Here is an 87,773-nt window from a genome sequence, read left to right on the forward strand (position 1 = left end):
GGCGCAGGGGCGGCTGCTGTACCAGCGGGCCCGGCAGCAGGGGAAGCCACAGGAGCCGTAGCTGCGGCAGTAGCTGCCCCCGGTGAACTGGTAACAGGCGTGTGGGCTGCAGGTGCCGCAGCCGCAGCAGGCGTATGGGCCACTCCGGTATTTCCGTTGGGAGAAGGCGTTGAAGATGGTGGCGGTGGGGTTTGGGCAACCGGCGTGGTCTGCACCGGCGCGGTCTGCACCGGTGCTGCCTGAACCGGCATTGTTTGTACCGGTGCCGTTTGAATTGACGGAGACTGCACTGTCTGCACCGGTGTTTTTGGTACCGGCGCTGCCACCGGTATATCTACAGTCAAACGGGGGCCCGCTGCAATACTTTCTGTAGTGGCAGGGGTACCAGTAATAGTTTTGGCGGTTACCGGCTGGGCGGCAGGCGCCCGCAGCTTTTGCGGCGGAGAACCATCAGCTACCAGCTTTTTTTTTGACACCTCCCCGTTACTGTCGTCACTCACCAGCGTTACTGCCTGTTGCAGGAAGCACAGCCTGATCAGTGCCATCTCTACATGCAAACGCTTGTTACGCGCCATGCGGTAATTGATCTCGGTTTCGTTCAGCAGGTGCAGGGCGGTGATCAGGTAAGCAGGACTTACCTGGCCCGACAGCTGTTTATAACGCTCTTTCAGGTTACCGGAAACCTCTACGAGATGAAGGGCCTTATCTTCTTTACATAACAACAGGTTACGCAAAAACTCCGCCCATCCGTTCAGGAAATTATCTCCTTCAAAACCCTTCTGTAGAATTTCATCAAATATAAGCAGGGCATTGGCTACATCCTGTTGCAGCACAGAAGCCATTACCCGGAAAAAATAATCGTAATCAAGGATGTTAAGGTGCTCCAGCGTATTCTGGTAGGTAAGATGACCGCTGGTAAAGCTTACGATCTTATCCAGCGTGCTTAAGGAGTCGCGCATACACCCATCGGTTTTTTGCGCTACCAGGTGGAGGGCATCGGTTTCTGCCTGGATATGTTCTTTGTTGCATATCTCCTGCAAATGATCTACTGTATCCTGTATGGTAATACGTTTGAAGTCGAAGATCTGGCAACGGCTCAGGATGGTCGGCAATATTTTGTGCTTTTCCGTAGTGGCCAGGATGAAGATCGCATAGGAAGGCGGTTCCTCCAGGGTTTTAAGAAAGGCATTGAAGGCCGAGGAACTGAGCATGTGTACCTCATCTATGATATAGATCTTGTATTTTCCTGCCTGCGGTGCAAAGCGCACCTGTTCCACCAGGGTGCGGATATCATCTACGGAGTTGTTGGAGGCAGCATCCAGTTCATGAATGTTGAATGAGCTGCCCTCGTTAAACGATTTGCAGGAATGACACTCATTACAGGCTTCCCCATCCGGCTGCAGGTTTTCGCAGTTAATGGTTTTAGCCAGGATGCGGGCACAAGTGGTTTTTCCTACCCCACGCGGCCCGCAAAAAAGGAAGGCATGCGCCAGCTGTTTATTGCGGATGGCATTTTTGAGCGTGGTGGTAATATGTGCTTGTCCAACTACTGTTGAAAAGTTTTGTGGACGGTATTTACGGGCTGAAACGATAAAATTCTCCATATGAGTGCTACGCTTTCGCGAGCGCCGAAAATACGCACAAATTCAGTAAGAGAAAAATGCGCAGCAGTAATGGCGCTTTAACGGGTGTTATTCCCCGGTTCCAATGATAAAATGAATTCCAGATATGCCTTTTTTAGTAATATGATGCTGTTGCTAAAATGTTCCATTGTAGCGGAACTGATTTCATGTAATTCCTGGATGGCTACATAGTCCGGCACCATATCCTGTACAAAAGAGCAATCGTGCTCATTGAATCGCTTTAATCTTTCTTCCATATCTTCCGGGAAATTCAGAAACAGCTTCTCCTGTTGCAGGGTTTCCATAATCATCCGGAAGCCCCGGCACCCGGCCGACAATTCATCAAACAGTGCCTGCAACGATTCCATTCCTTCCGCGCCGGAATTAAACAACAGGCTGATACAATGAATGATCCGGATCACCTGTTCATTCAACTGGTGGCCGGTTTGCTGGTACTGCAGGATCTGTGTGTATTTTTCCATCAGCAGAACGGCCGTAGCGGGACTGCGTTGCATGGCTATGCTGTAATGATATTGAAAGGCCCGCTGGTCGTGTTGTTGAAGCCATATTTCTTCGGCGGCAACATGTGCTGATAACATCCGGGCCAGCTGCCTGGCACGGGCTGCACTGTATTTTTGCCCGTCAAATTCAAAATAACTCGTCTGGAACTGGCCACTGCTGATGGCCTGCAGGGTTTCCGCATCCTGGCGATCGCGGTAAAAAGCCCGCATCCTTGCAATATTTTCAGGATGATAGAGGTCCTGTAAGCTGCCTGCCTTTATTTCCTCCTGGGTAAGCAGCCGGGTAAACTCCCCGTTAATGCCGGCAAATGGCCGGTTGTCGTAGTAGTCATTAAATGCTTTAGGATATTCGTATAACCGGTGGCGATGGGAAAGCTCCTCAATATAAGCCCCGGGCGTCATTTCGGTAAATGGCGCTTCGCCGGCATGCGTCGTAAAATTGTATACCAGCGAAGTCATATGCTCCTGTATACTTTCCGGCTCGTTAAACAGGTTCCAGGCGCTAATGCTAACAGGTTTGCACTGCACGGCTGCTGCCAGATAATGGGCTTCCCGCGCTTCCCGGGAAATATGCGAGGTCCATTGTTCCCGCAGCTGTACCCGGCTTTTAAGAAATGTCTGGAAATAATTGTCGGTAATAACCGGCAGCCCGGCGGTATCCAATGCCAGGTGGTTCTGGGTGGCGTGATACCGGATCATGGCACGCTGTGTCATAAAAATATTCGAAAAACGGAGGGCCCTTTCTGCAAGGTCCGGTAATTTATGAAAGCAATGATCCAGGCAATAACCGCCCATTTCCTGCCGTCGCAAACCGCTCACCGCCGTTTCTGTACTGGTAAGGCCTACCGCTACAGTATCTGCATAATGCTCCATTTCCCGGCTCAGCACCAGGTACTGCCGGTTAATAACAGCATATATTTTCCGCAACACATATTGCATTCCGTTCAGGATTCTTGTAGTGATATGCGCAAAAAAACTTAGCAGGCTGCTGCCCCTGCTCCAGCGTACTTCCATTTCATTCCAGCGGTCATTTTCATACAGCATGTTATACAGCATCTTGTTCAGCGCATAGATATAGCTGCCAAGTTTCATACTACGTTGAGAAAAATGCGCAAATTCATAAGCCAGCAGCATTTTGAACTCACTCACATTTACACTGTTGATCAATCCTAAACCAATTTCCAGGTTTTTCCCGGCAGGCCAGAATAAACTCAGGAAGCTCGGATGATAAAATACCGCGGTATTCATGTCAGGTACAATGAATATTTTTTTGGGAAAACTGATGCGCGTATCTTTTACCAGCTGCGTAATAAAATCAAATAAACGGGGATGATGATCCGGGAAGATCTGTGTACGGTAAGGATTAACTGCAGGCCGCTTATTAAACAGGAATTTTATAAGAAAAAACAAAACCATGCTACCCAGTAAAATAAAACTGAGCCCGGTGATGCCTGTACTCCAGGCCGGATAAGTGTGGAATAACATGATCCCTCCCCAGATACAGGCGATAGCCAGGGCAATGGCTGCAAATAATAGCACCACGTAAAGAATAAAGAACAACACAACGTAGCTGATGGCTTTCATTACTTGTTGCCTGAATAATAACGTAGGCTCAATAAGTGCCAGATCCGCATTATCAGGGCACTCAGGATATAAGTTGGTCATAACAAAATCATCAGGTTAGATACGATCGTAACGGCAAAAGGGATTTAAATGTAGATAATATCATAAAATTATTCATCTGCCAATAGCTATCATATACTAATATGGGGGATATTTAATCCCTGCTGTAACGGATCAACAGCAATTACTTTCAGTGTTATACATGGCTGATATATTATCCACACGGCCCGAAAAGTGCACTGGTTACCTGAAGCCAGCGCACTTTTTATTGTTAATAATACATTTATTTTTCCTGTCAGAGTATCGGGTGTCTTTTATAGGGAGCTGTACGGTCAAATAAATAGCGATAGGTGACCAGCCTGCGGGTAGGAACAGCGCCAAGGCTTTCCGCTACATTCTGCATTCTAGGGTTAAAATCACCCACCCATTGCATTTCATATTCTTCGTAATTCGACTTCCCTCCCTGTATTAATTTTGCACCTTCCACAATCATAAAGGCGTCTACACCTTTGCCCTGGAATTCAGGAACGATACCAAATATGATCCCCACCATTTTTTTGCAGTAGCCCGTTTGTTTCAACCACAGGAATTTCAGCTTTTGTAATAAGCCAAACTTGCCGTTCATATGCTTAATATACTGGTTCAGATCCGGCAGGTTCAGCCAGATGGCAATGGGATCTTCATTATGGTAAACAAACCAGGCAATTTTTTCATCCAGCAGGGGCTTCATCTGTTTAAACAATGCCAAAGCCTGCCCTTTTGCCATATCCTTACCTCCCATATGCTGTGCCCATGCCTTGTTGTACACAATACTAAAGGCTTCTGCAAAGCGCGCCAATTCATTTTTGCGGATATGCACAGCTTTGAACGCGGGATCAGCTGCAATGGCAGCATGCCGGCTGAAAAATTTCGGTTGCAGCTGGTCGCTTACCTTCATTCCGTAGCAGATCTGGTTGAAGAAAAGCCTGAAGCCGTACTCCTCAAATAAACGCACATAGTAAGGAGGATTGAAGTTCATACAATATAACGGCTCGTGAAAGCCTTCTGTGAGCAGCCCCCACCAGTTGTTCCGTTCCCCGAAATTAATAGGGCCATCCATGGCGCCCATTCCCCTTTCCTGCAGCCACTGCCTGGCGGTATCAAAAAGCAGGTTGGCGGCTTCCTGCTGATCTATACAATCAAAGAACCCCACGCCACCTACCGGGCATTCGTCTCCCTTCGTCTTATATTTCTTATTAACAAAAGCGGCGATCCTGCCGGCTAACCTGCCTTTGTCATCTTTTAAAATCCATCTGGTGCATTCGCCATGCCGGAATGCCTTGTTCTTTTCAGGATCAAAAACACTGTTAATATCCTTGTCCAGCGGCCTTATCCAACCAGGCACCTTCTTGTTTAATTCCACATGCACGTCGAGAAATTGCCGGGCCGTCTGTTCGTCATTTACAATAATCAATTGCATTGAAACCATTTGTACAAATGTAATAAAAATGCATTGGCATTATTTTTTCTCTTTTCCCCGGTATGAAAAGAAGCTATGTTTATCCCGCCATCCTGTTATTGCTTACCGTGGTGTTCAGCCTGGGGTACTGCCAGCAGCAACGTTATGTACGTAAGGTGCTGTCTGAAAACCAGCGCCTGTGGAACGAGAACCGGGATCTACGTAAAAGCCTTGACCAGTCGGGGGCCGTGTCCCGGCAAATTACCAACCACCAGGAGCTCCGGCAGCGGGTAGCCGGCCAGTTTATTGAGCGCCGGGCCTATTACCGCCGGAACTGGCAGCAATTTATTGCCGTTACCGCCGGCGATTACCGTACCGGGTTACTCGGAGGTATAAAAGATCTGGATATTATTGTAAGAAATCAAACGGAATATGCACTCGATAATGTGGTGGTGAGTGTAGCCTATATGCGCAACAACAATGAAGTTTTTAAAACAGAACGATATACTATCAGTAATATCCCTGAGAAGGGCACCCGTAGCATTGCAGCTTCCAACAGCCGCAAAGGCAGTAAGGTAGCTGTAAAGCTGGTGAGCATTACCAGCCAGGCTATGAACTTTTGCTGGGCAGCCGATAAGCCTGCTCCTGCCGGCAATCCTGATCCTTATGAATGTGTACCGTCTGTAAAGAATGACGCGGAATAAGCAGCTGCACCACACGGATAATCAGTAACTTCGCTGCATGATCCGGCTAATACCTACTACCATCGCCCATGAAGCGATAAAGGATTTATATGAAGAAGCTTTCCCCGAAGAGGAGAGAAGGCCCTGGGATCAGCAACTGATGCTGATGGTATCCGGAAAGTTACAGTTACTGCGTATTGAAAACGACGATACATTTGCCGGCTTTATATTTTTCTGGCGTCTTCCCGGGTTCAGTTTTATAGAACATTTTGCCATTCATCCCGGTGCAAGGGGCGGCGGAGCCGGTACACAGGTAATGCTGCAGATGGAAGATAAACTTGGAGGAATTGTACTGGAAGTGGAACCGCCTGTAACGGAGCAGGCTATACGTAGAATTGTTTTTTATGAGCGGCTCGGTTACCAGGCATTTGCAGAGCCCTATCACCAGCCTCCTTATTATCCCCAATATCCACCGCTGGAACTGCGCCTGATGCAGAAGGGATTGGCCACCGGCACAGCTACTTTTCAAACGGTAAGGGACAGATTATACAAATACGTTTATAACAAATAAAAAGTACGGATAACATACAAGGCATTAATGATGTAATCTCACAAACATCTTTGCCGTTGTAATCATCCGTACTTTCTTCTATATCCGCGGGTGGTTTATCCTACACGGGAAGGACGGTCACCCTGTTGTCTTTCCTGTGGTCTTTGCTGCTGCTGCTGCTGTATCCTCTGCTGTTGTTGTTGCTGTTGCTGCTCCCTTACCCTTTGTTGTTGTTGCTGCTGCTGTTGTTGCTGTTGTATCCTTTGCTGTTGCTGCTGCTGTTCTCTCTGTACCCTTTGCTGTTGCTGTTGCTGTTGCTGTTGTTGCTGCTGCTGTTGCTGTTGTATCCTTTGTTGTTGCTGTTGTTGTTCTCTTTGAACTCTTTGCTGTTGCTGTTGTTGTATCTGTTGTTGTTGCTGAACCCTCTGTTGTTGTTGCTGTTGTTCTCTCTGAACTCTTTGCTGTTGCTCCAGCTGCTGTTGCTGAATCCTCTGTTGCTGTTGCTGCTGTTGTATCTGTTGCTGTTCTGCAGTTCTGTCTGGCGTTATCCTCGACGGCCTGTTAAAGTTGCCCGGGTTATTGTTGTTATTGGCGGGGTTCACAGGTTGTGTGGTACCTGTTCTTACCCTTCCGCTATTATTGCCCGGGAAATTATTCCCGTTATTGTTATTAACCGGTTGGTTCACTTCACCAGGGCGTACCCTGTTACCACCGTTATTAATGTTGCCTGGCTGAGGAGCCGTATTTCCGGGTGTAACACGGCCGGGCCGGTCGTTGTTATTAATAACGGATTGCACTGGTCTTGTACGGTCCACTTCACGTCCTCTCTGGATGGCCGCGGCATCCGGGCGGTAAATCCGTAACTGGTTATTTTCAACCCTGCCACCGATTGGTCTGCTGGTGTTTTCCACTCTCACAGGGCGTATTGCCTGGCCTGAATAACGTTGTACCTCATTGGCGCTCGGACCTGCATATACCCTTCTTCCGCCGTAATTATTGGTGTTATTGATAACAGTGGTGTTGTTAATAATAGTCACGTTCCTGCTGTTGTTAACGTAGTAGTTGTTAATCCGCGGACTGTTAATGTACTGCCTTGGTACAAACGCCCAGTAACTGGCCGGTGCATTATAGGTATACTGTGGCCCCATTGGCGCCCATCCATAGTAGTCGCCGCCGGTTCTCCAGCTCACCCATGCCGGGCCCCAGTCGTATCCTGGTACCCACATCCATCCCTGGAAGTCGTCATATAACCAACGGCCATAGTGGAACGCTGCCCAACCCCATGCGAAATCAGATGCCCAGGTCCAGCCGTAATCGGTGTATACCCAGTGTCCGTTTGTATAATAAGGCCTGAAATCCGGGCCTGCATTAGGGATCCACACCCTGTCGTACCCGGGGTAGCTTACCCATCGGCCATAAGGACTCAGTTCGTCGTAAAAAGAAATAGATCCGCTCACCTGTACCTGCGGTCCGCTGGCATAGGAAGAGCCATATTGATCATCGTATGCAGGTGCATATGTAGATGCACAGCTGCTGACGAAAAAGCCCAAAAATAAAAGTGATATTCCTGTATGTTTTAATAAAATGTTCATAACTCCTGTTTTTTAGTCCTGTAGGTGTTGTTTTTGTAAGACCCTGGAGATGTAATGAATGCTTTGTAAAGATTGTCTTTATATCAACAAGCATTTTTAAATGGTTTGTCAAAAAGTATTAGAAGGCGGAATCATTTTAAATTGTTAAAGGATTATGTTAAAATTTTTATAACGCTTTGCTGCAGTTACAGCGCTATATATACAGTAAGACAAAAATGATTCCAAATTCGCAACCGCTGTAAGAGCTTGCATTCCAGCGGATAAGAGAAGCACGTACGGAATAATAAAATATTCCTGTAATATTCCATCGGTTGCATTGATGCATATCTGTTCTTTAACTGGAAATTCCGCTGTGCAGTCGTTGTATTTGGTATGTTTTTATAAGGACATTTCCGGTGCAGAATAGAAGGTGCATCTGTGAGAAAAGCAGAAGGGGAAAGGAATTGGGACGAAACGATTTTTGTTTGGGAAGATGTAGCGCAGAAGAATTAATAAGCGGGAGTAAATAAAATGCCGGGGTGAAAGCCCCGGCATTTTGTACTTACACGGTGTATTCACCCACTTTAGTGCCGTCGTCTTTCAGCATGGTGAGCACCAGTTTCTGCTGATCGGCTTTTATTTTTATCAGTGTACGATAACCATCTTTAGGGCCGCCGCCAATAATAAGCGGGTACTCATGTTCCCCTTTTACAGGCGCATACACGCCGTATTTGTGGGTATGCCCGCAAATAAGAATATCAATTTTATGTTTGTTAAACAGGCCGCCAAACAGCTCACGGCAATGCTTCACACCATGCCAGTCGCCGGAGTGGTAATGCGGAATATGCATCATCACAACTTTATGCTTTGCCTTTCTGAAAGCAGGGCTTTGCAGTTGCTGCTCCAGCCAGCGGGCCTGTTGCTCACGGTAGGCGTCAAAATCAACGATGCCGGCATATACAGGGTGTTCATCTTCTTTATCTTCTCCCGTATCCAGCACAATGGCTGATACAGGGCCTATGTTAAAGGTGAAATAATTATTATGGCCGGGATTGTCGAAGTACTGATGCCATTCCCTGGCGTATTTCCCGCGGGTTTCGTGGTTGCCGCGTACATACATGAACGGCGTTTGTGTGGAAAAGGTATCGCCGCAGGGGGTGAGCATATGGTCAATGATCTGTTGCTCATCCGACTGGTAATCGAATACATCCCCGTTAAAAAACACGAAATCATAAGGATCATCGCCATTCAGCTTCATCAGGTGGGGAATGGAAGCCGGGCGGTCATGGATATCGTTAATGATCACCCAGGACACTTCCTTTTTCTGTGGATCAGGCGCTGTAAAGGTATAGGTAGCGCTTTCTATGGTATCGCCATAGGTGAGTTTATAAGGCTCAAACGACACAATATCTTTTGAGCACACCTTGTAGCTGTATTTTTTACCTGGCTCCAGCTGGTCCAGTTCTATGCGGTGCAGGCGGTTATTGGCATCTACCAGCCCGTTCGTGACCCGGTGGGCTTTTTTATCGAGCTGCCCGCCTGTTCCGTATTCCACCCAGCTGTAGCAGGGGCGGCTGGTAAGCCACATCACTGAAATGGTATGCGGGCCTGGATATTGAAGGTAAGGTTTACACAGGAAGGCATGTTCAGGTGCTGCTGTGGGGGCAGTTTCCGGTACTATGCCAGCTTTGGCCGCGGCCGGTACAATGCCGGAAATGCCCAGTAATCCTGCTTTGGAAAGGTTGCCAAGGAATGATCTCCTGGATTGTTCACTGTTTGATTTTATCATATTTATTATATTGTATATATCAGGATAGCGATTAAAAATAGCAAAGGAATTAAGAAAAGGAAGCTATTTTTATATGAATGGCGCCCGTAGCTTCACGTTATTTATGAATAATGAAAAAATATAATTTGACAGACTCCGCTTTGCATTGCCGGGAGATAAAACTTTGCTAATGATAAAATAGGCGAAAAATGCGGTGGGAAAAGGTTTTTTTTCGTCGTTAGCGTTTTGATTTTCATCCATTAACTCTTACCTTTGCGGCAAATTTGGGAACTGTACGCTATAAATTGCTGCCGTTTTTAAACTATTACATTTTAGTATTTTTATAAACCTCTTTAAAAATATGCCTAACACAGGTAAGATCAAACAAATAATCGGTCCCGTGGTGGACGTGCACTTTGATGACAAATTGCCCGAAATCTACAGCGCATTGGAAATTACCCGCGAAAATGGTCAGAAAGTAGTATTGGAAGTACAGCAGCACCTGGGTGAAGACAGTGTTCGTACAGTGGCGATGGACTCCACAGACGGTATGGTTCGTGGCATGACCGTAGTTGATAAAGGCGCGCCTATTAAAATGCCAATTGGCGACCAGGTTAAAGGACGTTTGTTCAATGTGGTAGGTGAAGCAATTGACGGCTTGGGTGATATCGATGCTTCAAACGGTTATCCCATCCACCGTGAACCGCCTAAATTTGAGGATCTCGCTACTGAAACAGAAGTACTGTTCACTGGTATCAAGGTAATCGACCTCATCGAACCATATGCAAAAGGTGGTAAGATCGGTTTGTTCGGTGGTGCCGGTGTGGGTAAAACAGTATTGATCCAGGAACTGATCAACAATATCGCAAAAGGTTACGAAGGTTTGTCCGTATTCGCCGGTGTAGGTGAACGTACCCGTGAAGGGAATGATCTGATGCGCGAAATGATCGAAGCAAACATCGTTAAATACGGTGATAAGTTTAAAGAATCAATGGAACACGGCGACTGGGATGTTACCGCTGTTGATAAAGAATTACTGAAACAATCACAGGCTACGTTTGTGTTTGGCCAGATGAACGAACCACCGGGAGCCCGTGCGCGTGTTGCCCTGTCCGGTTTAACACTGGCAGAATATTTCCGTGATGGAGATGGTTCTGCAGGTGGTGGTAGAGATATCCTCTTCTTCGTAGATAACATCTTCCGTTTCACTCAGGCAGGTTCTGAAGTATCCGCACTGTTAGGCCGTATGCCTTCTGCGGTGGGTTACCAGCCAACCCTGGCTACTGAAATGGGTCTGATGCAGGAACGTATCACCTCCACTAAGAATGGTTCCATCACTTCCGTACAGGCCGTTTACGTACCTGCGGATGACTTAACGGATCCGGCTCCGGCAACTACCTTCTCCCACCTGGATGCTACCACCGTATTGGATCGTAAAATCTCCGATCTTGGTATCTACCCTGCTGTGAGCCCGCTGGACTCTACCTCCCGTATCCTCACACCTGCTATCGTAGGTGAAGCTCACTATAACTGCGCACAACGTGTGAAAATGATCCTGCAACGCTATAAAGAGCTCCAGGATATCATCGCCATCCTTGGTCTGGATGAACTGAGCGACGAAGATAAGCTGACAGTATCCCGTGCACGTCGTGTACAACGTTTCCTGTCACAGCCTTTCCACGTAGCAGAACAGTTTACCGGTCTGAAAGGTGTACTGGTGCCTATCGAAGAAACCATCCGTGGCTTTAACATGATCATGGACGGTGAAGTAGATGAGTATCCGGAAGCAGCCTTCAACCTGGTTGGTAACATCGAAGCAGCTATCGAAAAAGGTAAGAAATTACTGGAAGCAGCCAATAACTAATTAAGTCAATGATCCCGGTACTGCCGGGGTCATTACCCTTCACCATTTACGATCATAACATGCTATTAGAAGTATTAACACCTGAAAGAAAAATATATGCCGGAGAAGTGTACGGAGTACAGCTGCCGGGCATTGACGGTTCTTTTGAAATACTGGATAAACATGCGCCATTAATTGCAGCCCTCGGAAATGGTAAAATGAAAGTGCTGAAAGATAAAGCTCACTCCGAGTTTTTTACCATCAGCGGCGGATTCGTGGAAGTGTTGCGCAATAAGGCTACCGTACTCGTAGAAGGCGCTGTAGCAGTGGAAAAATAAAGCATACCAGCAAAAAATATAATAACCGGGCCGGGTAAGAATACCCGGCCTTCGTTTTGTCCTAACTATTCCAATCTTAGATGACCCGGTGATGGACAGGATTGCCCACCGGGATTTCCTCTCTATTCATTATGTACAATACATTACCGGTACGGCTATACGAGATATCCGCAGTAACTACATGTACATCAATAGACAACCCTATCAAGGCTGTATATATTACCTAATGAATATGCCTTTGACGATAATCAGTTAGTGATCAGGTAAAATTCTGGTATCGGTCTACAGAAGGAGCAAAAAATTTCATGGGTTTTGCCTTCATAGGTGTATCTTATCGGTTATTTTACTTACCTGAAAACGGGCTATGTAGCTGGTTTTACCTACCAATTACTTTAGCAAGATATTTAATTTGTTTTAAATAAACAGCATTCATCCTGTTCATTTTCCACTTTAAATAACAGGCCCGGCCGATGTTGTTCTTTTTCAGAATATTACCGCTAATTTAAGGAAGGATCAATTGGGTAGTTTGCCATCATGGCAAAGGTACTGCCAAGATTTTTAAGGGATTGCTGCCATATTTGCTGCTCCCTGCGCTCAAATATCAGTGAAGTATCGGTATCTGACAATATCCAGGATTTATCCTTCACCTCCTCATCCAGCTGCCCCTCAGTCCAGCCGGAATAACCAATAAAGAATTTCACCCTGTTAGGCTCCAGTAAGCCCTTATTGATGGCATCCACCACCTGGTCAAATTTACCTCCCCAGAACACACCAGGCAATATCTCCTGCCCGCCGCTGATCAGCTCCGGATGCCGGTGCACAAAATGAATGGTATCCATCTGTACAGGACCGCCATAGTAAACAGGAATATTATTGATCAATACCTCTGGCACAAGATCACTAAGCGTTTGATCAAACAACTTGTTGATCACAAAACCAAAACTGCCTTTTTCCTGGTATTCACAAAGAAGTACTACCGTGCGCGCAAAATTCGGATCTTTCAAAAATGGATCAGCTATCAGCAAAATGCCGGGCGACAAAGTTACCATAGACAAACAATTTTATAGCCTGTTCAAATTTAACTAAATGATTGAATAGTAAAGAAAAAAGAAAAAGTGGGGAAAATAAAAAAAGGAGGCTAGAAAACCTCCTTACCATTTTATCAACCAAAATCTAAATCGCTTATGGAACGAATCCACATCGATGTATGTAGAAAGTTTAATTACTTTGTTATGATCCTTAACTAATCAAATTTAGTACCAGATTCTGAAGCAAAGGTAAGGAAAGAAGCATTAATAAAATCAGCAACACCCAGTTAAAATTACGTTAAAGTGATATTGTATTGCGGAGATTACGCACAGAGGCAGGATCCGCTCTGGAATTTTGTATCATAGTTGCTATAGCAAACATCTTTTTTAACATATTTTAATATTTCTATGCGCTTATCTTTGAGATAATTAAAGCCTGATAAAACTTACATGATACCACTGAAGAAGATTTTCCCCGTTATCGTCGTCCTGATCACACTGTCGCTGCTCGGCATTATCTATATCCAGGTCAGTTGGATCAGGAGTGCCGTTCTTATCAAACAGGAACAGCTTTTTCAGCGCGCTATCAACATGACCAATGATGTGTACAACGATATGATGTACCGCCGTCAGGCTGCAGTGATGTTTAAGCTGGATGCCAAAGAGCCCCCCAGCACCAAAGGATTCAACCTGGATATTAACCGCGTGCCTTACCAGCCACCGGCAGTGAGCGACTTTTTCACCGTACAGGAAGTGAGGCGTTGCATCCAGTCCAATATGAGGAAAAATCACCTCGATTCTACCAACTTCGAGTTCGCCATCCTCGGGATCGTGCCCGGATCGGACCTGGCCAATATCAAGATGCAATCTGCCGGCTTTGTGCAGATGTATCATAAAAGCGAAGAAGACAGCCTGAAAAGGATCAACAACTATAAAGTACAGGTAATCAACCTTACGGAACAGAATGATTTCAGCCCCAGGGTGGAACGGCTTGTAATTGTAATGCCTGCCGACGACTCCGTGGCCAAACAGTTAGGGATCATGATCTCCGGCGGGGTGCTGTTTACCATGATCATTATCACCGCCTTTGCGCTTACCATCCGCACCCTGCTTAACCAGAAAAAGCTCTCGGAAATAAAATCCGACTTTATCAATAACATGACCCACGAACTGAAAACACCACTGGCTACTATTTCACTGGCCATTGATGCCATCAGGAATGAGAAAGTCATGTCAAAACCGGAAAAAATCCAGTATTTCTCCGGGATCATCAAGGAAGAAAACAAACGGATGAACAAACAGGTGGAAAGCATCCTGCAATCTGCCCTCCTGGAGAAAGATGAAATCGCCCTGAAACTGCAGGCAACAGATGTGCATCACGTGATTGAAAATACGGCTAACAACCTGCAGCTGCAGCTGGCTGCCAAAAACGGTTCGGTAAGCCTCCAGCTGGATGCTATCAACCCCGTTATCATGGCAGATGATGTTCACTTCTCCAACCTCATCTTCAACCTGATGGATAACGCGATCAAATATTCCAATGATCAGCTGGAGATAAGAATTCAGACCTATAACACCCGTAAGAGCCTGTTCATCGTAATCGCCGACAACGGTATCGGTATGAGCCGCGATACTATTTCACGTATCTTTGAGAAGTTTTACCGCGCACATACCGGCAATGTACATAACGTGAAAGGTTTCGGCCTAGGGCTCACTTATGTTAAAGCCATTGTGGACGCACATAAAGGAAAAATTAAAGTGGAAAGCGTGGTAGGCAAAGGCAGTAAATTTACCCTCGAATTTCCACAGGAATTAGATAAAGGCTAAAGCATATGATACTGAGCGAAAAAGAAATACAGCATTTTAAAAATCCTATTGCCGTTCCGGGCCTGGGCATCACCATGCAGGAAAAACTGAAAGAAGCCCGCGTACTGGTGGTGGGCGCCGGCGGACTGGGAAGCCCGGTGGTTCAATATCTCAGCGCCAGCGGGGTAGGAGTGATCGGTATTGCAGACTATGGGGTGATCAATGATGAAGACATGCACCGGCAACCCATCTACCAGATGCAGGATATCCGCAAGCACAAAGCGAAAATGGCTGCCAGCCGTTTGTGGGCTATCAACCCGTATACAAAACATTATCCCATTCTCATGCAGGTAAAACCAGAAAGCATCAACATGATGCTGGTGGGTTTTGACCTTGTGATCGACTGTACCCAGCATTTGCCCACCCACCTGGTGATCAACGATGCCTGCCTGGTGCACAACAAGCCTTTTATTACCGGGGAAGTACATAACTGGATGGCCTGGTTCGCCGGCTTTAATATGCCCATGCCGGATGGTACTACCTCCGCTTCTTACCGTTGTGCATTGCCACTCACGGAAGAATACCGCAATTTTGATGCAGGCGCGCTCGGCGTTACCCATGGCGCTCTCGGCACCCAGATCGTTTGCGAAGTGATCAAATACCTGATCGGCGTTCCGCTGGGGATTGCCGGTAAATTCTATGGCATCGACTACCTGCATAACCAAACCATTGTGCAGGACCTGCAACCTGATACCGCTTTGATTGACAGCACCCGTGCTGCCGGCGTCCTCTCCGCAGAAGAATATGGCCTGGAAATCGTTCCCGATGTGGAGGATTAACCTGTTGCCCGCCTTCGGCGGGGAAATTGTCTTGGAGCAGGATTACGCTGATTATACTGATTAGTTTGATTTTGTTTTTTATTGATTTTTTATAAAAGATTAAGGGAGATATAAGCTGATTCGCTTTTATCTCCCTTAATTTTTCTAAAAACTAAAATCAAACTAATCAGTATAATCAGCGTAATCAGCGTTCCAAGACAATTTAAATCGCCGGAGGCGATCACTTCGCTTCAGCCAACACCGTTTTGGCGCCTATCTTCAGCTCATGCTTCACGCCAAGTTTAAGCGAATAGTTAGCTGCCTGGTGCCCGCTGGGGAACCCAAAGCAAACGGGGAAATCGTACTCCTGGACCAGGTTACTGATAATCTCATACTCGGATTGCCCGAATGGCGTATCCGTTTCCTGCCCATCTGTGAAAGCGCCTACCACAAGCCCTGCGAGGTGATCAAGCCAGCCGGCGCGTTTGAGGTTATACATCATACGGTCTACATTATACCGGTATTCACCGATATCTTCCAGCAGCAGGATCTTTCCTTTCGTATTGATCTGCGATGGCGTACCTGAAAGGTTGGCGAGGATAGACAAATTACCGCCCACCAGTATGCCGGTGGCTTTTCCTTCCCTGTTCAGCGGATGAGCCGGTGCGGAATAGCGGTAAACCTTGCCCCGCAAGGCAGCCGCCAGGCTTTCAGTATATTCATTATCAACCGTGGCAGGAGTAATACCGCTGCACATCATGGAATGCAGGGTGGCAATACCAAAGCGCCGCTGTACATGCGCATGCAGCGTGGTAATATCGCTGTAGCCGCAAAGCCATTTGGGATGTTTCCGGAAACGGGTGAAATCCAGTTTATCTATGATGCACACCATGCCATAACCACCACGGCCAAATATTATCGCTTTTATTTCAGGGTCATTCAGCATATCCTGCAACTCTTCCAGCCGCAGCTCATCGGGCGCGGAGAAATTGTGAAAGCTGGTGCCCACCGTAATACCGAGATGTACCCGGTAGCCCCAGGAAGTGAGTACGCCACGCGCATACTCCGCCGCCTGCAGATCCATTTTGCTGCTGGAGCAGGTAATTCCGATCAGATCGCCTTTTTTCAAATATGGCGGAATTTTTACCATTGTTCCTTTTGTTTACCTTTGCAGATTAGTTAGCGTAAATTCATTCTTTTTTCGCCGACTAAGGTGATAAATTGTTATGGTGATTCCAAAAACAATCATCGATTTAAAGTTTATTTAAGCATTCGTTAAGAGAATATGGCAAAATTTAATAGATATTTAATAACTGCGGCGTTACCGTATGCCAATGGCCCGGTGCACATCGGACACCTTGCCGGCTGCTATCTGCCTGCAGATATTTACGTACGTTATTTACGCGCAAAGAAAGCAGATGTAAAATTTGTTTGCGGTACAGATGAGCACGGAGTTCCCATCACCATCAAAGCAATGAAGGAAGGTGTAAGCCCCCAGGATGTTGTAGATAAATACCATAAAGTGATAGGCGACAGCTTTGCTGCCATGGGCATTTCCTTCGACATTTTTGCCCGCACCAGCGCCCCTGTACACCATCAGACCTCACAGGACTTTTTCCTGAAGATGTATAATGATGGCCTTTTTGAAGAAAAAGAAAGCGAACAGTTTTTTGATCCGGAGAAAGAAATGTTCCTGGCCGACAGGTACATTATAGGCACCTGCCCCAACTGTGGTAACGATAAAGCCTATGGCGACCAGTGCGAGCGCTGTGGCAGAACATTGAGCCCCGATGAACTCATTAACCCGCACTCTGCACTGAGCAATGCACCACTGGTGAAAAAGAAAACCAAACACTGGTACATGCCGCTGCAGAATTATGAGCCATGGCTGAAGGAATATATCATCGACGGTCATAAAGAGTGGAAGAATAACGTATATGGTCAGTGCAAAAGCTGGCTGGACAGCGGGCTGCAAAGTCGCGCTATGACCCGCGACAGTAACTGGGGCATCAAGGTACCCCTGCCTGATGCAGAAGGAAAAGTATTGTATGTATGGTTTGATGCGCCCATCGGTTATATCTCCGCTACAAAGGAACTGACCGAGAACTGGGCGGATTACTGGTGTAAAGACGATACCAAACTGGTGCACTTCATTGGTAAAGACAATATCGTTTTCCACTGTATCATTTTCCCGGCCATGCTGAAAGCGCACGGCGGATTTGTATTGCCCGATAATGTACCGGCCAACGAGTTCCTGAATATTGAAGGGGAAAAAGTGTCCACCTCCCGTAACTGGGCAGTTTGGGTAAACGATTATATCCAGGACTTCCCCGATCAGCAGGATGTATTGCGCTACGTATTATGCGCTACCGCACCGGAAACAAAGGATAACGATTTCACCTGGAAAGATTTCCAGGATCGTAATAACAATGAGCTGGTGGCCGTATTTGGCAACTTCGTAAACCGCGCTATGGTGCTGATGCACAAATTGTGCGGTGGAAAAGTGCCGCCGCTGCACCCTGAGTTTATCAACGACGGTGATACGGAAATGCTGAAAGAATTTGCGCTGGCGAAAGAGAAGATAGAAACCAGTATCGAAACCTACCGCTTCCGGGAAGCATTGTCTGAAGTGATTGAATTTGCCCGTAAAGGCAACCAGTACCTTCAGAAGAATGAGCCCTGGATCCTGGCCAGCGTACTTGATAAGCTGAAGACAGGGGAACAGCATCCGAAATACCCGCAGTATGAAGAGAAAGATATCCCATTTTTACAGGGACGTATCGACATCTGCCTGCACATCGCATTGCAGATGACAGCTAACCTGGCCATCTTCTCTCATCCGTTCCTGCCGTTTACGGCCAAAAAGATCTGTCACATGCTGAAGGTGGTAGACCGTATGCTGGAATGGGATAATGCGGGCAGCGATAAACTGCTCAGCGTGGGCTACTCCCTGCGTCCGCCTGAATTGTTGTTCAAACAGGTGGAAAATGAACAGGTAACTGCACAGGTGGAAAAACTCCATGCCGGTTTAAAACAGGCGCTGGATGCAACTGCAGCAGCTGCTCCTGCTGTAGAGGAAACACCGCCTGCCCCTGCAAAACCCGAAATTCAATACGATGATTTCGCTAAACTCGACCTGCGTGTAGGCACCATCCTGCAAGCGGAGAAAGTGGCCAAAGCAGATAAATTACTGAAACTGCTGGTAGATATTGGTACCGAACAACGTACTGTTGTTTCCGGTATTGCTATGCACTTCAGCCCGGAAGATATTGTAGGTAAACAGGTAACACTGGTGGCCAACCTGGCCCCCCGCAAAATGCGCGGCATCGAAAGCCAGGGCATGATCCTCATGGCGGAAGATAACGGGAAGCTCATTTTCGTGAACCCTGCCGAAGCGGTAAAACCAGGCAGCGGAGTAAGCTGAAACCTTGCGGGGTACAGCGTTTCCGCTTCAAGTCCACCTCACCTCCGCATTAACACCATGTCCCGTGCAGGGATACTGCAGGTGTAAAGCAAGTGTACACCGGGTGCAAGGCATTATTAATAAGGGAGATATACGCAGATCTATTTGCATATATCTCCCTTCATCTTTATAAAAATCCAAAGAACAAAAATCAAGGTAATCAGTATAATCAGCGTAATCAGTGTTCCAAGACAAATTCCGCATCGCCGAAGGCGATCCTATATGTAGCTTCCCTCAATTGTTAAGCTCCCCCCAATTTTATCCGTCTTTACAAAAAAGTATTATAGAAATCGTGTGCGCCCTGATGGTGGAACTCCAAAAAATGCTAAATTCAGGGATCGGTAAATTTAAGTTACAAAATGCTGGGAGCTCCGCGTAAGCCGACAGCTAAAAGCCAAAGCAATGAGACACATCAACAAAGTAGCCGTTTTAGGTTCGGGAGTAATGGGATCAAGGATCGCCTGTCATTTTGCAGGTATAGGCGTACAGGTGTTACTGCTGGACATAGCGCCAAAGGAACTGAATGAGGCGGAAAAGAAAAAGAACCTGTCGCTGGATCATCCGGCCGTGAAAAACCGGATAGTGAACGATGCGCTGCAGGCAGCTGTTAAATCCAACCCTTCGCCCGTTTTTACCAAAGATGTGATCAAACGTATTAAAACAGGCAACTTTACTGATGATATGAAGCGCCTGGCGGATGTAGACTGGATCATTGAAGTAGTGGTAGAAAACCTGGATGTAAAGAAAAGCGTGTTTACCCAGGTGGAGCAATTCCGGAAACCCGGTACACTCATCACTTCCAACACTTCCGGTATCCCCATCCACCTGATGACAGAAGGCCGCAGCGAAGATTTTCAGAAGCATTTTTGCGGTACCCATTTCTTTAACCCGCCCCGTTATCTCCGTTTACTCGAAATAATTCCAACACCACATACAGATCCTGCCGTCATTGATTTCCTCATGCACTACGGCGATCTTTTCCTCGGAAAAACAACTGTACTATGTAAAGATACCCCGGCATTCATCGCCAACAGGGTAGGCGTGTTCTCTATCATGGCCATCTTTCACATCATGCAGGAAATGGGACTGGGCATCGATGAAATTGATGCGCTCACCGGCCCGGTAATAGGTCGCCCCAAATCCGCCACCTTCCGTACCGCCGATGTGGTAGGGATAGATACCCTGGTGAAAGTAGCCAAAGGCGTGATGGAAAACTGCCCGCAGGATGAAGCCATCGGGATCTTTAAAATACCACCTTTCCTCCAGAAAGTAGTGGAAAACAACTGGCTGGGAGATAAAACAGGCCAGGGATTTTATAAGAAAACCAAAGGTGAAGGCGGCAGCAAGGAAATCCTTACGCTGAACCTGCAAACGATGGAATACGGGCCAAAGCAACGGGCAAAGTTTTCCAGCATTGATGCAGCCAAACCCATTGAAGACCTGAAACAACGCATCAAAGCGCTGGCAGGAGCTTCGGACAAGGCCGGCGAATTCTATCAGCAATTCCACACCTTCCTTTTTTCTTACGTATCGCATCGCATTCCCGAAATAGCAGACGACCTCTATAAAGTAGACGACGCCATGAAAGCCGGTTTTGGTTGGGAAATTGGTCCGTTTGAAACCTGGGACCTGCTCGGTGTGGAAGCATCTGTAAAACTCATTGAAGCCAAAGGGCTCACCGTAGCCCAATGGGTAAAAGATATGCTGGCAAAAGGCATCACCAGCTTCTACAAAGTAGATAACGGCAAGAAATTATATTACGATGTAAGCACCCAGGCTTATAAGCCATTACCCGGAGAAGGACAGTTCATTATCCTGGAAAACTTCTCCAATAATGTGGTATGGAAAAACAGCGCCTGCAGCCTCATAGATATCGGCGATGGCGTGGTTTGTTTCGACTGGAAAACAAAAATGAATACCATCGGCGGAGAAGTGCTGGAAGGCTTGAATAAGGCGGTAGACCGCGCTGAGAAAGACTTCCGCGGATTGGTGGTAGGTAACGAAGGCACTAACTTTTCTGCCGGCGCCAACGTGGGTATGATTTTCATGCTGGCGGCAGAACAGGAATATGATGAGCTGGATATGGCTGTTCGCCTTTTCCAGCGCAGCACTATGCGTCTCCGTTATTCCTCTGTACCCGTAGTAGTGGCGCCACATGCGCTTACGTTGGGTGGTGGTTGTGAAATGTGCCTGCATGCCGATAAAGTACAGGCAGCAGCCGAAACCTATATAGGACTGGTAGAACTGGGCGTGGGCCTGATCCCTGGCGGCGGCGGCACCAAGGAAATGACGCTTCGCGCCAGCCTGGAATTCAAGGAAGGCCGCATTGAAGAAGAGCCACTGAAAGATTATTTCATGACCGTTGCCACCGCTAAAGTGGCCACCTCCGGTTTTGAAGGATTTGATATGGGCGTACTGAAAAAAGGACATGATGAAGTAACCATGAACCTCAGTCGCCTCATTGCCGACGCCAAACGCAGTGTGATAGCGCTGGCCGACGAAGGATACACCCGCCCCGTGGAAAGAACAGATATCAAAGTAATGGGCCGCGGTGCTTTAGGAGCCTTACTGGCAGGCGTATACGCCATGAAGTTCGGTAACTATATTTCAGAACATGATCAGAAAGTAGCCAATAAACTGGCTTATGTTATGTGCGGTGGGGATCTTACGGAAGCTTCTTTTGTAAGCGAACAATACCTGCTGGATCTCGAAAGGGAAGCCTTCCTGAGTTTGTGCGGCGAACGCAAAACGCTGGAACGCTTACAAAGCGTGATCAAAACCGGCAAACCGGTACGAAATTAAAAACTGTTATTTCAATGTATGGGAAATGTAGTGAAGATTAGCCATAAGATCATTCGCTGCATTTCCCTTTTTATTTTCATCTTTTTAGATTAATTCCCGTGCCAATTCTATCCTTACAGAACATTTCCAAAAAATATGGGCCCGTGCAGGCGTTGTCTGGTGTTTCCTTTGATGTACCGGCCGGCAGCGTGTTCGGTATACTGGGGCCTAACGGCAGCGGTAAAACCACCCTGCTCGGTATTGTTACCGATGTGCTCAAAGCCGATACAGGCAGCTTTACCCTTTTCGACAAGAGGCCTTCGGCAGCGGAACGCCGGCAAATAGGTACGTTGCTGGAAACCCCTAACTTTTATCACTATCTCAGTGCATATAAAAACCTGGAGATCTCTGCTGCCATTAAACAGCGTGGTAAAGACGATATCGCGAGGGTACTGGAAATCTGTGGCCTCACGCAACGTCAGCACTCCGCTTTTAAAACCTATTCGCTCGGGATGAAACAACGGCTGGCCATTGCCGCTGTACTGCTCGGTGATCCGGATGTATTGATCCTCGATGAACCTACCAATGGTCTCGATCCCTCCGGTATTGCTGAAGTGCGGGAACTGGTACGTAAACTGGCCGATAGCGGCAAAACCATTATCCTGGCCAGTCACCTGCTCGATGAAGTGGAAAAGGTATGCACGCATGTAGCTATTTTAAGAAGCGGTAAATTATTGTTGTCTGGCCCGGTGGATACAGTGATCAGCCGGAACGACTTTGTGGAAATGGCTGCCGCGAACCTTACGGCGCTTCACCAGGCGATGCAGAAGTATCCCGGGTGTACGGGCGCTGTTATACACGGCAGTATTGTGAAGGCTTCGTTCACGGAATTGCCCGACCCTGAAGCGATTAACTACTACTGCGCACAGCAGGGTATATGGCTCGGCTACCTGCAACTTCGTAAGAAAAGTCTTGAAACCGCATTCCTGGAAATCACTAACATCAGCGCATCATGAAACAGATCATCTATACCGAATGGCTTAAAGTAAGGAACTACCGCACGTTTTGGGTAATGCTGCTGCTGGCGCTGGTGATTATCCCTGCAGGCAATTTCATGGTGGCCGATAAGTTCAGCGAAAACCTGCAGCAGGTAGGTAAAATGTTTGGCAATCCCTTCAGCTTCCCGGAAGTTTGGCTCACAGCAGCTTCCATCAACAGTTATATCTCCGCCTTGTTTGGATTGCTGCTGATTATACTGGTTACGAATGAATATACTTACCGTACCAACCGCCAGAATGTAATTGACGGATGGGAGAGAAGCCAGTTCGTGTATGCAAAATTATTCTGGCTGGCCGCCATATCTGTGCTTACACTGGTAGTAGCTACCATCAGCGGGGCCCTGATAGGAATTATATACGGCAATAAGCCTTTCAGCCTGGAAGGATACCAGTATATGTTGTATTATTTCCTGCAGTTTAATGTGATGCTCACCATCGCCCTGCTGATAGGCGTGCTGGTGAAACGGGCCGGACTGGCTATTGTACTGTTTATTGCCTACAATATGATGCTGGACCAGCTGTTGTCGTTTATCATTAAAAGAAATGCCGGTCCTATTGGAGGCTTGCTGCCACTGCAAAGCGGCGATGAATTGCTGCCGTTTCCGCTGGTGGGTAAAATGGTGTCTGCCAGTGACCAGTACGAAGCTTATGTGTATGTAACGGCTATGATTGCTTACATCGCTTTAGGCATCTACCTGGTTTTCAGGAAAATATTAAAATCCGATCTGTAGAATTATCCATATATTTCACATTCTTTTAAAGCGAAATGTTTGGCAGAGAGCTTAAATTTGTTGAGCAAAGCTAAAAGGTGAATTATGGCAAAACAAGAGCGGGTTATACTGGTAACAAACGATGATGGTATCACGGCGCCGGGTATCCGTGCGCTGATAGAAGCAGTGAAGCCTTTGGGCAAAGTAGTGGTGGTAGCGCCTGACAGTCCTCAATCGGGCAAGGGGCACGCCATTACCATCGGCATTCCGCTGCGTCTGGAAAAGGTGGATATTTTTGACGGGATAGAAGCCTGGCAGTGCTCAGGCACACCGGTAGACTGTGTAAAGCTGGCCCGCGATAAGATCCTGCATGGTAAAAAAGCGGATATCTGCGTAAGCGGTATCAACCACGGCGCTAATCATTCTATCAACGTGATTTACTCCGGTACTATGTCGGCTGCCATGGAAGCAGCTATTGAAGGCATTCCTTCCGTAGGCTTCTCCTTCCTGGAATACAGCTATGATGCGGATTTCTCACTGCCCAAAAAAGTGGCGCATGAGGTTACTAAAAAAATGCTGGCATCCGACCTGCCGCCGGGTACTTTGTTTAACGTGAATATCCCGATAGTAAGTGAAAAAGAATTTAAAGGACTGAAGATAAGCCGTCAGGCAGATGCTAAATGGGTAGAGGAATTTGACGAACGCCGCGATCCGCATGGGAAAAAATACTACTGGCTCACAGGAGAATTTAAAAACCGCGATAACGGACAGGATACGGATGTATGGGCGCTGGATAATAACTTTGCCTCTGTGGTACCGGTGCAGTTTGACCTGACTAATTATGCGTTGAAAAAGAAGCTGGAAGAAGATTGGAAAGATTTGTGAACATTCGTTATATCGCCATTATAATTACAGTATGTTAAAAAAAGACAATCTTCCGTTAGGAATTTTACTGGGGTTTTTAACGCCCCTGTTCGCGTTTTTCCTGTACTATTTCTTTGTTATCAAACCGCATAATAATGTGGGCCTGGGTCAATTCCTCGGTATCCTGAAAGATAATAAACAGATGATCCCGAAGCTCACCAGCATCTGCCTGTTACTGAACGGGCTGGTGTTTTTCCTGTATACAAGAAAGCGGCTGGATATTACCGCCAAAGGTATATTCCTGATGACCATGCTGTATGCTATTGGCATTTTATTACTAAAACTGATCAGATAATTTTAATCACACAATATTGAAATATTACATTATTGCAGGAGAAGCGTCAGGTGATTTGCATGGCAGCAATCTTGTAAAACAATTAAGACAATTAGACACGTCTGCGGATATACGTAGCTGGGGTGGCGACCTGATGGAAGCCGCCGGCGCCCATGTGGTAAAGCATTACAAAGAACTGGCCTTTATGGGTTTCGTGGAAGTGGTGATGAACCTGCGCACTATCTTAAAAAATATAGAGCTCTGCAAAAAAGATATTACTGCCTTTAAACCTGATGTGCTGGTACTGGTAGATTACCCCGGGTTTAATATGCGCATTGCTGAATGGGGAAAACAGCAGGGTTTTAAAATTGTGTACTATATCTCTCCGCAGGTATGGGCCTGGAAAGAAAACCGGGTGAAAAAACTCCGGCAGTATGTAGACAAAATGCTGTGTATCCTTCCTTTTGAACCGGAGTTTTATCATAAATGGAATTATGAAACAGAGTACGTAGGGCATCCATTGGTAGAAGTGATTAAAGCCGCCAAAGAACAGCCCGCCGATGCCCCGTTATCAGATAAGCCCGTTATAGCCGTGCTGCCGGGCAGCCGCAAACAGGAAGTAAGCGTAAAGCTCCCTATCATGCTAACCATGGCAAAGCATTTTCCGCAGTACCAGTTTGTAGTGGCACAGGCGCCCAGCCTGGATGATCACTTCCTGGAAAGCCTCACAGGGCAGCATCCCAATGTATCCATGGTAAAAGGACAAACTTACAAATTGCTGCGCCAGGCGAAAGCGGCGCTGGTTACTTCAGGAACCGCCACGCTGGAAACAGCTTTGTTCGGTGTTCCGGAAGTAGTATGTTATAAAGGAAATCCTATTTCTTACTTCTTCGCCAAACGTCTCATCAAAGTAAAATATATCTCCCTGGTAAACCTGGTAATGGATAAACTGGTGGTGAAAGAATTGATTCAGCACGATCTCACGGAAGAAAACCTGTTGAAGGAACTGAATGCGTTACTGAACGATGAAGCCGCCAGGAGCCGCGTCATGAAAGACTATGCGGAACTGTGGCATAAACTGGGAGAGAAAGATGCTTCCCGCCGTGCTGCGGAAGTAATCTACGAATACGCTGTGGCCTAGTGTTTCCTGATCAGCCTGATCACCATAATGATAATGGCTATTATAAAAAGTAACAGGGAAATTCTGTTCATCCCATGCATCATAGCCACGTAACGCGTTTTGGGTGCATTAGGATCTTTCTTGCCTATATACAGGTACCTCAATATTTGTTTCCAGATACTTTTCATCTCCCAAAGATCGAAAAATCAATGCTATTTTTGGTCCTTCTGAAAAAATAGGACATGAAATATTTACTGTTAACAGCGGGACTGTTTTTAACCCTGTTTACCAATGGAATAGCACAAACCAACCCCATGCTCACCGGTTGGGAGTTTTCCCGTACCGATGAAGGCATCTGGAGGCCCGCTACCGTACCCGGTACCGTTCACACCGATTTGCTGGCACAGCATTTAATTCCTGATCCTTTTGCAGGTACCAACGAGAAAGCGGTACAGTGGGTGGATAAGAAAGACTGGCAATACCGTAAAAGATGGCATATTAAAAAACAGGAGCTGGCTGCGGAAGTAATAGAACTGGAGTTTAAAGGTTTGGATACTTATGCAGATGTATACCTGAATGAGCATTTAATTCTGCAATCCGCAAACATGTTTGTTTCGCATACGGTAAATGTGAAAGAATGGCTGGTAGCCGGCGACAACGAACTGCGCATCCTGTTTAAAAGTCCTGTCAAAACGGATATGCCCAAATTTCTGCAGGATAGCATTATCTATCCTGCAGGTAATGATGCCAGCGATATTCCTTTGAGCATCTATGCCCGTAAAGCGCCTTATCATTATGGTTGGGATTGGGGCCCGCGGTTGGTTACATCGGGCATCTGGCGGCCGGTAGTATTGCGTAGCTGGAGTAAAGCGGCTATCCGGGATGTGTACTGGCAGCAGCTGCAACTGGATTCCACCAATGCAGATATGCAGGCGGAAGTAACCATCGAAGCTACCGTTGCAGGCGATTATACGCTGCTGGTAACACAGGGGAAAACTGCTGCCGCACTGGCTAAACAGACTGTTAACCTGCAGGCGGGAACCAATGTGGTAAAAGTACCTTTCTCCATAAAAAAACCAATACGCTGGTGGCCGGCCGGTATGGGCGATCCTTACCGTTACGAACTGCAGGCAAGCCTGCTCAGTAATAAAAAAGTACTGGCAACACAAAGTAACATGTTAGGGCTGCGCACTATTGAAGTAGTGAACAAACCGGATAGCCTCGGCGAATCTTTTTATGTAAAAGTAAACGGTCGACCTGTGTTTATGAAAGGCGCCAACTATATTCCCCAGGATAATTTCCTGCCGCGTGTAACACCTGGAAAACAGGAAAAACTGTTTCACGATATGGTGGTTTCCAACTTTAACATGGTACGCGTGTGGGGTGGTGGAGTTTATGAAGATGATAATTTTTACAGGTTGGCAGATCAGCACGGGATACTGGTTTGGCAGGATTTCATGTTTGCCTGTACCCTTTATCCTTCCGACCCGGCCTTCCTGGAAAATGTGAAACTCGAAGCAGCAGATAACATTAAACGTTTGCGTAATCATCCTTCACTGGCGTTATGGTGCGGCAACAACGAAATTGCAGTAGCTATTAAAAACTGGGGCTGGCAAAGCGGTTACGCCTATACGAATACGCAATGGCAAAGTTTGCAGCAAGGGTACGATAAATTGTTTAAAGAAGTGCTGCCACAGCAGGTAGCCACGTACCAGCCGGGGGCTTTCTATTTTCATTCTTCGCCCATCAGCAACTGGGGCAAGCCGGAAGATTTTACCAAAGGAGATAATCATTACTGGGGCGTATGGCATGGTATGGAATGGTTTGAAGCATTCAATACACATATACCCCGCTTCATGAGCGAATATGGTTTCCAGTCCTTCCCATCCATGGAAAGCATCCGCACATTTGCCACGAAAGACGACTATGATATTTTTTCCAACGTGATGCAGGCACACCAGAAAAGTCCGGCTAAAGGCAACACTGCCATCAAAACATACATGCTGCACTACTACCGGGAGCCAAAGGATTTTCCCTCCTTTGTTTATCTCAGCCAGGTATTACAGGCCGAAGGAATGAAAGTGGCCATAGAAGCTCATCGCAGGGCTATGCCTTATTGTATGGGCACGCTCTACTGGCAGCTGAACGATTGCTGGCCTGGCGCCTCCTGGTCCGGCAGGGACTATGACGGCCGCTGGAAAGCCCTACAGTACTATGTGAAAGAAGCCTTTAAGCCACGGCTGCTATCCAACGTTATTGAGAACGGGCAGTTATCTACCTGGCTGGTAACAGATGCATACGAAGGTAAAGCCGATCTGCTCATGAAAGCTGTGGATATAAATGGAAAGCTGATCTGGCAGAAAGAATTAAAAGACATCTCCATAAAAGCAAATACCAGCGAAAAGCTGCATACAATCGATACCGCTGCTGTTTTGCAGGGAAATAACCCCGCAAGGGTAATATTCTATGCGCAACTGCGAATAGACAATAAGGATATGGAGCGGAATATCTTTTACTTTGCTCCGGCGAAGGATATGAACCTGGAAGTGCCTAACCTTGATATTGTAACCAGTAAGGTGGCCAAAGACAAAGGCATTGTTTATATCCGTTTGAAAACAGACAGGCTGGCAAGAAATGTTTACCTGTCGCTGGACAATGCCACCGCCGCAGATCATTTTGAAGAAAACTATTTTGATCTGCTGCCGGGTGAAACCCGGACTATTAGACTGCAAACAGCGCAGCTACCGGAAATCATCCACCAGGCTTTGAAAGTAACTACTTTAGTATCGTCTTATAAAAATTAACAATGAAAAAGAAATACCTTCTCTTACTGGGATTTGCACTGCTGGGTTTTAACAGCCTTCAGGCACAGCATGAAGAACTGCCCTATGTACCTGAAACAGACCAGGCGGTGGTAAAGAAACTGGATGAGTGGCAGGACTGGAAATTCGGGATGATCATGCACTGGGGCCCTTATTCTCAATGGGGCGTGGTGGAATCCTGGAGCATCTGCCCGGAAGACGAAGGCTGGACGCAGCGTCAGCCGGCCGGTATTCCCTATTACGACTACCTGAAAAAATATGAAGCGCTGGGGAAAACTTTTAACCCCGTTCATTTCAATCCTGAGAAATGGGCCAAAGCAGCCAAAGATGCCGGGATGAAATACCTGGTGTTCACCACCAAGCACCACGATGGCTTCTGCATGTTTGACACCAAACAAACCGATTATAAGATCACGGCGGCAGACGGGGCTTTCAGTAAGAATCCCCGGGCTAACCTTGCTAAAGAAGTGTTCCAGGCCTTCCGTGAAGAGGGGATCCATGCCGGCGCCTATTTTTCCAAGCCCGACTGGCACACGGAATACTACTGGTGGAGCTATTTCCCGCCGAAAGACCGTAACCCTAATTATGATTTGAAGAAGTACCCCGAAAGATGGAACCAGTTTAAACAGTACACCTATAACCAGATTGAAGAGCTGATGACCGGCTACGGTAAACTGGATATCCTCTGGCTGGATGGAGGCTGGGTACGCCCGTTGAAGCAGCAAACCAAAGAATCATTGTCCTGGAGCCAAACGGCTCCGCAGGACCAGGATATAGACATGGGTAAAATTGCCACTATGGCCCGTAGTCATCAGCCGGGGCTCATTGTGGTAGACCGCAGTGTGCATGGACCTTACGAGAACTACCGCACGCCTGAGCAACAGATCCCTGATAAGCCGCTCAGCTATCCCTGGGAAACCTGTATGACTATGGGCAGTTCCTGGTCATATGTACCCGGCGACAAGTATAAATCTGTAAATGTACTGATCCATAACCTGGTGGATATTGTGGCCAAAGGCGGTAATTACCTGCTGAACGTAGCGCCCGGCCCGGATGGAGAGCTGCATAATGATGCCTATACCACCATGAAGCATATCGGTGAATGGATCCATATAAACGGGGATGCTATTTATGGTACCCGTGCAGTAGCGCCTTATAAAGACGGTAAAGTATGCTTTACCCGTAAAAAAGATGGCAGCGTGTATGCTATTTACCTGCTGGATGAAAATGAGGCGTTGCCTGCCACAATTTCTTTCAAAGGATTAACGCCGGCCAAAGGCGCCCGTTTACAGCTGCTGGGAGCCAATAATAAGCTGGTGTGGAAAACTACAGCCGCCGGGGTGGAAGTACAGATCCCTGCATCTCTCCGTAGTAAAGGGTTCCAGCATGCGGTAGCTATTAAAATACCGGCTGTGGAAAAGATGTGATTGTAGTGTGGATTGATGTGAATTAGTGTTGATAAAACAAAAAAGAGATGGACGCATTACCCGCGCCCATCTCTTTTTTGTTTTATAGTCGAACTGATCACAAATGGTAGCTATATGAACAGAAACCCAAAAGTCTTGCTTGTTGAGGATGATAAGGCATTCGGCGGTATCGTCAAACAGCACCTGGAACAAGCCGGTTACACGGTAGAGCATTGTTTTGATGGCGTGGATGCCTGGAATCTTTATTCGAGGTCCAAATACGATATCTGCCTGATCGACATTGTGCTGCCTAAAATGAATGGATTTGAGCTGGCAAAGGAGATCCGGAATGTTACCATGCTCACGCCGATCTTTTTCCTGTCGGCCGAAAAAACCGGGGAGGAAGACCGGATCAGCGGTTTTCAGCTGGGAGGGGATGGCTACCTTGTAAAGCCATTCAATTTTGACGAGCTGGTAAAAAGAATGAAGGTGATCCTGAAATGGACCCGGCCCAACCGCACTGAGTTGCTGGTAGGGCATACGGTAGACAATATCACCTTCCATTACAGGAAACTCAAGATTTTTGAGACCAACAGCAAACTGGCCAGAGGAAGGATTTCTCCTATTGAGGCTAAAATGCTGCGGTATTTTCTCAGTCGCCCCAATATCATCGTACAAAAAGACGAGGTACTGCTCCGGGTATGGGGAAAAGAGGATTTTTATGCAAGTCGCAGTATGGACGTATTCATTGGCCGCGTCCGCAGGCTGCTCAAACTGGTACCCCGTCTTGAGCTTGAAACCGTTTACAACGTGGGGCTCCGGCTGAATGTACCGGAAGATATCCTGCCGGTGAAGATCACCGTGCCTCTTCATTGATTTATTTTTTTCCCTGCTGAATAATCAACCTGTCCACCCTTCCCGGTAACCGCCGGGCAAGGGTGGCTTTTTTGTCAGATACCGCTTTTTTCTTTCAGATTATATTAAATCGTAACTTTATAGCAATGGAAACAGTGGTTGTACAAAAATATAATTTAGACGAAGAGCAGGAAAAGAAGGAAATCGTTCGGCATTACCGTGCTTTATTGAGGGCGTTGAAACCGCGTTTGAAAAAAGGCGACAGGGAGCTGGTTCGTACTGCTTTTGAAATGGCAGCAGATGCACACAAGGAAATGCGGCGTAAATCCGGAGAGCCTTACATATTGCATCCGCTGGCCGTAGCGCAGATTTGCGTAGAGGAAATAGGCCTGGGCGTACGTTCCGCCATATGCGCCCTGCTCCACGATACCGTGGAAGATACCGAAGTAACACTGGAAGATGTATCCCGCGAGTTCGGGAATGAGATCGCACATATCGTTGACGGTCTCACAAAAATATCTACCGTAATAGACTCCAGTACCAGCACCGCACAGGCAGAAAACTTCAAGAAGATATTACTGACGCTGGCAGATGACCCGCGCGTAATCCTTATCAAGCTGGCAGACAGGCTGCACAATATGCGCACGCTCGATAGCATGAGCCGGGAAAAACAGCTGAAAATAGCTTCAGAAACCGTGTTCATCTATGCGCCGCTGGCCCACCGCCTCGGGTTATATAATATTAAATCCGAGCTGGAAGACCTGGCCATGAAGTATACCGAGCAGCAAACCTACCGTGAAATAGCCAAACGCCTCAAGGAAACCAAACGTGAGCGTACCCGCTATATCAACGAATTTATCAAACCTATCAAGGAAGTGCTGCAGGAGGAAGGGTTTGAATTCGAGATTTTCGGCCGGCCGAAATCTATTCATTCCATTCATAACAAGATCAAAACAAAAGGCGTTGCCTTTGAAGAAGTATATGACCTTTTTGCCATCCGTATCATCCTGGACTCTCCTATAGAAAAGGAAAAGGCGGATTGCTGGAAGGTATATTCCATCATTACCGACTTTTACCATCCCAGCCCGGAAAGGACACGCGACTGGCTCAGTAACCCGAAATCCAACGGGTATGAAGCGTTGCACGTAACGGTAATGGGCCCCAGCGGTAAATGGGTGGAAGTGCAGATCCGCTCCAAACGTATGAACGACTACGCGGAAAAAGGGGTAGCTGCTCACTGGCGGTACAAGGAAGGCAGCAATGCCTCCGCCCAGCAGGAATCCAAATTTGATCAGTGGTTCACCCAGATCAGGGAAATCCTGAACAATCCCGATTCCAATACACTCGACTTCCTGGCCGATTTCAAGAGCAATCTTTTTACAGAAGAAATTTATGTGTATACCCCTAAGGGGGACCTCAAAATATTGCCCGTAAATTCTACCGCACTGGATTTTGCCTACTCTATCCACAGTGCCGTGGGCAACAAATGTATTGGCGCCAAGGTGAACTACAAACTGGTGCCCCTGAGCCATAAACTGCGCAGCGGCGACCAGGTAGAGATCATTACCTCTAATAAGCAGAAGCCTTCGGAAGACTGGCTGAACTTTGTGCTTACTGCCAAAGCCAAATCCAAGATCAAGGATGCACTGAAGGAAGAAAAGCGCAAAGTGGCCATGGACGGGAAAGCCGCGCTGGAACGCAAGCTGTCGCACATGAATATTTCTGCCAGTCAGCATAATATCAACGAACTGGTGCAGTTCTACAAACAGCCGTCCCCGCTGGATCTGTACTACCAGGTAGCAGTGAGGAACATCGACCTGAAAGAACTGAAACAGTTTTCTGTACTGGGCGATAAACTGGAACCGCCAAAACCGGTAAAAGTGCCGGAGCATGTGCCGGAAGAACATGTGAAACATCAGCTGCCTTCCAAAAAAGATGCAGAACTGATCATTTTCGGGGAAAGCTCAGATAAGATCGCCTATAAGCTGGCTAACTGCTGCCGTCCTATTCCCGGCGACGATGTATTTGGCTTTATCACAGCCAGCGAAGGACTGAAAATACACCGGACCAATTGCCCCAATGCCGCGCAGTTACTGGCTAACTATGGGCATCGTGTGGTGAAGACCAAGTGGGTGAAAAACCGCGAAATTTCCTTCCTTACCGGCCTGCGTATCATTGGCATGGACGATGTGGGAGTAATCCATAAGATCACCAACATTATTTCCGGGGAACTGAAGATCAATATTTCCGCTCTCAGCATTGAGTCGAAAGAAGGCTTATTTGAAGGGCTGATCAAGGTATATGTGCACGACAAGGAGGAACTGGATGAGCTGGTAGAAAGGCTTAAAAAGCTCGATGGCATCCAATCCATCCAGCGCCTGGAGGAATCTTAAATAAAGCATTGTAAACAACGGATAAAGCATTATTGGTGATGGGGAGGTTTCTTGCTGAAATCTTCCCATTTCCCTGTAATTACGCCGGGTAATTAGTAATTTGTTTGTAATTCTTAATATTCGCCTTAATTTTGCGACTTCTTTTAAAGCAACAAACCTCCGATATTTAATTAAATCATTATGGTAGACGTTTTGTTAGGCCTGCAATGGGGCGACGAAGGCAAAGGTAAGATTGTGGACTATTTTGCCGGCAGGTACGACGTGATTGCCCGTTTCCAGGGTGGACCAAATGCTGGTCATACTTTGTATGTAAACGGTCAGAAAGTAGTATTGCGCACCATCCCATCCGGTGTATTTCATGATAAGACCATTAACCTGATCGGTAACGGCGTGGTACTGGATCCTGTGGCCTTCAAAAAGGAAAGCGAAGATATTTCCGCCCTGGGAGTAGATCTGACAAAAAACCTGTTTATTGCTGAAAAAACGCATATCATTGTTCCTACACACCGCGCACTGGACAAAGCGTCTGAAATAGCGAAAGGAAATGATAAAATAGGCTCTACGTTAAAAGGTATCGGTCCCGCTTATATGGATAAAACCGGCAGAAACGGTTTACGTGTAGGCGATGTATTATCCCCCGATTTTAAAGTAACGTACGAAAAACTGAAGCAGAAACACCTGCAGCTGTTATGCCAGTACGATATAAATGAATTTTCAGAAGATATTGCCAACTGGGAAGCTGAGTTCTTCGAAGCTATTCCGTTCCTGCAGAAAATGAACGTGGTAAGCGGTGAATATTTCCTGAACGAACAACTGAAAGCAGGTAAAAAAGTATTGGCCGAAGGCGCCCAGGGAAGTATGCTGGACGTGGATTTTGGTACTTATCCTTTTGTTACTTCTTCCAATACCATTTCTGCCGGCGTTTGTACTGGTTTAGGTATTGCCCCGCAATGGATCAAAGAGGTAATCGGCGTTACCAAAGCGTATTGCACCCGCGTTGGCAGCGGCCCTTTCCCTACCGAATTGCACGACGCTACCGGTGAGCAACTGCGTGCCGCAGGTCATGAATTTGGTGCAGTAACCGGCCGTCCCCGCCGCTGTGGCTGGATCGACCTGGTAGCACTGAACTATACCTGCATGCTGAGCGGCGTTACCCAACTGGTAATGACAAAAAGCGATGTACTCGACGAATTTGATGAAATACTGGCCTGCACTGCTTACGAAATTGACGGAAAACAAACGAAGCAATTGCCCTTCCAGCTTAACGGTCTGGACATTAAACCGGTATGGGAAACGTTTAAAGGATGGAGTGATAAAACTTCTACCTGCCAGCAGTTCAACGAGTTACCAGCGGAAATGAAAGCATTTGTTGCAGCCGTAGATACTTACCTGGGGGTTCCCGTGAAATACGTCTCCAACGGACCTGGACGCGATCAGATCCTTGAAAAGTAGAAGCAAAAAGTAAGGAAAAAAAACAGCAAAAAAAATTTGGCGAATAAAAAAAACTATTAAAACTTTACGGCAAAGAAATAAGGTAACCTATTATGAAATCAAAATCTGATAAAGAGAAAGAGACCAAAAAAACTACTTCTCCTAAGACTGCAAAAGACGCTCCCAAAGCTGCGGCCAAGCCTAAGAAAGAGGTGGATGACGATGATGATGAGGAAGATGATGAAGATGTGAAACCTTCCAAATCTGCCTCAAAGAAATCAGATAAGTCTGCATCAAAGTCCAAGCGTAAAGATGACGACGAGGATGATGATGACGATGCAGATGATGATGATGACATGGATGATGCTTGGGAAAAAGGAGAGGATGATGATTATGATCCTGATTTTGAAGAATTTGACATGCCTAAGTCAAAGGGTAAACGCGGCCGTCCTAGCTCCGGCAGCAAGAAAACCGATGACGACGATGATCTGGGTATCGATGATGAATTCAAAGACATGGATCTGTTCAACGATCGTTTTGATGACGACGATGATGATTTTTAGTGGTGGTTTGATTGGAAATTGCTCTCTTGCATATTCCAGCGGGATTTTTAAGTACTAAAAACACGATTGTTATCAGGATTTTCCACACTTTTCCGGTTGATAATCAGAGAATATTTAAACAACAAATGTTGGATTGGGGAAACCAGTTCAACATTTGTTGTTTTTTAGACAATAATAACTACAACTCTCCGTGGCACCGGTATGAAGCCGTACTCGCTGCAGATGCATTGCATACCCTCAAAATAAACGCCGGAAACGCTTTCCCCGCTTTACAACAATTTCATCAAACACATGGCGACTGGCTTTTCGGGCATCTTGCTTACGATCTCAAAAACGAAACAGCACCAGGTCTTCAATCCCGGCACTACGATGGTATTGGGTTCCCGGACATGCACTTTTTTGTGCCCCGTGTGATCATACAACTGCAAAATGACCAGGTGCATATTGGCGGTGAATCTTTCACCAGGGAGCAGGCAGCAGAAATACTCACCGCCGTTTTACATACATCTCCAGATACATTGCCTGTGGTTACTTCACTGGCACAACCTCTGCAAAGCCGCCTGGATCACCAACACTATATTGCCGCAGTGAAAAGCCTGCAGCAGCACATCCTGCAGGGCGATTGCTACGAGGTGAATTTCTGCCGCGAAAACTTCGTCGAAAATATAAGCGTACATCCCCCCGCCTTATTTTCCCGGCTGAATAATTTATCGCCATCACCTTTTGCTGCATATTACCGGCTGCATCAGTGTTACCTGGCCTGTTCCAGTCCTGAACGGTTTATCCGCAAAGAAGGGAATACCGTTATTTCCCAACCTATTAAAGGAACCAGCCGGAAGGATGCAGATCCCGTTAAGGACCGGCAGCTGCAGCAGGACCTGCTGAACAGTGCGAAAGAACGCGCAGAAAATGTAATGGTGGTAGATCTTGTACGCAATGATCTGTCCCGCACGGCCATGCAGGGAACCGTGGAAGTAACTGAGCTTTTTGGCATCTATTCCTTTGCGCATGTGCATCACATGATCTCTACCGTTTCTGCGCAATTATCGCCCGGAACGCCTTTCACAGAGGTATTGCGCAATGCTTTTCCAATGGGCTCCATGACAGGCGCGCCAAAAATCAGGGTGATGCAGTTGATCGAACAATACGAGCAAACCCGCCGGGGACTTTACTCAGGAGCCGTAGGATATATTACGCCGGCAGGTGATTTCGACTTCAACGTGGTGATCCGCAGTATGCTCTATAACGCAAATAACCGCTACCTCTCTTTCCAGACCGGCTCGGCTATCACTTTTTACAGCGATCCCGAAAAGGAATGGGAAGAGTGCTTATTGAAAGCGGCTGCTATGGAAAAAACCATTAACGGCTAAACAATTGCTCCATCGCCTCGTTGATGGTGGGGTAAGAATACTGGAAACCGGTCCGTTGTATTTTGTCGGCAGAAGCCTTTACGCTTTTCAACACTTCCACACTCATTTCCCCCAAGGCCAGTTTAAGGGCAAAAGAAGGCACATAAGTGGTCATAAAGCTCTTGCCTTTTGCCATCCGGGCCATGCTCAGAATCAGCTCACGGTTGGTAACGGGATGGGGGGCTACCGCATTGTAGATTCCTTCCAGCCGGTCGTTTACAATGGCGTTGAAGTACAGCCGTACAATATCGTGGATATGTATCCAGGGAACAAACTGTTCGCCGGACCCAAGTATGGTGGCAAATCCAAAGCGCAGCGGTTTGTAGAATTCCTTTAAGGCGCCGCCATCCTGGCTGAGCACAATGCCGGTCCTGAAAATCACCAGCTTTTTATCAAGCCCGGTTACTTTGGAAATACTTTGTTCCCAGGCCTGGGTAGTAGTGGCCAGGTAATCCGTAGCAGGAGGATCTGTTTCTGTGAAAATATGATCTGAGTACTCGCCATAGAACCCGGTTGCCGATGCGCTGATCACCTTTTTTACCTTGTTGGGGAAGTTTTTCAGTGCGGTAAAGATCAGTTCACTGCTTTTGGTACGGCTGTCAATAATTTCCTGTTTGCGTGCCGCCGTCCAGCGTTTTTCGCCCACATTGGCGCCTGCCAGGTGTACAATATAGTTTGCCTGTTGAATGGCTTCTTTATCTATTGTCTGCGTTTCTACATCCCAATGGGCATATGTTACGTTCCCGTTGCTGCGTTTATCAGGGCGCCGGGTAAGGATAATCACTTTATAGCCGCGCTCCAGCAGCAGCCGGGTTAATGCCGTCCCTATAAGTCCTGTTCCACCGGTTATAATAACGGTATCCATTCAATAATAGCTGCTTTTAAAAAATAATTTAATAAAAATACACAATAAATCGGGCCTTTTGGAATTTATGTAAAAGCAGGACTTACCGGCTTTAAATAGACAAGTTAATTTCTGAATTTTAATGTAAGTTTGAAAATGGCACCAACAAACGGGCCATCTGCATTATCACAAAAATAATCTGAAATCTATATTACCGCATGCATACGCTATACCGCCTACAATTATTATTGCTGCTGCTTTTCGCCGGCTCAGCAGCAATGGCACAGAAAATAACCTATTCTGAACCGGAGAAGGACGACTATAAAAGCACCGAATTTGAGATTATTGGTAAAGTAGCAGGCAATATACTGGTGTATAAAACAGACCGTGGCGACTATGTGGTGTCTGTTTATGATAATGCGATGCAGTTGAAAGAAAGGGTGAAACTGGACTTCCTGCCGCGTAAAGTGATCAGCATGGACTTTGTGGCCTATCCTGACAGGGTGCTGATGATTTACCAGTTCCAGCGCAAAGACGCCGTGTATAGTTTCTGCGCTACCATGTCGCCCGAAGCAAAATTTTCAGATGCGCCCCTCCTGATCGACTCCACACGCATTGGCATGTATTCCAAAGAGAACAAGGTATATTCTGTGGAAGTGTCGGAAGATAAAAGCCGCATCATGGTGTATAAGATCAACCAGGACAACGAAAACAACAATATATTTTATACCTTCCTGTACGACAGTGCCATGAGCCTGGTGAACAACAGCCGCCTGTCGATGCCCATGCAGAAAAAGCAGTTCCTCAGCAACTTTAACCTCACCAACACCGGTGACCTGATCTTTAATAAACTGGAACGTACCTCCAACCGCGACTACGTTATCAGTGGAAGCATGGTAGTGAAACGCCCGCTGGTAGACAGTTTCGAGGTATCTCCCATGGCGCTCAAGGCACAACTGCTGGATGAAGTGAAAATGAAGCTCGATAACAGTAAGCAAACGGCGCTCGTCACCGCTTTTTATTACAAACAGAAGAGAGGCAACGTGGAAGGGCTTTACCTGTATAAATACGACTATGCCAACTATAAAGCCATATACGAGAAATCGCAGGTATTCCCCGACGATCTGAAGGCAAATGCCCGTGGTGAATCCAGCACCAATGCCGCTTTTAATGATTACTTTATCCGTAAGATCATTAACACCAGCAACGGCGGATTCCTGCTCACGGCAGAATCGTTCTCCACTTCTTCCCGTTACCAGCCCTGGAACCGCTGGAACTATATGTATGGCAGTCCTTATGGCGGCATGTATGCCCCTTACTATTACTCGCCCTATTCTTCCATGTATTACAACCCGTACTACTGGAACAATTCACAGGGATTACGCTATCATTACGATAATGTAGCGGTGCTTTCCTTCGATGACGAAGGCAACATGCAGTGGAATAACTTTGTACATAAAAGCCAGTTTGATGATAACGCCGACCTGTACCTGTCTTACCTGATGGTAAACGTGGGCAGCGAATTACGTTTCCTGTACAATGAACTGGACAGAAGAAGTTATATGTTAACAGATGTTAGTCTGGCCCCGGGAGGTAAAGTGAATCGTATGCCTACGTTGCGTAACCTGGATAAGGGTTTCACCTGGATGCCCCGGTACGGTAAGCAAATCAGCGCCCGTACGGTGGTGATACCTTGCATTTACAGGAATTATATTTGCTTTGCTAAAATTGACTTTTAATCACACCTTTGCACTGTGATAAAATTTTTCCGTTCAGGCAATCCGTTAACGGTATTGCTGCTGTTGATATACACGCTGGTTGTTAAGTTTTACTATCTGATCCATCCGTCCACTTACATGGCAGATGGGTCAGAAGGGCTTTTGTATCACCTGCTGGTGAAATGGATGGCCACATTTACCGGCGGCAGCCCGCTGGTATTTACCTCGCTGGCTATATTGCTGCTGTTTTTACAGTCGTTGCTCTTTACCCGGATTATTAATCATCACCGCTTATTTCCCAAGCCTACCTACCTGCCGGCCATGTGTTACCTGCTGTTTACTTCCATGCTGCAGAGCTGGAATGTATTTTCGCCGGCACTGATCGTGAACCTGATCATGTTGTGGGTATTTACAAGCATAACGGAGTTGTATACACGTACCTCCGCCCGGGATGTGGTATTTAATATCGGGTTTGCCCTGGGAATAGCAGGGCTTTTTTATTTCCCGTCTGTCATATTCTGCTTCCTGTTACTGGCCAGTATGCTCATTATGCGTGCTTTCCGGCTGGCGGAATGGATCATTGCTGTGCTGGGGCTGATCTGCCCGCTGTACCTGATGGGCACCTACCTTTTTCTTACCGGCCAGATGACCCTGCTCCGGAAGATCCCGAATATGGGAGCCTCCCTGCCTATGATCAGCGATTATAAGGTATGGGGCGCCATGATCGCATGTTTGCTCTTTTTCGTGATCGGGTGGCTGCTGTTGCAGCGTCCGCTTAAAAAAATGCTGATACAAGGCCGTAAAATATGGGCCGCATTAATCATATATGTACTGGTAGCCATCACGGTACCCTTCTTTAATATTCACTTTTCGGCAGCGTACTGGGTCCTGGCGGTTTTGCCCATCTCCATGTTTGCCGGCAATGTATTCTGGTCGGTCACCAACGACACATTTGCCAACATTATACACTTCATTGCCCTGGCATATGTGATCGTAATGCAATATTTTAGCTGATTCCCTCATTTTAAGGGGCTGATTACCAGTATTTTGTTAAATCGGGACAAACGGCAATGGAAAATTGCGAACGGCGAAGTAATTTTGTCCTTTCCCATTAGTTTTGTCATTCGTAAAAAATGATGGCAAAAACGAAGGGAAACGTTTTTTAAAAGCATTATTTACATATAAACACAAAACATTTTCAGATGAAATTTGGCGTTGTCACCTTTCCCGGTTCTAATTGTGATCATGATATGATTGATTCCCTGCGTAACGACCTCGGGCAGGAAGTTATAGAACTGTGGCATAAGGATAAAGACCTGAGCGCATTCAGTACAGAAGATTGCATCGTATTACCGGGAGGTTTTTCCTTTGGCGATTACCTGCGTTGCGGCGCAATCGCGAAGTTCAGCCCGATGATGCAGAGTGTGATTGAATTTGCCAACAAAGGTGGCCGTGTAATTGGTGTTTGTAACGGTTTCCAGGTATTGTGCGAAGCAGGTTTGCTGCCAGGCGTATTATTACAGAACCAGCACCAGCAGTTCATCTGCAAAAATGTATACCTGAAAAGCGAAAATACCACCGCATCCCTTACCAAAGATGTGGCAGGCAGACCATTAATGATCCCGATCGCACACGGAGAAGGCCGTTACTATGCAGACGACGCCACCCTGGATGAGCTGTTTAAGAACAACCAGGTGTTATTCCGCTACTGTGATGAGTTTGGCAACATTATTGAAACTGCTAACCATAACGGCGCCATCCGTAACATAGCAGGCATCTGTAACAAAGCAAGAAATGTTTTTGGTATGATGCCCCACCCGGAAAGAGCTACCAGTCTCGCCCTGGGAAATACAGACGGACAGCTGATTTTACAAAGTCTTATTAATAATAACTAGATAGATCAAATCAACCAACCAATTAAAAAGAAAAGCATGAAAAAATTATTAACAGCACTGGCTTTATTTGCCCTGCCTATCCTGGCAAGCGCGCAGATAGAGAACCCGGTAAAATGGAGCTTTACAGCGAAGAAGGTGAATGCCACTACCTACGAAGTACACGCTACTGCCACTATCGATGCCGGCTGGCATTTGTACGCACAGGAAGCAGGAGAAGGCCCGGTACCAACCTCGTTTAAATTCGCCAAAAATCCACTGGCGGCTTCTGTTGGAAAAGTGGAAGAAGTAGGCAAATTGCATAAATCGTTCGACAAAAACTTTAACTCAGAACTGAAATTCTACGAAAACACTGTCGACTTCGTACAAAAAGTAACGGTAAAAGGTAAAGCCGCTACCAAAGTAAAAGGTACAGTAGAATTTATGGTGTGCGACGATCATCAGTGTCTGCCTCCGAAAGAAGTAGAATTTGCGGTAAGTGTTGGAGGAAAATAAATTGAATCCGGTAACCGATAACAATACTCGCAAAACGAGTTCCTCAAAAGGAACTCGTTTCTTGTTTTCTCAGATTTATATTATTTAAAGCCTATTGACTATATGAAGCATTTGCTTTCATTTCTAATACCTGTCTTTGCCCTGTTTGCATTCCGTGCAAACGCGCAGGACGCAGATCCTAAGCCTGTTAAATGGCAGTTTTCTGCGGAAAAGAAAAACGACCAGGAATATGCACTTCATCTGAAAGGCACCATAGAAAAAGGGTGGCTCCTGTTTTCCACCACCATGGGAAACGATGATCCCAATACCAGGGTAGCGCTGGATAGCAGCATTAAAGCCACTATTTCCGGCATCACGGAAAATGGTAAACTGGAGAACCGTAAAGAGCCATTATTCGATAATCTTGAGATCAAATATTTTGAGAACGAAGTGGAACTGGTAGCGGCAGTAAAAGCTACGGGTCCCGTTTCAAAACTTTCCGGCACCATTACTTACATGGTGCTGAAAGGAGAAGATGCGGTACCGGAAGAAACTACTTTCAGCGTACCCGTGGAAGCGCCAGCCACTGCCAAAGCAACTGCTGATACCACAGGCGCCACTGCTGCGGGCGACGATGTAGCGGATGATGATGCTTCCAATAAGTCTTTATGGTGGATTTTCCTGGCCAGCTTTGGCGGCGGATTCATTGCACTGATCACACCCTGTGTGTTCTCTATGATTCCTATTACTGTAAGCTTCTTCACCAAGCGCAGTGAAACCAGGGCACAGGGTATTAAGAATGCATTTACTTATTCCCTGTCCATTATCGTTATTTATACCCTGTTGGGCTTCCTGATCACCAAAATATTCGGGGCGAGCGCGCTGAACTCTCTGGCCAGCAATGGTATTGCCAATATGATCTTCTTTGTGATCTTCCTGCTGTTTGGATTCTCGTTCCTGGGGGCTTTTGAAATCAGCCTGCCCAGTTCCTGGGCTAACGTGTCGGATTCCAAAGCGGGAATGGGCAGTATGCTGGGTATTTTCTTTATGGCGCTTACGCTGGCCATTGTGTCTTTCTCCTGCACTGGTCCTATTTTAGGAAACCTGCTGGTACTGGCTGCAAAAGGAGGCAACTCCGGACCGCTGGTAGGCATGTTTGGGTTTTCACTGGCACTGGCTATACCATTTTCCTTATTTGCCCTGTTCCCGAGTTTGCTGAATAAGATCGGTAAATCCGGCGGATGGCTCAATGCAGTGAAGGTAACGCTGGGTTTCCTGGAACTGGCGCTGGCGCTGAAATTCCTGTCGAATGTAGACATGGCGTATCACTGGAACCTGCTTGACAGGGAAATATTCCTGGCCCTGTGGATTGCTATTTTCGCGCTGCTCACGTTGTACCTGGTGGGTAAGCTGAAGTTGAGCCACGATAGCGACGTGCCTTTCCTCACGGTTACCCGTCTCTGTTTTGCCATCGCTGCTTTCACCTTCACCATTTACATGGTACCTGGTATGTGGGGCGCGCCATTGAAAGGGATCAGCGGATTCCTGCCGCATGAAGGCTCACAGGACTTTAATCTCAATAAATCACTGGTTGATATACAGGCGTCCCTGGAAAGTGGCGGAGGAAGCGGCGCTGGTAGTAACAGCAATGTGAATGTGGTGAAGCCAAAGAAACTGGTAGATATCCTGCATTCAGAAATTCCGGGTGTGGAAAACCTGTTCTTCAACTATGAAGAAGCGCTGGAAGCCGCTAAGGTGGCTAATAAGCCGTTGATGCTCGACTTTACCGGTCATACCTGTGTAAACTGCCGCAAATTTGAAAAATCGGTATTGTCTGCCCCTGCGGTAATGAAGATCCTGCGCAACGATTTTGTGGTGGCTTCCCTGTATACCGATGAGAAAACCTCCCTGCCGGATGAAGAGAAATATGTGTCTAAAACAACCGGCGAAAAAGTGAATAACGTAGGTCAGCGGAACCAGGATATCGAGGTGACAAACTTCAACCGTAACTCACAGCCTTATTACATCCCGGTAGACCTGGAAGGTAAGCCGCTGGCGAAAAAGGGCTATGGTTATGATCCGAAAGAAGACGTGGATGCCTTCGTGAAATATCTCGAAGAAGCAAAAGCAGAGTTTGCAAAACGTCATGCGAAATAAATAATCGCTATAAAAAAGAAAGGCCGCTTGTATTACACAGGCGGCCTTTCTTTTTTATAGCTTACATCAAAATGGGTAACTGATTAGTTCTGCGCCGCTGATCTTCTCCTGCTGGCCGGTGGTAAGGTTTTTCACGCTCACCAGGTTTTCCTGCAGTTCAGATTCGCCGAGGATGATCACATAAGGAATAGCTCTTTTATCAGCATATTTCATCTGCTTATCCATCTTGGCCGGTTCATGAAACAGTTCGGCTGCAATGCCCTGCCGGCGCAGTTGCATCATGTAGCTGAATGCTGCACGGGCACTGGCTTCCCCGAGGTTCAGGAATAATACTTTGGTAGATTGCTGCGCGGTTTGCGGGAATAATTTCAGTTCTTCCAGTACATCGTAAATACGGTCAACACCAAAGGAGATACCTACGCCGGAAATACCAGGCAGGCCAAAGAGCCCCGTCAGATCGTCGTACCGGCCGCCACCGCCAATGCTGCCCATTTTCACCGCAGGAGGCGCTTTTACTTCCACGATCATACCAGTGTAGTAATTAAGTCCGCGTGCGAGTGTTACATCAATGACAGGAGAGGTATTGAAAGTGGCGTAACCGGAATTGAGCACAAACGACAGCTCTTCAATGCCTTTCAATGCGGTGGCGGAGGATTGCAGGAGCGTGGTCAGCTGCGCGAGCTTTTCTTCGCTGTTTCCGTCAATGGCCAGGAACTTTTCGATGGTATCAATATCAGCACCGGTTAACCCCCGTTCCTGTAATTCTTTTCTTACACCCTCAGCCCCTATTTTATCCAGTTTATCTATGGAGATGGTGATATCGGTGAGCAATTCGGTTTTGCCGATCACTTCTGCGAGGCCAAATAATATTTTACGGTTATTGATGCGGAGCTCATATCCCTGCATGCCTAATTTGGTAAGCACGGTATCATAGATCAGCAGTAATTCTACTTCATTCAGTAAGGAATTGCTGCCTACCACATCGGCATCGCACTGGTAGAACTCGCGATAGCGGCCTTTCTGAGGCCTGTCTGCCCGCCATACCGGTTGCATCTGGTAGCGTTTAAAGGGAAGGGCCAGTTCGTGCTGGTTCATGACCACGTAGCGTGCAAAGGGAATGGTGAGGTCGTAGCGCAGGGCTTTTTCGGTGATTGCGGCCACCAGTTCCCTGTTGTCTTTAGCCTGCCGGGCTTCGTCAAAAATTTCTCCGTTGTTCAGTACTTTGAACATCAGTTTATCTCCTTCCTCGCCATATTTCCCGGTGAGGGTAGATAGATTTTCCATCGCGGGTGTTTCCAGCGGCTGGAAGCCGAATACTTCGAACGTTTCGCGGATGGTCTGGAAAATATAGTTACGCTTTCTTACTACTACGGGGCCAAAATCACGGGTGCCTTTGGGAATACCGGGCTTTATCATCTCAAAAAATATTAAAAATTTTATAGTTGCTGGTCTGCGATGTTTTCGCAGGCCTCATAGATCATTTTATAAACGGGTGCAAACAGTGCATCATCAAACCAGGGATCAGGAACATCCTGCTGATCCGGCAGCAGGAAGGCTACCTTTGCTTTATCTGCGTCGTTACGGGCTTTCCGCAATACATCGGCATAATTATTCCTGTCCATAACATAGATGCGGTCAAAGGTATCAAAGTCGGCGGCCTGGAATTGCCTGCCTCTCAGCCCGGTGATGTCCACACCATTTCTTCTGGCTTCCTTTATGGAGCGGTGATCCGGCGGATCACCCACGTGCCAGTTACCGGTGCCGGCGGAGTCAATTTCCCATTCCAGCCCTCTTGCTGTTGCCAGATGTCTCATGATCCCCTCTGCCAGCGGGGAACGGCAAATATTGCCCAGGCAAACCATCAATATCTTCATGCGGATGAATATTTGAATATCAGGCCGCAAACCTACAAGATATTATGGAAATGTGTGTCTATTTGCATCTTTTAACAGGAATCGGGAGAAAAAGCAGGGATTTTCAGGTTATAGAGGGAGGTTTACTGCAAACTATAATATCCAGTAAATGATCATATTTTAAATCAAAAAATTACAACATGTTGAAAAAATGCCTCAAATTGCGGCTGGACAAGTAAAAGAGTGCGGTTTTAAGTCAGTTTTTTAACATTCTTCTAAAATTCTCTATACCCGATTAAAAAATTATTTTTTGTATAATTGTAATTCGCAACATGGAAACACACGAAGAACAAACAAGCAGACGGCAGGAAAACAGGTATCGGCCAATGGGTGAGCTGATCAGGGGAATATTCTTTATACTCTTTGGTTTGTTCGCAATTTTTGCGGAAAAACTGGGATTGGGTGAATTCAGGTTATCCCCGCAGATGATGAGTATTGTTGGTGCGGTTTTGATAGTCTACGGCCTCTTTAGGGTTTATAACGGAGTGAGAAAACTTTTTTTTAACAGGAACTAAAGAGGTGTGATATGTTTTTCAGTTTAGAAAGAATGAATGCTGTATATTTAGCAGCTATTATATTGATGATGGCCTCGTGCGGGCCAAATCCAAATGCGAAGAAATTAGATACAGCAACAGAAGGCACCATCCGAATCAGTGTGGATGAAACATACAAGCCGCTGATTGATTCTGAGATAAAGGTTTTTGAATCACTGTATCCGAAAGCACATATCATCCCTACCTATAAACCGGAGGCTGATTGCTTTAAAGATCTTTTAAATGATAGTGCCCGTTTGGTAATCGTTACCCGCGATTTCAACCAGCAGGAACGCGACTACTTCAAGCAGATTAAAATTACGCCTAACAGCCTTTTACTTGCCTGGGACGCACTTGCGCTGGTAGTAAATAAAGATAATCCTGATTCTGTGCTGAATATGGAACAGGTGAGAGGGATCATGGATGGCACCAACGATGAAAGGAAATGGCAGCTGGTGTTTGATAATGCCAACTCAAGCACTGTGCGGTATATTATGGATTCCATCAATAAGGGTAAGCCTTTGCCAACCAATACAATGGCTGCGAAAACAAACCCTGAAGTGGTGGATTATGTAACAAAAAATAAGAACGCGATTGGAGTAATAGGTGTTAGCTGGATCTCTGATCCTAACGATTCATTGTCAATGGCTTTTACACGTGAAGTATCTGTAGTTAGACTTAGGGCAGACAATGGTTCGGAATTTGTTAAGCCATACCAGGCCTATATTGGTATAGGCACCTATCCGTTAAAACGCGGCTTTTTCTATTGCCTGAAAGAACCATATCACGGTCTTGGCAGTGGATTTGCAACGTTTCTCGGCAGTTATGAAGGACAGCTTGTAATGAAGCAGTTCCGGTTATTCCCGGCGAGATTGAATGTAGTATTCAGGGAAGCCAACCTAAAGTAGAAGAAAAACACAACTAAAACTAAAAAACCAGATTGCATGAACAAACGGAAAAGTTTAATCGTAGCATTGCTTTGCGCTGCCTCAAGCAGTGTGATGGCCCAATCTGTGGAAGACGGACTGAAAGACCTGTATTATGGTAAGTACCTGTCTGCCAAGCAGAATTTAGAGAAAGTGATCGCAGCAAAGCCTACGGAAGACAAAGCGTATTATTACCTCGGTATAGCCCAACTTGGTATGGAGGATGTTGCAGGTGCAGCCGCTACTTTCCAGAAGGGTTTGCAGGCGGTTCCCACCTCTGCTTTACTGCAGGTTGGTATGGGGCGTATTGACCTGCTGAAGGGAGACGCTGCTGCTGCTAAAGCCAAGTTTGAAGGCGCCAGCACTGCCACACAGGGCCGCGATGGCGATGTTGCCCGTGCTATTGCTGATGCCAACAGCGAAATCAAAGGTGGCGACCGTGCATATGCCCTCACTGTGATGGAAAAACTCCTGAACAATGAAGGCCGTAAGAAAAAAGAACAATACACGCCAACTGCAGCCGACTATATTGAACTGGGAGATGCTTACCGCTTCCTGGGTGGTGAAAATGGTGGTAAAGCCATCACTACTTATGAGAAAGCACTGGAGCTTGATCCTAACAACGCTGAAGCAGTGATGAAACAGGGTTTGGTGAACTATAACGCCAGGCTGAAAGCAGAAGCTGTGGCTGATTATACCAAAGCTACCAACATGGATCCTAAATATGGCCCGGCTTTCTATGAACTGTTCCTGTTCTACACTACTCCTAAGAAAGATCAGCTTTCCTGGGAAAATGCAGCGCAATACCTGGAAAAATACATGGCGGTAGCAGATCCTGCTGATAAAACTAAAAACGAACTGCTGGCGGCTTCTATCTCTTTCTTCAAGAAAGATTATGATGCGGCTATCAGCAAAGGCCAGGCAGCATTGTCCGGTGCTACTGATGCCAATAAAAACCAGTTGGTTCTGCTGATCGGTGACTCTTATCTCCAGAAAGGCGATTCCCTGAACGCACAGAAAACAATGGATGCTTATGTGCAGGAGGTAGGCGAAAGCAAACTGGATTCAGCAGACTATAAACTGTTGTCAGCCATCTACATGAAGCTGAAATCCTCTGATTCCGCTACTCAGGAAGGTTACACTACCAAAGCCCTGGGTTACCTGGAAAAATATGCTAACTCAATCACTTCAAAGGATCCGGAAACATTCATCCAGATCGCTGATCAGCTGAAAGCAGCCAGGAAATATACCGCTGCAGCAGAATGGTATGATAAAGCGAATCAACTCAGCCTTGCCAATAAGATACAATTACAGGCGATCGATTACTTCAACGTAGGTATCAACTACTACTATGGTGCAGTAAATGTTAAGCCTTTCGATACTACCCTGCTGGCCAAAGCTGATTCTGCTTTCCAGAAGGTGATTGAAGCGAAACCTGAACTGGGTACAGGTTACTATTGGAGAGGTCAGAGCAATTTTGCGAAAGACCCACAGGCTCAGGCTGGTGTAGCAAAACCTTTCTACGACAAGTATATAGAAATTTCTGAAGTGGATCCTGCTAAAAACAGAAGTACACTGATCAATGCTTACACTTACGAGCTGTTATATTACTACTTTAAGGAAGATAAAGCCAACGTTAAGGTATATGCCGATAAACTGTCTGCCATAGATCCGAATAACAGTGCTGTTAAACAGATCAACGAAAACATGGCTGCCCGCGAAAAACCGGCCGCTAAGCCAGCTGCCAAACAGGGCCAGAACAAGAAATAAGCATTATTTGCATATAATTGCTAAAAAACCTCCTGTACTCACAGGAGGTTTTTTAGTTTCCGGTTGGTGAAAAAAGATAATATTTTAACTCCTAATAGATTTGATAATTGGTCAACTTACAGTATTTTTGCGCATTCGGACAATGTTTTTATCGGGAAGCTTATGTATACAGAAACTGTATTTTTGTCAGCAACGACCACTCCTTTTAGCTATTTCCCTATAGTACTGCAATTAATTGCTGCTTTAGGTTTCGTTGGGATCACGATGTTAGCTACTCACTTTTTAGGTCCTAAACGCAAAACCAGCGACAAGCTTATTAACTTTGAAAGTGGTATCGAGCAAAAGGGCAACGCCCGTCAGCCGGTGGCCATCAAGTACTTTCTGACCGCTATTCTTTTCGTGTTATTTGATGTGGAAGTAATCTTTTTCTATCCTTATGCGGTTAATTTCAGGGAGTTGGGATGGGAAGGCTTTACAGCTGTGCTGATGTTTGTGGGCTTCTTTTTATGTGGATTTATCTACATTACAAAGAAGGGTGCACTGAAATGGGAAGATTAATTAACTCTTTAAACTAAAACCAATGGCTCGTCCGGTTCAATATAATAACAAGGTGAAGATGGTGGAAATCCCCGAGGGATATTCCGGTGAAGGGTTTTATGCCACCTCTTTTGACAAGGTGATAGGTTTGGCGCGTAAAAACTCTATCTGGCCTTTGCCATTTGCTACCTCCTGCTGCGGTATCGAATTTATGGCTACCATGGCAGCCACTTACGATATGGCCCGTTTCGGGGCTGAACGTATGGCCTTTACGCCGCGCCAGTGCGATCTGCTGATGGTAATGGGCACCATTTCCAAAAAAATGGGACCTATTGTACGCCAGGTATACCTGCAAATGGCAGAACCACGCTGGGTAATGGCGGTGGGCGCCTGCGCTTCCAGCGGTGGTATATTTGATACCTATTCTGTTTTACAGGGTATAGACCAGGTGATTCCGGTAGATGTGTATGTGCCGGGATGTCCTCCAAGACCGGAAGGCATCATCGATGGCTTCATGAAAATACAAGCCCTGGTAGGCCAGGAAAGTCTCCGCCGCCGTAACTCCGACAGGTATAAAGAACTGATGGAGTCTTACGGTATCAAGTAAGCAGAGGGGAATGGTTAATTGTAAATCGTAAATTTCAAATTGTTAATGTCTTTAACAAACGAACGCATACAGCAACGCCTGACGGAGAAGTTTGGAGATGTGCTAACCGGCTTTGAAGAGCCGTTTGGGCTGCTTACCCTCACCGCACAGAAAGATTATAACCTGAAAGTAATGCAATTCCTGTTTGATGATGAGGAATTGCGTTTTCGTTTTTTAACGGATATCACTGCTGTGCATTATCCTGAACGGAAGAACGAAGAACTGGCAGTAGTATATCACCTGCATAACCTGCAGGATAATATCAGGCTCCGTCTGAAAGTTTTTGCACCCGTAGCCAAACCAGATGTTTTTACAGCTACTAAACTGTACGAATCTGCCAACTGGATGGAAAGGGAAACTTACGATTTCTTCGGGATCAACTTTGTAGGGCATCCTAACCTGATCCGTGTACTGAATGTAGACGAAATGACCTATTTCCCCATGAGAAAGGAATTTCCGCTGGAAGACTCCATGCGCATCGATAAAGATGATGAGATGTTTGGAAGGGGAGGAAATCTTTAATACAACGAGGTTATGTTAGATCAGAAACAACATATAAAACTGCCGGAAGGCTCTATAGAAAAAGATACGCAAACGCTTAACCTGGGCCCTACGCACCCGGCTACGCATGGCGTATTTCAGAACATTCTGGAAATCGATGGCGAACGTATTGTAAGCGCTGTTTCTACCGTAGGGTATATTCACCGCGCATTTGAAAAAATTGCAGAACGCCGCCCTTATTACCAGATCACACCGCTCACGGACCGCCTGAACTACTGCTCCGCCCCTATCAATAATATGGGCTGGCTGCTCACAGTAGAAAAGCTCCTCGGCATTGAAACGCCTAAAAGAGTGGATTACCTGCGCGTAATCATCATGGAGCTGGCCCGTATTGCAGATCACCTGATCTGTAGCTCTGTAATGGGAGTAGATACCGGTGCATTAACCGGCTTCGTATACGTGATGACCTACCGCGAACTGATCTACGAAATTTATGAAGAGATCTGCGGTTCCCGCCTCACTACCAACATCGGCCGTATTGGTGGATTTGAAAGGAATTTCACCCCCGCAGCCTTTGCAAAAATAGAACGCTTCCTGAACGAATATCCTGCTGTACTGAAAGAATTTGAAACCCTGCTTACCCGTAACCGTATTTTCATGGAACGTACGCAGGGCGTGGGCGCTATCTCTGCGGAAAGAGCGCTCAGTTATGGGTTCACCGGTCCTAACCTGCGTGCAGCCGGTGTCGACTACGATGTGCGCGTAGCCAATCCTTACAGCTCTTACCAGGATTTCGACTTCTCTATACCGGTAGGTACTACCGGCGACAGCTACGATCGTTTCCAGGTGCGTAACGCGGAAATGTGGGAAAGCATCAGCATTATCCGCCAGGCGATGGATAAACTGAAAAGCCTGCCTGCAGATGTTTATCACGCAGATATTCCTGCTTATTACCTGCCTCAGAAGCAGGATGTGTATACAAAAATGGAAGCACTCATCTATCACTTTAAAATAGTGATGGGAGAAGCGGATATACTTCCGGGTGAAGTGTACAACGCAGTGGAGGGGGCCAACGGCGAACTTGGTTTTTACCTGATCAGCGATGGTGGCCGCAGCCCTTACCGGTTGCACTTCCGCCGTCCCTGCTTCATTTACTACCAGGCCTACGCCGAACTGGTACAGGGCTCTATGCTGAGCGATGCGATCGTTTGTATGAGTAGCCTGAACCTGATTGCAGGTGAACTGGATGCGTAGTTGCGCTATTGAATATTTCGAAGATTAAAGCTGAATAAAAAAATGGCTGTGGTTCAATTTTCTGAAGAGAAACTGAATAAAGTAAAAGAAATCATTGCACGCTACCCGGAAGGGAAGCAGAAAAGTGCATTGATACCGGTGTTGCACCTGGCTCAGGAAGCATTTGGTGGATGGCTGAGTGCAGAAACAATGGACTACGTTGCAACTTTACTGCAACTGAAATCAATTGAAGTGTATGAAGTAGCTACCTTCTACAGCATGTTTAACCTGAAACCCGTAGGTACCTATTTATTTGAGGTATGCCAAACAGGTCCGTGCATGGTAAGTGGCTCCGATCAGATCATTGATTACATTAAAAGCAAGCTGGGTATCGGCGTAGGTGAAACTACCGCCGATGGGCTGTTTACCCTTAAAACGGTGGAATGCCTCGGCGCCTGCGGTTATGCTCCCATGATGCAATTGGGTAAACATTACCGGGAACACCTTACGCCGGCCAAAGTAGATGAAATCATTGCAGAATGCAGGTCTAAAGCAAACGCCAACTGATGCATCCAAAGAACAACATGATCATGCGTTTAAAGGAAATGTATCAGCGCCACAAATTATTAGTGGTGGAGGCAATACTGCTGATGGTGTTACTCACTGCGCTGTGGCGGATCGATAACTGGCTTGTTTCCGTTACCTGTGGCGTAAGCGCAGGGCTCCTGTTCTACAGGCTGGCAGAACGCATTTCGCAACACGGCATACGTAAGGCATAAAAGATATACACAAATCTGGTAATGGCGCCGGGAATACCGGTAACATTACACCATAAGGAAGACAATGGGACGCAAATTACTGTTAGATAAAGCACATATTGAAGGCATCCGGTACTTTGATACCTACCGGAGCAACGGCGGTTATGCTGCAGCTGAAAAAGCGCTGAAAACCCTGGGGCCGGACGGCGTACTGGACGAAGTGAAGAAGAGTGGCCTGAGAGGCCGTGGCGGCGCAGGTTTCCCCACCGGCCTGAAATGGAGTTTCATCGCCAAACCGGAAGGCGTGCCACGCTACCTGGTTTGTAATGCGGATGAATCGGAACCAGGTACGTTCAAAGACCGCTACCTCATGGAATTTATTCCTCATCTCCTCATTGAAGGATTACTGATCTCCAGCTTTGCTCTCGGCGCTAACAGTTGCTATATCTACATCCGTGGAGAGTATGCCTGGATCCCGGATATCCTGGAACAGGCCATTGCAGAAGCAAAAAATAAAGGCTGGCTGGGTAAAAATATCCAGGGTAGCGGTTTCGATCTTGAAATATATGTACAACGCGGCGCCGGCGCCTATATCTGTGGTGAAGAAACGGCCCTGATAGAATCCCTGGAAGGCAAACGCGGTAACCCGCGCATTAAACCGCCATTCCCTGCGGTGAAAGGCCTGTGGCAGTCGCCCACAGTGGTAAACAACGTGGAAACACTTGCTGCTGTAGTACCTATTATCAATATCGGCGGCGACGAATACATTAAATACGGCACCGGCAAATCTACCGGTACCAAGCTCATTTCCGCCTGCGGTAATATCAACAAACCCGGTGTTTATGAAATTGAAATGAATATCTCTGTAGAAGAATTCATCTATTCCGATGAATACTGCGGTGGTATCAAAAATAATAAAAGGCTGAAAGCCTGTATCCCCGGTGGTTCTTCCGTACCGGTATTACCCGCTAACCTGCTGCTGAAAACAGCAAAAGGCGAAACCCGTATGATGACCTATGAAAGCCTGGCCGATGGCGGGTTTGCAACAGGTTCTATGCTGGGCTCCGGCGGATTTATAGTGATGGATGAAGACCAGTGTATTGTGCGCAACACCCTTACCTTCGCACGTTTTTATCACCATGAAAGCTGCGGCCAGTGCAGCCCCTGCCGTGAAGGTACCGGATGGATGAAGAAAGTACTGCACAATATTGAGTACGGTAAAGGCAAAATGAGCGACATCGATTTACTGTGGGACATCCAGCGTAAAATAGAAGGGAATACGATTTGCCCGCTCGGCGATGCAGCAGCATGGCCGGTAGCAGCAGCCATCCGTCACTTCCGTGATGAATTTGAATGGCATGTGGCAAATCCCGACGAATCACAGACCCGTAATTTTGGCCTGGCCCATTACGCAGATCCGTTGCCGGTGCCAACACCTGCGGCGGTATAACAGGTACGCATCTACTGAAAAAAAGAATCTATATATAACAAACGTTGCTCCCCGTGAGCACAAAAGATATTAAGATGGCGGAGGAAATAAAATTATTTAAGGTTAAAATCGATAACATCTCTGTAGAGGTGGAACCCGGTACAACCATATTGAATGCGGCCCGGAAGATAGGAGGAGAAGTAGTGCCGCCGGCCATGTGTTACTATTCCAAACTGCAGGGCAGCGGTGGTAAATGCCGTACCTGCCTGGTAAAAGTATCTAAAGGCTCCGATGCCGATCCGCGCCCCATGCCTAAACTGGTGGCCAGCTGCCGCACCACTGTAATGGATGGTATGGAAGTAGCCAACATCACTTCACCGGAAGTACTGGATGCACGTAAGGGCGTGGTGGAATTCCTGCTGCTCAATCACCCGCTGGATTGCCCGGTTTGTGATCAGGCGGGAGAGTGCCACCTGCAGGACCTGAGCTATGAGCATGGCGCTGATGCCACCCGCTACGAGTTCAAGCGCAGAACATTTGATAAAGTGGATCTCGGCGATCATATCAAACTGCACATGACACGCTGCATCCTTTGCTACCGTTGTGTATACACTGCCGATCAGCTCACCGAAAAACGCGAACATGGTATCCTGGGCCGTGGAGATGCTTCCGAAATCAGCACCTACATTTCCCAGTCGCTCGATAACGACTTTATCGGTAACGTTATCGATGTTTGCCCGGTAGGCGCTTTAACCGATCAAACCTTCCGCTTTAAAAACCGCGTATGGTTCCTGAAACCGGTAGACGCACACCGCAACTGCGAAAATCCGAAATGCTGCGGTAAAACTGTGCTCTGGATGCGTGGTGATGAAGTATTCCGCGTAACTGCCCGGAAAGATAAATACGGGGAAGTGGAAGATTTTATCTGTGATACCTGCCGTTTTGATAAGAAAGATGCAAAGGACTGGATCATTGAAGGTCCGCGCAAGATAGAACGTAACAGCGTTATTTCCCAGGGTCACTACGTAAATACCGTAAAACCTAAAGATCCGCTGGTGGAAGTACTGGATGGCAGACAACCACGGTTGTTGTTTGATATCCACTCTGAAAGCAAGGTAAACAGGCCGGATATTGATCTGTCGAAGATCAACGGACCTGCTCACTCTGATGATTTTAAGAAGTAACAATCGTAATTACGTGTAAGTATGACCTTATTAAGCATAGATTGGTTTTTTGTAATTGAAAAAGTGCTCCTGATATCGGGAGTGCTGGTACTTTCACTGGTAGTGGCCATGTATTCCACCTGGGGCGAAAGAAAGGTAGCCGCCTGGATCCAGGACCGTTTAGGCCCTAACCGCGCAGGTTTCATGGGACTGCTGCAACCGCTGGCAGATGGTGGTAAGCTCTTCTTTAAAGAAGAGATCATTCCTGCCAATTCCAACCGCTTCCTCTTCGTATTAGGTCCTTCTATTGCCATGCTGGTAGCCTGTATGACCAGCGCGGTGATCCCCTGGGGCGATTCGCTGGTAATTGCCGGCCGCACCGTTTCCCTGCAGATCGCAGATGTGAACATCGGGATACTCTTCATCTTCGGCGTGGTAAGTATGGGCGTATATGGAATTATGATCGGTGGCTGGGCCTCCAATAATAAATACTCCCTGCTGGCTTCTGTACGTGCAGCTTCACAGATCATTTCCTATGAGCTGCCAATGGGACTTGCACTGATCGCATTACTGATGCTCACCGGCTCCCTGAGCCTGAAAGATATTGTAGAACAACAGCGTCATGGTTTATGGAACGTGGTGTATCAGCCATTAGGATTTTTTATCTTCCTGGTATGCGCTTTTGCTGAATGTAACCGCGCTCCATTCGATTTACCGGAAGCTGAGAACGAACTGAATGGTGGTTATCACCTGGAATATTCTTCCATGAAACTCGGTTTCTTCCTGTTCGCGGAATATATCAACATGTTCATCAGTTCTGCGCTGATCTCTACCATGTACTTCGGTGGTTATGCCTTCCCTTACATGGATAAGCTGGGCCTGGATCCGAACGTGGTGACCATCCTCGGGTTCCTGGCATTGTTTGTAAAAACACTGCTGTTCATTTTCTTCTTTATGTGGGTACGCTGGACGGTTCCGAGATTCCGTTACGACCAGCTGATGCGCCTGGGATGGAAGATCATGATCCCGCTGGCACTGGTAAATATGTTGATCACCGGAGCCCTGGTATTGGCCCGTCAACACTAATTATTATCTGATTAAATACACACAGAACGTGTGGATTAAATAAAGCATTCATTATGCAAGCATTAACTAACAGGGCAAAAGCAGTAGACCGCCGGCCAATGACACTGGCCGAGAAGATGTACATTCCTGCTATTGCCAAAGGTATGGGTATCACTTTTAAGCACCTTTTTCAGAAGAAAGCCACTGTTAGCTTTCCTGAAAAAAAGCGTGATTTCAGCCCCGTATTCCGCGGGTTACATGTGCTGAACCGGGATGAAGAAGGACGTGAAAGATGCACCGCCTGCGGATTGTGCGCAGTGGCCTGTCCTGCTGAAGCCATTACCATGGAAGCAGCAGAAAGAAAAGAAGGGGAAGAGCACCTGTACAGGGAAGAAAAGTATGCAGCGAAATATGAGATCAATATGCTCCGTTGCATTTTCTGTGGTTTTTGTGAAGAAGCTTGTCCGAAAGATGCAGTTTATATGTCTGAAACATTTGCCCCTGCAAACTACCAGCGTAAAGGCTTTATCTATGGAAAAGATGATCTGCTGATTCCTCATCCGAAAGAAGGCAAATAATATTATTCACAGCGCACATTTAGCTAAAAATACAATAGTCAAACATAGCAGAGATGGGAATGAGTATACAACAAATAATTTTCATGGTGCTGTCGGTCGTGGCGCTGGTATCAGCGCTGGGCGTGGTATTGAGTAAAAATCCTGTGACGAGCGTGTTGTGCCTGATCGTAACATTCTTTACCATAGCAGGGCATTACATCATGATGAATGCCCAGTTCCTGGCAGTAGTACATATCATTGTATATGCGGGCGCTATCATGGTATTGTTCCTGTACGTACTGATGCTCATGAACCTGAATGCTGAACTGGAGCCCCAGAAGCGTAACTGGCTGAAATATGCCGGCGCTATCAGCGGTGGTGCATTACTGGTGGTACTGGTGGCTGCATTACGCGATGCCAGCATGCCGGCCCTGAGCACAAGTGCTACTGATATCGGGCTGATCAAAAATCTTGGTGTGATCCTGTTCAAACAATATGTGGTGCCGTTTGAAGTGAGCAGTATCCTCTTCCTCAGCGCAATGATCGGCGCCGTGGTAATCGGTAAAAAAGAATAGCCATACGGATGAATGATCCGTAATTTCTAACTCGTAATTTATTTTATGCCTGTTCAATATTACATATTCCTGAGTATCGCCTTGTTCTGCATAGGTGTGATGGGTGTTCTGATGCGCAGAAATGCGATTATTATTTTTATGTGCATAGAGCTGATGCTGAATGCAGTAAACCTGCTGATGGTATCATTTTCCAAGATGTGGGCAGATGCAGGCAGGGTAGATGCCGGTTCTGCACAACTCTTTGTATTCTTTATAATGGTGGTAGCAGCTGCAGAAGTGGCGGTTGGACTGGCTATCATTACGATGGTATACAGAAACACACACTCAGTAGATATTAACATTCTTAACAGGCTGAAAAATTAATAATTCTGCTTTCTCAATTATTAAATTTTTCGACGTCGTAAATAGAATTGATAAATGATTAATCTTGTTTGGCTGGTACCATTTTTACCATTATTGGGTTTCCTGGTGAATGGATTGGGACGCAGATTTTTATCCAAGTCCCTGGTAGGATTTGTTGGAAGTGGCGCAGTGCTGGCGTCCTTTGTGATTAGCTTATTAATATTTCTGGAAGTTAAAGCCCCGGGATTTTCCGCACAAACAGTGCACCTGTTTGATTTCATATCTGTAGGCTCCCTGCAGATTCCTTTCGCCTTCCAGGTAGATCAGCTGAGTGCCTTGTTCCTGCTGGTGATCACCGGCGTTGGTACGCTGATCCATATCTACTCTACTTCTTACATGCACGACGAGAGCGATGAAGGCTTTGCAAGATATTTCGCTTATCTCAACCTGTTCGTCTTTTCCATGTTGATACTGGTGCTGGGCGCCAACTATGTGATGATGTTCATTGGCTGGGAAGGTGTTGGTCTTTGTTCTTATCTCCTCATCGGGTTCTGGTTTAAAAATACCAGCTATAACAATGCAGCAAAAAAAGCATTCGTGATGAACCGCATCGGCGACCTTGGTTTCCTGATCGCCATCTTCTTCATGATCCTGCAGTTTGGTACGGTTACTTTCCCTGAAGTATTTGCCAAAGCAGCGCCACTGGGCATGAACAACGGTATTATCACCGCTATTGCCATGCTGATGTTTGTAGGCGCCATGGGTAAATCTGCACAGATTCCTTTATATACCTGGTTACCGGATGCGATGGCAGGTCCTACGCCGGTATCAGCCCTGATCCACGCGGCTACGATGGTGACCGCCGGTATCTATATGATTGCACGCAGCAACGTGATCTATACCCTGGCGCCGCATATACAAACGGTGATTGCTGTTATTGGTCTCGCTACCGCCCTGTTTGCCGCCTCTATTGCATTAAAGCAGAATGATATTAAAAAAGTACTGGCTTATTCAACCGTGAGCCAGTTAGGTTATATGTTCCTGGCCCTGGGTGTGGGCGCTTATGGAGCCGCGGTGTTTCACGTAATGACGCACGCCTTCTTCAAAGCCCTGCTGTTCCTCGGTTCCGGTTCCGTGATCCACGCAATGGGTGGTGAACAGGATATCAGGAAAATGGGTGGGCTCAGAAAGTTTATGCCTACCACTGCCTGGACATTCTTCGTAGGATGCCTGGCTATTGCAGGTATTCCCGGTTTCTCCGGCTTTTTTTCCAAAGATGAGATCCTGGCAGAAGCGTTTGCCAACAACCCCGTTCTATATGTATTGGGTCTGATAGGCGCGCTGATGACAGCTTTCTACATGTTCCGTTTATATTATATCACTTTCAGCGGTAAATTCCGCGGTACCCACGAACAGGAGCATCACCTGCATGAAAGCCCTGCTGCTATCACTGTTCCATTGGTGATCCTGGCAGTACTTTCAGTGGTAGGTGGTTATGTTGGTTTACCGGAAGTTTTTGGAACGAAGAACATGCTGGCAGAATACCTGGCGCCGGTGTTTGCACCGTCTGCGCCTTTCGCTGTGGAACATCACCTGTCGCACAACACTGAGTGGCTGCTGATGGGAGTGAGCAGTGTATTGGTAATTGTATTTATCCTGCTGGCTCGTCAGAAATTCACGAAGTTTGAAGATGCAGGTCAGGAAAGTACTGGTTTGGCAAAAGTGCTCGAAAACAAATGGTATATAGATGAACTGTATGATACTATTATCGTAAAGCCATTGTATGAATTGTCCCGTTTCTTCCGCGATGTGGTGGAAAAAGCGGGTATCGACAAACTGGTGAACGGCGTAGGCCGCGGTGTACAATGGGGGGGGCAGCAGATCCGCCTGGTACAGAACGGACAGGTAGGATTTTACATCTTTGCGATGGTCATCGGTATGATCTTATTATTTGTGATCGGATTCTTATTATAAACCAATAGCAGAAGTTACAAGCGCAGATAAATTATGTTGACAGTTTTATTAATATTGATTCCTTTCATAGCGGGCCTTATTGCATTTGGTTTGAAGGGATCCGGGCCAAAAGTGCTGGGCATGATCTCATCGCTGGCAACAGTGGTGATAGCAATCGGATCGTGGTGCCGCTTTCGTACTGCTCCCGACAGCCTGAACTTTGTTGCCAACTGGATTCCGCAGCTGGGGAGTCAGTTCCGTGTTGGATTAGATGGAATGGGTGTGATGCTTTGCTTACTTACAGCGATTGCTTCCCTGCTTGTTTTCATTACTATTTATAACCGCAGCTACGAAAAGGCAAATGTCTTTTATGGTTTGATGTTATTATCGCAGGCCGGCTTAACCGGTGTGTTCACCGCTTTTGATGCCCTGCAGTTTTACATATTCTGGGAACTGGCCCTGATCCCTGTTTATTTCCTCTGCTCTTTGTGGGGTGGTGAAAAACGGATCACGGTTACCTTTAAATTCTTTGTATACACTTTCCTGGGCTCGCTGCTGATGCTGGTAGGTATTATCTACCTCTATTCACAAACACCGGATCACTCTTTCAGCTGGACTTCCTTCACCACTATGCAGGTGAACCCGGAAGACCAGAAATGGCTGTTCTGGTTGTTCTTTGTGGCCTTTGCCATTAAGATGCCGGTATTCCCTTTTCATACCTGGCAACCCGATACCTATGAGCAATCGCCTACGCCTGTTACCATGATCCTTTCCGGTGTAATGGTGAAAATGGGTTTGTTTGGCGTGATCCGCTGGCTGCTGCCGGTATTGCCACAGGGCGCTGCCATGTGGTCTGATGTGGCGATTGTATTATGTATCATCGGCATTATTTACGCCTCCTGCATCGCCATGGTACAAAACGACCTGAAACGGTTAATTGCTTACTCTTCCATAGCCCATATCGGTTTGATGTGCGCAGCTATTTTCGCCAATAACGAACAAAGCCTCCAGGGTATAATGGTACAGATGTTTAACCACGGTATCAATATCATTGGCTTGTGGATCATCGTGGAAGTAATCCAGAACCGCCTGGGTATCAAAAACCTGGACCAGATGGGCGGCATGGCGCAAAAAGCGCCGCGTATGGCTATTTTCCTCGTTATTATCAGTTTGGCTAACATCGGCTTACCACTTACCAATGGTTTCATTGGGGAGTTCCTGATGTTCAGCGGATTGTTCCAATATAATCACTGGTTTATGGCATTTGCCGGCTTAGGTATTATCCTTTCTGCTGTGTATACCCTGGGTATGATTCAGAAGGTGATATTTGGCGAGGGAAATGAACTGACCGCAACTACTACAGATCTGCAGCCTGGTGAAACGCTGGCTTTGAGCCTGGTGGTGATCATGATCATAGTGCTGGGCGTTTATCCCAAACCTATGCTGGACCTGGTGAGCGGCACATCTGAAGTGGTAAGTAAATTATTCTGATCTTCAGCTATCAGCTGAATACCGGAATGGAAAAATTTGTAACGGGGTTTTGTAACGCAAAAATATGAATGCACTAATTTCTACTGCTTTATCGGGCGTTGTACTGATGTTTGTTGGTTTATTTGTACGCAATAAGCAGCATATTAAATTTTTTGCCATCGCGGCCATCCTCATAGCATTTATTGCTAACCTGGCGCAATATCCGTCTGCAGAGCATGGCGGGTATATTATGTATGGTATGATTGAAGTGACCAAATTTGGTGTGCTGTTCAATGCAGTAGCATTGGGCGCCACCTTGTTATATTTCCTGTTATCAGGCAGTGAGTTTGAAAAGGTAGGAGAACATGTGGCCGATTATTTCGCACTGATATTTTTTATCCTGGCAGGTATTTCGCTGGCCACCTCATTCAGCAACCTGCTGATGTTGTTCCTGGCGGTTGAAATTATGTCTATCCCGCAGTATATCCTTGCGGGTGCTGATAAGAAAAGCCTGAAAAGTAATGAAGCTTCCCTGAAGTATTTCCTGATGGGGTCTTTCTCTACCGGTATATTGCTCATGGGTATTACCCTGATTTATGGCGCTGCCGGCACTTTCGATATTGCCGGTTTGGGACTGGGTGCAGAAAGCGTACACCCGTTGGCGTTATGCGGTATCATCCTGATGGTATTTGCACTTGCCTTTAAAGTATCTGCAGTACCATTCCATTTCTGGACACCGGATGTATATGACGGATCTCCTACTGTGTTCACCTCTTTTATGTCGACTGTAGTAAAAGCGGGCGGATTTGTGGCTTTCCTGCGGATGTTCCACAGCAGCTTTGCGGGAGGTAACATCAGCGGACACTGGACGCTGGTCCTTTCCATTATCACTGCTGCTACCCTGGTACTTGGTAACTTCAGCGCAGTATTCCAGCAAAGTGTAAAACGCATGCTGGCTTATTCCAGTATTGCACAGGCGGGCTTTATGCTGTTTGCAGTAGTAGCAATGAACAACAGGGGGACAGAGGGAATCATCCTTTATGCTGCTGCTTACAGTATTGCTACCATCGGCGTGTTTGCAGTGCTGATGAAACTGAAAGACTATACCTTTGAAGGGTTCAACGGCCTGGCCCGCAAACAGCCTTTACTGGCCGCAGCGGTAGCAGTATTCCTGTTCTCCCTGGCAGGTATCCCGGTAACCGCCGGTTTCTTTGCCAAATACTTTGTTTTATCTGCCGCTATTGAACATGGTCATATTTTATGGCTGGTACTGATCGCGGTGTTGTGTGCTGCCATCAGCGTATACTATTATTTCCGGGTGATCATCGCCATGTATTTTAAACAGGGCGAACCTGAAGTAGAACCCGTTTCCGGTGGCTTTAAAGCTGCCCTGGTGCTGGCTATTGCCCTGGTACTGGTATTGGGCCTGTTCCCCAACCTGTTATTATGCTGGCTGTAAAAGCTGTTGGCTTATAAAATAACCGGGAAGACCGAAGCGATTTAAATGATCCGCTTCGGTCTTCTCTTTTATACTACACGCCGTTCATCCCAAATTGAATGGATTAAATAGGTATATTACGTTAACTTTATAGGTAACCCTTTATTATGCAATCAAGAGATATTTTTTCCCTGGCATACCGTTCTGTAACCAGCAACAAGTTGCGCACAGGTCTTACTGTGTCTATCATTGCATTGGGTATCACGGTGCTTGTAGGGATCCTTACGGCCATCGACAGTATGAAGAGCAGTATCTACAGCAGTTTTGCAAGTATGGGGGCCAACAGTTTCTCTATCCGTAACCGCGGGATGCAGGTGCATATCGGGGATGATGACAGGAAGGCTTCTAAAGGAAACAAGAATATAAAAAAGGTAAAGAAATCCAACAGTAATAAAATTATCCGTTACCAGGAAGCGGTGGCATTCCGCGACCGCTATACGTTTCCTGCTACCGTAAGCGTGTCTCTCCAGGCTACCGGCATTGCCACAGTTTACAAGGACGATAAGAAAACCAATCCCAATGTACAGGTGATAGGAGGCGATGAGCACTACCTCCAGATCTCCAATTATGAAATTTCACAGGGCAGGGATTTTAACCAGCTGGATGTACAGTCCGGAAGAAATGTAGCGATCCTTGGTGTTGATGTAGCGGAAAAACTTTTTGGCAAACAGTTAAAGAATGTGGTGAATAATACTATCCGGGTGGGGGATATCCGTTATCGTGTGATAGGTGTACTGAAGTCAAAAGGCAGCAGTAAAATGATGAGTGCCGATAATGTCGTGATCACCACGGTGAACAATACCCGCAGGGTATTTAACCGGCCTAATGCCAGCTACCAGATTGCAGTGGCTGTGAAGGATATTAAACAGATGGATGCTGCCCAGGGAGAAGCTACCGGGTTGTTCCGCATTATACGGGGATTGAATATCAATGAAGAAGATAATTTTGAGATCAGCAAAAGCGATAGTATCGCCGAAATGCTCTTTTCCAGTTTAGGGAAGGTAAACCTCTTTGCCATTGCGATCGCTTTTATTACACTGTTTGGTTCTGCTATTGGCTTAATGAATATTATGTTGGTGTCTGTAGCGGAAAGAACACGCGAAATAGGCGTCACCAAAGCGCTGGGGGCTACCAGTCATGTTGTACGCACCCAGTTCCTGTATGAATCCATCATTATCAGTGTGATGGGGGGATTGATCGGTGTTTTTGTGGGCATGCTCCTGGGAAATATCGTTTCCGCAATACTTGAATCTTCCTTTATTGTGCCCTGGTTCTGGATCTTCGTGGGGGTATCTATTTGTGCTGCAGTAGGGCTCGTTTCCGGTTTATATCCTGCCTATAAGGCTTCCAGATTAGATCCTATCATTGCCTTGAGATACGAATAATATTTTATTATCTTGTTGTTTTCCATGTTCATGTAAAACAACAGCTGTATGCCCTTATTAATTGTTATTGCGGCCATTCTTTTGCTGGTAATACTGGTGGCCTGGTGGCGTTTAAATACCTTCCTCTCTTTCCTTATTGTGTCTTTGCTGATGGGCCTGGCGTTACATATGAACGTGGCAGACATCACACAGTCTATTCAAACCGGTATTGGCAAAACACTGGGCTCCCTGATTGTAGTCATTGTTTTTGGCAGCATGTTGGGAAAGCTGGTGGCGGAAAGCGGGGCGGGGCAAAAGATTGCCGGTGGTTTGATGAACCTGTTCGGCCCAAAGTACGTACAATGGTCGCTGATGCTCACTGGATTTATAGTAGGCATCCCTTTATTTTATAACATCGGGTTTGTATTGATGGTGCCACTGATCTTTACAGTGGCGGCACGTACAAAATTGCCGGTGGTGTACCTGGGGATCCCGATGCTGGCATCTTTATCAGTTACACATGGGTATTTACCTCCGCATCCTTCTCCAACTGCATTGATACAACAGTTCCATGCAAATATGGGGCTTACTTTGTTATATGGCTTTATGGTGGCTGTTCCTGCCATCATCCTGGCAGGACCGGTATTTTCGCGGTTCCTGAAACACTATACCAATCCCCCCGGGCAAATGTTTGTGGCGCCTCCTATCCCGGAAGAGCAGTTACCGGGAATGTTTGTAAGTCTTTTTGCTGCATTGCTGCCGGTATTCCTGCTGGCAGTTACGGCTTTAATGAAATTATGGATACCGGAAGGAACCTTTCTTTTCAGGTTGGCCAACTGGCTGGGAGATCCTTTAATAGTGATGTTGCTGGCCGTGCTCAACGGCATGTATTTACTTGGATTAAGAAGAGGCATGCCTCCAAAAAAAGTAATGGGGGTAATGGATGATGCTGTGCGTGATGTGGCCGTTATTATCCTCGTAATAGGAGGCTCCGGTGCACTTACCCAATTACTGCATGATAGTAAGGTGAGCGCTTACATTGCGCTTACATTACAGAATATGCACCTGCACCCGTTGATACTTGCCTGGGGAATTGCCGCTATTATCAGGGTGTGTATTGGATCTGCAACGGTGGCCGGCCTCACCACAGCGGGAATTGTGGCGCCAATGATAGCTGCTTCCGGTGTAAATGCTAACCTGATGGTATTAGCCACCGGGGCTGGCAGCCTGATGTTTTCACATGTAAATGACGCCGGTTTCTGGATGTTCAAGGAATACTTTAACTTAACTGTAAAAGATACGATCAAAACCTGGTCAGTAATGGAAACTATTGTGTCGGTTACCGGATTGATAGGATGCCTGATCTTAAGCTTGTTTGTATAACTTCAAAGACTATACGTAATTTAAAAATTTCTGTATGGAATGGTATCAGCTTACAAATGCAGCGCAGGTTGATTCTCCCGCGATTGTTATTTATGAAGACAGGATAAAGGAGAATGTTTCATTGTTAAAAACAATGATAGATGATATACAACGTTTACGGATACACGTAAAAACGAGCAAGATCGCCGAGGTGGTACAGCTGATCATGGAAGCAGGGATTACAAAATTCAAATTTGCCACTATTGCTGAAGGAGAGATGCTGGGGATGGTTAATGCAAAGGATGCATTAATGGCTTACCAGCCGGTAGGACCGAAGATAGTGCGTTTACTGGAGCTGGTACAAAAGTATCCGCAAACTGCGTTTTCATGCGTTACTGATAATACTGATGCCGCGTTGGCTATCAGCGAGGTTTTCTCTGCACAGGGCCACCGTTTGCCCGTGTACGTGGATCTGAATGTTGGTATGAACCGTACCGGTATCAAACCCGGGCAGGAAGCGCTGGAGCTGTATAAATACCTGGATACATTACCTGGGGTGGTACCGGTAGGGCTGCATGCTTACGACGGGCACCTGCATGATACGGACATGAGCATACGAAAAGAACGTTGTGATGCAGCCTATGCGCCCGTTGCCACGTTGGCCGGGGCTATTGTAAATAACGGATTTCCACCGCCAGACATTGTTGCAGGCGGTACGCCTACTTTCCCGGTGCATGCTGCAAGGAAAGGTGTTACCTGTAGCCCTGGTACTTTTGTTTTCTGGGATGCAGGGTACGCGGCCAACCTGCCGGAGCAGTCTTTTAAATGGGCCGCACTGGTGATCAGTCGTGTGATTTCAGTGATTGATGGTCAGCACATCTGTAGTGATCTTGGCCATAAATCGGTGGCAGCGGAGAACCCGCAGCCACGGGTGCAATTCCTGAATGCGCCGGAAGCGGTGCCTGTATCGCAAAGTGAAGAGCACCTGGTATTGAAAGTGGAGAATGCTTCTTTATACCCGGTTGGCACTGTGTTGTATGGGGTACCAAAGCATATTTGTCCCACGGTGGCATTGTATGAAAAAGCCTATGTGGCTACACATAATGCGGTAACGGCTAACTGGCGTATAATAGCGCGCGACAGGCAGATTATCATTTAATAAAGCGTATGTATCAAAAATAGATGAAAGCGCCGAGCTTTGTTTAAACGGGGGCCAACCTTCATCAGGTACCCGAATAAAGGAAGAGGCTATCTCAAAAGTAGTTTGAAGGTGCTGATAATGCCATACCGAAAATTCTCTCCATCAGGTGCCCGAATAAAAGAAGGGTGAATCAGACTTTTGATACACCCTTCTTTTGTTTAGTAGTATAATTGCGATAAAACATTGGTATCATCAAAAGTTTTGGGCTTCAATCCCAGGAACTCCGTGTATTGTGAAAGGGTGAGCAGTGGCTTCAGTTTCGCATGTAATCCATTCTGCATACTGTTCATCTTGGTCGTATATGCTTTCAGGTTGCTTTGCTGTAAGGGTTGGATATTGACTTTTTGCCGCAGGTAATTGGTCACAATATTGAGTAGCCGTGGCTTCTGCGCATCCGTAAGCATCAGCGATTTATCCAGTTTACTGACAATAGAGCTGGCAGTGCCTTCTATATTCATGGTGGGCGCCTGAAATACCGGAGTGATGGATGAAGGCGCAGCAAAAGCCGTATAGCAACAAGCCAGTGCCATTAATAAACCAGCGGTGAACAGTTTTTTCATGAGGCGTGGATTTGATGTTGTTGATCTCTCTCTAAATATACTGAATACTGTTATTGCATCACCATTTTTACATAGCGTATTTGTGTATTTCCTTCCTCATCAATGGTAATGTATTCAGACAAAACGGTTTTGTTGTTGATCCAGTGCACAAGGCCCGGGCCCCAGTCGTCAATACCGGCTTCTCCCACCGCTTTTATATCGTTGCCGTTTACTGAAAAGAGTTGAAATCCATTCGGGTCAAAGGCGGCTACCAGGTCCATTGATGCAGTGAGGATATATTTTTTGTCCGGCGAAATTGCGGGAGCCGACCAGGTTACCTGTGAATCGCCATTCATAACATTCACCAGTTCGAAGGCGCTGCCCTCATAGTAGGAAACAAAAAAGCCTTTTCTTTTAATAGTGGGATAGTTGCCGGCATAGGTATAGCCTATATAATCCTCTCCATCACTGTTATTATTGGCCATGATCCTTTGTTTTCCATTTTCCAGGCGGATGGTCAGTTTATTGCCTTCTCTTTTTACAAGCGTATCTTTTGCCAGCACATCTGTTTCGTTGGAATCGACGGGCGCCGGCGGAAATTTGTCGAAATCTGCTTTTTCAATAAAGTAAACGAAGAAGGTTTTATTACCCAGCTGAACGGTATCGTCAGGAGTATTATTAATGGCGGGAGGTGTGGAATCGTTGGCAGCGGTGCTGGCTTTGTCTGCTGTTTTGCTTTTGCAGCTCAATATCATTATTGCGCATGCACTCAGCAGAAACCATAACTTATTCATCATCTTTTTCTTGCGTTTGAGTATACAAATGTAAGTAATTAGAATTTCGGAAGAGGCTCAGCCGGAGAGTCTTTCTCCGTCTGCTTTTGTTAACGTGAAAAAGAAAAGATACCCGGTAAGCGCGCCGCTTAGAAAACCAGCCAGGTGCGCGGCATTATCCACACCTTGTGAAACTGCAGCCGCAATTACATTCAGCGCTATAAACAAGCCGATATAAGCCAGGAATGCCTTCCGCATTTCGGCAGGGAAGAGGGAAGTGGTTAGCAGCGCCAGGAATACGCCGTAAATACCAAAAATAGCTCCCGAAGCTCCCACACCTACTGCGCTTTTATGATACCAGATGCTGACATAGTCGGATATTAATCCTGTGACCACATAGGCCAGGCCATAACGGAAACCACGTAATACCGGTTCAAGGAATATGCCGCCGATAAAAAGCCCCAGCATATTTGTGAAAAGATGTGCCAGCCCCGCATGAAGGAACATACTGGTGAATAGTCGCCAATACTGATGTTGCCCGATGGTAAGTGGCCAGTAATTGGCCCCGGCATGCAGCAGATGTGTGCCATCGCCCCACCATATATTCATTCCTGTTAGTGTAGTGTAAAAAAACACCAGTGCGTTTATGCCGATCAACACCAGCGTAACCGGCATCGCCTTTAATCGGTCAGTGATTTTCATCTCCTAAAAGTTAATGAAAAAACACCAATTGCGCGTTATTCGTATTGATATTGAAGTGCAAAATGGTTATCGCTTCCCAGCCTGGTGAACCCTTCGCTGTGTAAATGTACCCATGCGCCTGCCGGGTACTGTCGGCCGCCGTTGTAATAGTAGGCATACTGAACAGTGGTGGAGCGCTCGTATTCCAGCAAATGTTCCTTGCAGCGGGCTTTTTCTTTTTCGGTAATTTTTACAAGAAAAGGATTGTGGGTATTCAGGTGCAAAAAGGCGTTTGATAAGTCGCCCTGTGGGGAGGGATTTACTGCTGGCGCTACTGCATGACTGAGCAGCAACTGGTTTACCAGGGGGTGTAATGGATTAATTGAATCTTCGCATTCGTACTTCGTGGTTCTTAAGGTGATCAGGGTATCTGCTTTTTTACCGGCGAAATTATCTATGCTGATGTCTTTTCTGACAGGATGGTCCGAATCATAATTCCAGCTTACCGCCTGGGTGGAATCGGAATATTTCATGGCAGCGGGCACGCCGTTCTTCCAGCGTATATCCGCTATGCGAAGCAGGCGTTCCCGGGCGTCAAAATACTGTACGGTGGCAATATTGCCATCATTATCCCAGGATGTTACCCTGGCACGCTCTTTTATTTCAGTGATATTATTTTCCCGGTTGGATAACACCATCCCGGTAATCCTGTGGGAACGATCATAGGAGAAGGTGCTGATACTGGTATCATCCTGTTGCCGGTGGTAAACCAGTTCGGCGAGGTTGCCCTGCTGGTCGTACCGGAAGGTATACTGCGGGATAACGTCACCCTGGATACTGATTGCAGTGAGCCGGGGTAGCCCCGGGCGATGATTTCTTGTACTGCAGGCCGAGGCAGTAACAAGGATAATAAAGGAATAAATTACAATTTTCATACTCATGGCGGAATATGATATGAAAATACTAATAAGATTTGAATTTTTCGCGGTAGACCTACTCTGCCAACAACTCTGTTGCCATTCGTTAATAGAATCCAAATGAAATCATTATGATATAAAAAAATCCCCGGCTGATTTAGCCAGGGATTTTCTTTTTTCCAACAGGTTGGAATATTACTCAGCAACCACTTCAAATTCCAGTTCGGTTTCGTTGCCTTTACCGAAATCGAGGCGTGCTTTGTATGTACCCAGTTCTTTTACATCATCCAGGATGTGGATGCGGCGACGGTCAATTTCATAACCTTTCTGCTCTTTAATTGCACGGGCAATCTGAACACCGGTCACGCTACCGAAGATCTTACCGGAAGTACCGGTTTTAGCGCCAATTTTTACAGGAGAAGCTTTCAGCACTTCAACTACTTTCGCAATTTCAGCCAGCAGTTTCTCTTCTTTCACTTTTTGCACTTTCAGGCGTTCCTGCAGTTGCTTCATGTTAGAAGGACTCGCTTCTACCGCAAATTTCTGGGGAATCAGGAAGTTCCTGGCGTAACCATTTTTTACGTTAACCAGTTCATTCTTCTGACCCAGGTTATCTACGTCTTGTATTAAGATAATTTGCATAACTTCTTACTTTAAAAGGTCAGTAACATAAGGCAATAAAGCCATTTGACGAGCTTTCTTAATAGCCTGGGCTACTTTACGCTGAAATTTCAGGGAGTTACCCGTAATACGACGTGGCAACATCTTGCCCTGGTCGTTCAAAAATTTCTTCAAAAACTCCGCGTCTTTGTAATCTACGTACTTGATGCCCAACTTCTTGAAACGGCAGTATTTTTTCTGACGTTTCTCAGTTTTTACGGCTGTTAAGTACTTAATTTCTTGTTTAGGTTTAACTGCCATAATTTTAAGCTTCAGTGGTTTTAGATTCAGCATTCACCCCATGTCTTTTGCGACCGTTGTAAGCAACAGCGTGCTTGTCCAGTGCAGTAATCATGTGGCGTAATACATTTTCATCGCGATTCAGCTGGATTTTCAGCTTCTCATTGAGGTCGGATGGCGCACTGTATTCCAGAACAACATACATTCCTGTAGTCTTTTTCCGGATAGGATACGCCAGTGATCTTAATCCCCAGGGATTTTCGTGCGTGATTTCTCCGCCGTTATCTTTAATGATATCAGCGAACTTCTTTTGGGCGGCTTTGTAGTCGTCCTCAGAAAGCACAGGGGTAAAGATCACCATCAATTCGTAGTTCATAATTCCCTGTTTTAAATGGTTTAATTAAAAAATTAGGACCGCAAAGATACAGAACTATTCCTTATTTCCACACAGGAACGGCCGATTTCCCTAAATATCTTGCCTTTTATAGAGAGTAATGCGTAATCGATTGATAACCAAATGTAAGAAGCCGTCCCGCTTTCACAGAACGGCTTCTTTTTGCATGGTTTTTTCAAAAAAGCTTAACGGTTAATGAGAATCTTTGTTACCTGCACCTGCTCGCCCGACTGTATCCTCAGGAAATAGATACCGGATGGCAGCTGGTCAACGGCTATGGTTCGGTAGTTTCTGCCTTTTATCAGCGCAGTTCTGCCCTGGTAGCGAACCCTGCCCTGTATATCTATCAATGCCACACTGGCATCGCCGCTGCGGGGCCAGTCGAGCCAGTATTGCAACTGGTGCCCGAAGATGGACCATAACAACTTCAGCCAGCGATCTTTATCAGTAACCAGTACCATTTTAACCGGGCTGTACCTTACGGTGCTATCCAGGCTGGTTATTTTTAAACGGTAGGCAGAAAATCCGGGCCATGGCCGCTCATCATAGGAAATATAATCAGATCCTTCCGCACTGCTACCCCGTGCCATTACTGTATCCACCGGCTCATAAGTCCGGAGGTTCCGGGAACGCTCTACCACGAAATTATTGCTGTTGATCTCGTAAGGGGTATGCCAGCTAACCAGCACCTTGCCCCCGTCTGCCTTTGCATCAAAGTTTTCCACAGGTAACGGATTCGCTAAAATGCCCAGGTTATAGCGGCTCAATACCGGGTAGTGATCTGTGGTAGTGGTACCATAACTGCTCACCAGTCCGGCCACCTGGGTTTGTATGCGTGCAGATGCCGGCAAATACGCTACGCCCACTTCGTTGGAACTGATCACATTGTCTATCACAGATGCATAACTCACCGTGGAACGCTGCCCGGATAAACTTAATGGCAGCGTAAGTGGCCGGTAATTAATGCTGTCGCGGATAAAGTCGATATACGAAGTGGTGGTATCCGGCAATAATTCCGTAGTAATCGTTTTGGACAGATCATCATTAAAATCTCCCAGCATAATAATATTGCTATACGGGTATTGCAGATCCAGTGTATCTTTCAATTCCTTCAGCCCGTCTTTACGCCGGTTCCAGGAGGCAATCTTTTCCGGCTTTGTACCCGTATTGGCCTTGGCATGTAATAAAATAAACCGGATCCGGGCGGAATCATTACCCAGTTTCGCAGTGGCTTCCATTTCGTACGGGAACCGGCCGGACGACCAGTTATAATACGCGTTGCTGCTGCCGCCCCGTCTTAATATGCCATAGGTACTGATCTTGCGGATCACCGCAGTTTTATATACAAATGCCAGCTTCTGTGCCGCTACATAATCAACATCCGTGATGCTATCGGCATAAGAGCCGAAATCAGATAACACATAACTATACCCTGGTAACTGGCTTACCACCGCGCGGAAACGGGCAGTGTCCACCACTTCAGCCAATGCAAAAATATCGGCATCCAGCTTTTTAAGGATAGTGGTTACATTGGCCTGCTGTAAACTATCATTGGCCGGGTTCTGTACCGGGCTGCCAAACCATTCTATGTTCCAGTTAACCACTTTCAATGATCGCAGCGAAGTACCGCTAAGGGCAACAGAACGGCCGGAGAACCCGGTGGAATTAAATGTGAGGTTGCCGCTGTAAGCCTGGTCAACAGCAGTGGGCGCGAACTTTACCCATACTTCCTGCGGGCCTTCGGCTAATGTGGCGGCGGTGAAGATCACCTGGCTGCTGTAACTGCCGCTGCTGTCTGCCGATACTTTGAAACCTGCCGGGGCAGTGATCTTCAGATCCCCGGTAAAATCATTTGCCCAGAAGCCGATGCGTTGCGGGTCTGAAGTTTGCCCTGATTTCACATAATCAAAATCAATGGCGGCCGGACTGCTGTTCAGGCTTGGCGCCGGTGCAGCGGTGGTATCGGTAATACTGAAATCATCAATTGTCCATCGCGCGGCCTGCACAGTCGGTCCGGAAGTGTACACAAAGGCGATATAAACTGCAGATTGCTTGTAGGCGGCGAGATTAATGCCGGAAGACAAGGTCCATACATCACTGCCAGGCTCAGGAAACCGCCCGTTCAGTGTTGTCCAGGTAGCGTTGCGGGGATCGCCGCTGCCGGGGTAATTCGTGGAAACACGCAGGCTGAGCGCCGGCCCGGTAAACGCGGTACGGCTATAAAACTGCAGCAGCGGAAACTGCATCCCGGTAAGGTCGAACGCAGGAGATATCAGCCAGTCTTCATTTTCAACAGCGCCTCCGCTGTAACCGTTTATCTGTACACCATTGGTGTTTTGCTGTCCGAAATTGGTACAGCCCCAAAGCTGTGCACCAGTTGCACTGTATTGTGTAAAACCTCCGCTCAACTGGCTGCTACCTGTTGGCGTACAGTCGTTGAAGTTATAGCTCAGTTCCTGGTTCCCTGTAGTAAAATGCCATTGTGTGGTATCCGTGATTCCTGCAAAGTTGTTATCCGACAGATCCTTTACCACCCCGCTATCCAATGTGATATAATAGTGATGGTGGGGTTGCAGGATTTGTTTCAGCGTAAGCGTATTATTATTGATAATAACTGCGCTGCCGGTTACCGGGAAACTGTCTGTTAGCCCGTTGTTGCTGTTGTGCAACCTGATATACCCGTTGCCTGCTTTTATATTTTCGCTGAAAGTAATTTCGGGAGATGTAACAGGCGATACATCTGCGGCTGCATTAGCCGGTTCCAGGGAGCTGACTACCGGAGGAGTGGTGTCCCTGCCACTTCCCGTTGCGGCGATATTGTCAACCGCAAATCCCGGCCTGGCGCCTGCGCCGCTGATCTGGCGGTTCACCCAGCGTAGCTGTACTACCGCCTGGTTACTGCATTCCGGCGGCAGCGTTATCAGCATGTTCACCAGGTGTTGTGGTAAAGTAACACCGGAACCTGTCTGCTGGATTGTATCGTTCTGATAAGCAGTTTCACCAATATTGGTGAAGGCACCGGTAACGCCTATACGATATTGCACTACTACCTCATTAATTCTTGTATTGGAATTACCATCGTAAGGATTCCTGATGGTCATAACGTCGTAGCTTACACGCACATTTTGCTGACCGCTGGTACTAAGGGATAACACCAGTGAATTGTCGGCGCTACCGCTGTTTAAGAACCCCAGTTTGCCGGCATAGTTATAAACACCATTGGCGGTAGAGGAGGCACTGCCACTTATCAGCGGCTTATCCGAAGCAGGAGCCCCCGTATTAAAGCTGCCGGATGGGCTGCCGCTGAGCAACCATCCCTGCCATCCTGCCGGATATACGGTAGCAGACGACGGCAACGCGTCGAAATTCTGTTCATAAGGCAATGGCTGTGCCGTCGGATTGGTTTGGGCGCCTGCTCTACCGCAGAAAAGGGAAGCAATAAATAATAAAGAAAGTAGAGGTTTTTCCATAGTAATTTTTGAAAAATTGGGGAATCAGATTTCGGTGCAATAAATCTACTGAATAAACCGTTGCCCCGGGCTTTTTAAATATGATTATTTTGTTAATTTGAAAGAAAAGTGATATGGTGATTTTTTATATTCGTTTCCTGGCTGCCCTTTTTTCAGCACTTTCAACGGGGAATAGATAATCCCAGAGAATATTTCCCCCTGCCGGATTTAAATTCCAGGGTTTTACTTGTCATCTTGTCAGCCTAACTCCCACTGGCATACACTTTGAAAAAAATCTGAAAAAAATCAGATAATCAATGCAAAAAGGTGCAATACGTGTTCAGACAGAGAACATATTTCCGATTATAAAAAAGTTCCTGTATTCAGATCATGAAATTTTTATCCGCGAACTGGTAAGTAATGCCGTTGATGCTACCCAGAAATTGAAGACCCTGGCCAGTGTGGGAGAATTCAAAGGAGAACTGGGAGACGTTGCTATTGATGTAAGAGTAGATAAGGAAAAGAAAACCATTACTATAGCAGATCACGGTATCGGTATGACTGCAGAGGAAGTGGATAAATACATTAACCAGGTAGCTTTTTCAGGCGCAGAGGAATTTCTGAAAAAATATAAAGGACAGGAGAACGGCACTAATATTATCGGGCATTTTGGACTTGGATTTTATTCATCGTTTATGGTGAGCAGCCAGGTGGAAATCTTCTCAAAATCATGGAAGGAAGAAGCGCCTGCAGTACGTTGGGAATGTGATGGAAGCCCCGAATATGAACTGGAAGAAATCAGCAAGACCGACAGGGGAACCGAAATCGTAATGCACATCAATGAGGAAAGCGAAGAATTCCTGGAAGATGGACGTATCCGCACTATCCTCGAAAAGTTCTGTAAATTCCTGCCTGTTCCTGTTACCTTTGAAGGAACACAGATCAATAATACCACTCCGGCCTGGACAAAGAAACCAAGCGAATTAACTACGGAAGATTACCAGAATTTCTATAAAGAATTGTACCCGTTTGCGGAGCCTCCTTTATTCTGGATTCACCTGAACGTTGACTATCCGTTTAATCTCACCGGTATCCTCTATTTCCCGAAGATCAATAAGAGTTATGAAATGCAGAAAGATAAGATCAATCTGTATTCCAACCAGGTATATGTAACAGATGAAGTGAAGGACATTGTTCCGGAATTCCTGATGTTGCTGCATGGGGTGATCGATAGCCCGGATATCCCGCTGAACGTTAGCCGCAGTTACCTGCAGGGTGATCCCAATGTGAAAAAGATCAATGCGCATATCACAAAGAAAGTAGCAGATAAACTGGATGAAATATTCCGGAACGACCGGGCTTCCTTTGAAGAAAAATGGGACTCTATCGGACTGTTTGTGAAGTATGGTATGATGACCGACGATAAGTTCATGGAAAAGGCCAATAAGTTCCTTATCATGGAAGATGTGGACGGTGGTAAATTTTATACCCAGGAAGAATACCGCACTGCTACTGCAGCGCTGCAAACAAATAAGGAACAGAAACTGGTGATATTATATGCTACTAATCCCGTGCAGCAGGACAGCTATGTGCAGGCAGCAAAAAGTAAGGGTTTTAAAGTAGTGAAGATGGAAACGTTGGTGGATGCGGCATTCATCAACAACATGGAAATGAAATGGGAAAATATATCCTTTACCCGTGTAGATGCGGATATCGCTGATAACCTGATTGATAAAGAAGAAAATACCACTACTGTATTATCTGCCGAGCAGGAGAGTACCTTGAAAGAGCTGTTTGGTAACCAGGTAACACAGCCCAATATTAAGGTAGAAATGAAAGGGCTCAGTGCTGACGCGCAACCGGTAATTGTAACCCGTCCGGAACTGATGCGCCGTATGAAAGATATGGCAGCTATGGGCGGCGGCGGAATGAACTGGTACGCCAACATGCCCGATGAAATAAATATGACCATTAATGCAAACCACCCCGTTTACACACAAATTCTGAAAGAGGGCGATAATACATTGCAGCAGAAACAGATAAAGAACCTGGCGGATCTGGCATTGTTATCGCAGAACTTACTGACAGGTGCAGATCTCACGGCATTTGTGAACAGAAGCGTGGAATTAATGGGCGAAAAAAAGTAATAACGCTACACAATAAATAAATTGACAGTGTTTATTCTTTTTGGTTTTTATTTGCAGCAGGATCCCCTGCCTGAATAAAGAAACTGAAGGAAGAAAATATTGTAAAAACCTGTCCCCCGGCTTATGCCGGGGGACTTTTAGTTGGTAGTAGTTATATGAAAAAAAGAGCAATTAAAATTTTATGCCATGTCTTTGTGCTGAGTGCGCTCGCACTTTTTTCCTGTTCAAAAACTGAAACAGCTAATCCCGTGCAGCCACCGGGAGACACTGTACCGGTTAAACCTCCGCCGGCCGGCGACACTTTCCCTCTACAGCAAACAGGCATTACGGTGCAAAAAATAGACACTAAAGGTGGAAATATCAGCAATTATGTGCTCTATATCCCCGATGGTTATAATGAGAAGAAAGATTATAAATGGCCGATCGTAATTTTTCTTCATGGAGTAGGGGAGATGGGGAATAATATTGATGTGATAAAGCAGGTAGGGTTGGTAAAAGTAGCCACCGGGAAACCATTTGTGATTATAGCGCCACAATGCCTCAGCGGATGGTGGAACCCACAGTACCTGGATGTCCTGTATAAGGAAGTAGTTAATAAATATCATGTGGATCCTGCGAGGGTATATCTTACGGGGTTGAGTATGGGAGGTTATGGCACCTGGGACTGGAGCTCCGCACATCCTGAAAAATTTGCTGCTATTGTACCCATCAGCGGTGGAGGAGATATAAACCGGATGAAAAATCTGAAAACTATGCCTGTATGGGTTTTCCATTCAGCAGATGATCCTACTGTAAATGTGGAAAATTCACGCGTGCTGGTACAGCAGCTGAGAGCACTGGGGAATAATGTGCAGTATACAGAATATCCGAATGGCGGGCATGATGCCTGGACAAGGGCATACGCTAACCAGGATCTCTATACCTGGCTGCTAAAGCAGCATAAATAAAAGCCTTTCGTCAGTTATTTGAAGCGCTTCTGATATCAATCACTTTCAGCTGGAGGGAGGTTTGTCCGTTCCATTCATTTTCATCGAGGGTAAATACCATATCGAACGGTTTTTTTTCCGCCATTATGGGAAATTTTTCCGCCATATAAAAACCGATTCCCGACATAGTAGGACCATATCTTCCCTGTTTTACTGAAAATTTGATATGGTCATCTTTTACAATCTTCGAATAGCCGTTATCCACCAGGTTCCTGGCCAGAAAAACAGGGCGAAGGTTTTCTGGCCCCAGTGGTTCAAATTGCCGGAGAATATTATAAAATGCAGGGGTGATTTCCTGGAACTGGATTTCGGTATCAATTACTATTTCCGGCACCAGCTGATCCGGGTGAATGGTTCGTGCTACCACTTCTTCGAAGCGCTCCTGGAATGCCTTTACATTTTCGGTTTTAAGCGTCATTCCCGCCGCGTAAAAATGTCCTCCGTAATTTTCGAGGAGATCTTTACACTGGTGAATCGCCTCATATACATTGAAGCCCATTACAGAACGGGCGGATCCTGCCACTTTATCATTCGACTGGGTAAGGATAATGGTGGGGCGGTAGTAGTATTTATCGATCAACCGGGAAGCCACAATACCTACCACGCCTTTATGCCAGTGTGCCTGGTAAAGCACGGTTGATTTTCTGCGGGCGATGTCTGCATCATTTTGTAGCAGCACAATTGCTTCCTGGGTAATGGTGCTGTCGATTTCTTTCCTGTCGAAATTATCTGAATGAAGCACAGCTGCAATGGCAGCGGCTTTTTCCACATCATTTTCGATAAATAGATTAACTGCTTTCCGGGCATCGTCCATCCTACCGGCAGCGTTTACACGCGGGGCAATTACGAATACCAGGTTGGCGATGGTTAATTTTTCTTTCAGTGCGCTGAGGGTAATCAGTGCTTTAATGCCAGGCAGCGGGTCTTCATTTACTTTTATGAGACCATGAAAGGCCAGGATCCTGTTTTCGCCCGTCATTGGAACAATGTCGGCTGCAATACTGGTGGCAACCAGGTCCAGGAATTTATTGGCTTCCGACTGGGGAAGACCTCTTTTTTGCGCGAAAGCAGTAATCAGTTTGTAGCCAATCCCGCATCCGCTAAGTTCTTTATAAGGATAGGGGCAATCGTGCTGCTTTGGATTCAGGATGGCTACGGCAGGAGGTAATATCGCATCAGGCAGATGGTGATCACAGATGATAAAGTCGATGCCCCATTCCTTTGCCATGCTGATATGTTCCACTGATTTAATGCCGCAGTCGAGCGCAATGATCAGGCTGAAATCATTATCCCTGGCATATTCAATACCCTGCATGGAAATACCGTATCCTTCACGGTAACGGTGTGGAATATAAAATTCAATATTGGTGTAGAGTTTTTGTAGAAAGGCATATACAGTGGCAACAGCGGTAGTGCCATCTACATCGTAATCTCCATAGATCAATATTTTTTCATGCTGGAAAAAAGCCAGTTCAATTCTGGAGATGGCTTTATCCATATCTTTCATCTTCCAGGGATCATGAAGATCTTCCAGTGTAGGGCGGAAAAATTGCCGGGCAGCCTCATAGTTGGTTACATTGCGTTGCACCAGTAGCCGGCATAACAGCGGATGTATGCGTAATGATGACTGTAGTAACTGTTCCTGATTTGGTTGATATGCCTTTACTGTCCAGCGTTTTTGCATTATTATATTTTAAAGGCCTAAGCTTTACGCTTCTTCCGCATATTACATTATTTTTTATTCTTGCTAAAATGTTCTGTCGGTTGTAAATCGCACCAGGGATTCTAACCCGTTCCTGACGGCGTTTTCAGGGAATTTATTTAAGATGGCAAGGGCTTCATCCCGGTATTCAAACATTTTCTGCCTGGTATAGTCTATACCGCCGGATGCTTTTACCAGACGGATCACTTCTTCTACGCGGTCTTTTTCTGTATTGTGGTTTTTTACTATATTAATAATCTTTCTTCTTATTTCGGGGGAAGCGTGTTCCAGGGTATAGATCAGCGGGAGGGTCATTTTTTTCTCGCGGATGTCTATACCGGTCGGTTTCCCGATTTTAGCGGAGCCATAGTCGAACAGGTCATCTTTAATTTGGAAAGCGATGCCTACTTTTTCGCCGAAAAGGCGCATTTGTTCCGTGGTATGATCGTCGTTGCTGCTGCTCCATGCACCTGCAGCGCAGGCGGAGGCCAGTAATGAGGCTGTTTTGCGGCGGATGATCTCAAAGTAGATATCTTCCTTTATATTTAGTTTCCTGGTTTTTTCAATTTGCAACAGTTCACCTTCGCTCATTTCCTTTACTGCTTCCGATAATATCTGCAAAGTCCGGAAGTCATTGTTGTTGAGGGAGAGCAGCAGTCCCTTTGAAAGGAGGTAGTCACCTACCAGTACCGCAATTTTATTTTTCCAGAGGGCATTAATTGAAAAAAGGCCGCGGCGTTCGTTGGCGTCGTCCACCACATCATCGTGTACGAGCGTGGCAGTGTGAAGCAGTTCTACCAGTGCTGCTGCGCGGTAAGTGCTTTCCTGGATATTGTCACTGAAAAGTTTTGCGGATAATAAAACAAACATGGGCCTGATCTGCTTTCCCTTGCGTTTTACAATATAATGCATGATCCTGTCCAGTAATGGCACGTGACTTTTTACTGAATCTGCGAATTTGCTTTCAAAATCCTGTAATTCTTTACCTATCAGGTGTTTAATATCGTCCATGAATTAAATAAAAAGGATTGCTAAGCTAGCTTTTATAAATCATATTTTAACATTTTGGCCTCTAATTTGTATATGGAGTATAACATTCCTTTAACAGGAGTTAAGCAATACTTTAACAAGAGATATACATATCCTTAACTTAACTGGATTTAAGGTATATAAATACTTTCATTTAAGCTCTAATTTTGAAGGACTTATCAATGAAAATAATATTGCAAGAAAAATTTGTATATTCATTTATGATATTTACCTTTGCTAGGTAAAAAACGGGTTATTAGTAAATTTTTAACAGTTTTTAATAAAAAAAACAATTATGGCAAGCAAAAAGTACTTATTACTGGCAGGCGCTGTGGGTTTACTATCAGCATCTACTAGTTTTGCACAGGTTCAACCAACCGGCTACGATGCTCTGGATAGCACCAAAGTGTCTAGCAAGCGTATGGTACAACAAAATAACTTCACGAACCACCAATCAAATTTCCCGGCTAAACCGAGAGATATGTGGGAACTGGGTTTTAGCGGTGGTTTACACCTGATCAGTGGAACTATTCCTCCTCAACCAGGTTTTGGTGGCGGTATCTCCCTGAGAAAAGCACTGGGACATACTTTCTCCCTGAGAGCTGAGTACATCGGTTCTATCGATAAGGGTCAGGACTACAAACTGCGTCCTACACAGGCTGCTGGAGGTATCAACCCATGGGCTAAGACTGCAGCTTTAAATGGCGGTATGATCGTTCCTAACTACAAATCACAGAACCATCAGCTGTCTTTGGATGTGATCGCTTCCCTGAGCAACATCCTGTTCTACAGAGCAGAACCTAAAGTTAACTGGTATTTACTGGCTGGTTACTCTATCGTAATGGCTGATGTTGACGTTGATGCATTGGATGCAAACGGAAACGGTTATGACTATTCCAGCATTAACTTCGGTGCAAAACGCAGCGATATCAGAAAACAGATCAAAAATCTGAGAGATGATAAATATGAGCAAAATGCTCCTTCTCAGGGTAACAGGATTTCTATCGGTCGTAACGATGACAACCAGTTGCTCCGCCACGCTCTGGATGTAGGTACTGGCGTAGCGTTTAAAGTTTCTAAACGTTTCAACATTGGTATTGAAGAAAAGGTTACCATGCCTTTCGATGCATATCTTGATGGTTATGCTGGTCCTGGTGGTGCTTCCAAAGATTTCTATTCTTACACCAGCCTTCGTCTGAACTTCAACCTGGGTAACCCTGCTAAACGCGTACAGCCATTATGGTGGATCAACCCACTGGAATACGCTTACAGCGAGCTGAGCAACCCACGTCACATGAAGCTCCCAGCTCCGGTTCTGCCTGATGCTGATGGCGATGGCGTAACTGATCAGTTCGATCGCGAACCTAACACTCCAGCCGGCGCACCAGTTGATGTTCACGGTGTTGCTAAAGATACTGATGGTGATGGTGTTCCTGACTACAAAGACAAACAGCTGATCACTCCAACTTACTGCCAGCCAGTTGACGCTGATGGTGTTGGTAAATGCCCAGATCCTGAATGCTGCAAAAACCGTGTTGAACAATCTTGCTCTTCACTGGTTCTGCCTAGCGTTTCTTTCAAAGGCTCTTCTACCAAAATTGGTAACGATCAGGAAGCTATCCTGGCTTCTGTTGCAGCTACCCTGAAATCTAACCCTTCCTGCAACGTTCTGGTAACAGGTCACGCAGGTGCTAAGGGTAAGAAAGGTGGTGTTGACCTGAGCAGCCGTCGTGTTGATTCAGTAATCGACTACCTGGCCGACAAACAAGGTATCGACCGCGGTCGTTTCATCAAACAAAACACTCCTGGTGAGTCTGGCACTGTTGACTTAGCTCCTGCTAACTAATCAGTATCACTCATTAAGATGATAACTTAAAAAGTCCTCTCCCGTTCATTCGGGAGAGGATTTTTTTTTGAAGCAAACACTCCCCTGCGAAATATTGTTGGAGTGTCAATATTTACCCCTAATTTTGGAGGCTTTTTTAATAAACTTATTATTACGTGGGAATTAACATTAACAGGGTATCCCTGGCTGGACTGGTAGTAGCTCTTGGTATTATCTACGGCGATATCGGAACATCTCCACTTTATGTTTTCAAAGCCATCGTAGGAGGGAATCCCATCAGCGACCTGTTGGTGATAGGAGGTATTTCCTGTATCATCTGGACACTTACCCTGCAAACAACCGTTAAATACGTTATCCTTACCCTCCGGGCAGATAATAAAGGGGAAGGTGGCATTTTTTCACTCTATGCGCTCGTAAGGCGCCATGCCAGGTGGACTGTCATCTTCGGCATGATCGGTGGAGCCGCCCTGCTTGCCGATGGTATCATCACCCCGCCTATTACTGTTACATCCGCTATTGAAGGTCTCAGAACCCTGGAAGTCTTTAAAGACCTGGGGCAAATGACCATCGTTAAAATAGTGCTCACCATTATTACAGGGCTCTTTGTTATGCAACAGTTCGGTACCGTTTCCATCGGCCGTATGTTTGGCCCCATCATGGTACTATGGTTTTCCATGCTCGGAATACTCGGTATCTCGCATGTAGCGGATGATTTAAGCATTTTCAAAGCCTTTAGCCCCCATTATGCCATTGAACTCCTGACAACTTATCCTAAGGGATTCCTGATCCTCGGAGCCGTATTTCTTTGTACAACAGGGGCGGAAGCACTTTACTCCGACCTGGGACATTGCGGTAAAGGCAATATCCGGGTATCCTGGATCTTTGTTAAGTCTTGCCTTATACTGAACTACCTCGGACAAGGCGCCTGGTTACTGACACAAAAAGGACAAATCCTGCCAAAAGATCAGAACCCTTTCTTTACTATTATGCCAGAATGGTTCATCATTTTTGGTGTGTTAATCGCTACACTGGCCTCTGTAATTGCCAGCCAGGCACTCATATCAGGCTCTTTTACCCTTATTGCAGAAGCCATGCGACTTAACCTGTGGCCAAAAATGCGGGTAAATTATCCCACTGAAATGAGGGGCCAGTTATATATACCCGGCATCAATACCATGTTGTTTGTTGGCTGTGTTTCAATTGTACTCATCTTCCAGGAATCATCGAATATGGAGGCGGCATACGGATTATCCATTACTATTTGTATGCTCATGACCTCCTGTCTCTTTGCTTTCTATCTTTATACAAAACGGGTATGGGTAGGCTGGATCCTGCTATATCTCGTCGTTTATTTCACGATAGAATTCTCGTTCCTTTTCGCTAATGTGATTAAGTTCATGCATGGAGGTTATGTGACGGTAATAGTAGCCGGCGCACTTTTCCTGGTAATGATAGTGTGGTTCAAATCGCGCAAGATTAAAAACCGTTACGTGGAATTTGTGCGGCTGGAAGATTATCTCCCCATTATCCAGGAACTGAGCAATGATACCTCTATTCCCAAATATGCTACTCACCTGGTATATATGAGCAGTGCTGATAACCCGAAGGAAATAGAACATAAGATCATCTATTCTATTCTCAATAAAAAACCCAAAAGGGCAGATATATACTGGTTTGTACATGTGGATGTGGTGGATGAGCCTTACCTGAGCGAATACTCTGTACAAACAATTATTCCCAACGAAGTGATACGTGTGGAATTCCGCCTCGGTTTTAAAGTGGAGCAACGTATTAACCTTATGTTCAGAATGGTGGTGGAAGATATGGTACGCAATAAGGAAGTAAATATCACCAGCCGCTATGAATCATTGAGTAAGAATAATGTAGTAGGCGATTTCCAGTTCATTGTGATGGAGAAATTCCTGTCGCATGATAACGACCTGCCTTTATACGAAAGAATGGTGATGAAGATGTATTTCTTCCTGAAAAAGATCAGCTTGTCGGAAGAAAGGGGCTTCGGACTGGATTCCAGCTATGTAACCATTGAGAAGTACCCGCTGGTAGTGGCGCCGGTAACCAATCTTCAGTTGAAGCGGATTGTACATTAACTATAACTCTTTATCATGGAAAGCCGGGTCTTATGAAGATCCGGCTTTCCTTTTTTATATGACCAGTCGTCCTGATAAACGGAAAAAATCCACTTTTTTTATAGATATTGGGATTTCCTGATAACAGTGATGAATAACCCATCATGTTATTCTAATATCTGAAAACGCTAAAATTTAGTATGGTGAACAAATTTTTTGGCGTGCTGGTAATGCTGGCACTGCAACAAAACGTATGGGCGCAAACATCTCCTGCCGCTGGCTACAGGGACCTGCCCGATCCCAAACCCGTTAATAAAGCTTCCTGGGCAGCTGTTAATGACACCAGGCTTCACGTTGCATTCGGTACTGCAGATACCCGTTATGAAAAAAGAAATGCACCGGATAATAATGGACTAACGCCATCCTGGGAAACAAAAGCCTGGAAAGGTGAAAAGGTGCATACACAACTGGTGATATGGTCTGCTGCAGCACAACCTGAAGTAAGTATCCAGGCTTCTTCTCTGAAAGACAGCAAAGGCAATACCATTGCTTCTTCTGCCATAACCACCGGCTTTGTAAGATATGTGCTTACCGATGGTCTTAATAAAGATGGCAGCGGTTGCGGGCACCGTAACCCTAAAGATTTCGATTCATCACTGGTAGCAGATGGTATCGATATCATTAATAAAAGCACTATAGCAGCCAGTACTACCCAGCCCGTATGGCTAAGCATCCAGGTGCCGGCCAATACACCTGCTGGCACATACAAAGGCTCAGTGAGTGTGAAATCCGGTGCGGCAACGGTGAATATGCCGTTTGAGGTAACGGTACTGGAACATACACTGCCGGCGCCGAAAGACTGGCAATTCCACCTCGATTTGTGGCAAAGCCCGTATGCGATAGCACGTGTATATGGTGTGAAACCATGGAGCGATGCACATTTCAAAGCCATGAAACCCTATATAAAAATGCTGGCAGATGCGGGACAGAAAGTGATTACCACCACTATCATTTATGATCCCTGGAACAGTCAGACAGAGGACATCTATGGCACAATGGTGAAATGGACAAAAAAGAAAAATGGTAGCTGGACCTACGATTACAGCATTTTTGATAAATGGGTGCAGTTTATGATGGATCAGGGTATCCGGAAGGAAATCAACTGTTATAGCATGATTCCCTGGAACCTGAAATTCTATTATTACGATGAGGCTGCAGGAAAAGATACCTTCATTGTGGCGAAGCCAGGATCTGAAGAATATACAAAACATTGGCAGCCTATGTTGACTGATTTTGTAAAGCACCTGAAAGCAAAAGGATGGTACAATATTACTGCTATTGCGATGGACGAAAGACCTATGGAAGCAATGCTGGAAACCCTGAAAGTGATCCGCAGTGCAGATAAGGACTTTAAGTTGTCACTGGCAGGCAGTTATCATGAGCCGCTGGCCAATGAGATACATGATTACTGTATCGCGCTGAAAGAATCTTTCCCTGAAAACATTATGAAAGCACGTTTGGCGAAAGGGTTGCCCACTACTTTTTATACCTGTTGTACGGAAGGGTTTCCCAATACCTTTACATTTTCTCCTCCTGCAGAATCGGCTTTTATGGGCTGGCACGCGGCGAAGAGAGGATACAATGGTTATCTGCGCTGGGCCTTCAACTGCTGGGTAGCTGATCCGCTGCATGATTCCCGGTTCCGTACCTGGGCTGCGGGAGACACTTATCTTGTTTACCCGGGGCCAAGATCGTCCATTCGTTATGAGCGACTGATTGAAGGTATACAGGACTATGAAAAGATAAGGATCCTGCGGGAAGGATATGGGAAAAGCGGCAATGCCGCGGCATTAAATAAACTCAATGATCTCGTAAAACCTTTCGAGGAAGAAACGCTGAAAACTACGCCTGCGGCGGATGTCCTGAAAGTGGCCAAACAGGGATTAAACGAATTATAACAGGTTTGACCCATCAAAAAAAAATCCTCCGGGGAACCGGAGGATTTTTTTTAACACAACTAAAAAACAATCAAATGTGTTCATCAATCGGGCTTTTTCCCATCTAAAAAGGTATTGATCGTATTAATTTCTGTATGATTATTAGGTCCCTGGTCACCACTCACTGTATAGTTGGAGTAGAAGTGCTCAGCAGAACCGGCGCCATTATCCAGGTTCACATTCCTGCGCAGGTAAGCCGGTACATTTTCCAATTCCGCATTATTGTCCATGTTTTTCACATTGAAACTGATGCTGCGTAATTTGGCAACTCTTTCCGCTTGTTTACGTTTTTGTTCTTCCAGGTCTTCATAAGCCTGCTGCATAGGCACTTCCGGAGGAGCAGGCGGTATATTTGCGGCATTTTCTTCTTCCTCTTTGTACACCATTTTCATTTCAGGTGCAGGGGTGCCTGGTTCCACATAAATGTGTGAAGGCCTGTTTAAATAACCTCCTGCTGCATTACCCGGTTGTGGCTGAATAATGTTTACACCCGGTTGTTGTGTATGCGCATGTGGCGCTTGTTGTACAGGTTGTTGCTGTATTGGCTGCTGCTGAACAGGTTGCTGCATCTGCTGCATTTGTTGTTGTACCTGTTGCGGGTCAGGCTGTTGTGGCTGCGCAGGTGGTACCTGCTGTATATTCAGCACATAGTTCTGACGTGCAGGGGCAATAGGCGCCTGTTGTTGCGGCTGTGGCGGTGTATAAGCCATTACAGGCTCAGGATGGTTCACTACAGGCTCCATCAGGCGGGGAGCCATCAGGTCCTGTGGTTCCTGGAATAAAGTACCCTGTGCCTGTTGAACGCTCATCTTTTTTTCATCACCGTCTTTGCCTAACTGCATTACAATTTTAGGCTCTGTGCGCTCGGTATTGGCAGGGGTAATTTTTTGCTGTGTAATGGGTTTTTGTTCAAAACCGGTAGCAATGATGGTTACGCCCAGTTGTCTGTCAAGCGTTTGGTCGTAGCCCACACCGAGGATCACATCGCAATCTTCACCAGCCTGGCTTTGTACATATGCCTGGATGATATCCATTTCATCGAGGGTGTGTTCAAATTCACCTTCGGAAGAAGAGATATTGATAAGGATCCATTTGGCGCCGCGTATATCGTTGTCGTTCAGCAGCGGGGAAGTCAATGCATCTTCAATAGCCCTTTGCGCGCGGTTTTCGCCTTCTGCCAGTGCAGCGCCGAGGATAGCCACGCCACCGTTACGCATAACGGTGCAAACGTCGGCAAAGTCCACGTTGATCTGACCGGTGGAGTTGATTACATCGGTAATACATTTAGCGGCGGTAGCCAGTACGTTGTCCGCTTTTTCGAAAGCGGCCTTAAACTTCAGGTCACCGAATTTCTGTCTTAATTTATCGTTGGAGATGATCAGCAGGGTATCCACATACTCTTTCAGGCGTTGCACACCTTCATCAGCCTGCAGCATTCTCTTTTTTCCTTCGTAAGAAAACGGGGTGGTAACAATACCAACGGTCAGAATACCCAGTTCCTTGCATATCCGCGCGATGATAGGAGCGCCACCGGTACCGGTGCCACCGCCCATACCGGCAGTGATGAAGGCCATTTTGGTATTCACCTCCAGTATTTTTTTGATTTCTTCAAAGGATTCTTCTGTTG

General features: G+C 46.3%; 73 protein-coding genes. 51 read left to right on the forward strand and 22 right to left on the reverse strand.

Translation table 11 applies throughout. The annotated features are described in order from the left end of the window. From VIM72_RS26855 to VIM72_RS26865, 3 genes are all read right to left on the reverse strand, one after another. A partial coding sequence (locus tag VIM72_RS26855) for a DNA polymerase III subunit gamma/tau (RefSeq protein WP_332005899.1) occupies positions 1 to 1,604 on the reverse strand: 1,604 nt, incomplete at its 3' end. A gap of 77 nt (positions 1,605 to 1,681) precedes the next feature. After that, positions 1,682 to 3,808 carry a M48 family metallopeptidase gene (locus VIM72_RS26860; protein WP_332005900.1) on the reverse strand — a complete coding sequence of 709 codons (2,127 nt, stop codon included), beginning with the start codon at positions 3,806 to 3,808 and terminating at the stop codon, positions 1,682 to 1,684. A gap of 253 nt (positions 3,809 to 4,061) precedes the next feature. After that, a complete protein-coding gene (locus VIM72_RS26865; RefSeq protein ID WP_332005901.1) occupies positions 4,062 to 5,225 on the reverse strand; it encodes a hypothetical protein in 1,164 nt (387 codons plus the stop codon). Between the two features lie 62 nt (positions 5,226 to 5,287). On the opposite strand from VIM72_RS26865, the gene VIM72_RS26870 reads away from it, so the two are divergent. Next, positions 5,288 to 5,908 carry a hypothetical protein gene (locus tag VIM72_RS26870; RefSeq protein ID WP_332005902.1) on the forward strand — a complete coding sequence of 207 codons (621 nt, stop codon included), beginning with the start codon at positions 5,288 to 5,290 and terminating at the stop codon, positions 5,906 to 5,908. A 37-nt stretch (positions 5,909 to 5,945) separates the two neighbouring features. Continuing rightward, positions 5,946 to 6,458: a GNAT family N-acetyltransferase gene (locus tag VIM72_RS26875; protein ID WP_332005903.1), complete on the forward strand. Its 513-nt coding sequence runs from the start codon at positions 5,946 to 5,948 to the stop codon at positions 6,456 to 6,458. Between the two features lie 95 nt (positions 6,459 to 6,553). Here VIM72_RS26875 and VIM72_RS26880 read toward each other — a convergent pair whose 3' ends face one another. Continuing rightward, positions 6,554 to 8,029, reverse strand: coding sequence for a DUF6600 domain-containing protein (locus VIM72_RS26880; protein ID WP_332005904.1), 1,476 nt, complete (start codon positions 8,027 to 8,029; stop codon positions 6,554 to 6,556). 541 nt (positions 8,030 to 8,570) lie between these two features. Next, entirely contained in the window at positions 8,571 to 9,797 is a 1,227-nt protein-coding gene (locus VIM72_RS26885) for a metallophosphoesterase family protein (protein WP_332005905.1), read from the reverse strand. A gap of 340 nt (positions 9,798 to 10,137) precedes the next feature. Here VIM72_RS26885 and atpD point away from each other — a divergent pair, with 340 nt between their 5' ends. Both atpD and atpC read left to right on the forward strand, forming a co-directional pair. After that, positions 10,138 to 11,640, forward strand: a complete 1,503-nt coding sequence (gene atpD, locus VIM72_RS26890) for a F0F1 ATP synthase subunit beta (protein ID WP_332005906.1) — start codon at positions 10,138 to 10,140, stop codon at positions 11,638 to 11,640. 8 nt (positions 11,641 to 11,648) lie between these two features. Further along, positions 11,649 to 11,957 (forward strand): ATP synthase F1 subunit epsilon, encoded by a 309-nt coding sequence (gene atpC / locus VIM72_RS26895; protein WP_332005907.1) that lies wholly within the window; start codon positions 11,649 to 11,651, stop codon positions 11,955 to 11,957. A 497-nt stretch (positions 11,958 to 12,454) separates the two neighbouring features. Here atpC and VIM72_RS26900 read toward each other — a convergent pair whose 3' ends face one another. Beyond that, positions 12,455 to 13,006, reverse strand: a complete 552-nt coding sequence (locus tag VIM72_RS26900) for a YqgE/AlgH family protein (RefSeq protein WP_332005908.1) — start codon at positions 13,004 to 13,006, stop codon at positions 12,455 to 12,457. Between the two features lie 429 nt (positions 13,007 to 13,435). On the opposite strand from VIM72_RS26900, the gene VIM72_RS26905 reads away from it, so the two are divergent. Both VIM72_RS26905 and VIM72_RS26910 read left to right on the forward strand, forming a co-directional pair. Further along, positions 13,436 to 14,812 (forward strand): HAMP domain-containing sensor histidine kinase, encoded by a 1,377-nt coding sequence (locus VIM72_RS26905; RefSeq protein WP_332005909.1) that lies wholly within the window; start codon positions 13,436 to 13,438, stop codon positions 14,810 to 14,812. Positions 14,813 to 14,817: 5 nt separating this feature from the next. Beyond that, complete coding sequence (locus VIM72_RS26910; protein ID WP_332005910.1) at positions 14,818 to 15,630, forward strand: HesA/MoeB/ThiF family protein; 813 nt, start codon at positions 14,818 to 14,820, stop codon at positions 15,628 to 15,630. Between the two features lie 220 nt (positions 15,631 to 15,850). On the opposite strand, the gene VIM72_RS26915 is transcribed toward VIM72_RS26910, so the two are convergent. Then, complete coding sequence (locus tag VIM72_RS26915; protein ID WP_332005911.1) at positions 15,851 to 16,738, reverse strand: LD-carboxypeptidase; 888 nt, start codon at positions 16,736 to 16,738, stop codon at positions 15,851 to 15,853. A gap of 156 nt (positions 16,739 to 16,894) precedes the next feature. On the opposite strand from VIM72_RS26915, the gene metG reads away from it, so the two are divergent. From metG to lpxB, 7 genes are all read left to right on the forward strand, one after another. Beyond that, complete coding sequence (gene metG, locus VIM72_RS26920) at positions 16,895 to 19,033, forward strand: methionine--tRNA ligase (protein WP_332005912.1); 2,139 nt, start codon at positions 16,895 to 16,897, stop codon at positions 19,031 to 19,033. 441 nt (positions 19,034 to 19,474) lie between these two features. Beyond that, positions 19,475 to 21,874 (forward strand): 3-hydroxyacyl-CoA dehydrogenase/enoyl-CoA hydratase family protein, encoded by a 2,400-nt coding sequence (locus VIM72_RS26925; RefSeq protein ID WP_332005913.1) that lies wholly within the window; start codon positions 19,475 to 19,477, stop codon positions 21,872 to 21,874. A gap of 98 nt (positions 21,875 to 21,972) precedes the next feature. After that, positions 21,973 to 22,869 carry an ABC transporter ATP-binding protein gene (locus VIM72_RS26930; protein WP_332005914.1) on the forward strand — a complete coding sequence of 299 codons (897 nt, stop codon included), beginning with the start codon at positions 21,973 to 21,975 and terminating at the stop codon, positions 22,867 to 22,869. Beyond that, positions 22,866 to 23,642 carry an ABC transporter permease gene (locus VIM72_RS26935; protein ID WP_332005915.1) on the forward strand — a complete coding sequence of 259 codons (777 nt, stop codon included), beginning with the start codon at positions 22,866 to 22,868 and terminating at the stop codon, positions 23,640 to 23,642. Before VIM72_RS26930 ends, VIM72_RS26935 begins: the two co-directional genes overlap by 4 nt. 84 nt (positions 23,643 to 23,726) lie before the next feature. Beyond that, positions 23,727 to 24,506, forward strand: coding sequence for a 5'/3'-nucleotidase SurE (gene surE / locus VIM72_RS26940; RefSeq protein ID WP_332005916.1), 780 nt, complete (start codon positions 23,727 to 23,729; stop codon positions 24,504 to 24,506). Positions 24,507 to 24,537: 31 nt separating this feature from the next. Continuing rightward, a complete protein-coding gene (locus VIM72_RS26945) occupies positions 24,538 to 24,840 on the forward strand; it encodes a hypothetical protein (RefSeq protein ID WP_079469450.1) in 303 nt (100 codons plus the stop codon). A 16-nt stretch (positions 24,841 to 24,856) separates the two neighbouring features. Beyond that, entirely contained in the window at positions 24,857 to 25,960 is a 1,104-nt protein-coding gene (lpxB, locus tag VIM72_RS26950; protein ID WP_332005917.1) for a lipid-A-disaccharide synthase, read from the forward strand. Here lpxB and VIM72_RS26955 read toward each other — a convergent pair. Continuing rightward, complete coding sequence (locus VIM72_RS26955; protein ID WP_325639930.1) at positions 25,957 to 26,127, reverse strand: DUF6728 family protein; 171 nt, start codon at positions 26,125 to 26,127, stop codon at positions 25,957 to 25,959. The two genes, lpxB and VIM72_RS26955, sit on opposite strands and share 4 nt — an antisense overlap. A 54-nt stretch (positions 26,128 to 26,181) precedes the next feature. Between VIM72_RS26955 and VIM72_RS26960 the strand changes: the two genes are divergently transcribed. The 7 genes from VIM72_RS26960 (at position 26,182) to VIM72_RS26990 (ending at position 36,779) form a co-directional block, all read left to right on the forward strand. After that, complete coding sequence (locus VIM72_RS26960; RefSeq protein WP_332005918.1) at positions 26,182 to 28,743, forward strand: beta-mannosidase; 2,562 nt, start codon at positions 26,182 to 26,184, stop codon at positions 28,741 to 28,743. Positions 28,744 to 28,745: 2 nt separating this feature from the next. Further along, on the forward strand, positions 28,746 to 30,188 hold the full coding sequence (locus VIM72_RS26965) for an alpha-L-fucosidase (protein WP_332005919.1): 1,443 nt from the start codon (positions 28,746 to 28,748) through the stop codon (positions 30,186 to 30,188). Between the two features lie 114 nt (positions 30,189 to 30,302). Beyond that, the gene (locus VIM72_RS26970) at positions 30,303 to 31,043 is read left to right on the forward strand and encodes a response regulator transcription factor (protein ID WP_332005920.1); all 741 of its coding nucleotides are present in this window, start codon (positions 30,303 to 30,305) and stop codon (positions 31,041 to 31,043) included. A 125-nt stretch (positions 31,044 to 31,168) separates the two neighbouring features. Then, positions 31,169 to 33,415, forward strand: a complete 2,247-nt coding sequence (locus tag VIM72_RS26975) for a bifunctional (p)ppGpp synthetase/guanosine-3',5'-bis(diphosphate) 3'-pyrophosphohydrolase (protein WP_332005921.1) — start codon at positions 31,169 to 31,171, stop codon at positions 33,413 to 33,415. Between the two features lie 180 nt (positions 33,416 to 33,595). After that, entirely contained in the window at positions 33,596 to 34,867 is a 1,272-nt protein-coding gene (locus tag VIM72_RS26980; RefSeq protein ID WP_332005922.1) for an adenylosuccinate synthase, read from the forward strand. Positions 34,868 to 34,959: 92 nt separating this feature from the next. Beyond that, the gene (locus tag VIM72_RS26985; protein ID WP_332005923.1) at positions 34,960 to 35,409 is read left to right on the forward strand and encodes a hypothetical protein; all 450 of its coding nucleotides are present in this window, start codon (positions 34,960 to 34,962) and stop codon (positions 35,407 to 35,409) included. Between the two features lie 125 nt (positions 35,410 to 35,534). After that, positions 35,535 to 36,779: an anthranilate synthase component I family protein gene (locus VIM72_RS26990; RefSeq protein WP_332005924.1), complete on the forward strand. Its 1,245-nt coding sequence runs from the start codon at positions 35,535 to 35,537 to the stop codon at positions 36,777 to 36,779. On the opposite strand, the gene VIM72_RS26995 is transcribed toward VIM72_RS26990, so the two are convergent. Then, positions 36,769 to 37,683 (reverse strand): TIGR01777 family oxidoreductase, encoded by a 915-nt coding sequence (locus VIM72_RS26995; protein WP_332005925.1) that lies wholly within the window; start codon positions 37,681 to 37,683, stop codon positions 36,769 to 36,771. The genes VIM72_RS26990 and VIM72_RS26995 overlap by 11 nt on opposite strands. A 197-nt stretch (positions 37,684 to 37,880) precedes the next feature. Between VIM72_RS26995 and VIM72_RS27000 the strand changes: the two genes are divergently transcribed. The 5 genes from VIM72_RS27000 to VIM72_RS27020 all read left to right on the forward strand — a co-directional run bounded on the left by VIM72_RS27000 (position 37,881) and on the right by VIM72_RS27020 (position 43,903). Next, the gene (locus VIM72_RS27000; RefSeq protein ID WP_332005926.1) at positions 37,881 to 39,401 is read left to right on the forward strand and encodes a hypothetical protein; all 1,521 of its coding nucleotides are present in this window, start codon (positions 37,881 to 37,883) and stop codon (positions 39,399 to 39,401) included. 15 nt (positions 39,402 to 39,416) lie between these two features. Continuing rightward, positions 39,417 to 40,394: a hypothetical protein gene (locus tag VIM72_RS27005; RefSeq protein ID WP_332005927.1), complete on the forward strand. Its 978-nt coding sequence runs from the start codon at positions 39,417 to 39,419 to the stop codon at positions 40,392 to 40,394. Positions 40,395 to 40,582: 188 nt separating this feature from the next. After that, positions 40,583 to 41,275 carry a phosphoribosylformylglycinamidine synthase subunit PurQ gene (gene purQ / locus VIM72_RS27010; RefSeq protein WP_089892832.1) on the forward strand — a complete coding sequence of 231 codons (693 nt, stop codon included), beginning with the start codon at positions 40,583 to 40,585 and terminating at the stop codon, positions 41,273 to 41,275. Positions 41,276 to 41,311: 36 nt separating this feature from the next. Then, the gene (locus tag VIM72_RS27015; protein WP_332005928.1) at positions 41,312 to 41,767 is read left to right on the forward strand and encodes a protein-disulfide reductase DsbD domain-containing protein; all 456 of its coding nucleotides are present in this window, start codon (positions 41,312 to 41,314) and stop codon (positions 41,765 to 41,767) included. 102 nt (positions 41,768 to 41,869) lie between these two features. Next, positions 41,870 to 43,903: a protein-disulfide reductase DsbD family protein gene (locus tag VIM72_RS27020; RefSeq protein ID WP_332005929.1), complete on the forward strand. Its 2,034-nt coding sequence runs from the start codon at positions 41,870 to 41,872 to the stop codon at positions 43,901 to 43,903. A gap of 66 nt (positions 43,904 to 43,969) precedes the next feature. Here VIM72_RS27020 and hisS read toward each other — a convergent pair whose 3' ends face one another. Together hisS and VIM72_RS27030 are read right to left on the reverse strand one after the other, a co-directional pair. After that, on the reverse strand, positions 43,970 to 45,319 hold the full coding sequence (gene hisS, locus VIM72_RS27025; RefSeq protein ID WP_332005930.1) for a histidine--tRNA ligase: 1,350 nt from the start codon (positions 45,317 to 45,319) through the stop codon (positions 43,970 to 43,972). Positions 45,320 to 45,339: 20 nt separating this feature from the next. Beyond that, complete coding sequence (locus VIM72_RS27030; protein WP_332005931.1) at positions 45,340 to 45,777, reverse strand: low molecular weight protein-tyrosine-phosphatase; 438 nt, start codon at positions 45,775 to 45,777, stop codon at positions 45,340 to 45,342. Positions 45,778 to 46,088: 311 nt separating this feature from the next. On the opposite strand from VIM72_RS27030, the gene VIM72_RS27035 reads away from it, so the two are divergent. The 21 genes from VIM72_RS27035 (at position 46,089) to VIM72_RS27135 (ending at position 66,657) form a co-directional block, all read left to right on the forward strand. Next, a complete protein-coding gene (locus VIM72_RS27035; protein WP_332005932.1) occupies positions 46,089 to 46,331 on the forward strand; it encodes a hypothetical protein in 243 nt (80 codons plus the stop codon). An 11-nt stretch (positions 46,332 to 46,342) separates the two neighbouring features. Then, positions 46,343 to 47,257, forward strand: coding sequence for a substrate-binding domain-containing protein (locus VIM72_RS27040; RefSeq protein ID WP_332005933.1), 915 nt, complete (start codon positions 46,343 to 46,345; stop codon positions 47,255 to 47,257). Positions 47,258 to 47,293: 36 nt separating this feature from the next. Beyond that, positions 47,294 to 49,045, forward strand: a complete 1,752-nt coding sequence (locus VIM72_RS27045; RefSeq protein ID WP_332005934.1) for a tetratricopeptide repeat protein — start codon at positions 47,294 to 47,296, stop codon at positions 49,043 to 49,045. Positions 49,046 to 49,111: 66 nt separating this feature from the next. Beyond that, positions 49,112 to 49,603, forward strand: a complete 492-nt coding sequence (locus tag VIM72_RS27050; protein WP_332005935.1) for an NADH-quinone oxidoreductase subunit A — start codon at positions 49,112 to 49,114, stop codon at positions 49,601 to 49,603. Between the two features lie 22 nt (positions 49,604 to 49,625). After that, a complete protein-coding gene (locus VIM72_RS27055) occupies positions 49,626 to 50,189 on the forward strand; it encodes an NADH-quinone oxidoreductase subunit B (protein WP_142683785.1) in 564 nt (187 codons plus the stop codon). A 45-nt stretch (positions 50,190 to 50,234) separates the two neighbouring features. Next, positions 50,235 to 50,750 (forward strand): NADH-quinone oxidoreductase subunit C, encoded by a 516-nt coding sequence (locus VIM72_RS27060; protein ID WP_142683784.1) that lies wholly within the window; start codon positions 50,235 to 50,237, stop codon positions 50,748 to 50,750. Positions 50,751 to 50,762: 12 nt separating this feature from the next. After that, positions 50,763 to 51,983, forward strand: a complete 1,221-nt coding sequence (locus VIM72_RS27065) for an NADH-quinone oxidoreductase subunit D (RefSeq protein ID WP_332005936.1) — start codon at positions 50,763 to 50,765, stop codon at positions 51,981 to 51,983. 42 nt (positions 51,984 to 52,025) lie between these two features. After that, positions 52,026 to 52,529, forward strand: a complete 504-nt coding sequence (locus VIM72_RS27070) for an NAD(P)H-dependent oxidoreductase subunit E (protein WP_332005937.1) — start codon at positions 52,026 to 52,028, stop codon at positions 52,527 to 52,529. After that, positions 52,529 to 52,741 (forward strand): hypothetical protein, encoded by a 213-nt coding sequence (locus VIM72_RS27075; RefSeq protein WP_332005938.1) that lies wholly within the window; start codon positions 52,529 to 52,531, stop codon positions 52,739 to 52,741. The genes VIM72_RS27070 and VIM72_RS27075 overlap by 1 nt, the downstream gene beginning before the upstream one ends. 64 nt (positions 52,742 to 52,805) lie before the next feature. Next, complete coding sequence (nuoF, locus tag VIM72_RS27080) at positions 52,806 to 54,170, forward strand: NADH-quinone oxidoreductase subunit NuoF (RefSeq protein ID WP_332005939.1); 1,365 nt, start codon at positions 52,806 to 52,808, stop codon at positions 54,168 to 54,170. Positions 54,171 to 54,223: 53 nt separating this feature from the next. After that, the gene (locus VIM72_RS27085; RefSeq protein ID WP_332005940.1) at positions 54,224 to 55,333 is read left to right on the forward strand and encodes a 2Fe-2S iron-sulfur cluster-binding protein; all 1,110 of its coding nucleotides are present in this window, start codon (positions 54,224 to 54,226) and stop codon (positions 55,331 to 55,333) included. 21 nt (positions 55,334 to 55,354) lie between these two features. After that, positions 55,355 to 56,398 (forward strand): NADH-quinone oxidoreductase subunit NuoH, encoded by a 1,044-nt coding sequence (nuoH, locus tag VIM72_RS27090; RefSeq protein ID WP_332005941.1) that lies wholly within the window; start codon positions 55,355 to 55,357, stop codon positions 56,396 to 56,398. 53 nt (positions 56,399 to 56,451) lie between these two features. Then, positions 56,452 to 56,955 carry an NADH-quinone oxidoreductase subunit NuoI gene (nuoI, locus tag VIM72_RS27095; protein WP_142683778.1) on the forward strand — a complete coding sequence of 168 codons (504 nt, stop codon included), beginning with the start codon at positions 56,452 to 56,454 and terminating at the stop codon, positions 56,953 to 56,955. 59 nt (positions 56,956 to 57,014) lie between these two features. Beyond that, the gene (locus VIM72_RS27100) at positions 57,015 to 57,509 is read left to right on the forward strand and encodes an NADH-quinone oxidoreductase subunit J (protein ID WP_332005942.1); all 495 of its coding nucleotides are present in this window, start codon (positions 57,015 to 57,017) and stop codon (positions 57,507 to 57,509) included. 45 nt (positions 57,510 to 57,554) lie between these two features. Continuing rightward, positions 57,555 to 57,872 carry an NADH-quinone oxidoreductase subunit NuoK gene (gene nuoK / locus VIM72_RS27105; protein WP_079469422.1) on the forward strand — a complete coding sequence of 106 codons (318 nt, stop codon included), beginning with the start codon at positions 57,555 to 57,557 and terminating at the stop codon, positions 57,870 to 57,872. A gap of 54 nt (positions 57,873 to 57,926) precedes the next feature. Continuing rightward, a complete protein-coding gene (gene nuoL, locus VIM72_RS27110) occupies positions 57,927 to 59,825 on the forward strand; it encodes an NADH-quinone oxidoreductase subunit L (protein WP_332005943.1) in 1,899 nt (632 codons plus the stop codon). A 33-nt stretch (positions 59,826 to 59,858) separates the two neighbouring features. Beyond that, the gene (locus VIM72_RS27115; protein WP_332005944.1) at positions 59,859 to 61,295 is read left to right on the forward strand and encodes an NADH-quinone oxidoreductase subunit M; all 1,437 of its coding nucleotides are present in this window, start codon (positions 59,859 to 59,861) and stop codon (positions 61,293 to 61,295) included. A gap of 64 nt (positions 61,296 to 61,359) precedes the next feature. Further along, positions 61,360 to 62,733, forward strand: a complete 1,374-nt coding sequence (locus VIM72_RS27120) for an NADH-quinone oxidoreductase subunit N (protein ID WP_332005945.1) — start codon at positions 61,360 to 61,362, stop codon at positions 62,731 to 62,733. A 146-nt stretch (positions 62,734 to 62,879) separates the two neighbouring features. Next, positions 62,880 to 64,157: an ABC transporter permease gene (locus tag VIM72_RS27125; protein ID WP_332005946.1), complete on the forward strand. Its 1,278-nt coding sequence runs from the start codon at positions 62,880 to 62,882 to the stop codon at positions 64,155 to 64,157. Between the two features lie 48 nt (positions 64,158 to 64,205). Next, positions 64,206 to 65,519, forward strand: a complete 1,314-nt coding sequence (locus VIM72_RS27130; protein ID WP_332005947.1) for a gluconate:H+ symporter — start codon at positions 64,206 to 64,208, stop codon at positions 65,517 to 65,519. Between the two features lie 34 nt (positions 65,520 to 65,553). Next, positions 65,554 to 66,657, forward strand: coding sequence for a D-TA family PLP-dependent enzyme (locus VIM72_RS27135; protein ID WP_332005948.1), 1,104 nt, complete (start codon positions 65,554 to 65,556; stop codon positions 66,655 to 66,657). A 200-nt stretch (positions 66,658 to 66,857) separates the two neighbouring features. On the opposite strand, the gene VIM72_RS27140 is transcribed toward VIM72_RS27135, so the two are convergent. The 8 genes from VIM72_RS27140 to VIM72_RS27175 all read right to left on the reverse strand — a co-directional run bounded on the left by VIM72_RS27140 (position 66,858) and on the right by VIM72_RS27175 (position 74,373). Beyond that, the gene (locus VIM72_RS27140; protein WP_332005949.1) at positions 66,858 to 67,259 is read right to left on the reverse strand and encodes a hypothetical protein; all 402 of its coding nucleotides are present in this window, start codon (positions 67,257 to 67,259) and stop codon (positions 66,858 to 66,860) included. A gap of 50 nt (positions 67,260 to 67,309) precedes the next feature. Beyond that, the gene (locus VIM72_RS27145) at positions 67,310 to 68,035 is read right to left on the reverse strand and encodes a hypothetical protein (protein ID WP_332005950.1); all 726 of its coding nucleotides are present in this window, start codon (positions 68,033 to 68,035) and stop codon (positions 67,310 to 67,312) included. 54 nt (positions 68,036 to 68,089) lie between these two features. Then, on the reverse strand, positions 68,090 to 68,713 hold the full coding sequence (locus tag VIM72_RS27150) for a rhomboid family intramembrane serine protease (protein ID WP_332005951.1): 624 nt from the start codon (positions 68,711 to 68,713) through the stop codon (positions 68,090 to 68,092). Positions 68,714 to 68,748: 35 nt separating this feature from the next. Continuing rightward, positions 68,749 to 69,627 carry a hypothetical protein gene (locus VIM72_RS27155; protein WP_332005952.1) on the reverse strand — a complete coding sequence of 293 codons (879 nt, stop codon included), beginning with the start codon at positions 69,625 to 69,627 and terminating at the stop codon, positions 68,749 to 68,751. A 177-nt stretch (positions 69,628 to 69,804) separates the two neighbouring features. Then, the gene (gene rplI, locus VIM72_RS27160) at positions 69,805 to 70,251 is read right to left on the reverse strand and encodes a 50S ribosomal protein L9 (protein ID WP_106527275.1); all 447 of its coding nucleotides are present in this window, start codon (positions 70,249 to 70,251) and stop codon (positions 69,805 to 69,807) included. A 6-nt stretch (positions 70,252 to 70,257) separates the two neighbouring features. Continuing rightward, a complete protein-coding gene (gene rpsR, locus VIM72_RS27165) occupies positions 70,258 to 70,530 on the reverse strand; it encodes a 30S ribosomal protein S18 (protein WP_079470050.1) in 273 nt (90 codons plus the stop codon). 4 nt (positions 70,531 to 70,534) lie between these two features. After that, positions 70,535 to 70,885 carry a 30S ribosomal protein S6 gene (gene rpsF, locus VIM72_RS27170; protein ID WP_332005953.1) on the reverse strand — a complete coding sequence of 117 codons (351 nt, stop codon included), beginning with the start codon at positions 70,883 to 70,885 and terminating at the stop codon, positions 70,535 to 70,537. Between the two features lie 203 nt (positions 70,886 to 71,088). Continuing rightward, a complete protein-coding gene (locus VIM72_RS27175) occupies positions 71,089 to 74,373 on the reverse strand; it encodes an Ig-like domain-containing protein (RefSeq protein ID WP_332005954.1) in 3,285 nt (1,094 codons plus the stop codon). A gap of 296 nt (positions 74,374 to 74,669) precedes the next feature. On the opposite strand from VIM72_RS27175, the gene htpG reads away from it, so the two are divergent. Both htpG and VIM72_RS27185 read left to right on the forward strand, forming a co-directional pair. Beyond that, entirely contained in the window at positions 74,670 to 76,499 is a 1,830-nt protein-coding gene (gene htpG / locus VIM72_RS27180) for a molecular chaperone HtpG (RefSeq protein WP_332005955.1), read from the forward strand. A 155-nt stretch (positions 76,500 to 76,654) separates the two neighbouring features. Next, complete coding sequence (locus tag VIM72_RS27185) at positions 76,655 to 77,446, forward strand: prolyl oligopeptidase family serine peptidase (protein ID WP_332005956.1); 792 nt, start codon at positions 76,655 to 76,657, stop codon at positions 77,444 to 77,446. A gap of 10 nt (positions 77,447 to 77,456) precedes the next feature. On the opposite strand, the gene recJ is transcribed toward VIM72_RS27185, so the two are convergent. Both recJ and VIM72_RS27195 read right to left on the reverse strand, forming a co-directional pair. After that, positions 77,457 to 79,169 (reverse strand): single-stranded-DNA-specific exonuclease RecJ, encoded by a 1,713-nt coding sequence (gene recJ / locus VIM72_RS27190; RefSeq protein WP_332005957.1) that lies wholly within the window; start codon positions 79,167 to 79,169, stop codon positions 77,457 to 77,459. 63 nt (positions 79,170 to 79,232) lie between these two features. Continuing rightward, positions 79,233 to 80,198, reverse strand: a complete 966-nt coding sequence (locus VIM72_RS27195) for a polyprenyl synthetase family protein (RefSeq protein ID WP_332005958.1) — start codon at positions 80,196 to 80,198, stop codon at positions 79,233 to 79,235. Between the two features lie 313 nt (positions 80,199 to 80,511). Here VIM72_RS27195 and VIM72_RS27200 point away from each other — a divergent pair, with 313 nt between their 5' ends. From VIM72_RS27200 to VIM72_RS27210, 3 genes are all read left to right on the forward strand, one after another. Then, positions 80,512 to 82,062, forward strand: coding sequence for an OmpA family protein (locus tag VIM72_RS27200; protein WP_332005959.1), 1,551 nt, complete (start codon positions 80,512 to 80,514; stop codon positions 82,060 to 82,062). A 155-nt stretch (positions 82,063 to 82,217) separates the two neighbouring features. After that, positions 82,218 to 84,170, forward strand: a complete 1,953-nt coding sequence (locus VIM72_RS27205) for a KUP/HAK/KT family potassium transporter (RefSeq protein ID WP_332005960.1) — start codon at positions 82,218 to 82,220, stop codon at positions 84,168 to 84,170. A 179-nt stretch (positions 84,171 to 84,349) separates the two neighbouring features. After that, positions 84,350 to 86,107: a DUF4091 domain-containing protein gene (locus tag VIM72_RS27210; RefSeq protein WP_332005961.1), complete on the forward strand. Its 1,758-nt coding sequence runs from the start codon at positions 84,350 to 84,352 to the stop codon at positions 86,105 to 86,107. A gap of 83 nt (positions 86,108 to 86,190) precedes the next feature. Here VIM72_RS27210 and VIM72_RS27215 read toward each other — a convergent pair. Then, a partial coding sequence (locus VIM72_RS27215; protein WP_332005962.1) for a cell division protein FtsZ occupies positions 86,191 to 87,773 on the reverse strand: 1,583 nt, incomplete at its 5' end.

This window comes from Chitinophaga sp., from assembly GCF_036569185.1.
Lineage (GTDB): Bacteria > Bacteroidota > Bacteroidia > Chitinophagales > Chitinophagaceae > Chitinophaga.

What these genes read in the sequence shown, in the direction of transcription:
- VIM72_RS26960 (WP_332005918.1), top strand. Translation starts at nt 26,182, where the DNA reads ATGAAATATTTACTGTTAACAGCGGGACTGTTTTTAACCCTGTTTACC.
- surE (WP_332005916.1), top strand. Translation starts at nt 23,727, where the DNA reads ATGGCAAAACAAGAGCGGGTTATACTGGTAACAAACGATGATGGTATC.
- VIM72_RS27060 (WP_142683784.1), top strand. Translation starts at nt 50,235, where the DNA reads ATGTCTTTAACAAACGAACGCATACAGCAACGCCTGACGGAGAAGTTT.
- VIM72_RS27030 (WP_332005931.1), bottom strand. Translation starts at nt 45,777, where the DNA reads ATGAAGATATTGATGGTTTGCCTGGGCAATATTTGCCGTTCCCCGCTG.
- nuoI (WP_142683778.1), top strand. Translation starts at nt 56,452, where the DNA reads ATGCAAGCATTAACTAACAGGGCAAAAGCAGTAGACCGCCGGCCAATG.
- purQ (WP_089892832.1), top strand. Translation starts at nt 40,583, where the DNA reads ATGAAATTTGGCGTTGTCACCTTTCCCGGTTCTAATTGTGATCATGAT.
- VIM72_RS26910 (WP_332005910.1), top strand. Translation starts at nt 14,818, where the DNA reads ATGATACTGAGCGAAAAAGAAATACAGCATTTTAAAAATCCTATTGCC.
- VIM72_RS26880 (WP_332005904.1), bottom strand. Translation starts at nt 8,029, where the DNA reads ATGAACATTTTATTAAAACATACAGGAATATCACTTTTATTTTTGGGC.
- VIM72_RS26865 (WP_332005901.1), bottom strand. Translation starts at nt 5,225, where the DNA reads ATGCAATTGATTATTGTAAATGACGAACAGACGGCCCGGCAATTTCTC.
- metG (WP_332005912.1), top strand. Translation starts at nt 16,895, where the DNA reads ATGGCAAAATTTAATAGATATTTAATAACTGCGGCGTTACCGTATGCC.
- htpG (WP_332005955.1), top strand. Translation starts at nt 74,670, where the DNA reads ATGCAAAAAGGTGCAATACGTGTTCAGACAGAGAACATATTTCCGATT.
- VIM72_RS27015 (WP_332005928.1), top strand. Translation starts at nt 41,312, where the DNA reads ATGAAAAAATTATTAACAGCACTGGCTTTATTTGCCCTGCCTATCCTG.
- VIM72_RS27040 (WP_332005933.1), top strand. Translation starts at nt 46,343, where the DNA reads ATGTTTTTCAGTTTAGAAAGAATGAATGCTGTATATTTAGCAGCTATT.
- VIM72_RS27150 (WP_332005951.1), bottom strand. Translation starts at nt 68,713, where the DNA reads ATGAAAATCACTGACCGATTAAAGGCGATGCCGGTTACGCTGGTGTTG.
- VIM72_RS26885 (WP_332005905.1), bottom strand. Translation starts at nt 9,797, where the DNA reads ATGATAAAATCAAACAGTGAACAATCCAGGAGATCATTCCTTGGCAAC.
- VIM72_RS26975 (WP_332005921.1), top strand. Translation starts at nt 31,169, where the DNA reads ATGGAAACAGTGGTTGTACAAAAATATAATTTAGACGAAGAGCAGGAA.
- VIM72_RS27070 (WP_332005937.1), top strand. Translation starts at nt 52,026, where the DNA reads ATGGCTGTGGTTCAATTTTCTGAAGAGAAACTGAATAAAGTAAAAGAA.
- VIM72_RS27075 (WP_332005938.1), top strand. Translation starts at nt 52,529, where the DNA reads ATGCATCCAAAGAACAACATGATCATGCGTTTAAAGGAAATGTATCAG.
- VIM72_RS26875 (WP_332005903.1), top strand. Translation starts at nt 5,946, where the DNA reads ATGATCCGGCTAATACCTACTACCATCGCCCATGAAGCGATAAAGGAT.
- VIM72_RS27065 (WP_332005936.1), top strand. Translation starts at nt 50,763, where the DNA reads ATGTTAGATCAGAAACAACATATAAAACTGCCGGAAGGCTCTATAGAA.
- VIM72_RS26870 (WP_332005902.1), top strand. Translation starts at nt 5,288, where the DNA reads ATGAAAAGAAGCTATGTTTATCCCGCCATCCTGTTATTGCTTACCGTG.
- rplI (WP_106527275.1), bottom strand. Translation starts at nt 70,251, where the DNA reads ATGCAAATTATCTTAATACAAGACGTAGATAACCTGGGTCAGAAGAAT.
- atpC (WP_332005907.1), top strand. Translation starts at nt 11,649, where the DNA reads ATGATCCCGGTACTGCCGGGGTCATTACCCTTCACCATTTACGATCAT.
- VIM72_RS26995 (WP_332005925.1), bottom strand. Translation starts at nt 37,683, where the DNA reads ATGGATACCGTTATTATAACCGGTGGAACAGGACTTATAGGGACGGCA.
- VIM72_RS26990 (WP_332005924.1), top strand. Translation starts at nt 35,535, where the DNA reads ATGTTGGATTGGGGAAACCAGTTCAACATTTGTTGTTTTTTAGACAAT.
- VIM72_RS26905 (WP_332005909.1), top strand. Translation starts at nt 13,436, where the DNA reads ATGATACCACTGAAGAAGATTTTCCCCGTTATCGTCGTCCTGATCACA.
- atpD (WP_332005906.1), top strand. Translation starts at nt 10,138, where the DNA reads ATGCCTAACACAGGTAAGATCAAACAAATAATCGGTCCCGTGGTGGAC.
- nuoL (WP_332005943.1), top strand. Translation starts at nt 57,927, where the DNA reads ATGATTAATCTTGTTTGGCTGGTACCATTTTTACCATTATTGGGTTTC.
- VIM72_RS27130 (WP_332005947.1), top strand. Translation starts at nt 64,206, where the DNA reads ATGCCCTTATTAATTGTTATTGCGGCCATTCTTTTGCTGGTAATACTG.
- VIM72_RS27210 (WP_332005961.1), top strand. Translation starts at nt 84,350, where the DNA reads ATGGTGAACAAATTTTTTGGCGTGCTGGTAATGCTGGCACTGCAACAA.
- VIM72_RS27125 (WP_332005946.1), top strand. Translation starts at nt 62,880, where the DNA reads ATGCAATCAAGAGATATTTTTTCCCTGGCATACCGTTCTGTAACCAGC.
- VIM72_RS27185 (WP_332005956.1), top strand. Translation starts at nt 76,655, where the DNA reads ATGAAAAAAAGAGCAATTAAAATTTTATGCCATGTCTTTGTGCTGAGT.
- VIM72_RS27045 (WP_332005934.1), top strand. Translation starts at nt 47,294, where the DNA reads ATGAACAAACGGAAAAGTTTAATCGTAGCATTGCTTTGCGCTGCCTCA.
- VIM72_RS26945 (WP_079469450.1), top strand. Translation starts at nt 24,538, where the DNA reads ATGTTAAAAAAAGACAATCTTCCGTTAGGAATTTTACTGGGGTTTTTA.
- VIM72_RS27145 (WP_332005950.1), bottom strand. Translation starts at nt 68,035, where the DNA reads ATGATGAATAAGTTATGGTTTCTGCTGAGTGCATGCGCAATAATGATA.
- VIM72_RS26970 (WP_332005920.1), top strand. Translation starts at nt 30,303, where the DNA reads ATGAACAGAAACCCAAAAGTCTTGCTTGTTGAGGATGATAAGGCATTC.
- VIM72_RS27115 (WP_332005944.1), top strand. Translation starts at nt 59,859, where the DNA reads ATGTTGACAGTTTTATTAATATTGATTCCTTTCATAGCGGGCCTTATT.
- VIM72_RS27155 (WP_332005952.1), bottom strand. Translation starts at nt 69,627, where the DNA reads ATGAAAATTGTAATTTATTCCTTTATTATCCTTGTTACTGCCTCGGCC.
- VIM72_RS26980 (WP_332005922.1), top strand. Translation starts at nt 33,596, where the DNA reads ATGGTAGACGTTTTGTTAGGCCTGCAATGGGGCGACGAAGGCAAAGGT.
- VIM72_RS27200 (WP_332005959.1), top strand. Translation starts at nt 80,512, where the DNA reads ATGGCAAGCAAAAAGTACTTATTACTGGCAGGCGCTGTGGGTTTACTA.
- VIM72_RS27055 (WP_142683785.1), top strand. Translation starts at nt 49,626, where the DNA reads ATGGCTCGTCCGGTTCAATATAATAACAAGGTGAAGATGGTGGAAATC.
- VIM72_RS26925 (WP_332005913.1), top strand. Translation starts at nt 19,475, where the DNA reads ATGAGACACATCAACAAAGTAGCCGTTTTAGGTTCGGGAGTAATGGGA.
- nuoH (WP_332005941.1), top strand. Translation starts at nt 55,355, where the DNA reads ATGACCTTATTAAGCATAGATTGGTTTTTTGTAATTGAAAAAGTGCTC.
- VIM72_RS26860 (WP_332005900.1), bottom strand. Translation starts at nt 3,808, where the DNA reads ATGACCAACTTATATCCTGAGTGCCCTGATAATGCGGATCTGGCACTT.
- rpsF (WP_332005953.1), bottom strand. Translation starts at nt 70,885, where the DNA reads ATGAACTACGAATTGATGGTGATCTTTACCCCTGTGCTTTCTGAGGAC.
- VIM72_RS26935 (WP_332005915.1), top strand. Translation starts at nt 22,866, where the DNA reads ATGAAACAGATCATCTATACCGAATGGCTTAAAGTAAGGAACTACCGC.
- hisS (WP_332005930.1), bottom strand. Translation starts at nt 45,319, where the DNA reads ATGATAAAGCCCGGTATTCCCAAAGGCACCCGTGATTTTGGCCCCGTA.
- VIM72_RS27100 (WP_332005942.1), top strand. Translation starts at nt 57,015, where the DNA reads ATGAGTATACAACAAATAATTTTCATGGTGCTGTCGGTCGTGGCGCTG.
- nuoK (WP_079469422.1), top strand. Translation starts at nt 57,555, where the DNA reads ATGCCTGTTCAATATTACATATTCCTGAGTATCGCCTTGTTCTGCATA.
- nuoF (WP_332005939.1), top strand. Translation starts at nt 52,806, where the DNA reads ATGGGACGCAAATTACTGTTAGATAAAGCACATATTGAAGGCATCCGG.
- VIM72_RS27135 (WP_332005948.1), top strand. Translation starts at nt 65,554, where the DNA reads ATGGAATGGTATCAGCTTACAAATGCAGCGCAGGTTGATTCTCCCGCG.
- recJ (WP_332005957.1), bottom strand. Translation starts at nt 79,169, where the DNA reads ATGCAAAAACGCTGGACAGTAAAGGCATATCAACCAAATCAGGAACAG.
- VIM72_RS26985 (WP_332005923.1), top strand. Translation starts at nt 34,960, where the DNA reads ATGAAATCAAAATCTGATAAAGAGAAAGAGACCAAAAAAACTACTTCT.
- VIM72_RS26955 (WP_325639930.1), bottom strand. Translation starts at nt 26,127, where the DNA reads ATGAAAAGTATCTGGAAACAAATATTGAGGTACCTGTATATAGGCAAG.
- VIM72_RS27195 (WP_332005958.1), bottom strand. Translation starts at nt 80,198, where the DNA reads ATGGACGATATTAAACACCTGATAGGTAAAGAATTACAGGATTTTGAA.
- VIM72_RS26900 (WP_332005908.1), bottom strand. Translation starts at nt 13,006, where the DNA reads ATGGTAACTTTGTCGCCCGGCATTTTGCTGATAGCTGATCCATTTTTG.
- VIM72_RS27140 (WP_332005949.1), bottom strand. Translation starts at nt 67,259, where the DNA reads ATGAAAAAACTGTTCACCGCTGGTTTATTAATGGCACTGGCTTGTTGC.
- VIM72_RS27000 (WP_332005926.1), top strand. Translation starts at nt 37,881, where the DNA reads ATGCATACGCTATACCGCCTACAATTATTATTGCTGCTGCTTTTCGCC.
- VIM72_RS27120 (WP_332005945.1), top strand. Translation starts at nt 61,360, where the DNA reads ATGAATGCACTAATTTCTACTGCTTTATCGGGCGTTGTACTGATGTTT.
- VIM72_RS27035 (WP_332005932.1), top strand. Translation starts at nt 46,089, where the DNA reads ATGGAAACACACGAAGAACAAACAAGCAGACGGCAGGAAAACAGGTAT.
- VIM72_RS27175 (WP_332005954.1), bottom strand. Translation starts at nt 74,373, where the DNA reads ATGGAAAAACCTCTACTTTCTTTATTATTTATTGCTTCCCTTTTCTGC.
- rpsR (WP_079470050.1), bottom strand. Translation starts at nt 70,530, where the DNA reads ATGGCAGTTAAACCTAAACAAGAAATTAAGTACTTAACAGCCGTAAAA.
- VIM72_RS26965 (WP_332005919.1), top strand. Translation starts at nt 28,746, where the DNA reads ATGAAAAAGAAATACCTTCTCTTACTGGGATTTGCACTGCTGGGTTTT.
- VIM72_RS27020 (WP_332005929.1), top strand. Translation starts at nt 41,870, where the DNA reads ATGAAGCATTTGCTTTCATTTCTAATACCTGTCTTTGCCCTGTTTGCA.